A 113,052-nucleotide genomic window follows, 5' to 3' on the forward strand; every position below is an offset into this window, starting at 1 on the left:
CCCCGGTTTGCCGGTGGTCAGCCAGTTCCGCTATCCGCTGTGGCAGGCCAAGCCGATCCAGCCGCCAGCCGGCGTCAACCTGGCCGGTTCGTCCAGCGAGTTCGTCAGCGTCGCGCCGGGTAACGTCTACGTGCCGTTGGGGCAGTTGAAACCGGGCCTGTACCTGGTGGAAGCGCTGATTGGCAAATACCGCGCGACCACCATGGTTTTCGTGTCCAACACCGTGGCCGTAAGCAAGATCGCCGGTGACGAATTGCTGGTCTGGGCCGCGCGCAAGCATGAAGGGCGCTCGGTACCCAAGGTCAATGTGCTGTGGACCGACGGCCTGGGCGTGATGAGCAGCGGTGCCACTGATGAAGACGGCCTGGTGCGTCTCAAGCACGTCAGCCCGGAGCGTTCGTTTGTCATCGGTGAAGACGAAGAGGGCGGAGTATTCGTCTCGGAAAACTTTTACTACGACAGCGAAATCTACGACACCAAGCTCTACGCCTTCACTGACCGGCCGCTGTACCGGCCAGGAGATTGGGTGTCGCTGAAAATCGTCGGTCGCGAGTTCAAGAACGCCCGCGACTCGGTGCAACCAGCGGCCGCGGACGTCAACGTCAGCGTGCTCGATGCCACCGGCACGGCGTTGCAAACCCTGGCCCTGAAGCTCGATTCCAAGGCCGGTACACAAGGTCGTTTCCAACTGCCGGAAAATGCCGTGGCCGGTGGTTATGAATTGCGCTTCAGCTACAAGGACCAGCTCTACAGCAGCGCCTTCCGCGTGGCCGAATACATCAAGCCGCATTTCGAGATCGCGCTGAACCTGGCCAAGCAGGATTACCGCACCGGTGAGCCGGTCAAGGGCAATCTGGTGCTGCTGTACCCGGACGGCAAGCCAGTGGCGAACGCCAAGGTCAGCCTGAGCCTGCGGGCCCAGCAGTTGTCGATGGTGGATAACGAGCTGCAATACCTTGGGCAATTCCCGGTCGAGCTGACCAGCAGCGAAGTGACCACCGATGACAAGGGCAACGCCACGCTCGATTTGCCGGCCGCCGACAAACCGAGCCGCTACACGCTCACGGTGTTCGCCAGTGATGGCGCGGCGTATCGGGTCAAGACCACCAAGGAAATCCTCATCGACCGCGGCGCGGCGAATTTCCGCCTGGGCGCGCCTCGACGTTTCAGCGCAGCCGGCGAGAAAGTCGCGTTCAGCTACGCCAACGAAGGGGGCAGCGAACAAAGCAAGGCCGTGACACCGGGCAGCTACGCCTGGGTGCGTCTGGAAGACCAGACCACCGGCGAAGGCAAGCTCGCCGCCAACGACAAGGGCTTCAGCCTGACCTTCGACCGTCCCGGCACCTACAACCTCACGCTCAAGGACGACCATGGCCGGGCCATCGGCGCGACCAGCCATGCGGTGACGGGCGAAGGCATCAAGGCCGTGCCGGGCACGGTCGAAATCGTCCTCGATAAAGCCGAGTACAAGACGGGTGACGAAGCCCTGGCGCTGATCACCTTCCCGGAGCCGGTCAGCGACGCGCTATTGTCACTGGAGCGGGACAAGGTCGAGGCCACCGCGATGCTCTCCAAGGGCGCCGACTGGCTGAAGATGGAAAAACTCAGCGATACCCAGTACCGCGCACGCATCGCCGTGAAGGATCATTTCGCGCCGAACCTGACCTTCTCCGTGCTGTACACCAAGGGCGGCCAGTACAGTTTCCAGAACGCAGGCATCAAGGTCGTCGCGCCGCAGATCGACGTAGCGATCACCACCGACAAAGCGACCTATCGCCCCGGCGACACGGTGACCGTCGACCTGGGCACCCAGTTCGCAGGCAAGGCGATCCCGGCGCACCTGACCGTCAGCGTTGTCGATGAGATGGTCTACGCGCTGCAACCGGAAGTCGCGCCAACCATCGACCAATTCTTCTATCACCCGCGCCGCAACAACGTGCGCACCAGCGCCAGCCTGTCGTTCATCAGCTACGACGTGGCACTGCCAGGCAGCCCCGGCGCGCCGGGCAAGGCCAACCGCAGCGAGCGTGGGGTCAAGGTGCTGGAGCGGCCGCGTCGCGAAGACGTCGACACCGCCGCCTGGCAACCGGAGCTGGTCACCGACGCCAACGGCAAGGCCCGCTTTACCTTCAAAATGCCGGACTCGTTGACCCGCTGGCGCATCACCGCCAAGGCAATCGCGGACGACGGCCAGGTCGGTCAGAAGAAGCAATTCATCGCGTCGGAAAAACCGCTGTACCTGAAGTGGAGCGGCCCGACCCGCTTCCGTGTGGGCGACAAGCCGCAATTGGGCCTGTTCGCTTTCAGCCAGTCCGAGAAACCTTTGAAAGCCGAGCTGCTGATCCGCTGCGCCGGCGCCGAACAGCGCGTGGTGGCGGAACTGAAAAATGGCATCAACTACGTAGCGTTGCCGGCCCTGGAACTGAGCAGCGGCGACTTGAGCGTCCAGTTGCAGTTGAACGGTGAGACCCAGGACGCCCTGGCCATGCACCTCAATGCCATCGGCAACGGTTGGCAAGTCACCCAGAGCCAGCGCCTCGATGTGGCCGGCGGCGACACACCACTGAACCTGCCGGCCGACGCCAGCGATATCCGCCTGCGCCTGGACGATAGCCCGCAAGCGCTTTTCCGTTCGGCCCTGGACGAATTGCTGAGCTACCCGTACGGCGGCGTCGAGCAGACGGCCAGCCGCCTGTTGCCATTGAGCATCGCGTATCCGACCCTGGCGTCGAACCCGCAGATCCGCGACCGCTTGCGGTTGATCATGCAGAACAGCCGCTTGCGCCTGGTGCAGATGGCCGGGCCGTCGGCGAGCTTCACCTGGTGGGGCCAGGACGGCGAGCCGGATGCATTCCTCACCGCTTATGCCTATTACGCCGACTGGCACGCCAGCAAGGCTTTGGACCTGAACCTGCCGGCGGAACACTGGCAGCGGGTGCTGGAGGTCTATGCCAAGCAGGCCGCTGACACGCCGCTGTTGCAGCGGGCGTTGATCCTGTCGTTCGCCAAGCAGATGCAACTGCCGGTGAATACCTTGCTCAGCGGGCTGATGGACGACCTGGCGAAAGCCAGTGAAGACAGCACCGAGAGCGTGCTGGACAGCGGTGAAGACAGCCTGGTCATGTACGCGCCGGATTCGGCCCTCGGCCTGGCCAGCGCCCGGGTGCTGACCGCATCCCTCGCCAAGCAGGCGAAGGTGCCGTTGCCCGCAGCGTTCAGCCGTCAGGCCGAGGCCGCGCAACAGCAGTTGGAGCTGAGCTCGCAGCCGTTCGTGGAAGCACTGCTGCTGTCGTTGCAGGGCTTCGATCAGGCCCGCGCCAGTGCATTGCTGGAGCGCGTGCTGCCGCAGCAATCCACCTTGGAACGCGCGTTGGCCCTGACCTGGCTGCAACGCAGCATCGAACAGGCCGCGCCGGCCGTGGCATTGACGCCGGGCGAAGGTTGGAAAGCCCAGCAAGGCGCCACGGGTGAAACCTACTGGCAATGGCAGGGCGCGCAGTTGCCGACCTTGCTGACGCTCAGCGGCGCCCAGGAGCGTCCGTTGCAAGCGGCATTGAGCTTCCAGAGTCAGCAAGCGCCCGTCGCGCCGATGGCGGTGTCCATCACCCGTCGCCTGTCGCGCCTGGTGCCGGGCGACGAGGCTTTCACGTTCAAGCTTGAAGCCGTGGGCAACAAGCCGTTGTCCAGCGACGCCCTCTACCTGGATGAAGTGATCATCAACAGCAAGGCCGCGACACCGCTGCGCTACGGCATGCTCGAAGTGCCGTTGCCACCGGGCGCCGATGTGGAGCGCACCACGTGGGGCATCCAGTTGATGGGCAAGGCCGACAGCGAGCCAACTTCCCTGGAAAAGGCGCGCTTCGAGCCGGGCCAGATGGCCTACGCGGTACCGGTCGATGCCCTCAGTGGCGAGTTGCGCCTGCGACATTTGGTGCGCTTCTCCCAGAAGGGTCAGTTCACCTTGCCGCCGGTGCGTTTCACCCAGGTCTATGCGCCACAGAACCAGGCGCGGGAACAGAAACCGGCGCTGGGTCAGGTGACGGTCAACTGACATGCGCAGGGCTTGGGGCTGGTGGTGGTTGTGCCTGATTCCTGCGCTGACGACAGCGCAGGAGGAGCCGTTGCGCCTGGCCTTCGACGGTCAACTGTTGCGGGTGAGCCAGACCCAGGTGCTGGATCGCCAGCCGTTGACCAATTCCTTGCATGCACCGTTGGGCAGTTTGTGGAAACTCTTCGTCTACGCCTGGCTGGTGGACACCGATGCTCGCGAGCCGGTTTACGAATGCCGCGGCGAATTGAAGGACGAGGTCTATTGCTGCAACGCTGGGCAGAGCATCGGCCGCGATCAGGCGCTGGTGAAGTCCTGTGGTTTGTATTTCGAACCCCAGCGACTCGGGATTTCCGCGCCGGGATGGCGTGATTATTGGCAGGCGCGCCAGGCGCCGAAATGGTTGTTGGACCTGCCGACCTTGCAGCCGCAAACCCAGGTGCCGGTGGCGGAACTGCTCAAGGCGCTGGCGATGCTACCGGCCCAGGAGCAGGCCCGTCGGGTATTGCTCGACGTGGTGCTCGGCGCGGCGGATGGTCGGTTGGTCGGCCAGTTGGGCGCTCGCCTGCGGGTCAAGACCTGGAGTTGGTTGGGCGACCAGGGGCCCTCGTCGCGCCAAGGCGGTTTCGCCGGTTGGCTGGCTGATGGCACCCCGGTGTGGGCCGGTGGCCGCGGCACCAGTCAGCAGGTCCTGAAGAAATTCGGCGATGGCTTGGCCACGGCGCTGCCGTCCCGCTGGCCTGTGGACACCGGACGCTGCGTGGAAGTCGACCTGTTTGCCCGTTACCCGTTGCAACGGGTGATGGCTGGCGAGCGACCCGCCACGCCGGGCCAGTTGCGCGGCGACTACCGCGTCGAGTTCACCAACGGTAACCAGCTGGACATCCACAGCGACGGCGAACTGTTCCTGCTGCCGGGCAAACTGGTGGCGCGACTGGACCGGGAGGAATACGTCGCCCGGGTCCTGCAACGCGAAGCCAAGGCCGAACCCGCCGAAGCGGCCAAAGCCCTGGCCGTGGCGATTCGCACCTACCTGCTGCAAAACGCCCAGCGCAACGGCGATTGCCTGAGCATCGACGACAGCAGCCATCGCCAGCGCGTCGCGCCACGTCCGGCGGCGCCTGAAACCCGGGCCATTGCCGCTTGGACCAGCGACCTGGTCCTGGCTGGCACCGACGTCACTTATCACTCCGATCAACCCGGCCCGGACAAACTATCCTGGGCCCAAGCCGTCGAACAAGCCCACGACGGCCAGCGTTACGACGCGATCCTGCTGCATGCCTATCCGCGCGCGAGCCTCAGCCGTTGGGACAATCCGGTGGCATCCTGCCAAGCATTGCCCGCCGCCCAGGAATGGTTGCTGAAGCAGCGTCGGGGCTGGCGTCAACGCTTGGAAAGCGAAGTGGGCTACAACGAAATCAGTTCCTTCGCGGTGTGCCGCGTCGCCTTCGGCCGGCCGTATGTGGACCGCGAGCGCCAGCGCATCTACGTGCGCGGCGTGCTGTCGCTGCAAGACCGCCTCGACCTGACCCATGAATATCTGCACCTGGCCTTTGAAGCTCACCCCAACGGCCAGGACGAAACCTATATCGAAGGGCTCGCCCGTCACCTCTTGCTGGAATAGACCATGACACTCCGTTATCCACAGGTCTTGCTGTTGCTTTGCGGCCTCGCTGCGTTGCCATCGGCCATGGCCGCCGACCCGATCAAGCTAGAAACCCCAGTCGGCGGCTGGCGCAGCGGCGCGCCGGGCGGCGAGGGCGAAAGCTTCAGCCAGACCGTCAACTACCCGGCCTCGTCCGTCAACACGCCCCAGGGCCAGACGAACACGGCGCGCATCAGCGGTCAGATCAAAGGCACGCCGAAGAGCAATGAGCCAGGCCAACTCATCGTCAACGGTGTGAGCCTGCCGTTGAAGGTTGATGAGGAAGGCCGCTTCGATCGGCCGTTCTCGTTCCCCAACGGCAGCAACAGCGTGGAAGTGCGCAGCGCCGATGGCCAGCAGCGCCACCGCACGCAATTCCTCAACACCAGCGGCGGCGCGACCCCGGCCAAGCTGCGGGTATTGCTGACCTGGGACAGCGATGGTACCGACCTGGACCTGCACCTGGTTACGCCCGACGGCGCCCACATCTGGTACGGCGACCGCGCCGTCGCCAACGGCGCCGCCCTCGACGTCGACGTCACCACCGGCTACGGCCCGGAAATCTTCGCCATGCCCGCGCCGATCAAAGGCCAATACCTGGTGTATGTGAACTACTACGGCGGCGGTTATCGCAGTGACGAGGATGAAGAAGGCGATGGCGAACAAGTCGAACAGGCCCTGACCACGGCGAAAGTCACCGTCATCACCGAAGAAGGCACGCCGAGCGAGAAGATGGAAACCTTCGTGGTGCCCATGCGGGCGGTGGGGGAGCTGACGTTGGTGAAGAGCTTCAGCTACCCATAAACCTGTGGGCTGTGATCCCTGTGGTGAGGGAGCGCTCAAACACCAAAATACCCGTGGGAGCGAGCCTGCTCGCGAAGACGAGGGCACATTCAACATCAATGCAAGCTGACCCAGCGCTTTCGCGAGCAGGCTCGCTCCCACCCAATCTGTGGTTTGGCCAGGCATGGGCACCGCCTGTCGCCTTTGCGGAATTGAGCCTGTCGCCTTCCTGTCGATTTCTTAGAGTCCGGAAATAACCAGAAATCGACGCGCCATTCGTGCAGGAGGCCTCCATGCATATCCACCACCTCAACTGCGGTTGCATGTGCCCGGTGGGCGGAAAGCTGTTCGACGGTTACAGCCGGGGGCTGACGGCGTGCCTGGTGTGTCATTGCCTGTTGATTGAAACCGACACCAACGGTCTGATACTGGTGGACACCGGTTTTGGCCAGCGCGATGTGCAGACGCCCGAGCGTCTGAGTCGATTTTTCCGCGCGTTCAACAACATCAAGTTCGAGCATCGCCTCACTGCATTGGAGCAAGTGCGGCGCCTGGGCTTCGATGCCAACGACGTGCGGCACATTCTTGTTACCCATCTGGATTTCGACCACGCCGGCGGGCTGCAGGATTTTCCCCAGGCCCGGGTTCACGTCATGCGCGACGAAATGGCGGCGGCCCGCACCGCCGACACTTGGATCAGTCGACGCCGGTTCCAGGCGCGTCAGTGGCAGGGCGTCGATAACTGGGAGTTTTATGCCCCGGATGGCGACACCTGGTTCGGATTCGACTCGGTGCGCGCATTAATCGGCGCGGAAGAAGAGGACATTTTCCTGGTGCCGCTCCAAGGCCACACGGCCGGGCACGCGGGCATTGCCGTGCGCACGTCCGACGGCTGGTTGCTGCACGCCGGCGATGCCTATTTTTTTCACGATGAAGTCCATCAAGCCGAGCGTCGCTGTCCGCCGGGGCTGAAGTTTTATCAATACATGATGGACACCTATCGTTCGGCGCGGATGCGCAATCAGCAACGGCTGCGGGAGCTGGCACGGGTCCAGGATGGGCACGTGGAAATTTTCTGCAGTCACGATGCCAAGGAATGGGAGCGGGCCGTCCAGCAGCACCCAGTCCGTGTCGATTCCAATGCAATGCCGTCGGCCACCGGCAAACAATCTTCCTGACGCGATCCAAGTCAAAACGACTCTTCCCTTTGCCCACGTCTCGTGGGCTTTTTTTTGTTCACGATGCCGTTCGTCACCGTTTCCAGATGTTTCTTTCAACTTAGCCGAAGGGGCCAATTCTAAAAATCGTGTACCCCAACAACACCGTTAAAAGGAGAAGGCCATGCCTGCTTCTCATGATCTTTATCAGGATTTGAATTGCAGCAAAGAGGCGGTTCAACAACGTCGTCAGCAGGATCCGGAACTTGACCGCCTGGTCGATGAATACACGGATTTGGATAACCAAGTGCTAGCGGCCGAATCGATTTCGGCGGGCAATGTCGAGGGTGACGATATCCGTAAGCTCAAGGAACAGCGCCTGTCGATTAAAGACAAGATCGCGCAGCAACTGGCAAACACTCAATAAGCGAAGCGTAAGACATGCGAACTCGACTGCCTTGTTACTTATCAAGGTTGTTGCTGGTCGGCGGGATGCTGTTGCTCGGCGGTTGCGACATGGTGTTGTTCAATCCCAAGGGACAGGTCGGCGTTGATCAACGCAACTTGATCATTCTCTCGACGCTGTTGATGTTGCTGGTGGTGGTGCCGGTCATCGTCATGGCGTTCGTTTTTTCGGTGAAGTACCGCGCTTCCAACACAAAGGCGAAATACACGCCGGAGTGGGCGCATTCGCGAAAGATCGAAACGGTGGTCTGGGGTGTCCCGCTGATGATCATCATCATTCTGGGCGTGGTCACCTGGAAGTCCACCCATGCGCTGGACCCTTACCGGCCGCTGGATTCGGACGTGAAGCCGCTGGTGGTGCAGGTCATCGCGGCGGATTGGAAGTGGGTCTTCATCTATCCGGAACTGGGGATCGCTACGGTCAACGAGTTGGCGATGCCGCTGGACACACCGGTGAACTTTCGCGTGACGTCCGACGGTGCCATGACCTCGTTTTTCATACCGGCACTGGGCGGGCAGATCTACGCCATGGCCGGCATGCAGACCCAACTGCACCTGATTGCCAACGAGGCCGGGGAATACCGGGGCATCGCCGCCAACTACAACGGCCCGGGTTTTTCCGACATGCACTTCCGAACCCTGGCCACCGATGCGGCGGGCTTCGACAAGTGGGTCGCCGACGTCCGCGCAGGGCAAGGGCGGTTGGACAAGGACAGTTACGCCCGACTCGCCCGACCCACGGTCAAACACCCGGTGGAGCACTACGCCTCGGTCCAGCCGGACTTGTTCCAGAGCATCATCGATAAGTACGAAGGCATGAACCGATCCCGTGAGGTCGAGCATCGCATGGAGCACATGCAAGGCAGCATCGAATCACCCGTCGGGGCCCCGCAAGGGCAGTAACAAGATCCTGGAGTAGAACAGCATGTTTGGAAAACTCAACCTTGAGGCGATCCCGACGGATGAGCCCATCATCATGTGGACCCTCGCGGTGGTGGGGCTGGTCGCCTTGGCGGGCATCGGCGCCATCACCTACCGCCGTAAATGGACGTACCTGTGGAAAGAGTGGTTCACCTCGGTCGATCACAAGCGCATCGGCGTGATGTATATCGTCGTGGGCCTGGTGATGCTGCTGCGCGGGTTTTCCGACGCGATCATGATGCGCACGCAGCAGGCGATGGCGTCCGACGGTTCGCCCGGTTACTTGCCACCGGAACACTACGACCAGATCTTCACCGCCCATGGCGTGATCATGATTTTCTTCATGGCGATGCCGTTGGTGGTGGGGTTGATGAACATCGTCGTGCCCTTACAGATCGGTGCCCGGGACGTGGCGTTCCCGTTCCTCAACGCGTTGAGTTTCTGGCTATTCGTGGCCGGCGCGATGCTGGTGAACATTTCCCTGGCGGTCGGTGAGTTCGCCCGCACCGGTTGGGTCGCTTATCCGCCGTTGTCGGGGCTTTCCTACAGCCCCGGGGTCGGGGTGGACTATTACATCTGGTCATTACAGATATCCGGGGTCGGAACGTTGCTCACCGGGGTGAATTTCTTCGTCACGATCCTGAAAATGCGTACACCGGGTATGACGCTTTTCCGCATGCCGGTGTTCACCTGGACGGTGCTGTGCACGGCGGTGCTGATTCTTGCATCGTTCCCGATTCTTACCGCGACGCTGTTCATGCTCAGCCTCGACCGCTACCTGGACATGCACTTTTTCACCAACGAGCTGGGCGGCAACCCGATGATGTACGTCAACCTCATCTGGGCCTGGGGCCACCCGGAGGTGTACATCCTGATCCTGCCGGCGTTCGGCATCTTTTCCGAGGTGGCGTCCACCTTCAGCCGCAAGCGCCTGTTCGGCTATCACTCGCTGGTGTGGGCGACAATCGTCATCACCATCCTGTCGTTCATCGTCTGGGTGCACCACTTCTTCACGATGGGCTCGGGGGCGAACGTCAACGCCTTCTTCGGCATCATGACCATGATCATCGCCGTGCCTACGGGAGTGAAGATTTTCACCTGGCTGTTCACCATGTACCGCGGGCGAGTTCGCTTTGAAACGCCGATGCTGTGGACGGTGGGCTTCATCGTCACGTTCAGCATCGGTGGCATGACCGGCGTGCTGCTGGCGGTGCCCGGGGCGGATTTCCTGCTGCACAACAGCCTGTTCCTGATCGCCCACTTCCATAACGTGATCATCGGTGGCGCCGTGTTTGGCTACCTGTGCGGCCTGACCTATTGGTTTCCCAAGGCATTCGGCTTCAAGCTCCATGACGGCCTTGGACGGGCGGCGTTCTGGTGCTGGATTGTCGGCTTCTACTTCGCCTTCATGCCGTCCTACTTCCTGGGCTTCATGGGCATGACGCGGCGTTTGAACCACTTTGATGTTCCGCAGTGGCGGCCCTGGCTGGAGCTGGAGTTGATCGGTGTCGGCATCATCCTGTGCGGCGTGGTCTGCCAGATCTTGCAGTTCTACTTCAGCATCCGCCACCGCCACCAGAACCGCGACCTGACGGGCGACCCATGGGACGGTCGCACGCTGGAGTGGTCCACGGCGTCACCGCCGCCGTTCTATAACTTCGCCCAGCAACCGGTGGTGGAGGGCATCGACGCCTATTGGGGCATTAAGGAGCGTGGGCAGAAAACTGCCATCGAAGCCGACTTCCAAGCTATCCACATGCCGCGAAACACCGCCATGGGGCTGGTCATCAGCCTGTTCAGCCTGATCATGTGCTTTGCCCTGGTGTGGCATATCTGGTGGCTGGCCATTGTCGGGTTGGTCGCGACCATCGGCGGCGTGATCTGGCGCAGCGCCGATGACGACATCGATTACTACGTGCCCGCCGAGGAGGTGGCGCGCATCGAAAATCAACGCATCAAGATGTTGGCGGAGGCTTGATCATGTCCAATCTGGTTCAACCCAACGCCACCGCGCCGGAATCCGAACACGGGCACTCGGACGCCAGCTCCATGACCCTGTTCGGGTTCTGGATCTACCTGATGACCGACTGCATCTTGTTCGCAACGCTGTTTGCGACCTATGCGGTACTGGGGCAAAGCGTCGCCGGTGGCCCTGGCGCCGCCGACATTTTCGAATTGCCCTACGTCCTTACGGAAACTTTCATCCTGCTGTTCAGCAGCATCACCTACGGTTTCGCCATGCTCGCGCTGAGCGCTGGCCAGAAGCAAAAGGTGCTGGCCTGGCTCGGCGTGACGTTCCTTCTCGGCCTTGCGTTTATCGGCATGGAAATCCATGAGTTCCAGAAACTCATCGCCGAAGGCTATGGCCCCAACCGCAGCGCCTTCCTCACGGGCTTCTTCACCCTGGTGGGCACTCACGGCCTGCACGTCGCCACCGGCCTGTTGTGGATGGCTGTCGTTATGTTCCAGGTTCAACGCAAAGGCCTGACCACCGTCAACGCGACCCGCATGGGCTGCCTGAGCCTGTTCTGGCACTTCCTCGACGTGGTGTGGATTTGTGTGTTTACCGTGGTCTATCTGTTTGGAGTGATGTAATGAGCAGTCATCAGAGCAGCGTCGATGCCAGCCATGGCAGCGCAAAATCCTACCTCACCGGGTTCGTGCTGTCGGTCATCCTCACCGTCATCCCCTTCGCCCTGGTGATGTATCCCACATTGCCCAAGCCCGTGACGGCCGGGATCGTGGCGATATTCGCGGTGATCCAGATCGTCGTCCACCTGGTGTATTTCCTGCACCTGAACTTCTCACCGCAGCAACGCTGGAACCTGACGGCGCTGGCGTTCTCAGCGGTGGTGATTGCGCTGCTGGTGGGGCTGTCGCTGTGGATCATGTACAGCGTGCATCACAATATGTTGGCGCATTGAATGTGCACCACAGCGCTTTTGTGGCGAGGGAGCAAGCTCCCTCGCCACAGGTAAGCGGTGTCTCAGGACAGGGTTATCTCAAGTCCACCAATACCGAACCAGATGAAAGAAGATCGGCGCGGCGAAGCACACCGAGTCCAAGCGGTCGAGCATGCCGCCGTGGCCTTCGATCATGTGGCCCCAATCCTTCACGCCCCTGTCGCGCTTGATGGCCGACATGACGATGCCGCCGGCAAACCCAAGCAGGTTGATCAGCAAAGCGATAAGGAATGACTGCCAGGGGTTGAACGGCGTGATCCACCACAGCGCGCCGCCGATCAGCGAGGCCAGGAAAATGCCGCCGACAAAACCTTCCACGGTCTTCGACGGCGACAGGTTCGGCGCGATCTTGTGCTTGCCGAACAACTTGCCGCAGACGTACTGCAACACATCCGAAAGCTGCACCACGATCACCAGGTAGGCGATCAGCAACAGGTTGCGCCCTTCAAAACCTGCAATGTCCAAGGTCAGCAGGGCGGGCACGAAGGAAATGCAGAACACCGCGATCATCAACCCCCACTGCACTTTCGACGCGCGTTCGAGAAAGTGCGTGCTGTCGCCGCCCAGCGACGCGAGGATCGGCAACAGCAGGAACACGTACACCGGAATGAAGATCGAGAACAGTCCGTACCAGTCGTAGTAGATCAGCAGGTATTGCAGCGGCAGTGCCAGGTAAAACGCCGCCACGAGGGCAGGATAGTCACTGCGCCGGGTCGGCGTCAGGGTCAGGAATTCGCGCAACGCATAGAACGACACGGCGTAGAACAGCAGGATCACCGCCGCGTTGCCGAGCCAGAACGCGATGCCGATCACCAGCACCATGATCCACCAGGCGTTGATCCGCGCGTTGAGGTTCTCGATGACCGAGTTCGGCGCGCCTTTGGTCCGCAGCTTGAGAATGAAACCGATCAACGAAGCCAGCAGCAGAATCGCGCCGATCCCGCCAAACAACATCAAGGTATATCGATCCATGTCAGACGTGCTCCGGGGCCAGTGCCAGCAGCGCGGCGCGGCTGCGTTCAAGAAATTGCTCTTTGCTCTCGCCTTCCTCGATGCACAGCGGCGCACCGAAACTGGTGGTGCACAACAGCGGCAGCGGCAGCACACGGCCCTTGGGCATGACGCGGTTGAGGTTGGCGATCCACACCGGGATTACCTCCACCTCCGGGTGGCTTTTCATCAAGTGGTAGATCCCGCTCTTGAACGGCAGCAGGCCTTCGTCCGGGTTGCGCGTGCCCTCGGGGAAGATGATCAACGAGTCGCCGTTTTCCAGCGCGTCGAGCATCGGCTGCAATGGATTGTAGGCAGGGTCCTTGCGCTCGCGATCCACCAGCACACCATTGAACACCCGGTTGATGATGTAGCGGCGCATCGGGCTGGTTTGCCAGTAATCGGCCCCGGCAACCGGGCGGGTGAGCTTGCGTAGCGCCGGTGGCAGCGAGGCCCAGAGCAACACGAAATCACCGTGGCTGCTGTGGTTGGCGAAATAGATCCGCTGTACCGGCGTCGGCGCGCAGCCGAGCCACAGGCTGCGAGCGCCGGTGACCATCCGCGCGGCGGAGGTGATGAGATTGGCGACCACGGGTTCGAACATGAGGATTCCTTGTCCTGAAAGCTTGAAGTTATGCGACATCTATCGCAGGCAAACAATGTGGCGAGGGAGCTTGCTCCCGCTGGGCTACGAAGTAGCCCTAACACTGAGGTCGCGGTTTATCAGGCAGATCATAGGGGAGGGCTTCGCCCTCCAGCGGGAGCAAGCTCCCTCGCCACAAAAGCCATTTATTTCCTGTTTAAGTTCCAAGGCCCGAATAAACCAGCCAGGGACTGGCCAGGACGAAGCTCACGGTCAACAAAGCTTGCGTAAACACCAGCCAGGCTTGGCGGCGAAGCAGGCGCATCGAGCCGTGGCTGCGCTCGGGCCACGACCGCCCGCCACGCTCGGCCGGTTGCAGGCCGAGATTGGCGAGGGCCTCGTCCAATGCTTGGGTGCGTTCGGTCAGTGGCTTGCCGGCATCCGCGACGATTTGAAACAGATCGGCATCAAAGGCCACGCGAAACGCCAGATATTTTTCCTGCATGCCGAGGACGAACACGCCGAAGCTCAGCAACAGCAGCCACGGATCGACGCTGCCCACCAGCCATTGGCCCAGGCCGATCAACGCTGCCAGCAGCGTCAGGCCAGTGGAAAGCTGATCCAGCGAATGACCCCGGCGCAACAAGCTCGCCACGGTGTGCAGTTCGATGTCACTGCTCATGACCATTCCCCGAACCCTGCGGATATTTGCCCCAACGCCTGGCGATGGGCCGGGTGCAGGACGACACGTGGGCGCACACGCTGGATCTGCGCAATGGCTGCGTCGACACTGGCAGCACGGCCAGTGCTTAGCAACCACGCCGCCACGGCGGTGGCGCTGCGCGAATAACCCAAGGCGCAGCAGACCAGCACCGGCCCGTGCTGGCGCAGGTGCTCGATTTTCTGCGCGGCCTCCAGGCATTGCTCGGTGGTCGGTGCGGTCAGGTCGAGCACAGGCAAGGTGCGATAAGCGATTGCCGTGCTGTCCATGGACAACTCGGCGCACAGGTCGAGCACCCCGTTGAACGGGCTGTCCTTCAGCGCTGTCGACGTAGGAATCCGCCCGAGCCAGACGTCATCCATGATCTGGTCAGGTTGCGGGTGCTTGCGCGTCCACAGGCGGGAATTGATCCACGCCGCCACCAGATAAGGCGCCAGCAACCAGCGCACCGCCGGGCTCAGCCGGCCGTCGTCACGTTTCTGGAACCCGCTCGCGCCGAACACCAGATAATTCAGTGCCACCATGAGCAGCGCCACCGCCGGCCATATCAGCCAGAGCCACGCGCCACCGAAGGCAAACGCCGGGATGAACATCGCCGCCGCGCCCAAGCCATAACGCATGGCCAAGCGTCGACGGGCTGGATCGGTCGCCAGGCGCGCACTCAACAGCGGACTTGGCCGGTCCAGCGGCCACAACCAGACACACAACCACCCGGCCAGCGCGCCGGTCGGCACGTCGACGAAATGGTGTTGGTAAGTGGTCAGCACCGACACGCCGATCAACGCGAACCAACCGTGCATCAGCCAACGCCAGACGCCTTGCAGGTGGCGCTCATAACAGACCCAGAGCACCACCAGCAGCGCGATGTGCAGCGACGGCGCCTGGTTGAACGGCTTATCGAAGCCGGCCAGTACGTCGAACATCCAGCCGAACACCCCGTCCATTTCCGGCCGAGGGAAGGTAAAAGTCAGCGGCCAGAGCAGGAAGCAGCTGACGGCAATTCCTTGGGCCGTGAGCAGGCGCAAGGCGTGGCGCTTGAGTTCGTCGCGGCTGTTGGGCAACAGCAGTGATAGGCCGTATAACAGGTCAATCGACCAGTACGGCACGATCGTCCAGGCCATGAACGGCATGTGGCTTTCCCAGCCGAACACCAGGCTGCCGACGTCGTCACGCTGGGCCGTGACCCAGGTGGCGAAGCCGTACGTGGTGAAGAACAGAGGCGCCAGCAACAGCAGCCACAGCACCGCCGGTTTCAGCAGCGCGGGTTCGCGGACCGGAGCGATGACGGCGCTCATTACTGGACCCGCTGCGCCAGCGACACGCTGAAAATGCCCCACTCATCGACACGCAGGGTGATCTTGCGAAAGCCCGCCGCCTCGACCAACTGATCCATTTCCGCCTGGGTGCGCCGACGCATCACCCAGGCCTGGCCGGCGCGGTGGCTGGTCAGGGCGCGGGCGATCAGTTCCAGTTGCGGGTGCCACGGCTGACCGGTGTAGACCAGGAAACCGCCGGGCTCCACCGCTTCGGCCAGGCCCGCGAGGGAGCCGCCGACCATCTGGTTATCGGCGAACAATTCGTACAGGCCGGACACCACGGCGAGGGTCGGCTTGGGCTCCAGCGCCGCCAGGTCCTGGCGGTCGAAGGCATCGCCCTTGACGAATCGGGCGATGTCGCCCAAGCCCTTCTCGACGATCAGCGCACTGCCGTCGCGCACGTTGATGTCGCTGTAGTCGCGCAGCAGGATCGACTCCGGCAACGGGCTGACGCCTTGCAGCGCTTCCAGAATGTAGCGGCCATGACCGGCGGCGATGTCGACGATGCGCACCTCGCGGTCCTGGGCGCGCAACTCGGCCATCGCCAGGCGCAGCAACTCCTCGACGTGCACCTTGCGCTGGCGAATACCGCGCCAGCCGATGGAGTTCAGGTAGTTCTGGTCGATCATCTTGCCCAGCGCCGACGTGCCGGTGGGGCGGTTGCGGTAGACGTAGTCCAGGGTGCTGCCGGAGTCGAAGCCGGTGTCGAAGCCCAGTTTCACGCCGGCAGACAGCTTGCTGCCAAAGCGCATGCTGGCGCGGGTCATGCGCCAGTAAAGATCACGCAGCGAGTTGTGCGGCAGCGGCGTCGCCAGGGTTTCGGCTTCGGCGCAGGTCACGCCGAGGCGATCGGCGTCCAGCAGGGAAGGGCGCTCCAGCGGGCGGGCAAAATTCTGCAGGATGAAACGACGGGCGCTGGCGATGGCTGGCGCACGGTTCTTCTCGCCCAGAGTGTCGTGGAAGAAGCCCGGCAGGATGTGCTTCTCCTTGTGCAGGCTGCCCAGGCGCTCGAAGAACTGCTCCTGGGGTTTGCGATGCACCACGAAGTCGGAACCGGAGATCAACAGCTGCGTCGGTACCTGGATCGCCTGGGCATCGGCTACAACCCGGTCGGCCGCTTCGTACAGGCCCAGCAGCACGTTCACCGAAATGGCCTTGGTGATCAACGGATCGCTGTCGTAGGACGCCACCCGCTCCGGGTCATGGCTGAGGAACTTGGCCTTGACGTAGCTGTTGACGAAGAAGTTGCCACGGAACTTGCGCATCAGCGCCAGGCCCGGACGGGCGAACGGTACGTAGAGCTTGACCTTGAAGGCTGGCGACGCCAGCACCAGCGAGCGAATGCGCGGCGCGTAGTCGTGGACCCAGGTAGACGCGATCACCGCGCCGACGCTTTGCGCGACCACGGCGATGTTCTGTTCGTCGATCTGGTGCGTGGCGCCGATGTGATCGCAAAAAGTCTGCACGTCACGGGCGCTGGTAGCAAAGCTAGGGCTGTCGCCGCGCTCGCCCGGCGACTGGCCGTGGCCACGTGCGTCCCAGGCGAAAAATTCGAACCCGGGCAGATCCAGCTCATCCACAAGGTGCGCGATGCGCCCCGAGTGTTCATGACCGCGGTGAAACAACAACACAGCCTGACGGGGTTCACCCGTCGTGGCCTCGACAGCCGGCCAGTGCCGGTAGAACAACTCCACGCCGTCGTGGGTGGTGAACGTCAGTTCCTGGGCTTCACGCATTGCAATTTCCTTATGCTGAGGGAGCGTTTTCCGACACCTGGCTCAGGCCATGGCGGACCCGATTGACCAAGGTATAAACGAGCAGGGCGGCAACCACCGCCATCACACCATCAACCCACAGCGCCCCGAGCCAACCCAGGGCAATACCGGTCGCCAGCACGCCAAACACAAACGCGCGGTCACTCTTGCCCATCGGCCCGTCATAGCGCCGCGAAGCCCCGACCATCGCGCCCAGCACGCCAGCGTATTCGCTGAACAACGCCAACAGCGTGACCAACAACACAAGCAACAGGCTGGTATCGGGAAACAGGGCAAAAGGCAGGATCAAGGCCGCGTCGGCGATGATATCGCATAGCTCATTGAGGTAGGCGCCCAGATTCGATTGCTGGCCGAACTCCCGCGCAAGCATGCCATCCACCGCATTCAACGCCATGCGCAGGAACATCCACACCGGCACCAGGACGAAAACCCACGGATGGCTGGCGAACCATGCAATCACCGCCCCCACCAGCACGGAAACGAAGCCGGCGAGCAAGGTCACCTGGTTGGCGGTGATGCCTTTGTCGTAAAGGCGTTGTACGGTGGGACGAAGCAGGTTTTGGAAGGCAGGCTTGAGTTGATAAATGGAAGGCATGTGAAATGAGATCTCGGCCGGATTCGGGGCTGGGCTTGTTCAGCTGCGAGATTACGATAGGTTGAGGCCTTGCAGGTGGGTATTTGCTGGGAATGAGCGCGGGTAGGCATCTGCGCCGTATACGCGGTGGAAAAAGACTACAGAAGGATGGTTAAGATGCTGCAAGTGGATTGGCTCCTCAACCACATGGATAAATGCAACCTGATGGCCGAATGGCTGTATCGAGAATTTACCTATGAATTCGCCCACCAATCATTGGCCCACTGGCAGGAGGAATTCTCGGCAGGCCAGCGCGATGGCCGCTGGAAATGCCTGATCGCCATGGAACATGACCAACTGCTGGGCGGTGCCTCGCTGGCACATGACGACCTGCCCGACCACCCCGAGCTCGGCCCGTGGTTGGCCTGCGTATTCGTCCACCCGGATGCCCGACGAAGAGGGTTGGCCGCGCAATTGATCGAAGGCATCTGCAACCATGCCAAAGAAGCAGGTTTTGCGACGTTGTTCCTGCACACCCACAGTGAACGGGATTACTACGCCAAGCTTGGCTGGGAAGTGCTGGAGCGCTTCGAGGCTTGGGGCAAGGAGCAGTGGCTGATGGTGCGGTGTTTGTAATGTCGATTGAACGCTAGCCTCCAGCCCGCAGCGGGCCACCTACCGGGACGTACTCGACCGGCGCTTCCTCGGGCAGGGGTTTTATCGGGTCTTCTGCGTAGCCGTAGCCTTCTTCCTTCAGATTGATCGAGTGCACGCTGTGCTCACGGGCGGTGCTGTCGGTGAGCTTGGTGAATAGGCGGTGATCGGCGGGCAAGGTGAAGCGGTCGCCGGGGTGGAGTTGGGCGAAGGTGAGGGTTGGGTTGTTCATGGCGGCGGGGCTCCGTCTTGGGTTGGTCTCTTTAAAATTGAGCGGGAGCGCTGGGATTGGGTTCCGTTTTTTTGATTGTTGGCTCAACGGCCGGTTCGAAGTACGGCTCTGGCAGCAATGTTGTCTCCCTCGGTGGAGGTGAGCTGCTCGCGATAAACACGTACAAACTAGACACGGTTAACTAATCTATCTGTATCGATTTCATCCAAGCAGAGAAAAAGTCTTTCTGTAATTGGGGGTCGTTAATGATGTCCTGATCATCAAAATCAAATATGTTTACGAGATTTTGCCTAGAAGCTGGCTCACCCAAAGTGTTTTCGTAGGCCATGATTCCTGATGTCATCTGAGCGGACATGCTTGAAGGACGCACGTTTCGCTTCGCGCCCTTGCATAAAAAATTCACGTCTGAATGCTCTTTTATAATATTTCCCAAGCAATTATAGATGTTTAGATCTGTGTAATTTTTCGCCCAGCCATCCTGGAAAGTTAGCAAGATACTGCATGTTTTTTCATTAATATCGAGTTGGGCTTTTTCTTTGTGCCCATTCCTGATAACCCAAATAATCTTTTTATCTGTCATGGCTGTTTCCTTTGAGGGTTGGGCAATGAATAGCCTACATAGGAGCCGTCTTTTTTCAAAGGTGTCACGCCTATGATGTCCTCGGGTTTTATGCGGTCGGGAATCGCAATCTCATGTTCATAGCTAAAAGGAATGTCTTTTTTGGGTAACTCCTTGTTAACATCACGGCCAGGAATTCTCTTGAGCACGTATAAGTATCCCTTCCGAGTCCCGTATCTTGATCCAAAATCGATCCCGACATCGACGTCAGTAGTCGCACTGACATATTTGCTCGGTGGATTCGTATTATCTAATGCATGAAGTAATAGGTCGGTGCTTTCTCCTAAGCTAACGAAGCCTTCTTCAAATATGACCTCGGGCCCTCTTGAGTCTCCTCGATAAAGGTACGGTGGTTTTGGAGGAGATGTTTCACCTTCGTTCACCCCAACCTTATCTGTCGGCTCCTCAACCCCAACCGCCGGCTTACACCCACCGGTCCCAGGACAATCCACCAACCCCAACGGATCCACCCACCCCGTCGGGTTCAGGGTGTACCGATACCCATTGAGCCCACCCTTGAGCTTGCTCGGATCCAGCGTCAGATACCGACCTGTCTCCGGATTGTAGTACCGGTGCCGGTTGTAATGCAGGCCGCTTTCCCGGTCGTGGTATTGCCCCTGAAAGCGCAGCGGTTGTTCCAGGCGCTTGCCGTCGCCGTGGCGCAGTTCGGTGAGTTTGCCGTAGCCGTTGTAGCGCGCGGCCCAGACGACTTCGCCTTGGTGGCTGGTCAGTTCCTGAGGGGTGCCGAGGTGGTCGAGGTGGTAGTAGAACGGCGTGGCTTTTTCCGGGCCTGCGCCTTCCAGCAGGGCCAGGGGGCGGAAGGTGCCGGGCTCATAGACGTAGCTCTGGTAGTGACGGTCGCTGCTTTCAGCGATGACCTGGTCGCCCTGCCAGATGAATTCCGTGGTAAGGCCGTCCACGGTCTTTTCGATGCGTCGGCCGAAGGCGTCGTAGCGGTAGGAGGTTTCGCTTTCGTCGGGGGTGGTGACGCCGATGAGCCGATGTTGGCTGTCGTAGCGGTATTGCGTGACGAGGCACTGGGCATGGCCGCGGCGTTCGCGGACCAGGTTGCCGTAGGCGTCGTAGTCATAGTGACGATCGCCCTCCATCAGTAGGCGGTTGCCCTTGAGGGTGGTCGGGCCGGGACGGTCGTTGAACAACACATTGCCGGCCGGGTCGTGGGAAAAATGTTCCGGGGGTTGGCTGTGGGCGTAGTCGATGCGCACCAGGCGATCCAGCGCGTCGTACTGGTAGCCGCGTCGGTTTCGCGTGTCGGAAAGCGCGGCGAGGTTGCCGTTGGCGCTGTAGGAATAGTCGCGCCAGAACAGTTGTTTTTTCTGGCTTTGCCACACGGTCTGGGCCTTGAGGCGACCCTGTTCGTCGTAGCTGTAGTCGCTGAGCAACTGGCCCTGCTGGCGCTGGCGTTCGCGGCCGCCCTTGAAGCGGTGTTCGGTCAGGTACGTGCCGTTGAGGTCGATGGCGATCAGCGCCCCGCCTCGCAGGTGGCGGTAATCCAGGGTGCTGCGATCGGGCAGGCGACAATGGACCAACCGGCCGACATTGTCGTAGCGATAATGCAGGCTCGCCCAACCCTGGTGTTCGGCGACGAGGCGGTCCTGGTTGTCGTATTCGTAGGCCAGCGGCCAATGGCCGTCTTCAACGCTGATCAGTCGCCCGAGGGCGTCGTAGCCGTACTCGACCGTGGCACCGTCGGGCAAGGTCTTGCGCAGCAGGCGGCCGGCGGTGTCGCGTTGGTAGGCGGTGATCCGCTGGCTGCCGTCGGCGCCGAATTCGGTCTTTTCCAGCAGGTGGCCGTTGAGGTCGTAGGCGTAGCCGGTGCGCTGGCCGTCGAAGCCGGTTTCCTGTCGGATCAGTCCGTTGGGCGTGTAGTCCAGCTGATACTTTTCGCCGGATTCGTTCTCGATTTCGGTCAGCAACAGCCGCGCCGAGTCGTAGCGGTACTTCAGTTCGCTGCCGTCGGGGTTGAGGCGGCGGCTGACCAGGTGCAGATCGTCGGCGTATTCGTAGCGGGTGATGCGCCCCAGTTCGTCCCGTTCCGCGGTGACCTTGCCGTAGGCGTTGTAGGTCCATGCACGGGTCGCGCCGGTGGGCAGGGTGGTCTGTAGCAAGCGGCCCACGGCGTCCCATTGGTAATGGGTGATGGCGCCGCGTTCGTCTTGACGGGTCAGCAGGCGGCCCAGGGCGTCGTAGGTAAAAACTCGCTGGCCGTCGTCCGGCAGGATTTCTTCCGTCAGTTGGCCCAACGGGTTTCGCACAAAATGATGGGCACCGCCGTCCGGGTAGCTGATGGTGTTCAGTTGCCCCTGGTCGTCGTAGTGATACCAAGTGCTTTGGCGAGCCGGGTCGACGACTTCGATGATGTCGCCCTGGGCATTGCGCCAGTAGGTCCACACGGCCTTGCCGCGGGTCCGGGCGTGCAGGAAACCGTTTCGGTATTCGTAGGACGTGGGCTCGCCTTCCGGCGGAATCAGCGCCACCAGCCGTCCGACTTCGTCGTAGCGGTATTCGGTGACGGCGCCCAGCGGGTCTTGCTCGGCGATCAGCCGGCCCTGTTCGTCATAAGCCTTGAGGTGTTCGCCGCCGGCGGGATCGACCTGGCGCACCAGCCGCGCGTGGTCGTCGTGGACATACACGTCCTGGCTGCCATCGATATGCCGGACCGTGACGCTGCCGTCGTCGCCCCAGGTGTAGCGGCTGTCCATCTGCGCGAACGAGGCCCAATGCCGGACACAGCGCGCCGCCGGGCCGAGGCCTTGCCACTCCCAGTAGAAACTCGCGCCCCCGGCCAGTTGCCGCTGGAGGATGACGTGCTGGTCGTCGTAGTCGTAGCGCTCGCTCTCGCCGGCGGCATTGGTCGCTTCGATGAGGCGCAAACGCGCATCGTAGCGGTAGGTCACCAGGGTCTGTTCGGTGCGCCAGGCTTCGTCGAGGGTCAGCGCCGGGTGAAAGCTCTGATAGTCGATGGCGACCAGGTGCCGATGCTCGTAGCGCAAACGCAAACAGCGGCCGGCACCGTTGTCCAGACGGCTGATGTCGCCGTAGATGTTGCGTTGGACGGCCAGGCGGTTGTCGTACCGATCGCTCAGGGCCGTCAGATGACCGTCGCGAAAATGTAGGAAAGGAGCGTCTTCGCCGGGCTGGGCGACGATCAATTCGTCCGGCTCGCTGCTCAGGTAAATCGCCGCGCGGGCCAGGCTGTTGTGGATGGCGGGGCGTTGCAGGCTGGGCCGGGGAAACGTGGTGCGGCGGTTTTCCTGGTCGACCCAGGTAACCTGCTCGCCGTCGATCAACAGGCGATGGGCCAGGGCATGGGTCCATCCGCGGCCGAGCCCGATGTCCAGGTCGGCGGCGCTGGTGCGGTAGAGGCGGGTGAAGACGAAGGGCAAGCGGCCGTCGAGGGTGCCGTCTTCGAGGGTGAGCAGCTCTTCGCCGGTGACCATGGACACCGGGCAACCGTCGGTGCGGGTCTGGGCGGCGCTGTCGGCGGGGTCGCCGTTGGGGTTTTTCGATTGGGCGGGGGCGTCGTCGTGGGGCTCGTACTTGTTTAGCTGAGTGGAAGGCTGGGATTTTTCCCGCACGATCGCGGCAGGATTGCTGACCGACAGAGGTGGGGAGTCTCCCGTGGTGATTTGTAAGGGTCTGACAGGCGCCGGCCCCACTGAAGGTCCTCGCCCCGCAATCACGACCGGCTTGAGCACATCGGCATGAGCGTTAAGGCTGTCGCCACCGAGTTGGCCCAGGCGTTGGCTCGAGGCCTGCAACCATGCGCGGGCTCGTTCCGAGCGAACCAAGCGCAGCGCCTTGCCGCTCAGGCGCAGGCCTATGCCTAAGCCGCCGGTAACGATTGCCAGGATGAAGTTGATCAGCACCGCAGCGCGCACTTCGCCCAGGACTTCGGCCAAATATTGCGGTGGCAACATCCGCAGCCAACTGGTGAACGCCGCCGTGTAAACGAAGAGCAAGGGCTCATCGCTCACAATCATCAGCGCTTTGGCGATCGCCTCTGACGAAGTTTCCAGCAGTTGTTCAAGCTCGGCCTCGGTGAGGTATTCCAGGAGCTTTTCACTGTTGGCCTTAAGGTCCGCCAGCAGATCGAAGATCTGTTTGATGTCGTCCCACAGTTCAAACAGGCCTTTTTCAAAGCCGCGTAACTGAGACTGCTCCAACAGGTCGACGCGCTTGAAAAAACGGCTGTCGGAGAATTCCTTCCACTGTGGTTGAAACTCGTTCCACTCGGCTTTCAGCCAACCTTCGAGCTCGGCGATCGCTGTTTGATAAGAGGCATACAGCGCCCTGACGTGATCGCTCGTGACATTCGGAAAAAAGCTGATGCGGTAACGCTGGCCGCGGTCGCATTCAGGGATTTCCAGGATGCCGCTGGGGCCGATGACGTATGGGATTGGATCGCCAAACGTTTCTTTCCCCAGCGCGTCCCGAATGATGGGTTCGAGCACCACCGGTGTGTCGCCGATTGGCACGAAACGTGATCCCTGGAACATATGCACAAGGGTCAATGGACCTTGTGCCGGACAGCTCGCCACCACGGCGCTGACTTGCTTGCCGCCGTCCTTCGTAGGCGCGAGCGAGACCTCATTGCCGACCTTGAACACCTGCTCGATGTCCAGCGTCTGGCCGTTCCAGAACTTCTCTGCCCACGTGTCGTAGTCGCCCAGGCAACTGCGAAAATCCTGTAGCACCGCCTCGACATTGGGCTTGTTCATGACGGCCAGGACCAGCGAACCAATGGCGCCGCTTAGAGACGGGGTCTTGTCAGGGAAACGCATTCAGACATCTCGCAACGCAGGAAGGCGCGAGACTTTGCCGGGGATGGCTGGAGAAATAAGTCAGGAAAGGAGATAGGGTCTGTAGGGCAAATCTTTAATTGGTTCCGGATAGGCAAGAACCCGCTGAACCCCTTGGAATTCAGACAATAAAAAGCCGGCTTATGGCCGGCTTCTCGTTGACTGATTCAGTTCGTTTTTGACAAACCTTACCAGCCTTCAAAACGTACATCCGGCTCTTGCGGCCGGCTGTGGGACTTGGTCAGAAAGTGATCTGCCTTGTCGGTGCGAGGCGTGGGCTCGCAAATGTGGGGCGGAGGATACGCGGGTTTGCTTTGGAATCCCAGTGATAAGTGGTGTGGAATCATTGGGTTAGGGGTGAACCAGGGGAAAAGCAGGGGGCTGCTGCGCAGCCCAGCGGGAGCAAGCTCCCTCGCCACGAAAAGCGATCCCTGCCGTTGGGAAGTCAATCGGACACCGGCGGTCTCTGTTTGTTGAGGGTTGACCACCAGAACACCCAGCCGATCACGTGGATGTGTTGTGCGTCGATCTGTTCGGCGCTGAAGACTTCGTCGGGGTAGGCGGCGCTGTTGTGGCTGCGCAGCCGAAGTCGGTTACCGGGGATGCGGTGCAGGTATTTGATGCGCAGCATGCCGTCGTGTTCGAGGGCGTAGATTTGGCCGTCGACGATTTGGGTCAGACCCCGGTCGATGGCGAGGGTGGAGCCGTCTTCGATGCGTTCGGCCATGCTGTCGCCGACCATGGTGGTGCAGATGGCGTCGCTGGGGTCGATTTCCAGGGATTCTAGGTGGGTGCGGGGCAGGCGGATGGATTGATCGGGGATTTCGGTGATGTAAGTTTTGGTTTCGCCGGGGGCAATCGGGACTTCCTTATAGAACGGCAGTTCGATGTCCGTGGTTTCCGCCACGCTGTAGACGCCGTCGTTTTCGGCGGCTTCATAGGTGGTGCCGGGGCCGAGGCCCAGTGGGGTTTGCGGGCCTTCGCCGGTGGCGAGCCATTGCGGGCTGACGGTGAGCAGGCCGGCGATGCTGTAGATGCGTCCCGGTGGGATGCCACGGTTGAACCAGTTATTTACATGCTGCGATTTTACGCCGTACAACTTCGCGAAGTCGGCGGATCGGATGTTGGCTTCTTTGAGAAGGGCTCTGAAGCGGTCGCCACTGGAATGTATTTTCATAAACGGAAAGTTTAGGGGCGACTGTGCTTTCGGCAATAAACATGTCGTGTGAATTTATAAGATGATCTTTCCGTTTGCAGGAACCAAAACTAGCGGGATAAACGCAGGTAAACGCTGGTAATACGAAGTTGTATTAGCCAGGGTCCAAGCATAAAAAAACCCCGGTTAACCGGGGTTCTTTTTAAGTTCGGTCTCAGCCTTTGTAGGCGGCAACCGACTTGGTGATCGCTTCGCGGGCGGCGTCTGCGCCGGCCCAGCCTTCGATCTTGACCCACTTGCCTTTTTCGAGATCTTTGTAGTTCGCGAAGAAGTGCTCGATCTGCTGGATCAGCAGTGGTGGCAGGTCGGTGTATTCCTTCACATCGACGTACAGTTGCGACAGTTTGTCGTGGGGTACTGCGATGACTTTGGCATCGCCGCCGCCGTCGTCGGTCATGTTCAGGATGCCGACTGGACGGGCGCGGATGACCGAGCCTGGAGCCACTGGGTAAGGGGTTACGACCAGCACGTCGAGGGGGTCGCCGTCGTCGGCCAGGGTATTGGGGATGTAACCGTAGTTGGCCGGGTAGAACATCGGGGTGGCCATGAAACGGTCAACGAACAGGCAATCGCTGTCTTTGTCGATTTCGTATTTGATCGGGGCGTGGTTGGCCGGGATTTCGATCGCGACGTAGATGTCGTTCGGCAGGTCTTTGCCAGCCGGAATCTTGCTGTAGCTCATTGGGCGGTGCCCCCGTTAGTTGACCAGATGACTGGTCGGATTGACCAAAAAGTGGCGGCGATTATAGGCATATTCGGCCGCTGTTGCCACGCTACCAGGGTCTTGGGCTTTGCCCTAGACCTTAGTTTGACGCCTGATAGACCGGATCTTCGGCCTGAAGTTGCCGCAGCCGGGCCAACGGATCCTGGCGGTAAAACGCCTTGAGCTGTTCATACACCCGAGGATAGGCCTGGTGCAGCAGATCCGGGGCGCTGAAGAAGTATTCGCTGGTGACGGCGAAGAACTCGGCGGGGTTTTCGGCGGCATAGGGATCGATGGCGGTCTCTGCGTCGGGGTTGTGGTCGAGTTGGCGGTCCAGATCATCGAATGCATGTTGCATGGCGTCGGCCCAGTCGCTGACGCGCATGTCGGCGTGCAGCGGTGGCAGGCCGTTGGCGTCGCCGTTGAGCATGTCGAGTTTGTGCGCCAGTTCGTGGATCACCAGGTTGTAGCCGTCCCAGCCGCCGCTGGCCATCACGCCGTCCCAGGCCAGGATGATCGGGCCTTGGGGCCAGGCTTCGCCGCTGTGTTCGCCGTCCCACTCGTGCTCGATGCCGCTGGCGTCGCGGTAGCGCTGGGGGCTGAGGAAGTCGTCGGGGTAGAGGACGATTTCGTGGAAGCCCTGGTACCAGTTCAGGTCGCCGAGGTGCATCAGCGGCAATTGGGCCTGGGCGGCAAGCAGCAGGCGTTGTTCCTGATGCAGTTCGACGCCGGGCAGGGCGGTAAGGTGTTTGTCGTGCAGGAACAGTACGCAGGCTTCACGCAGCCATTGGTCTTCTTCGGCGCTGATGCCGTCGAGGAAGCTCAATTGCTGGCGCACCCGTTGCCAGGTGTCCTCGGCCACGGGGTGCTTGGCGAGGGTGCGTCGGCGGCGCCAGTTGCTCAAGGACCACATGGAGCGATCAGCGCGTTTCGGCTTTTGAGCCGCGCTGGCTCATTTTGCTGCGCACCAGGCCAATGATCATCGGCAGCAACGACAGCAGGATGATGCCCACCACCAGCAGCGACAGGTTTTGCTTGATGAAGGGCACGTTGCCGAAGAAGTAGCCGAGGGTCACCAGGCCGCCAACCCATAGGATGGTGCCAAGGACGCTGAAGCCGAAGAAACGCAGGTAATTCATCTTTCCGACGCCGGCGACGAAGGGCGCGAAGGTGCGAATGATCGGCAGGAAGCGCGCCAGGGTCACGGTTTTGCCGCCGTGTTTATCGTAGAAATCGTGGGTCTGCTGCAGGTAGTCGCGGCGGAAGATTTTCGAGTTGGGGTTGCTGAACAGTTTTTCGCCAGCGGTACGGCCGATGAGGTAGTTGGTGCTGTCGCCGAGGATGGCCGCGAGCATCAACAGGCCCCCCAGCAGTACCGGGTCCATGGCGCCACCGGCGGCTACGGCGCCGGCGATGAACAACAGGGAGTCGCCCGGCAGGAACGGCATGACCACCAGGCCGGTTTCACAGAAGATCACCAGGAACAGGATGGCGTAGATCCACGTCCCGTAGTTGGTCACCAGCATGTCGAGGTAGACGTCGAGATGCAGGATGAGGTCGAGGGGGTTGAAATCCATGCGTAACACCTTGGTGGCGGCCCGACTCGGCGGGGCTGGTGGGTCTGGCTTTGAGTATGGGCTACAGGGTGTGTAGCTTTTTCTTACAAGCAGGGAAGAGCGGCATTATACGGTGGGGATTGTGAAGCGCGTGTTGAGTTTGTAGCGGGGGATTTCCAAGGGGACTGGCTGGATGAGGCGTGGCTCGGATCGATTTTGTGGCGAGGGAGCTTGCTCCCGCTGGACCGCGTAGCGGTCCCAAAGCAGGCAGCTCGGTCGGCCTGATGTACCGCGTGCTCAGGTTTGGGGCTGCTGCGCTGCCCAGCGGGAGCAAGCTCCCTCGCCACGAGGGTTTCACTCAGTCACAAGGTTTCACCTGGCCACAGAGGCTTCATCCAGCCGCAGGGGTCAAAGCCCTTCGCTGATTGGCAGCACGTAGTTCTTGAACTCGGAGTCTTCCTTGAAGCCGATCGACTCGTAGGTTTTCTGCGCGACGTCGTTGTTGCTGCTGGTGGAGACGCGCATGCGGACGGCGTTGGTTTCCTTGGCCATTTTTTTTGCGGTGCGGATCAGGTTGTCGGCGACGAGTTGGCGGCGGGCGTCTTCGGCGACGTAGATGTCGTTGAGGATCCACACGCGCTTGAGCGACAGCGACGAGAAGCTGGGGTAGAGCTGGCAGAAACCGAGCAACTTGCTGTCGTCGTCATCCGGCAGGGCCAGGTAGATCACCGACTCCTTGCGGCGCAGGCGTTTTTCCAGGAAGGCCCGGGACGAGTCCGGAAAAGGCAGCGAGCCGTAGAATTCCCGGTATTTGACGAACAATGGGGTCAGCAGGTCCAGGTGTTCCAGCGTCGCTTGGATAATCCGCATGGTAGGTCTCGTCTGCAAAGGTCGACATCAAGTCTGACAACAACGGCGGACTGCCGTGCCCAGATGCTGCCTGAAAGCGGATCAAAAGCGCAATTGCATGACAGGTTCAGCTTGGGGGCGGCGCCAGTAGGAAATTACCTTTCATATCGGCACCGTTTTCCGCCTCTAAAGTGTTTACCTGGGCTTCGTCCTTCAGATTGACCCCCGAGAGCTGTCGGCGACAGGCCTCGCGCATCAGATAGATCAGGCGATGGGCCGCCATGCCATAGCTCAGGCCTTCGAGGCGCACGTTGGAGATGCAGTTGCGATACGCATCGGTCAGGCCGACCTTGGGGGCGTAGGTAAAATACAGCCCCAGGCTGTCGGGGGAGCTGAGGCCGGGGCGTTCACCGATCAGGATCACCGACATTTTTGCGCCGAGCCGCTGCGCCACTTCATCGGCCACCGCGACGCGGCCCTGTTCCACCAAAACGATGGGCGACACAGACCAGCCTTCGGCGGCGATCTGTTCTTCCAGGCGCGCCAGGAACGGCAGCGTATGGCGATGTACCGCCAGCGCTGACAGCCCGTCAGCCACCACAATGACCAAGTCCACACCGCCGGGATGGGCGGCGGCGTAGTCCTGAAGGATTTGCGCGGAGGCGTCGTCGAGCCGTCGACCCAGATCCGGGCGTTGTAGATAGCTATTGCGGTCGCTGGCTGCGCTGTGGAGCAACAGGCTTTCACGGCCACGCTCAGTCAGTTGTGCGCGGATGCCCTGGTGATCGAACGCCAGGTGCACCGCATCGCGGGCCTGGGCGTGGGCGAATTGGAAGTCCAGTTGCGCCGAGGTGGGTAGGCTGGTGCCGGTGCGGCCCAGGGCGATGCGCGCCGGGGTGAGGTTGCGCAGGTTCAGCCAAGGGTTTTGCGAATCGACGGGGTTTTTATCCATGGGCAGGTCTCTTATCCCAAATGCGCGAGGGCGTGACGAAACGCCGGTGGCAGGTTGTCGCCGAACCGCACCCGGCCATCGGCCTGAGTGAAGATGCCCATGTTCGCCAGCCAGGTTTCGAATTCCGGCGCGGGCTTGAGGCCCAGGGTCTGGCGGGCATAGAGGGCGTCGTGGAACGAGGTGGTCTGGTAGTTGAGCATGATGTCGTCGGAGCCGGGGATGCCCATGATGAAGTTGATCCCGGCCACGCCCAGCAGGGTCAGCAGGGTGTCCATGTCGTCCTGGTCGGCTTCGGCGTGGTTGGTGTAGCAGATGTCGCAGCCCATCGGCACGCCGAGCAACTTGCCGCAGAAGTGGTCTTCGAGGCCGGCGCGGATGATTTGTTTGCCGTTGTAGAGGTATTCCGGACCGATGAAGCCTACAACCGTGTTCACCAGGAACGGGTTGAAATGTCGCGCCACGGCGTAGGCCCGCGTCTCGCAGGTCTGTTGATCGACGCCGTGGTGGGCATTGGCCGACAGCGCGCTGCCTTGGCCGGTTTCGAAATACATCAGGTTGTTGCCCAAGGTGCCGCGATTCAGGCTGAGCCCTGCGTCGTAGCCTTCCTTCAAAATGTTCAGGCTGATGCCGAAACTGGCGTTGGCCGCTTCGGTGCCGGCGATGGACTGGAACACCAGGTCCAGGGGCACGCCCCGGTTCGCCGCTTCGATGGAGGTGGTGACGTGGGTCAGCACGCAACCTTGGGTGGGGATGTCGTAGCGCTGGATGATGGCGTCGAGCATTTCCAGCATGGCGCAGATCGAGGCGGTGCTGTCAGTGGCCGGGTTGATACCGATCATGGCGTCGCCGTTGCCGAAGAGCAGGCCGTCGAGGATGCTCGCGGCGATGCCGGCGGGTTCGTCGGTGGGGTGGTTGGGTTGCAGGCGCGTGGACAATCGCCCGCGCAGGCCGAGGGTGCCGCGAAACTTGGTCACCACGCGGATTTTCTGCGCCACCAGCACCAGGTCTTGCACGCGCATGATTTTCGACACGGCGGCGACCATTTCCGGCGTCAGGCCAGGAGCCAGTGCCCGCAGGCTCTGTTCGTCGGCGGCTTCGCTGAGCAGCCAATCGCGAAAACCGCCGACCGTGAGGTGGCTGACGACGGCAAAAGCTTGTTTGTCGTGAGTGTCGACGATCAAACGGGTGACTTCGTCGGCCTCGTAAGGAATCAGCATTTCTTGCAGGAAATGGCTGAGGGGCAAGTCAGCCAGGGCCATTTGCGCGGCCACGCGCTCGCCATCGTTGAGCGCGGCGATCTCGGCCAGGAAATCCCCGGAACGCGCCGGGCTGGCCTTGGCCATCAGGTCTTTGAGGCTGTCGAAGCGGTAGGTCTGGGCGCCGACCGTGTGTGCAAAACTGGCCATACAGGTTCTCCGTGACGGCGCCGCTGGGCGGCGCCGTGTTTTTCGGCACGTTACGGCTTAGTGCAAGGCTTCTTCGGCTTTTTGAATGGCCGCGAATTCCTCTTCGGGCGTGCCTGCGACCAAGTGATGCCGACTGTAGAAAGCAAAGTAAGCAATTAACACTCCATAGATGATCGCGGCGCCGATCACCACCCGAGGATCGACCAGGAAGCCCGCCACCACGGCGATACACGCCAGCACCAGGGCCACGCCCGAGGTGAAGATGCCGCCCGGCGTGCGGTATGGCCGGTCCATTTTGGGGCGACGGATGCGCAGGGTGATGTGCGCGGCCATCATCAGTACGTAGGAAATGGTCGCGCCGAACACCGCCACCAGAATCAGCAGGTCGCCCTGGCCGGTCAAGGACAGGCCGAAACCGATGATGCCTGGGATGACCAACGCCAGGACCGGCGCTTTGCTTTTATTGGTTTCCGAGAGTTTGCGCGGCAGGTAGCCGGCGCGGGACAGCGCGAAGATCTGCCGCGAGTAGGCGTAGATGATCGAGAAGAAACTGGCGATCAAACCGGCCAGGCCGACCAGGTTGACGAAGTTGCCCATCCAGGTCGAGCCGCCGTAGGCCTTGGCCAGGGCTTCCACCAGTGGGTTGCCCGACGCCATCAGCGCGTTGGAGCCCGCGCCGCCCGGGCCGATCACCAGAATCAGCAGGGCAAAGGCCACCAGCACCAGCATCGCGCCGATCAGGCCGCGCGGCAGGTCGCGCTTGGGGTTCTTGGTTTCTTCAGCGGCCAGCGGCACGCCTTCCACGGCGAGGAAAAACCAGATCGCATAAGGGATGGCCGCCCAGACGCCGACGTAGCCGAACGGCAGGAACGAACTGGCCCCAGCGGCCTCGGTGACCGGAATGTCCAGCAGGTTGGCGACGTTGAAGTGCGGCACCATCGCCACCAGGAAAACCCCCAGTGCCAAGGCGGCGACGGCGGTGATGATGAACATCAGCTTGAGGGCTTCCCCGACGCCGAAAATGTGGATGGCAATGAAGATGATGTAGAACGCCAGGTAGATCATCCAGCCGCCAATGCCGAACAGCGACTGGCAATAGGCGCCGATGAACACGGCAATCGCCGCCGGGGCAATGGCGTATTCGATCAGGATCGCGGTTCCCGTGAGGAATCCGCCCCAAGGCCCGAATGCGCTGCGGGCAAAACCGTAGCCGCCGCCGGCGGTGGGGATCATCGAAGACAGCTCGGCGAGGGAAAAACACATGCACAGGTACATCGCGGCCATCAGCAGCGTGGCGAGGAACATCCCACCCCAGCCGCCCTGGGCCAGGCCGAAGTTCCAGCCAGCGTAGTCGCCGGAAATGACATAGGCCACGCCCAGGCCTACCAGCAGGACCCAGCCCGCCGCGCCTTTCTTCAGTTCACGTTGTTGGAAATATTCGGAGCCGACTTTTTCGAAATCGACCGAGGACGTTGCCGGTTGCGGGGTTGCATGATCGCTTGGCATAAGGGTTCACCTGTTTTTATTTTTTTTGGCCCTGTGAAGCGGGCTTGCTCATGACGCGTGATTCAGTTGTAGCTGTGCTGGATGTGCCGCCGCCATCGCGAGCAAGCTCGCTCCCACAGTGGATCGGTTCCAACCCTGAAGAAGAGTTATCCACAAATCCCTGTGGGAGCGAGCCTGCTCGCGAAGGCAATCTAAAGGGCGAAGCAGGGTTGCCTGCCTCGCCCTTTTTTACTTAGAAGAACCCCAACGGATTGATGTCGTAGCTCACCAGCAGATTCTTGGTCTGCTGGTAGTGGTCGAGCATCATCTTGTGCGTCTCGCGCCCGACGCCGGACTTCTTGTAGCCACCGAACGCGGCGTGGGCCGGGTACAGGTGGTAGCAGTTGGTCCAGACGCGACCGGCCTTGATCGCCCGGCCCATGCGGTAGGCGCGGTTGATGTCGCGGGTCCAGAGGCCCGCGCCGAGGCCGAACTCGGTGTCGTTGGCGATCGCCAGGGCTTCGGCTTCGTCCTTGAAGGTGGTGATGCTCACCACCGGGCCGAAGATTTCTTCCTGGAAGACGCGCATCTTGTTGGTGCCCTTGAGCAGGGTCGGCTGGATGTAATAACCGCTGGAAAGGTTGCCTTCGAGTTTCTCCACCTGGCCGCCGGTCAACAGTTGCGCGCCTTCGCCCTTGGCGATTTCCAAGTACGAAAGAATCTTGTCGAATTGCTGCTCGGATGCCTGGGCGCCGACCATGGTGTCGGTGTCCAGCGGGTCGCCACGTTTGATCTGCTCGATTTTCTTCATCACCACTTGCATGAATTCGTCGTAGATCGACTCCTGCACCAAGGCGCGGGATGGGCAGGTGCAGACTTCGCCCTGGTTGAAGAACGCCAGCACCAGGCCTTCGGCGGCTTTTTCGATGAAGCTTGGCTCGGCCTGCATGATGTCTTCGAAGAAGATATTCGGCGACTTGCCGCCCAATTCCACGGTGGACGGGATGATGTTCTCGGCGGCGCATTTCATGATGTGCGAGCCCACCGGGGTGGAACCGGTGAAAGCGATTTTGGCGATGCGCTTGCTGGTGGCGAGGGCTTCACCGGCTTCCTTGCCGAAACCTTGCACCACGTTCAGCACGCCCGGTGGCAGCAGGTCGCCGATCAGTTCCATCAGCACGCAGATGCCCAGCGGGGTTTGCTCGGCCGGCTTGAGTACCACACAGTTGCCGGCGGCCAGAGCCGGGGCGAGTTTCCAGGCGGCCATCAACAGCGGGAAGTTCCACGGGATGATCTGCCCGACCACGCCCAGTGGTTCATGGATGTGATAGGCCACGGTGTTGCCGTCGATCTCGGCGGCGCTGCCTTCCTGGGCTCGCAGGCAACCGGCGAAGTAGCGGAAGTGGTCGGCTGCCAATGGGATGTCGGCGTTGAGGGTCTCACGCACGGCCTTGCCGTTGTCCCAGGATTCGGTAATCGCCAGGGTTTCGAGGTTCGCTTCGATGCGGTCGGCGATTTTCAGCAGGATCAGCGAGCGGGCCTGGACCGACGTAGCGCCCCAGGCATCAGCGGCGGCATGGGCGGCATCCAGGGCTTTGTCGATGTCTTCGGCCGTGGAGCGCGGGAATTCGGCAATGGGCTGGCCATTGACCGGCGAAGTGTTGGTGAAGTACTGACCTTTGACAGGCGCGACGAACTCGCCGCCGATGTAGTTACCGTATTTGGCCTTGAACGAAACGATAGCGCCTTCAGTACCGGGGTGAGCGTAACGCATGATGAGTTCTCCTTGGCTTTTGTGCTTATTAGGGAGCCGCGCAAATTCGCGCTGGTACTTAAGCCTAGAGCAAAGGTTGGGCCATTGCCTTGTAGGGCCCGGAAATCAAGACTTTGGGAGGAATTCGTCAGACAAACGGAGGGGCTGTGTCACGGTTGCGATACGCAGTGTGTGACAGTTTGTGCCATGGCTGAGACAGTCTGTGACCGGCAGGTCGCGCCAGCATTGCAAAGGTCGGTGGGCTGGAGGATGCTGGCTTCGACGGCGAGGCCATGGGCGGACCGCTTATGTGGCGAGGGAGCTTGCTCCCGCTGGATCGCGAAGCGGTCCCCCAAAGCCAACTCGGTCAACCTGATGCACCGCGTGCTCAGGTTTTGGGGCCGCTGCGCAGCCCAGCGGGAGCAAGCTCCCTCGCCACGGGGCAATGTGTCTGCAGGTCCAAAAAGGTCCTTCGGGGAGAACAATAAGAAATGCACAGCAACCATTTGAGTCGCCATGCCCAGCAAGTCTTGACGGTCACCCAGGGCAAGGCCCATTTGCAGGGGCCTGGCAGCGATCCGTCGATTGCCCGTTCCTGGCTGCGCTGCCTTGAGGACTATCACCTCGACCCGGCGCAGAACCTGGCGCCGACGGTGCTTGAACATGGCCGAGTGCTGGAAAGCCGCGAGCGTTTGCAGCAAGTGCTGCATATCGCCGGCACGGAAATGACCAGCCTGCATCAACAACTCTCCGGCGCCGGCCACGCTGTGCTGCTCACCGACGCTCGGGGCGTGATCCTCAACTGCGTCACTGCCCCCAGCGAGCGGAAGATTTTCGAGCGGGCCGGCCTTTGGCTGGGCGCCGACTGGAGCGAAGCCTGCGAAGGCACCAACGGCATCGGCACCTGCCTGGTGGAACGCCAAGCCCTGACCATCCACCAGGAAGAACATTTTCGCGGCCGTCACACCGGCCTGACCTGCTCGGCGAGCCCGGTGTTCGACCCTCATGGCGAACTGCTGGCGGTGCTCGATGTGTCCTCGGCCCGGCCAGACGTGTCGCGCCAGAGCCAGTTCCACACGATGGCCCTGGTCAATCTCTCGGCGAAGATGATCGAGAGCTGTTATTTCCTGCGTTGCTTCGACAATCAATGGTTGCTGCGCTTCCACTTGCAGGCCGAGTCCGTGGGGCTGTTCAGCGAAGGGCTGATGGCGTTCGACGGCGAAGGGCGGATCTGCGCGGTGAACCAGAGCGCGCTGAACTTGCTCGGGCACATTCGTGGCGGCTTGCTTGGTCAGCGGGTCGAAGACTTTTTCGATTGTTCCCTGGATGAGCTGATGGGCCGGGCCAGTGCCCAGGCCAGCGCCAGTTGGCCGTTGCGCACCCGTGACGGCCGGCATCTGTTTGCCGTGTTGCGCGGCCAGCCGCGTAGCGTCCCGGCCCCGGTCGCGCCGACCCTCAAAGTCATCGAGTCGGCACGTCTGCCGGGGATCTGCCTGGGGGATGCGGCGTTGCAGGAACATTTTCGCAAGGCACTGCGGGTCTACGAACGCGATGTGCCGCTGCTGATCCACGGCGAGACCGGCTCCGGCAAGGAGGCGTTTGCCAAGGCTGTGCACCATGCCAGCCAGCGCGCCGAGAAAAACTTCGTCGCCCTCAACTGCGCCGCGATTCCAGAAAGCCTGATCGAAAGCGAGCTGTTCGGTTATCGCGGCGGCAGCTTCACCGGCGCGAGAAAAGAGGGCATGCGCGGCAAGTTGCAACAGGCCGACGGCGGCACGCTGTTTCTCGATGAAATCGGCGACATGCCGCTGGCCTTGCAGACTCGCTTGCTGCGGGTGCTGGAAGATCGCCTCGTGGTGCCCATCGGCGGCGAACCCGAGGCGGTGAACGTACGCATCATCAGCGCCACTCACCGGCAATTGCTCGACCGGGTGCGCGATGGCAGTTTTCGCGAGGATCTGTATTACCGCCTCAATGGCTTGGAAATCCCGTTGCCGGCGTTGCGTGAGCGCAGTGACAAATCTCAGCTGCTGGATTTCCTGTTGGCTGAAGAGAGCGGCGCCGAGACGGTGTTTATCGACGAACCGGCGCGCCAGGCATTGCTGGGCTTCGATTGGCCGGGCAACGTGCGGCAGCTGCGCAATGTGCTGCGTACCCTCGCTGCGTTGTGCGACGGCGGGCGGATTGGTTTGGAAGACTTGCCGGCGATGATCCGCCAATGCCCGGTGGAGCAGGTAGAAGCCCCGACAGAACACCCGCTGGAAGATGCCGAGCGACTGGCGTTGCTCGATGCGCTGGAGCGCCAGCGCTGGCATATGACCCACACAGCTGAACAGCTGGGGATCAGCCGCAATACCCTCTACCGCAAACTGCGCAAGCACGCGATTGCCCGATAACCGCGTCGCGGCCCTTCGCGAGCAGGCTCCCTCCCACGGTGGATCTCGGTGCGAAGGCTAAACACAAGGTGCGATTTTCCCCTCCCTACGCTAACCTGCGGCCATGTTTACGAGGTCGACTATGCACATCCATATTCTCGGTATTTGCGGCACTTTCATGGGTTCGATGGCGGTTTTGGCGAAGGAATTAGGCCATCACGTGACGGGTTCCGACGCCAACGTCTATCCGCCCATGAGCACTCAACTGGAAGCCCAGGGCATCGAGTTGACCCAGGGCTATGACCCGGCACAGCTGGACCCGGCGCCGGACCTGGTGGTCATCGGCAACGCCATGTCCCGTGGCAACCCGGCGGTGGAGTACGTGCTCAACAAAGGCCTGCCGTACGTGTCCGGGCCGCAATGGCTGGCCGACCATGTGTTGCAGGGCCGTTGGGTCCTGGCCGTGGCCGGCACCCACGGCAAGACCACCACCAGCAGCATGCTCGCCTGGGTGCTGGAGCACGCGGGCATGAGCCCGGGCTTCTTGATCGGTGGCGTGCCGCAGAATTTCTCGGTGTCGGCGCGCCTGGGTGGCACGCCGTTCTTCGTGATCGAGGCCGATGAGTACGACAGCGCATTTTTCGACAAGCGCTCGAAGTTCGTCCACTACCGTCCACGCACGGCGATCCTCAATAACCTCGAGTTCGATCATGCGGATATCTTCCCCGATTTGCCGGCCATTGAGCGGCAATTCCACCATTTAGTGCGCACCATCCCCAGCGAAGGCCTGGTGATCCACCCGACTACCGAGCCGGCGTTGCAGCGCGTCATTGAAATGGGTTGCTGGACGCCGGTGCAAACCACCGGTGCGGGCGGTCAGTGGCAGGTCAAGCTGCTCAAGGATGACGGCTCTGAGTTTGAAGTGATGTTCGAAGGCCAGCCCCAAGGCGTGGTCGAGTGGGACATGACCGGCCAGCACAACGTCGCCAATGCCCTGGCGACCCTGGCGGCGGCCCGGCATGTCGGCGTGGTGCCGTCCATGGGCATCGCCGCGTTGAGCGCGTTCAAAAGCGTGAAACGGCGGATGGAAAAGGTTGCCGAAGTCCGCGGCATCACCATTTACGACGACTTCGCCCACCACCCGACGGCTATTGCCACCACCCTCGACGGCTTGCGCAAGCGCATCGGTGATGCGCCGTTGATCGCTATCATCGAGCCGCGCTCCAATTCCATGAAGCTCGGTGCCCACCGCGACGGCTTGCCGGAAAGCGTGGTCGATGCCGACCAGGTGATCTGGTATGCGCCGGCCAACCTGGGTTGGGATCTGGCCGCCACCGCCGCGCTGTGTACGGTGCCGTCGATTGTCAGCAATTCGTTGGAGGGCATCATCGAACGCGTCAAAAGCCAGGCCCAGCCCGGTACCCACGTGGTGATCATGAGCAATGGCGGCTTCGGCGGCCTGCACGGCAAACTGGCCGAGGCGCTGAAATGAACACTCGCTTGCAGGGCAATGGCCCCGAACGCATCACGCTGGCGATGACTGGTGCGTCCGGCGCCCAGTACGGCTTGCGCTTGCTCGATTGCCTGGTGCGCGAAGACCGCGAAGTGCATTTCCTCATCTCCAAGGCCGCGCAACTGGTGATGGCCACCGAGACTGACGTGACCTTGCCACCCAAGACCCAGATGATGCAGGCCTTCCTCACCGAGTACACCGGTGCGGCGGCGGGGCAGATTCGTGTGTATGGAAAGGAAGACTGGATGTCGCCGGTGGCCTCCGGCTCCGGCGCGCCAGCGGCGATGGTGGTGGTGCCGTGTTCCACCGGGACGCTGTCGGCGATTGCCACCGGTGCCTGCAACAACCTGATCGAACGGGCGGCGGACGTCACGCTCAAGGAGCGTCGCCAGTTGATCCTGGTGCCCCGGGAAGCGCCGTATTCGAGCATTCACCTGGAGCACATGCTCAAGCTGTCGAACATGGGCGTGACCATTTTGCCGGCCTCGCCGGGTTTCTATCATCAGCCACAGACCATCGATGACCTGATCGATTTCGTGGTCGCCCGGATCCTCAACCTGATGAACATTCCCCAAGACATGCTGCCACGTTGGGGCGAGCATCATTTGAGCAGCGATGAATAAGCTGCTGGCGGTGTTGCTGGCGTTGCAACTGACCGGTTGCGCCACCGCCCGCACCCTCGACGCCGCCAAGCCGGGTGCTCCGGTGGTGTACGCCGGGACGCGCCTGGATCTTTATGCGCTGAACGGCGGTTGCTGCGCCAAGGACCGCTTTGGCGCTGAGGCGCCGAGCTATCCGGGCCTCGATCTGCCTGGGAGCGCGTTGCTCGATACTTTGTTGTTGCCGTTGTCGTTGTTTACGGCGTTGGGTGTGGGGTTCCAGGCGACTGGGGGGTTGTAGCAAGCAATTGCCTCACAACCTGTGGCGAGGGCGCTTGCTCCCGCTGGGCTGCGGAGAAGCCGCCAGCTTTTCCCCCTGAGATCCAAGGCGACTGCTGCGCAGTCGAGCGGGAGCAAGCTCCCTCGCCACAATGCATCCACGCAGGCGCTACAGAATCATTTCCCAAGCCTGCGCAACTCATCCGACTCCACCACCCGCACCCCATCCTGCTCTTCCAGCGCCAGGCGCCACATGGCCCGGGCCAGTTGGCAGGCTTCGATACCGTGGTACTTGCCGGGAATCAGCTTGGACAACGGCCCGGCCAGTTGCTCGGCCAGGCGCGGTTCAACCCGCTCGCCGAGCAGCAGGGAAGGGCGGCAGATGGTCAGTTGCGGCCAATCCTGGGCCTTGAGGGCCGCCTCCATTTCGCCTTTGACCCGGTTGTAGAAGATCGACGACTTCGCGTCGGCATTCAACGCACTGATCACGATGAGATGCCGCGCGCCCAGCTCCCGGGCGCGTTTGGCGAAGGCCACCACCAGGTCCAGGTCCACGGCGCGAAACGCCTGTTCGGAGCCGGCTTTCTTGATGGTGGTGCCGAGGCAGCAGAAGGCGATGTCGGCCGGGCCTTCGAGCCGTTGCAGCAACTCGGCCGGTTCCCCAACCGGATTTTCCAAGTGCGGATGCTCGGCCAGTGGCCGGCGGGAAGGCGCCAGTACCCGGGTAATGGTCGGCTCATTGAGCAGCCGATCCAACAGATGTTCCCCGGTCAATCCGGTCGCGCCGGCGAGCAAAACATGCTGAGGCGTCAAGTACATAGTGTCTCCCCCTTGATACGGTTCAGCTTAGTTGCTCTTTTTGCCCTCGTCGTTCAATGCAGCACTTCGCAATGCTTTTCGCGCTTGTTGCTTGCGCAGCAATTGCCAGTGGGACAGCACCGTCCTCGGCGCCCAGATCTGCGGTTCCGAGGCTTCGAAATTGTCCGCCTGCTCGCGTTCGGCAACGATGCCCTTGGCGCGCTTGAACGCTTGCTCCAGGTCGTCGGTCTGGTTCAGCGCCTGGGCGAACAGGGCGTCGCCGAAATAAGTGAAGTTGGCCTCCTCGGAGCAGCCGAATGACACCCGGTCGGCCCGGGACGCGGTCATGATCAACGTGCGTTCATCCTTGAGCGCCGGAATGAACCCACCGGAATAACAGGCCGAGATCACCACGATCTTGTCGCGATGCTTGAGCGGCGCCAGGACAACGGCCAGTTCGTCGGCGGGCAGGTCGGCCAGTTCCATGCGAGGTTGGTCGAGCACCAGTTCGTGCTCGCTGGTGCCGTGGCTGGTCAGGTAGATGAATATCAGGTCTTCCGGGCCGCTGCGCTCGGCCAAAGTGACGGCGGCGCGGCGCAGGCTTTCGCGGCTGGCCATGGGCCGGTCGCTGAGGTGATCGCGGTGGTTCACCAGGCGGATCTGGCCGGTCGCGCCGAAACGGCTGGCAAGCATATTGGCAACGTAGTCGGATTCACGCAGGAACACGCTCTGCTTGCCGTCGCCGCCCAGGGTCAGGCTGTACAGTTCCACCTCAGGCGTCGACGCGGGGATATCGGCCAGCGCTTCGTCGAGCAGGCGGCCTTGGGCCAGGATGCCGCGTTCGAGCACGTCCGGCAGCAGCTTGCCGTCGGCGTCGCGTATCCGCAGGCCGTTGGCCCAGGTGCCGCTTTGCACCGTGCCGTCGGTCAGTACCAAGGTGCCGCGCCCGTGGTAGCTGTCGCTTTCGAACTGGCCCACGTAGAAGCTGCCATCGGGTAGGTTGAGGCGGCCCTCGCCGGTGAAGCGCCATTCGTTGAACTGGCCGAGATAATGACTGCCGTCCGCGCCAATCAGTTCGCCTTTGCCGGTCAGCGCGCCGTCCTTGAACTGGCCGATCCAGACATCGCCGTCGGCATTTTCATAACGCCCCCGACCGTTGAGTTGGTTGTTGCGGAAACCGCCGATGTAGACGTCGCCTTCGGCACTGTTGAACGTGCCCTTGCCCTGGAGCTGGCCGTCGACGAAATGCCCGGTGAACTGGTTGCCGCTGGCATCGAAGCGCTGGCCTTCGCCGTTGGGCTTGCCGTTGGCGAACGGGCCTTGATACTGGCTGCCATCGTCGAGTTCGAGACGCCCGAGGCCGGAGTAACGGTCGGCCTTGAATTCGCCCCGATAGGTCATGCCGTTTTCCTTGAGCGTCCCTTCGCCGTCCCGCCGGCCTTGCTTGAAGCCGCCGGTGTAGCTGCTGGTCGGTGTGGTCAGGCTGCCCTGGCCATGGAACAGGCCTTGCTCGAATTGGCCGCGATAGACCTCGCCATTGCTGCCATGCCACTCCCCGGTGCCGTGCCACTGGCCCTTGTCGAACTGGCCGGCGTACCAGCTGCCGTTGGGGTAATCGATGCGTCCCTGGCCTTGCAACAGGCCGTCCACCAGGTCGCCGCGATAACGCCCGCCATCGGGCAGGCGTGCATCGGGAGGCAGCAGCGATTCGCCATCGCCGCAGGCTGTGAGCAGGAGGGCCAGGGTCAGGGGTACAAGTGCGCGCATAACGGGATCCAGGTAATCAGGCGACGAGTATGCCGCAGCTATGCGCGTTGACGCGATGCGAAACTGCATGAGCGGTTTCGCGACCGCGAGGGTCTACACGAAGCAGAGCGACAGTGGCTCGGCGATGTAGGCCGGTTTTTCCGAACCTTCGATTTCCAGCGTGGCGGTGGCCTTGAGCAGCCATTGGCCAGGTTTTTTCTCGGTCACGTCCACCAGATCGACCTTGAGCCGGACCTTGGAGTCGACCTTCACCGGCTGGATGAAGCGCACGCTGTCGAGCCCGTAGTTGACGACCATCTTCACACCCTCGGGCAGGATCAGGATGTCTTCCATCAATTTGGGCATCAGCGACAGCGACAGGAAACCGTGGGCGATGGTGCTGCCGAACGGGGTCTGCGCGGCCTTGACCGGGTCGACATGGATGAACTGGAAGTCGCCGGTGGCTTCGGCGAACAGGTTGATGCGGTCCTGGTCGATGGTCAGCCAGTCGGAACATCCCAGTTCCTTGCCGACATAATCCTTGAGCGCTGTAACGGGAACGTAGGGCATTGAGACTCTCCTTGGTTCATCTGTCCTGCTTTTATGGAACGGGGGTCTGCGCCCCCGAGAACCACTGTAGATCAACATGGCCGACCGGGAAGGTCATCGACCATGCTTTTTACGAATGCCGAACCATAGCGTGGGCGTGCTTATAATGCCGGCGCATTCTTTGAACACGTGTTGCGGGGGAAAGAGCGGATGTTGCTACGGGGCCTGACCTGGCTGGTGCTGTTCCAATTGCTGGGCACTGCCATCAACCATTTGTTCCTACCGATCCTGCCGGGGCCGATCGTTGGCCTGCTGCTGATGCTGGGCTACCTGATCACTCGCGGCGAAGTCAGCGAGCCGTTGAACCTGGCCGCCAGCAGCCTGTTGCGCTACCTGCCGTTGCTGCTGGTGCCGCCGGCGGTTGGGGTGATGGTCTATGCCCGGGCGATCGCCGCCGATTTCTGGGCGATTGTCGGTGCGCTGATGTTGTCGTTGGTCCTTTCGGTGGCGTTGACGGGAGTGATGATGCAGCGCCTGGCCCGGCGCCACAGTCTCGAGCCGGAGGACGCCCCATGATGTTCGATTGGCAAGGCGCCTGGACCTCGGTCATCCATCACCCGCTGTTCGGCATCGGCATTACCCTGGGCGCCTATCAATTGGTGCTGGCGGCGTTCGAGAAGACTCGCTGGGTGTTTCTTCAGCCGGTATTGATGTCGATGCTGGTGTTGATCGCCGTGCTGGTGGGCTGCGGCATCAGTTACGCCGAGTACCGCAAGAGCACCGAGATCCTGAGCATTCTGCTGGGGCCGGCAACCGTGGCCCTGGCGGTGCCGTTGTACTTGAACCTGCGGCGAATCCGCCAATTGTTCTGGCCGATTTTTACTACGCTGGTGGTAGGCGGGGTGTTCGCCACCGGTTCCGCGGTGGTGCTGGGCTGGGCGTTTGGCGCCGAGCACATGATCCTCATGACGATGGCACCCAAGTCGGTGACGTCGCCGATCGCCATGCTGGTGGCCGAGCAGATTGGCGGCGTGGCGGCCATGGCGGCGGTGTTCGTGCTGATCACCGGTGTGCTGGGGGCGATCCTGGGGCCGAGTATTTTGACCCGATTGGGTGTCCACAGCCCTGAAGCGCGGGGCATGGCCCTGGGCCTGACCGCCCACGCGGTGGGCACCTCGGTGGCGTTGCAGGAAAGCGAGGAGACCGGCGCCTTCGCGGCCCTGGCGATGAGTTTGATGGGCGTGGCCACGGCGGTGCTGCTGCCGCTGGTGGTGTCGATGACTGTTTAAGGAATGGGTTATGAGCTTGCCGCTGTTCCCGTTGAACACTGTGTTGTTCCCCGGTTGCACTCTTGATCTGCAAATCTTCGAGGCGCGTTACCTCGACATGATCGGGCGCTGCATGAAAAAAGGCGAAGGTTTTGGCGTGGTGTGCATCCTCGATGGCGAGGAAGTCGGCATTGCGCCCGATGGCTACGCGCGGGTCGGGTGTGAAGCGCTGATCACCGATTTTTCCCAGCAGGAAAACGGTTTGCTGGGGATCCGCGTGCAAGGCGCACGGCGTTTCCTGGTGCACAGCACCAGCGTCCAGGCGGATCAGCTCACCGTGGCGCAGGTCGAGTGGCTGGAGGACGAGCCGGAACAACCGTTGCAAGATGAAGATGCCGACCTGGTGGCGCTGCTCAAGGCCCTCGCCGAACACCCGATGGTCGAGGCGCTGAACATGGGCACCGAAGCCAAGGGCCAACAGTCCCTCGCCAATCAGCTGGCCTATCTGCTGCCGTTCAATGAACTGGACAAGATCGACCTCCTGCAACTTGACGACCCGCAACAGCGGCTGGATGCGATCCAAGCGCTGTTGGATGAATTACAGGGCGAACTGTTTGCCTGACATCAATAGGCATACCGCAACATCGCATGCGGCAGGTGCCGCAGGGCGAAGAAGCTGAAGGCCGCCAACAGCGCCGGCAGGACCAGCCACCAGACTCTTGGCGACATGGCGCGCAGCGGTTCCTGGCGCTGGGTCAGCCACAGGACGGCGGCGCAGACGGTGGCGGCGAGCATGGCGCCGGCAACGATGTCGCTCGGCCAATGCGCCCCGAGGTACACCCGCGACAGGGCGATGGCCAGGGCCGGCAATGCGCCTAGCAGCAGCCAGGTCAAGCGCAGGCGCGGCGGCTGTCCCCGGCCGGCCAGCACGGCGAGGGTCAGGAACAGCGCGAATGCGCCAGAAGCATGGCCGCTGGGCATGCTGTAGCTGGTCAACGGTTCGCTCAGGATCTCAGGGCGCACGCGGGCGAAAAACAGTTTGGAGCCGGTGTTGGCCAGGGCCGTGAGCAGCATCGTGCCCCCGGCAAAGATTGCCTGGCGCCATTGGCGTCCCAATAACAACAGTCCGGTAACCAGGGCGCTGAAGATCAGCATGTAGCGGAATTCGCCGATCAGCGTGAAGGTCACGGCGATTTCATCCAGCGTTGCGCTGCGATGTTCCTGGACCAGGGCAATCAGGCCCTGGTCGAAGGCCGTCAGGTAGCGAAAACCAATGAACAGGCCGATCAGGATGGCCAGGCCAACACCCGCGATGATTGCCGAGGCATGACGATGACGACGCAGGCTGCTGTTGACGCTCAGGCCGAGCATCACCGCGATGCTGCCGATGACGACGCCGGCTTGTGGCCAGAAGCCTTCGGGCAGTGGCAGGCGGAACGCCGCTCCGGTGGCCCAGCCGGGAAGCAGGTAGGCAACGGTCCAGCCTGCCGCCGCCACCACGCTGACGACCGCGAAGCGTGGGAACGGCATGTCGCACATCCCGGCCACCATCGGCAGCATCGGCCTCAGCGGGCCGATGAAACGCCCCACCAGCAGGCTGGCGATACCGTAGCGCTGGAAATAGCTTTCCGCTGCGCTCATCCATTCCGGATGTTGTCGCAGCCCCGGCAGGCGCCGGATGTTCTGGTGGAAATGCCGCCCGAGAAAGTACGAAACCAGATCCCCCAGCAATCCGCCGAGAAGGCCCAGCAGCAAGGTTTCGCCCAGGGACAACGCCCCACTGCCGGCCAGCACCGCGATGGCGAACAACAACACCGTGCCCGGCACAATCAACCCGGCAATGGCCAGGCATTCAACGCAAGCGACGACAAACACCGCCACCGCCAGCCATTGTGGGTTGACGGTCAGCCAGCCGGTAATGCTATCGAGCCATTGGCCCATAAAGACAACTCCATTGAATATTGATGGGCATGCACGGCGTTGTGTTCAGGACAGCAAAACATAATCCCGGCCCTCGACCTGTCCGCGCCGCAGCGGGTTGCGGGTACACCATTGCGCGTAGGCGGCATCGACGAAGCGGTAGGGCAGGTGTTCGTCTCGTCCCAGTGGAATGCCCAGGCGAGTGGTCTGGATCACATTCACCGTCGGCACGCCCACATCTTCCACCAGCAGCCGTTCAGGGTCGAAGCGTTTGGCGTCCCAGTCCGGCACTTTCAGGCCCAGGGCCTTGCACAGCAAGGTCTGGCCGGCACACAGCTTTTGTGGCGCGCGTGGTCGGCCTTGGGCGTCGGGATTGTTGAGGAGCATCCGCGCCAGGCTGTCCGGGCCGCTGATGGCATCCACCCAGGGATACGCAGACTTGATCAACACCGCATTACCCGGGCCTTGCGCACTGAAATTCAGTGAATCGCCGCCCCGGGCGTAATACATATAGATGTGGCCGCCATCGAGAAACAACGCCCTGCGCTTTTCCGTATAGCCCAGGGAGGCGTGGCTGCCTTTCTCGGCGAAGTAATAGGCTTCGGTCTCGATGATCCGCGCACTGAGCCACAGGCTGCCGACCTTGTGGCGAATGACCTTGCCCAGCAGGTCCCGGGCGAGCACCTGGGCGTCGCGATCAAAAAAAGCGTGTGGCAAAGCGATGGGTACGGAAGGCGAATCGGTCATGTCGATGGACGAAGTAAGGCCAAAAGTAGCGCGATGATAACAATGGAAAGCTTAATTACCGCTGAACATTCACGGAAACATTCACGTTCGATGGCTGTTTTGCGCCTCCGCCGGTCACCGCTGTGAGTCCATGCTGTTAGTCGAGGGTTACGACAGCTATAATCTGCCGCTTTCCTCTTTGCCAAGACCACACAGACCATGACTGAGTCCGTTCTTGACTACATGACCCGCCTGGGTCGCGCCGCCCGCGAAGCGTCGCGCGTCATCGGCCGTGCCAGCACCGCGCAGAAAAACCGCGCCTTGCAGGCCGCCGCCAACGCGCTGGACGCGTCTCGCGCCGAGTTGTCCGCCGCCAATGAGCTGGACCTGGCCGCTGGCCGGGCCAATGGTCTGGAGCCGGCCATGCTCGAACGCCTGGCGCTGACACCAGCGCGCATCGACGGCATGATCGTCGGTCTGCGCCAGGTCGCGGCACTGCCGGACCCGGTCGGGGCGATCCGCGACATGAGCTATCGGCCATCGGGTATCCAGGTCGGCAAGATGCGCGTGCCCCTGGGCGTGGTCGGGATCATCTACGAGTCGCGGCCGAACGTGACCATCGACGCCGCGAGCCTGTGCCTGAAGTCCGGTAATGCGACCATCCTGCGTGGCGGCTCCGAGGCGATCCATTCCAACCGCGCCATTGCCGCCTGCATCCAGCGTGGCCTGGCCGAAGCCAACCTGCCGGCCGCCGTCGTGCAAGTGGTGGAAACCACCGATCGCGCCGCGGTCGGCGCGCTGATCACCATGCCCGAGTTTGTGGACGTCATCGTGCCCCGCGGCGGCAAGGGCCTGATCGAGCGCGTCAGTCGCGACGCCCGCGTGCCGGTGATCAAGCACCTGGACGGCATCTGCCATGTCTACGTCAGCGCCCACGCCGAATTGCCGAAGGCCCAGCGCATTGCCTTCAACGCCAAGACTTATCGTTATGGCATCTGCGGTGCGATGGAAACCCTGCTGGTGGACCAGGCCGTAGCCAAGGATTTCCTGCCGTCGATGGCTGCCCAGTTCCGCGAAAAAGGCGTCGAGCTGCGTGGTTGCGAGCGCACGCGGGCAATCATCGAGGCCGTTGCGGCCACCGAAGAAGACTGGGATACCGAATACCTGGCGCCGATCCTGTCGATCCGCGTGGTCGATGGGCTCGACCAGGCGATCGAGCATATCAACCGTCATGGCTCCCATCACACCGACGCCATCGTCAGCGAACACCAGGGCGAAACCCGAAGTTTCGTGGCGCAAGTGGACTCTGCTTCGGTGATGATCAACACCCCGACCTGCTTCGCCGATGGCTTTGAATACGGATTGGGTGCCGAGATCGGCATTTCTACTGATAAGCTGCACGCCCGCGGTCCGGTGGGCCTCGAAGGCCTGACCTGCGAGAAGTACATCGTGGTCGGTGACGGCCAGTTGCGCGGACAGGAGCCGGCCTGACTTGGGCGACCTCGACCCACTGGCCTCTATGACGATGCCCGTTGTGACGGCGATCGCGCCAAAGCGCATTGGTATCCTGGGTGGCACATTCGACCCGGTGCACATCGGCCATCTGCGCGGTGCGCTGGAAGTCGCCGACGCGCTGGCCCTCGATGAGTTGCGCCTGACGCCCAGCGCCCGGCCGCCTCATCGGGACACGCCGCAGGTGTCGGCCCGGGATCGCCTGGCGATGGTCGAGTGCGCGGTGGCCGGCGTGGCGCCGTTGGTGGTGGATGCCCGCGAATTGCAGCGGGACAAACCGTCCTACACCATTGATACCCTGGAGCTGATGCGTGCCGAACTGGCCGCTGATGCCCAGGTTTTTCTGCTTCTGGGCTGGGACGCTTTTTGCGGCCTGCCCACTTGGCATCGCTGGGAAGAGTTGCTCCAGCATTGCCACATCCTGGTGCTGCAACGCCCGGATGCCGACAGCGAACCGCCGGATGCCTTGCGCAACCTGCTGGCGGCGCGCTCGGTGAGCGACCCGCTGGCCCTCAAGGGGCCGAGCGGACAGATTGCATTCGTCTGGCAGACGCCGCTCGCGGTATCCGCCACCCAGATCCGTCAACTGCTGGCCAGCGGTAAGTCGGTACGTTTCCTGGTGCCCGACGCGGTCCTGGCCTACATCGATGCGCACGGGCTGTACCGTGCGTCGAACTGAACAAGGCGTGCTCCGCCGACACGAATCCACGTGTACCGAGCACCCGAACACATGAGCAAAACGAGTTTTCTATGACTGACAAAGACCTGAACAAAGTTAAGCGCAAGGGCACCTTCAAGAGCGCCCCGCTGCCGGTAGAAGCACACGCCGGCGTGGCGCTGACCGGCGAAGAGCTGGTCAAGGTGGCCGTGGCGGCCCTGGAAGACGTCAAGGCCCAGGACATCCAGGTGATCGACGTTCGCGAGAAGCAGAGCATCACCGACTACATGATCATCGCCACCGGTACCTCCAATCGCCAGATCAATGCGATGCTGGAAAAAGTTCGCGAAGAAGTCAAAAAGCAAGGCGCCAAGCCGTTGGGCGAAGAAGGCAAGGGCGAAAGCGACTGGGTGCTGCTGGACATGGACGATGTCATCGTTCACATGATGACCGCGTCGGCGCGCCAGTTCTACGACCTGGAACGCCTGTGGGCAGGCGCCGAGCAGAGCCGTTCGGCCAGTGCCGCGCACCACAGCCCGGAAAACTCCCATGAGCACTTCACCAAGCTCAACAAAGACCAGCAATAAGGGATCGCTGTGCGACTGCGCCTGATCGCCGTCGGTTCTCGCATGCCCAAGTGGGTGGAAGAAGGCTGGCATGAATATGCCAAGCGTCTTCCGTCCGAGCTGGCCCTGGAACTGGTGGAAATTCCGCTCAATACCCGTGGCAAGAACGCTGACGTGGCGCGTTTCATCCGCCAGGAAGGCGAAGCCATGCTGGCCAAGGTCGGGCCGAACGAGCGGATCGTCACGCTCGAAGTCCACGGCAAGCCCTGGAGCACCGAGCAACTGGCGGTGGAGCTCGATCGCTGGCGATTGGATTCGCGCACGGTCAATTTCATGGTCGGTGGCCCGGAAGGGCTGGCGCCTGAAGTCTGTGCGCGGGCCGATCAGCGCTGGTCGTTGTCGCCCCTGACGTTGCCGCACCCACTGGTGCGGATCCTGATCGGTGAACAGTTGTACCGTGCCTGGACAGTCTTGTCCGGGCACCCTTATCACAAGTAATCCTGCCCTCATGCCTCAGCCGATCCGCATCAAGGACCACGAAAAAGACGCCCGTCTGGTGCGGGGCCGCGTCGTGTTCGGGGCTATCGCCGTGGTCACGCTGATCGGCGTGCTGATCGCGCGGCTGTATTTCCTCCAGGTCATCCAGTACGAGTATCACTCGACCCTCTCGGAGAGCAACCGCGTCCACGTACAGCCGATTCCGCCGACCCGAGGGCTGATTTTCGACCGCAATGGCGTGGTGGTGGCCGATAACCGGCCCAGCTTCAGCCTGAGCATGACCCGCGAGCGCTCTGGCGACTGGCAAAAAGTCCTCGACGTGATCGTCGAGGTACTGCAGTTGACACCTGAGGACCGGGCGATTTTCGAGAAGCGCATGCGCCAGGGCCGGCGCCCCTTCGAGCCGGTGCCGATCATGTTCGAGCTGACCGAAGAGCAGATCGCGCTGATCGCGGTGAACCAGTTCCGCCTGCCCGGCGTCGAGGTGGTGGCGCAGTTGGTGCGGCATTATCCGCAAGGGCCGCACTTTGCCCACTCGGTCGGCTACATGGGACGGATCAACGAGAAAGAGCTCAAGACCCTCGATCCGGTCAACTACAGCGGCACCCACCATATCGGCAAGACCGGTATCGAGCGTTTCTACGAGGCCGAGCTGCACGGTCAGGTGGGATACGAGGAAGTCGAGACCAACGCCCGAGGCCGGGTGTTGCGGGTGCTCAAGCGCACCGACCCGATTCCTGGCAAGGACATCGTCCTGAGCCTGGACATCAAGTTGCAGGAAGCCGCCGAAGCGGCGCTGGGCGGACGGCGTGGCGCCGTGGTCGCGTTGGACCCCAGCACCGGCGAAGTCCTGGCGATGGTCAGCCAGCCAAGCTTCGACCCGAACCTGTTCGTCACCGGCATCAGCTTCAAGGCCTACGCCGAGCTGCGCGATTCCATCGATCGGCCGCTGTTCAACCGCGTGCTGCGCGGCCTGTATCCGCCGGGGTCGACCATCAAGCCGGCCGTGGCGATCGCCGGGCTGGATGCCGGCGTGGTCACTGCATCGAGCCGGGTCTATGACCCCGGTTATTACCAACTGCCGAACTACGACCACAAGTACCGCAACTGGAACCGCACCGGTGACGGCTACGTGGACCTGGAAACGGCGATCATGCGCTCCAACGATACCTACTTCTATGACCTGGCCCACAAGCTGGGGATCGATCGGTTGTCGTCCTACATGAACAAGTTCGGCCTCGGTCAGAAAGTCTCCCTGGACATGTTCGAAGAATCGCCGGGCCTGATGCCGTCTCGGGAGTGGAAGCGCGCGACACGCCGACAGGCCTGGTTCCCGGGCGAAACCTTGATCCTGGGGATCGGCCAGGGCTACATGCAGGCCACGCCGTTGCAACTGGCCCAGGCCACGGCTCTGGTGGCGAGCAAGGGCAAGTGGTATCGCCCGCACCTGGCCAAGACCATCGAGGGCCAGAAGCCCGTGGATCCGGACCCGGTGCCGGACATCATCCTGCGCAATCCATCGGACTGGCAGAAGGTCAACATCGGCATGCAACAGGTAATGCACGGTGCCCGGGGCACGGCGCGCAAGGCTTCCATCGGTGCGCAATACCGGATCGCCGGCAAGAGCGGGACCGCCCAGGTCGTGGCCATCAAGCAGGGTGAGAAGTACGACCGCTCCAAGGTCCAGGAGCGCCACCGCGACCACGCCTTGTTCGTCGGTTTCGCGCCGGCCGATAACCCGAAGATCGTCGTCTCGGTAATGGTCGAGAACGGTGAGTCCGGTTCTGGTGTCGCCGCGCCGGTGGTGCGCCAGGTCATGGACGCCTGGCTGCTGGATGAGCACGGCCAGCTCAAGCCCGAATTCGCAAGCCCGATCAGCGCGGAGGCTACGGCCCGTGAAGAATAATTTCGACCGCATCCTCTCCAGCGAAGATGTGATGCGCCGTCGCGCCACGTTGCTGCAGCGCATGCACATCGACGGTCCGCTGCTGATCCTGCTGTTGACCCTGGCGGCCGGCAGCCTGTTCGTGCTGTATTCGGCCAGCGGCAAGAATTGGGACCTGCTGGCCAAGCAGGCCACCTCGTTCGGCATCGGCCTGGTGTCGATGATCGTCATCGCCCAACTCGAACCACGCTTCATGGCGCGCTGGGTGCCACTGGCCTATGTGGTCGGCGTGGGGTTGCTGGTGGTGGTGGACATCATGGGTCATAACGCCATGGGCGCCACCCGCTGGATCAACATCCCCGGGGTGATCCGTTTCCAGCCCTCGGAATTTCTCAAGATCATCATGCCGGCGACCATTGCCTGGTACCTGGCCAAGCGCTCGTTGCCGCCGCAACTCAAGCATGTATGTATCAGCCTGTTGCTGATCGGTATCCCGTTCATCCTGATCGTGCGCCAGCCGGACCTGGGCACTTCGCTGCTGATCCTGGCCGGCGGCGCGTTCGTGCTGTTCATGGGCGGGTTGCGCTGGCGCTGGATCCTCAGCGTGATCGCCGCCGCCGTGCCGGTGTCGGTGGCCATGTGGTATTTCGTGATGCACGACTACCAGAAGCAACGCGTCCTGACATTCCTCGACCCGGAAAGCGATCCGCTCGGCACCGGCTGGAACATCATCCAGTCCAAGGCCGCCATCGGTTCCGGTGGGGTGTTCGGCAAGGGTTGGCTGATGGGCACCCAGTCGCACCTGGACTTTTTGCCGGAAAGCCACACCGACTTCATCATTGCCGTGATGGGCGAGGAGTTCGGCCTGGTAGGCATCTGCGTGCTGCTGCTGATCTATCTGCTGCTGATCGGGCGAGGCCTGGTGATCACCGCCCAGGCCCAGACCCTGTTCGGCAAATTGCTTGCTGGCAGCCTGACCATGACTTTTTTTGTTTATGTTTTCGTCAACATCGGTATGGTCAGTGGCCTGTTGCCGGTCGTGGGGGTGCCGTTGCCATTCATTAGCTACGGAGGAACTTCGCTGGTGACGCTACTGTCAGCGTTTGGGGTTTTGATGTCGATTCATACGCATCGCAAATGGATCGCGCAGGTTTGAATAAGGTGAAGAGTTCAATGCAAGCAATGCGTGGCTGGTCGACGCGATATGCGCCGTGGGTCGGCCTGGTCGGCTTACTGGGCTGTGCGCCGCATGCCTTGGCGGGCGAATACGAAGGCTCGCCGCAAGTGGCCGAATTCGTCGGTGAGATGACCCGCGACTACGGTTTTGCCGGCGAGCAGCTGATGGGGGTGTTCCGCGAGGCCGAGCGCAAGCAGTCGATCCTCGATGCGATCTCCCGGCCCGCCGAGCGCGTCAAGCAGTGGAGCGAGTACCGGCCGATGTTCATCACCGAGGCGCGCATTGCCCGGGGCGTGGACTTCTGGCGTCAGCACGAGGCGGCCCTGGCTCGCGCCGAGCAGGAATATGGCGTGCCGGCCCAGGTCATCGTGTCGATCATTGGCGTTGAAACTTTCTTTGGCCGCAACACCGGCAATTTCCGGGTCATCGACGCATTGTCGACCCTGGGCTTCGATTATCCGCCGCGCGCCGAGTTCTTCCGCAAGGAGCTGCGCGAGTTTCTGCTGTTGGCCCGCGAAGAGCAGGTCGATCCGCTGACTCTCAAGGGTTCCTACGCCGGAGCCATGGGCCTGCCGCAATTCATGCCCAGCAGTTTCCGCGCCTACGCGGTGGATTTCGACGGTGATGGCCACATCAATATCTGGACCAACCCGACCGATGCGATCGGTAGCGTTGCCAGTTATTTCAAGCGCCACGGCTGGGAAGCCGGCGAGCCGGTGGTCAGCCGTGCCGACGTGCGCGGCGAGCAGGTTGACGAGGGCTTGACCGAAGGGATCGAGCCGACGAAAACCGTCGGGGAGTTGCGAGCGCTGGGCTGGTCGAGTCATGATGCGCTGCGTGACGATATGTCGGTCACCGCGATGCGCCTGGAAGGCGAGCAGGGCCCTGAATATTGGATGGGCCTGAAGAATTTCTACGCGATTACGCGTTATAACCGCAGCGTGATGTACGCCATGGCTGTATATCAACTGTCTGAAGAGCTGGTCAAAGCACGGGGCGTCAAATAATGCAGGCATTGCCTACCTATCAACCCCTGAAAGCCAGGCCCCTCAAGCTGGTGGCATTGGCGGCGCTGTCGTTACTGGTCGTCAGTTGTTCGACCAGCCGCGCACCCACCCAGAAAAGCCCCAACGTCGTGCGCGCCACCCCAGGCCTGGACATCAACCGGGCCCACAAGGACGGCGCGCCGTGGTGGGACGTGGATGTCTCGCGCATTCCCGACGCGACGCCGACCCTGCACACCGGCCCCTACAAGGCCAACCCGTATACGGTGCTGGGCAAGACCTATTTCCCGATGGCTGAATCCAAGCGCTACGTCGCCTCGGGCACGGCGTCCTGGTACGGCACCAAGTTCCACGGCCAGAACACCGCCAATGGCGAGGTCTACGACCTCTATGGCATGAGCGCGGCCCACAAGACCTTGCCACTGCCCAGTTATGTGCGGGTGACCAACCTGGACAACAACAAGACGGTGATCCTGCGTGTCAACGATCGTGGGCCGTTCTATTCCGATCGCATCATCGACTTGTCGTATGCGGCGGCGAAAAAGCTCGGTTACGCTGAAACTGGCACCGCGCGGGTAAAAGTCGAGGGCATCGATCCGCAGGAATGGTGGGCCCAGCGCGGCCGTCCGGCGCCTTTGATGCTCAACGAGCCAAAAGTAGCGCAGAATGCCGCGCCAACCGTGACGGCTTCCACCGGCACGGTCGAGCAATGGACCCCACCGCCGCAGCAGCATGCGGCGGCCGTGGTGCCCGTGCAGATCGACGCAAAAAAAAACGCTTCTGCAACAGCGTCTGGCCAGTATCTTCAAGTGGGCGCGTTCGCCAACCCGGACGCTGCAGAACTGTTGAGATCGAAGCTGAGCTCGATGGTCAGCGCGCCGGTGTTCATCAGCTCGATCGTGCGCAACCAGCAGACACTGCATCGGGTGCGCCTGGGGCCGATCGGTTCTCCGGGTGAGGTCCAGCAGGTACAGAACAGCGTGCGCCTGGCCAATCTCGGTTCGCCGAGCCTGGTCACCGCTGAATAATTGATTGAGGCCCGCTTGTGGTTTGGGCGGGTCAGGTTGTTGGCTCGATGAATAACAAAAGCCCGGCAAGGGTTGTGAGTGAGCAACTTAAGTGCGCGGCGGCCCGTTAGAAAGCTGCCTGTTTAGTATTGCCTCCGGGCAGTTTCCATTAGCGATTTCGAGAGACGGATGAACATCACCACCTTTGCCAAACGCCTTTGCCTGCTAGTCCCGCTGCTTCTCTCACCGGCCGCGTTCGCGGTCGAGATGATGCCGGCGCCGCCTCAATTGGCCGCCAAATCCTTTGTGCTCATGGATGCCAGCAGCGGCGAGGTGCTGGTGGAGAACAACGGTGACCAGCGCCTGCCACCGGCCAGTCTGACCAAGCTGATGACGGCCTACATCGCCACGCTGGAAATCCGTCGTGGCCAGATCGGTGAAAACGATCCGGTGACCGTCAGCGAGAACGCCTGGCGCACCGGCGGTTCGCGGATGTTCATCAAGGTCGGTTCGCAAGTGACCGTCAGCGACCTGCTGCACGGGATCATCATCCAGTCCGGCAACGACGCCAGCGTCGCCCTGGCCGAGCACATCGCCGGCAGCGAAGACGCATTCGCCGACATGATGAACAAGACCGTGGCTGACCTGGGCATGACCAACAGTCACTTCATGAACCCGACCGGTCTGCCGAACCCGGAGCATTATTCGTCGGCTCACGACATGGCGATCCTGGCGCGGGCCATCATTCATGAAGACCCGGCGCACTACGCCATCTATTCCCAGAAAGAGTTCTTCTGGAATGGCATCAAGCAGCCCAACCGCAACCTGCTGCTGTGGCGCGACAAGACTGTCGACGGTCTGAAGACCGGCCACACCGAGGAGGCGGGTTACTGCATGGTGTCGTCGGCCGTTCGTGACGGCATGCGCCTGATCGCCGTGGTGTTCGGTACCAACAGCGAAGTGGCCCGCGCCGCTGAGACCCAGAAGCTGCTGACCTACGGTTTCCGCTTCTTCGAAACCCAGACCTTCTACCAGAAGGGCACCGAACTGGCCCAGGCCCAGGTCTGGAAAGGCGCCACCAACCAGGTCAAGGCCGGCCTGGCCCAGGACCTGACCATGACCTTGCCTAAAGGCCAGCTCAAGAAGCTCGCCGCCAGCATGACCATGAACCCGCAACTGACCGCGCCGATCGCCAAGGGTGACGTCATCGGCAAGGTCGAAGTCAAACTGGACGACAAAGTGGTGCACAGCGCCGACCTGATCGCGCTGGATGCGGTCGAGGAAGGTGGTATTTTCCGCCGCATGTGGGATAGCATCCGTCTATTCTTCTACGGCTTGTTCAACTGATTTCAAGTGTTGACCTGCATGGCCCCGTTCCTTTCCGGCACGGGGCCATGTTCGTTACCACGGCTTGCGAGGCCGTTACGCCATGACAGACTCCGAAGTAAAGGCGCCAAAGATCGAGTTTCCTTGCGAGGACTACCCGATCAAAGTAATCGGCGACACCGGTGTGGGCTTCAAGGACAAGATCGTCGCGATCCTTGAGAAGCACGCCACCGTTGACCTCAAGACCCTGGCCGAGCGCCAGAGTACCAACGGCAAGTACACGACAATCCAGCTGCATATCATTGCCACCGGCCAGGAACAGCTCTACGACATCAACAGCGAGCTGCGAGCGACCGGTTTCGTGCACATGGTGTTGTGATGCCGGGCACGCTGGGCTTTCGCGAGCTGGGCACGATGGCTTACGAGCCGGTCTGGCATGCCATGCAACGCTTCACGAACGAACGCGGTACCACCGCCGACGATGAAGTCTGGCTGGTCGAGCACCCACCGGTGTTCACCCAGGGCCAGGCGGGCAAGGCCGAGCACTTGTTGTTGCCAGGCGACATCCCGGTGGTGAAGGTCGACCGGGGCGGGCAGGTGACTTACCATGGGCCCGGCCAACTGGTCGCCTATCTGTTGCTGGATGTGCGCAAGCTGGGATTCGGTGTACGCGAGCTGGTCACCCGCATGGAAACGTGCCTGATCGATTTGCTCGCCAGCTACGGCGTAAGCGCGGCGGCAAAGCCCGATGCGCCGGGCGTGTACGTCGACGGGGCGAAGATCGCCTCTCTTGGGCTGCGGATCCGCCATGGCTGTTCGTTTCACGGCCTGGCGTTGAACGTGGACATGAATCTTGAGCCGTTTCGACGGATTAATCCCTGTGGCTACGCAGGGCTGGCGATGACCCAGCTGCGCGATCACACAGGATCGATTGAATTTGCCGAGGTAAGTGCCCGGCTGCGCGCGCAGCTCGTCAAACACCTCGACTATGCTGAGCAGACGACCCTCACGGGCGGAATCGACTGATATGACTACTGATGCAGTGCAAACCATGATCCCGACGCTGGACGTCACCGAGCGTCCGGCCCCGCGTGCCAAGGTAGAGGCCGGCGTCAAGCTGCGCGGCGCCGAGAAGGTTGCACGCATCCCGGTCAAGATCATCCCGACCACCGAATTGCCGAAAAAGCCCGACTGGATCCGCGTGCGCATCCCGGTCTCTCCGGAAGTCGACCGCATCAAGGCGCTGCTGCGCAAGCACAAGCTGCACAGCGTCTGCGAAGAAGCCTCCTGCCCGAACCTGGGCGAATGCTTCTCCGGCGGCACCGCGACGTTCATGATCATGGGCGACATCTGCACCCGTCGCTGCCCGTTCTGTGACGTCGGCCACGGCCGTCCGAAGCCATTGGACACCAACGAGCCGGAAAGCCTGGCCATCGCCATCGCTGACCTGAAGCTCAAGTACGTGGTCATCACCTCGGTGGACCGCGACGACCTGCGTGACGGCGGTGCCCAGCACTTTGCCGACTGCATCCGCGAAATCCGCAAGCTGTCGCCGAACGTCCAACTGGAAACCCTGGTGCCGGACTACCGCGGCCGCATGGACATCGCCCTGGAAATCACCGCCGCCGAGCCGCCGGATGTGTTCAACCACAACCTGGAAACCGTGCCGCGCCTGTACAAGGCCGCGCGTCCGGGTTCGGATTACCAGTGGTCGTTGACCCTGCTGCAACGCTTCAAGCAAATGATGCCGCATATTCCGACCAAGTCCGGCTTGATGCTGGGCCTGGGTGAGACCGATGAGGAAGTCATCGAAGTCATGAAGCGCATGCGTGAGCATGACATCGACATGTTGACCTTGGGGCAGTACCTGCAACCTTCGCGCAGCCACTTGCCGGTGCAGCGTTTTGTGCACCCGGATACCTTTGCCTGGTTTGCTGAGGAGGGGTACAAGATGGGCTTCAAGAATGTGGCTTCGGGGCCTTTGGTGCGTTCTTCGTATCATGCTGATGAGCAGGCCAAATTGGTCAAGGCTGAGCTTCTGGGGTCCTGATCTTTTAGCTTTGGGTGGTGTGTAGATCCGTTATTGTGTGATGGCGGCTTATGGTTCCGCCCTTACGGCGGGTTACTTTTTACGCCAAAAAAGTAACCAAAAAGGCTTTGCCCCACCACTCGGTGCCTCGCCTAGGCTCGGCATGCCTGAACGAAGGCATCGCTCCGTGGGCCGCCGCGAAGGGCCATCCATGGCCCAGCGCGGCTAACCCGGCATCCATGCCGGGTTACCCACTGCGCAATACCTTCGTTCAGCCATCGTGGTTAACGGGGCGTTTCAGATCAAAAGCAAAAGCAAAAGCAAAAGCAAAAGCGAGGCGGCCTTTAGGCCGACCTGTTTTTTGGTGAGCGCGTTTCTTCTGTGGGGGGCTTGCTTGCGATAGCGATGTGTCAGTTTGCGGTTATGCCGAATGTGCCGGCCTCATCGCGAGCAAGCTCGCTCCCACAGGAGTTTGCGGCGCATATGAATTTTGTGTCGCTCTTGCTTTGGATCTTGATCTTGATCTTGATCTTGATCTTGGCGCCCCGTTAAACCACGCTGGCCGAACGCAGGCATTGCGCAGTGGGTATCCCGGCATGGATGCCGGGATAGCCGCGCTGGGCCATGGATGGCCCTTCGCGGCGGGCCCACGGAGCAATGCCGGAGTGAGGGTACGCCGAGCCTAGGCGAGGTGCCGAGTGGTGGGGCGGAGCGTTTTTGGTTACTTTTGGCGCTCTTTCCAAAAGTGACCCGCTGTAAGAGCGGAACCATAAGCCGCCGTTACCGCAGAAACGGATATTCACACGATCTAAAAATCGGAAAACCCATGGTCCACACCCTAACCCCACATCACCCCGTCCCAGCCCTCCCACCCGAAGGCTTGATCGGCGTGATCGCCCCCGCCGGCCCCGCCCCCCTGGACACGGAGAAAGCAATCCAATGGATGCGCGCAAGGGGCCATGAACTGCGCATCTTCCCAGGCGTCTACGAAACGAACGGCTACCTCGCCGGCAGCGACGAAACACGCCTCAACGACCTCCACGCCGCCTTCGCCGATCCAGAAGTCAAAGCCATCATCTGCCTGCGCGGCGGCTACGGCACCCCGCGTCTACTCGATCGCATCGACTTCAACCTCTTGAAAAGCAACCCCAAGCCATTCGTAGGCTACAGCGACATCACAGCCCTGCACCTGGCCATCAGCCGCTACGCAGGCTTCGTCACCTTCCACGGCCCCTTGCTCAATGCCGACCTGCTGGGCGACAAGGAGCCATCGACCATTACCTCATTCTTCAGCCTGCTACGCGGGCAATTGAAGGCCGGTGACGTGTTGAGCCACCCGGCAGCGTATCCGTTGACCACAGTCGAACCGGGCATCGCCCACGGCCGCTTGCTGGGGGGCAATCTGTCGATGATTGCCGCGACCATGGGCACGCCCTACGAAATCGACGCAGAAGGGGTGATCCTGCTGGTGGAGGACGTCAACGAGCCGCTTTACCGCATCGATCGCCTGCTCACCCAGCTGCGATTGGCGGGAACCCTGGCCAAATTGCGAGGAGTGCTGTTGGGAGACGTGGCGGGGGTGGACATCGAGGCGTTGAATCGCTTGTTCAAGCAGACCTTCGCGCCGTTGCGCATCCCGGTGTTGTCGGGTTGGCGCAGCGGGCACTGTGATCCGAACCTGACGTTGCCCATGGGGGCGTTGGTGACGCTGGATGCGGGGGAGAAGAGGCTGGTGTTGGGGCAGGATGTGGTGGTCAGCCGCTAGTTATTCAGCGTTTGCAAATCAGTCATCGCGAGCAGGATCGCTCCCACAGGCTTTCCGAAGACCTTGTGGGAGCGAGCCTGCTCGCGATGGCGATACTCCGCCATAAGCGGCTTTAACGGTTACGCAACGCCTCCAGCAATTTGTGCGTCGGATACCCATCCGCCGGCCAGCCAAGCGACTGCTGGGCGCTGCGGATCGCCTTGCGGGTATTGGCGCCGATGATGCCGTCGGGATTGCCAGCGTCGTAATTATGTTTGCCCAGCAGGGTCTGCAATTCGATGCGTTCGCTGCGGCTCAGGGGCAAGTCGTCCTTTGGCCATGAGCCGTCAATCAGCCCTGCGCCGCTGAAACGCTCCGACAGCAGGCTGACCGCCAATGCATAGGACGACGAGTTGTTGTATTTGAGAATTGCACGGAAGTTATCGAGCACCAGGAACGCCGGGCCGCGATAGCCCGCGGGCAACAGCAGGGCTGCCGACAAATGTTCGGAGCCGGCCGGCGGCTGGGCGCCGTTGGGCAGGCTTACACCCAGTTGCAGCCACTCGGCGACGGGCTTGCGGATCAAGCCGTCGGCCAGCGGATAGTCGAAGCCTTCCTTCAGCCGCACCTCGAACCCCCACGGCTGGCCGCGCTGCCATCCGGAGCTTTGCAAGTAATGCGCGGTCGAGGCCAGGGCGTCGGTAGAGCTGCCCCAGATGTCCCGGCGGCCGTCGCCGTCGAAGTCCACCGCATGGGTGTTGTAGGTGGTTGGAATGAACTGGGTCTGGCCCATGGCGCCGGCCCAGGAGCCGAGCATTTTTTCTGGCGTGATATCGCCCTGTTGCAGGATCTGCAGCGCGGCGATCAGTTGTGCGTGGGCAAAACCTGGGCGTCTTCCTTCATAGGCCAGGGTCGCCAAGGAGTTGATGACCGACTTGGTGCCCTGGAACTGGCCGAAATTGCTCTCCATGCCCCACACCGCCACCAACGCCGCGCGATCGACGCCATAGCGTTGCTCGATGCTTTGCAGGATATCGGCGTGCTGCTGGACCAACGCCTGGCCCTTGCGTACCCGCAGAGGTGACAACGCTCCGTCGAGGTATTCCCACACCGGCCGGGTGAATTCAGGTTGGCTGCGATCGGCCTTGATCACGCTCATGTCCGGACTGACGCCGATGAAGGCGCGGTCGAACAGGTCGGCTCGAATCCCGGCGGCCAATGCCTGCTTGCGGAACCCGGCTTGCCATTCGGCAAAGGTCTGGGTGGGCACGATGGCCAGGTCGTCCCCGGTAGGCACGACAGGCGGCACGATAGCCGGCGCTGTCACGACGGGAGCGGTCTGGAGCGGTTGGGCGTCGGCGGCGGTGGGTTTCTCTGCACAGGCCACCAGCAGGACAACGCTTGTGGCGGCAATCAATTGGCGCAAAGGCCAACCACGGGGAAGACAGAAGGGCATTCAGGGGTCCAGAAAATCAAATCAGGTGCTGACCTTAACATGCGAAAGGGCTGTAGGGCTTGTCCAGGTGTTTCATGCCGCCAGAAAGCAAGAAGCCTCCCAGTTGTCAGACTGGAAGGCTTCGCGGCGGTAGCTGCCTTTGCCCTTGGCGGGTCGTTCCTGGCGGCTGCGGAACAGAGGTTGGGCGACGATGGACTTGGCTTTGTTGGGGCCATGCCTGGATGGCTTTTTGCTCATGATTGGATCTCTCGTGGGGTGGTTTTGCGGGGGGAAATCATGGGACAGGACTGGGGTTTTGTCCAGTCCCTGCATTGCGTAGGAAATTTCAAGATGGCGAGGGGGTTGTGGCTCCCTCGTCAGAAAATCATGCTTGACACAAAAAGTCTGTTGCTTGGAAAAGAGGTTTATTCCGCGGGTAAAGGGAGTCGTTGTCCGGCCATCAACAACGACAACCGACTGAGGCTCATCCACGGCGAGCCGGCGGCCTGGCCCTTGATCTGCGCGTCGATGCGCTGGGCCTCGAGCAGCAATTGGGCCCAGCGTGACGCGGAATAGCGTTGCAGCGCCTTGCTCATCAGCGGTTTGCGCTTGTCCCACACTGGCGGGCGAGCCTGACTGAAGGCCTTGTCCAGGGGCACCCCCTGGCTGTATTGCAGCGACAGGTTGGCCAGCAGCCGCAGCTCCCGGGCCAGGGCCCAGAGGATCACCGGAGGTTCGACGCCTTCGCCTCGCAGGCCTTCGAGCATGCGCAAGGCATGAGCGGCTTCGCCGTTGAGGATTGCGTCGGTCAGCCCGAAGACATCGAAGCGGGCGCTGTCAGCCACGGCGGCCTGCACCGTTTCCACGGTGATCTGGCCGCCCTCGGCCATCAGCTTGAGCTTTTCGACTTCCTGGGCGGCGGCCAACAGGTTGCCTTCGACCCGGGCGGCAATCAGTTCAACCGCGTCCTGGCTGGCCGATAGACCGGCCTGGGACAGGCGTTGGCGGATCCAGTTCGGCAGCTGGCTGGCATCCACCGGCCAGATCTGCACGAACTGGGTCTGTGGACCTTCGACCAGCGCCTTGCCCCATTTGGTTTTCTGCGCGCTGCCATCGAGTTTCGGCAGGCTGATGAGCAGCACCGTGTCTTCGGCCGGTCGCGAGCAATATTCGATCAGCGCGGCGGCGCCTTTGTCACCGGGTTTGCCCGAGGGCAAGCGCAGTTCCAGCAGGCGTTTTTCGGCAAACAGCGACATGCTCGCCCCTGCCAGCAGCAGCGTGCCCCAGTCGAAACTGGCGTCGGCCGCGAACACCTGGCGTTCGTCGAAGCCTTGTTGGCGAGCGGCGGAGCGGATGGCGTCGGCGGCTTCCTGGCACAGCAGCGGGTCATCGCCGCTGATGATGTAGACCGGCGCGAGGGCGCCTTGCAGGTGTTTGCCGAGTTGGGCGGGGGCCAGTTTCATAAACGCTGTTCAGGAGAGAAGGCGAGCGGGGCGCCGAGGCGCCCCGCAAGGCTTATGGAGCAGGAATTTGCATAGGCGATTGTTGCGGGGTTTCCGCTTCCGCCTTGCGTGCTGCTTCCAGCGCTTCGGCTTCGGCCTTGGCCTTGGCGTCGGCGGTTTGTTGCAGTTGCTCCAACTGGGCCGGGCTCAGTTGTTGCAGGCGCAGCATCATCCGCTGTACCAGGTCGCGACGCATTTCTTCGCGTACTTCGCTGGACTCCTGGTCGGAGCCGGTGATGTTGTTGCCGTCATGCAGGTAGACCTTCTGTACTTGCAGCTTGTCGTCCAGCAGCACCAGGTTGTTTTGCCCGCGGATTTCATAGTTCAGCACGTTGTTGAGCTCGTATTCGGCCGAGCGACCGGCGCCGGCATAGCTCAGGCTGCGCTGGCTTTGCTGTTCGCGGGTCAATACCAGCTTGTACGGCGCACCGCTGTAGACTTTCACGCCGCTGTCTTCCAGCGTGTCGCGCAACGCTTTTACGGTATCGCCATAGGCGTCGCGCGCGCTGAGGTCCAGTTCGGTGATGGCCAGTTCGGTGGTGCCGGTGCCGCGCAGCTGGAAGCCGCAGGCGCTCAACAGGACCGCCAGGCCCATAACCAGCAGATTACGTTTGATCATCTTGTTGCTCCCCTTGAAACCCATGGGCCGAGCGTGCGGCCCCGCAGGTCAAATTCGGCGCCGGGCCCTTGGCCCGGACGCCCGATCCAATTAGCTTGCGACGATGTTGACCAGTTTGCCGGGCACGACGATCACTTTGCGGATTGTCAGGCCATCGACGAAGCGCAGCACGTTTTCGTTGGCCCGCGCGGCGGCTTCGACTTCTTCGCGCGTGGCGGCGGCCGGCATTTCGATCTGGCCCCGCAGCTTGCCGTTGACCTGGATGACCAGGGTCAGGCTGTCCTGCACCAGCGCACTTTCGTCCACCAGCGGCCAGCGGGCGTCGATCACCGGGTCAGCGTGACCCAGGCGATTCCACAACTCGTGGCTGATGTGCGGGGTGATCGGCGCCAGCAGCAGCGTCACTGCTTCCAGGCCTTCGTGAATCAGTGCGCGATCCTGCTCGGTGCCTTGGGCGGCTTTTTCCAGTACGTTCATCAGCGTCATCACCTGGGCGATGGCGGTGTTGAATTTGTGGTTCTGGCCGACGTCGTGGCTGGCCTGCTTGATCGCCAGGTGGATCGAACGACGGACGGCTTTCTGGTCATCGTTCAGGCTGGCGACGTCCAGTTTGCCCGGCAGGCCCTGGGTGACGTGGGCCTGGGCCAGGCGCCAGACGCGCTTGAGGAAGCGGTGCGAGCCCTCGACGCCGGAGTCGGACCATTCGGCGCTCATGTCCGGTGGCGAGGCGAACATCATGAACAGGCGGCAGGTGTCCGCGCCGAACTGGTCGATCATCGACTGAGGGTCGACGCCGTTGTTCTTCGACTTGGCCATTTTCTCGGTGCCGCCGATTTCCACCGGCAGGCCGTCGGCGATCAGCTTGGCGCTGATGACCTTGGCCTTGCTGTCGCGTTCGAGTTCGACGTCGCTCGGGTTGAACCACGTGTAGGCACCGTTGGCTTCGCGACGATAGTACGTCTCGGCGATCACCATGCCCTGGGTCAGCAGGTTCTTGAACGGCTCGTTTGAGCTCACCAGGCCTTCGTCACGCATCAGCTTGTGGAAGAAGCGCGCGTAAAGCAGGTGAAGAATGGCGTGTTCGATGCCGCCGATGTATTGATCCACCGGCAACCAGTGGTCAGCCGCGGATTTTTCCACCAGGCCGCCTTCAAAGTGCGGCGAGGCGTAGCGGGCGTAGTACCACGAGGACTCGACGAAGGTGTCCATGGTGTCGGTTTCACGCTTGGCCGGTGCGCCGCATTTCGGGCAGCTGCACTCGTAGAACTCGGGCATGCGCGCCAGGGGCGAACCGGCGCCGTCGGGTACGACGTCTTCCGGCAGGACCACCGGCAGCTGATCTTCCGGCACCGGTACGTCACCGCAGGTGTCGCAATGCACGATCGGGATCGGGCAACCCCAGTAGCGCTGGCGGCTGATGCCCCAGTCGCGCAGGCGGAACTGGGTGCGCGAGGCACCGAGGTTCTTCTTGATCAGGGCCACTTCGATGGCATCGAAGGCGCCAGCGAAATCCAGGCCGTCGAACTCACCGGAATTGATCAGCTCGCCGTGTTCGCCGTAGGCGTCCTGCCAAGGCGCTGGTGTCTGGTCGCCGGCGCTGGTGCGCACGACTGGCTTGACCGGCAGGTTGTATTTGTGGGCGAACTCGAAATCACGCTCGTCGTGGGCGGGCACCGCCATGACCGCGCCGTCGCCGTAGTGCATCAGCACGTAGTTGGCGACCCACACCGGCAGTTTCTCGCCGGTGAGCGGGTGCTCGACGAACAACGAAGTCGGCAGGCCTTTCTTCTCTTGGGTGGCGACGTCGGCTTCGGCGACGCTGCCGCCTTTGCATTCGGCGATGAACGCCTGCAGCTCGGGGTTGTTCTGCGCTGCCAGAGTCGCCAGCGGATGCTCGGCGGCCACGGCCACGTAAGTGGCGCCCATCAGGGTGTCCGGACGGGTGGTGAAGACCTTCAGGGTGCCGGCTTCGCCAATGGAGGCGACGTCGTAGGGGAACTGCACTTCCATGCCCCGGGACTTGCCGATCCAGTTGCGCTGCATGGTCTTGACCTGCTCGGGCCAGCCGGTCAGCTCGTCGAGGCTCTCCAGGAGTTCATCCGCGTAGGCGGTGATCTTGAAGTAGTACATCGGGATCTCGCGCTTTTCGATCAGCGCGCCGGAGCGCCAGCCGCGACCGTCGATCACTTGCTCGTTGGCCAGTACGGTCTGGTCCACCGGGTCCCAGTTCACGGTGCCGTTCTTGCGGTAGATCACGCCTTTCTCGAACAGGCGGGTGAACAGCCATTGTTCCCAGCGATAGTAGTCGGGCTTGCAGGTGGTCACTTCGCGGGACCAGTCCACCGCCAGGCCCAGGCTGCGCAGCTGGGTCTTCATGTACGCGATGTTTTCGTAGGTCCACTTGGCGGGGGCGACGTTGTTCTTCATCGCGGCGTTTTCCGCCGGCATGCCGAAGGCGTCCCAACCCATGGGTTGCAGGACGTTCTTGCCTTGCATGCGCTGGTAGCGGGAGATCACGTCGCCGATGGTGTAGTTGCGCACGTGCCCCATGTGTAGCTTGCCGCTGGGGTAAGGGAACATCGACAGGCAGTAGTACGTCTCCTTGCCTGGCTGTTCACTGACTTCAAAGGACTTTTGCTCGTCCCAGAACGACTGGGCGGCGGCTTCGATTTCACGGGGCTGGTAGTGTTCGTGCATGGCTACTTTTGTACTGAATGGGGTGGCCCAATCCTCTTCATTGCCATGCTGGACGCAGATGACGCCGAATGCGGCGTTTTCGATGCCCAGCCAAGCTGGAAGTGGAGTTACAGGAAGCGCCGTAGCATACATGACCGCGCTCCGCCGAGGGAAACCCTGATTGCTGCTCAACCATTGCCGAACCTTTTGCCGACCATTGGCGACGACCGGGGTTCTGGGCCGTTGGTCGCGGCGTCCAGCCGGTTTGCCCAGCGAAGCTAAGCTTCTGAATGGGGAGTGAGTCTTATCTTCAATGAGGTGAGGGATGGTTGAATCACAACGAAAAGTCGCTACACCTGAGTTGTATGAAAAACTGATCGATCGCCTGGGGATGGCCTTGGACGCCGCAAGAACCGCCGGTCGCTTGCGTGATGAACGCCCGGCAGAGCTGGAACTGCGAGGCCTGAGCCCCGCAGAGTTCGAGCTGGTCAAGGCTTACCTTGAACAGGCCGGGCACCAGGCCTCAGCAAATGGGGCCCAGGCAAACAAGCGTCTCGAAGCGCCCCGATCGGCCAAGGTTGTCTGGCTCAAGGATCGGACGCCCGACAAGGATGCTGTAAAGGTCCGGTCCCTGCAGTTCAAGTAAAGGCCGGATTCACGCGTGTCGCTTTTTTTGATTCGAGGTTCTTGGAATCTGTTGTCGCTTTGCGTCAACCCACCTAGGCTTCGGGCATCTATGGAGATGCCCGATGCCGTTTCGCTATTTCATCAAACAGCTTCTATTGCCGCCTGGCATTCTTTTGCTTTTGCTGGCGCTTGCCTGGTGGTGGCGTGATTCCCGGCCGCGCCTGGCCCGCGTGTGTTTTATCCTGGGGCTGGGTGGTTTCTGGCTGATGAGCCTGCCGATAGTGGTGCAGTGGAGCGCGAAGGCATTGGAGCGCGAACCGTCGCTGCTGCGCAGTGAATGGGCGACCCTGGCCCAGCGCGCCGACGCCATTGTGGTGCTGGGCTCGGGGCGCGAGCGCGGTGACCTGGCCTGGGGCACCGACCAGCCCACCGGGGTGGGCCTGGAGCGCCAGCGTTATGCGGCGCGGTTGGCCAAGGCTTCGGGCTTGCCCGTGTTGACAACCGGCGGCTTGCATTACGGCACCCCGCCCAGCGAGGCCAAGCTGATGGCTGACTCGATGCGTGAGGATTTCGGCGTCGACGTGCGCTGGCAGGAGGGCCACAGCCGCACCACGTGGGAGAACGCCCAGATGAGCGCGCAGATCCTGCTGCCCGAAGGGGCGAAGCGCGTGGTGGTGGTGACCCAGGCCTGGCACATGCCACGGGCGGTCTGGAGTTTTGAACGTTCTGGATTTGAAGTGGTGCCTGCGCCTGTCGGTTTCCTGGGTCAGGATAACGCCCGGCCGTTGGGTGGCTGGATGCCGGAATTCAAATCGGTGTGGCAATCGGGGCAGTTGATGAACGAGGCGGTGGGGTTGGTGGGGTATTGGTTGTTTTATCGCTGAATAATTGAAGTGAACGCTATTGTGGCGAGGGAGCAAGCTCCCTCGCCACAGGGATGGGGGAGCGAGTTAAACCGTCTTGGCCATCCGCCCCGCCACCAGCGCCCAACCCAAAAGCAATACACACAAAATGATCAGCGGCCACGAGCGCCATTGAAGGTACGGCGTCAGGTCGTGCATCGGCACCACTTCACCGTAGAGGATGCCGCGTTGGAACTGCGGGATCTGGGCGGTGATCTGGCCGAAGGGGTTGATCAGGCCGGTCACGCCATTGTTGGTGGCGCGAATCATCCAGCGCCCGGCCTCCAGCGCGCGCATCTGGGCCATTTGCAAGTGTTGCAACGGGCCGATCGACGTACCGAACCAAGTGTCGTTGCTGATCGTCAGCAACAGATCGCTTCGCGCTGAAAGGCTGGCAGCGAATTCCGGGTAGACCACTTCGTAGCAAATGAATGGCGCGATCTGGTAACCCTTGGCCTGCAGCAATGGCTGATCAGCCGGGCCGCGGGCGAAATCCGACATTGGCAGGTCGAAAAACGCGATCAGGCCGCGCAGGATATCCTGCAATGGCACGTACTCGCCGAAGGGCACCAGTTTCTGCTTCAGGTAAGTGCCGTCGCCTTCGCCGGTCACGGTGATGCCGTTGAAATAGCGCTTCTCATGACGTACTTCCTGGCGGATCGGTACGCCGGTGATCAGTGCCGATTGCCGCTCGGCGGCGAAACTGCCCATCATGTCCAGGTAGCCCTGGGCGGACTCCTTGAGTACCGGCACGGCCGTTTCCGGCCAGACCAGCAGGTCGACGCGCTTGGACGTGAAGCTCATGTCACGGTACAGCGCCAGTTGCGCGTTGAGCTGCTCGGGGTCCCACTTCATGCTTTGTTCGATGTTGCCCTGGATGGCCGCGACACTCAGCGGCTCGCCCGAGGGGCTGGTCCAGGCATGCCCCTTGAGCGCAAAGCCGGCCGCCCAGGGGCCGATCAGCAAGGCCACACCCGCGACGACGAAGCCTTTGCGCCCGGAACGCAGCAATCGGGGCGCGTTGTACAACAGCGCGGCGGTCAGGGCCAGGGTGAAAGAGATCAGCCACATGCCACCCAGCGGTGCAAGGCCGGCCAGTGGGCCGTCCAGTTGACTGTAGCCGGAGTAAAGCCAGGGGAATCCGGTCAGGAACCAGCCCCGAAAGGCTTCCTGGCCCAGCCAGAGCGCGGCGAAGGCCAGGGCATCGGCCAACGGTGCCTCGTTGCGCCGCAGCCAGCGCGCCCAGAGCCAGGCGGGCAGGGCGAAGAACCAAGCGATCGCGGCAATGAACAGCAGCATCAAAAGCCCGGCCAGCAGCACCGAGGCGCCACCGAAGTTATGGATGCTGACGTAGATCCAACTGGTGCCGGCGCCAAACAGGCCGAAACCGAAACACCAGCCGCGCCCCAGGGCCTGGCGCGGCGAGAGCTCGCGCAGGCCAGCATAGAACAGCCCGACCGCCAGCAATGCCAGCGGCCAGATATCGAACGGCGCCAGGGCCAGGGTGGTGATCGCACCGGCCGCCACGGCCAGCAGGTTACCGGGCCAGCCGGGGCGGTTTATCCAGCGCATGTGTTTCCTTAGCGGCTCTTGCAGGGTTTAACGGGCAATGGGTGACAGGCGCAGCAGATGAATCCGGCGGCTGTCGGCATTCAGGATGCGGAAGCGCCAGGAGCCGATCTCGGTGGTTTCGTTGCGCTTGGGCAGGTGGCCGAAGGCACTCATCACCAGGCCGCCGACGGTGTCGAACTCATCGTCGGAGAATTCGCTGTCGAAGAACTCGTTGAAGTTCTCGATCGGCGTCAGGGCCTTGATCAGGAAGTCGCCGCTGGGCAAGGGCTTGATGTAGCTGTCTTCCTCGACGTCGTGCTCATCCTCGATGTCGCCGACAATCTGTTCAAGCACGTCTTCGATGGTGACCAGCCCGGCCACGCCGCCGTATTCGTCGATGACGATGGCCATGTGGTTGTGGTTGGCGCGGAATTCACGCAGCAGTACGTTCAGGCGCTTGGACTCGGGCACGAACGTGGCCGGGCGCAGCAGGTCCTTGATATTGAAACTGTCGCCGTTCTCCTGGAGGATCAGCGGCAGCAGGTCCTTGGCCAGCAGCACGCCCATGACGTCGTCATGGCTCTCGCCGACGACCGGGTAGCGCGAGTGAGCGGAGTCGACCACGGCGGGCAGGAATTCGCGGGGAGTCTGGGTCGCCTTGATGCTGATCATCTGCGAGCGCGGGACCATGATGTCCCGAACTTGCAGGTCAGCCACCTGGATGGCGCCTTCGACGATGGCCAGCGCTTCGCTGTCCAGCAATTTGTTCTGGTGTGCATCGCGCAGCAGCTCCAACAGCTCCTGGCGGTTTTTCGGCTCATGGGCAAAAGCCTGGGTGAGCTTGCCCAGCCATGACTTCTGCCCGTTGGTCGATCGATCTTCGCTCATAGCGATTACTCTGAATCCTTTGTCGTTACAGGTTGATGTTTCAGTGTTCGTCGCCGGCATACGGGTCGGGATGACCCAGCTCGGCAAGCAACGTTCGTTCCAGCGCTTCCATTTCCTCGGCTTCGTCCTCTTCCATATGGTCGTAACCAAGCAAATGCAAGCAGCCATGGATCACCAGGTGGGCCCAGTGGGCTTCGGGTGACTTGCCTTGTTCGGCGGCCTCGCGCTCGACGACCGGGACGCAGATCACCAGGTCCCCCAGCAACGGGATGTCGAGCATTTCGTCGGGCACGTCGGCGGGAAACGACAGCACGTTGGTGGCGTAGTCTTTCTGCCGCCAGGTGTGGTTCAGCTCGCGGCCTTCGGCTTCGTCCACCAGGCGGATCGTCAGTTCCGAGTCGGCGCTGCGCTGGCGCAGCGCCAGTTCGCACCATTGGCGGAACTGGGCTTCGCTGGGCGCGGGGTGTTCACTGGCCTCTTGCAGGTCGAGTTCAAGCATTGTGGCGATTGCCTTTGCTTTCGGCCGAATCTTCATCGGCGCGGTTCTCGAAACGCTCGTAGGCTTCGACGATGCGCTGCACCAACGGATGGCGTACGACGTCCTTGGGCATGAAGTGCGTGAAGCTGATGCCCGGGACGTCCTTGAGCACCTGGATCACATGGTTCAGCCCGGACTTGGTGCCTCGGGGCAGGTCGACCTGGGTGATGTCCCCGGTGATGACGGCGGTGGAGCCGAAACCGATCCGGGTCAGGAACATCTTCATCTGTTCGACGGTGGTGTTCTGGCTTTCGTCGAGGATGATGAAGCTGTTGTTCAGGGTCCGACCACGCATGTAGGCCAGCGGCGCGACCTCGATGACCTGTCGCTCGATCAGCTTGGCGACGTATTCGAAGCCGAGCATTTCGTACAGCGCGTCATAGAGCGGGCGCAGATACGGGTCGATCTTCTGGGTCAGGTCGCCGGGCAGGAAACCGAGTTTTTCCCCTGCTTCGACGGCGGGACGCACCAGCAGGATGCGGCGCACCTGTTCGCGCTCCAACGCGTCGACCGCACAGGCAACGGCCAGGTAGGTCTTGCCAGTACCAGCCGGGCCGATGCCGAAGTTGATGTCGTTGGCCAGGATTTCCTTCACGTAGCGCTGCTGATTCAAGCCGCGAGGGCGAATCATGCCTTTTTTCGTGCGCAGGGCCACGGCAGGTTCCGACGGGGCGTGATTGTCGAGTTCTTCGACCGCCGACTCTTGCAGGAACAGGTGGACCATGTCCGGAGACAGCTCGCTCGCCTTGGTTTCTCGGTAGAGACGGCGCAGCAGGTTTTCCGCGGAGGTGGTGTGCTTGGGATCGCCGATCAGTTCGAACTGGTTCCCGCGATTGCGGATCTCGATGGCCAGGCGCTGTTCGATCAAGCGAAGATGCTCGTCGAATTGCCCGCACAGATTGGCGAAGCGGCGAGCCTCAAAGGGCTCGAGAATGAAACGATGAGGTTCGATGGGTGCGTTCAAGGTCGTTTTTAGCCGCCCAGGGGCAATTAAGGTGAAATCAAGGATAACGCCAGTAGGCTGGGTGCGAAAGGTCTTAAGCGGCGCAATCTGACAACAGGACCTACACAGCCCATTGTGGGAGCGAGCCTGCTCGCGAAAACGGTCTTGTATTCAGCGCATGTGTTGGCCGATAGACCGCTTTCGCGAGCAGGCTCGCTCCCACAGGGATCTGTACAGTTACTGCACCAGCGAACCCCGCAGCGAGTGCGGTTGCGCGGCGTCGATGTGTACGTCGGCGAACTGGCCGATCAGGGCTGGCGTGTCGCAGCGGAAGTTGACGATACGGTTGTTTTCCGTACGGCCCTGCAATTCGCCCGGGTCTTTTTTCGAGTAGTCGGTGACCAGGATCCGCTGGATCGAACCGACCATCTGTCGGCTGATTTCAAAGCCCTGCTGGTTCAAGCGGTGCTGCAAAGCATTGAGCCGCTCCTTCTTCACTTCCTCGGGCGTCTCATCCGCCAGGTCGGCCGCCGGCGTGCCGGGGCGCTGGCTGTAGACAAAGGAATAGGAGAAGTCGAAGCCCACGTCTTCGATCAGCTTCATGGTCTGCTGGAAATCTTTCTCGGTTTCGCCAGGGAATCCGACGATAAAGTCCGAGCTGATGCAGATCCCCGGCACTGCGGCGCGCAACTTGCGCAGTTTGGATTTGTACTCCAGCGCCGTGTGGTTGCGCTTCATCGCTGCGAGGATTCTGTCCGAACCCGATTGCACCGGCAGGTGCAGGTGCTTGACCAGCTCGGGAACTTCGGCGTGGGCCTGGATCAGGCTGTCGGAAAACTCCAACGGATGGGACGTGGTGTAGCGGATCCGGTCGATACCGTCCACCGCCGCCACGACGCGGATCAACTCGGCGAGGTCCGCCAGGCGACCGTCGTGGGTCAGGCCGCGATAGCCGTTGACGTTCTGCCCCAGCAAGGTCACTTCACGCACGCCGTTTTCCGCCAGGTGGATGATCTCGGCGATCACGTCGTCGAACGGCCGGCTGACCTCTTCGCCGCGGGTATAGGGGACCACGCAGAACGTGCAGTATTTGCTGCAGCCTTCCATCACCGACACATAAGCGCTGGGGCCGTCGATGCGCGGCTCGGGCAGGTGGTCGAACTTCTCGATTTCGGGGAACGAAACGTCGACTTGGGGCAGTTTGGTCACGCGCGCCGCGTCGATCATTTCCGGCAGGCGGTGCAGGGTCTGGGGGCCGAAGACCACGTCCACGTACGGCGCGCGGTCACGAATGGCCGCGCCTTCCTGGCTGGCGACGCAGCCGCCGACCGCGATGACCATTTCCGGGTTGGCCAGCTTCAGTTCACGCCAGCGGCCCAGTTGGGAATACACCCGGTCCTGGGCGCGCTCGCGGATCGAGCAGGTGTTGAGCAGGATCACGTCTGCGTCTTCGGCGCGGGCGGTGACTTCCAGGGCCTGGTGTTCACCCAGCAGATCGACCATGCGCGAGCTGTCGTACTCGTTCATCTGGCAACCGTGGGTTTCGATGTAAAGCTTCTTGGCCATGGACGGATCATCACGTGATTCAAAGAACCGCGCATTATAGGCAACAAGTCCCCCGGTTCCTACCGCTGCGCGAGCAGTGGCTATGCTATAGTTCGCGCCCTCATTTTTACCCGCCGATGTGTTTCGCCAGCCATGACCAAACGTGAAGCTCCAATCTACAAGGTGATTTTCCTCAACCAGGGCCAGGTGTTCGAGATGTACGCCAAGCAGATCTATCAGAGTGATCTGTGGGGCTTTCTGGAAGTGGAAGAGTTCGTCTTTGGCGAGCGTACACAAGTGGTCGTCGACCCAAGCGAAGAAAAGCTCAAGGCGCAATTCGAAGGCGTTGTGCGCAGCTTCGTGCCGATGCATTCGATCGTGCGCATCGATGAGGTCGAGCGCCTTGGCACTCCGAAAATCAGCGAAGCCCGCGGCGCGGTCGGCAATGTGATGCCGTTTCCGATGCCAATGCCTGAGAAGTAGGGTTCAAGACCGGGTTGCTCCCAATCGCGAGCAGGCTCGCTCCCACAGTAAATCGCAGGTGAGCGCAAATCCTGTGTCGCCAGAGAGCCAACTGTGGAGCGAGCTTGCTCGCGATGAGGCCTTCAAGGCCAGAACATTAATCAGGGCAGTGGCGAGAACGGCGTGCGTCCGTCGGCGTTCTGCAATTCCATCAGGTATTTGCGAAAGATCTGCCCCAGCACCTGGGTGGCCACTTCCAGCTCGTCGCGGGGCATCTGCTCGGCGACTTCGTCGGCGGTGTCCAATGCCTCTTCGGCGCCGTTGACCGCCGCCATCTTCAAGACGATATACGCCTGGACATTGTTGGCCGGTACGCCTTCGCCATGGAAGAACATGCCGCCAAGCTTGAACTGCGCCTGGGCGTGGCCTTGTAGCGAGGCTTTTTCGAAATAGTTGAGGGCCAGCTTGAGGTCGCGGGGCGCGGCCTTGCCGTCGTAGTAGAACTCGCCCAATTCATATTGCGCTTGGGCATCGCCCTCGTCGGCCGCTTTTCGACAGGCGTCGAGTGCCGGTGCGAGATCTTGTGGCTGGGTGTTGAGGGTGCAACGGCCCATCGCCGGGATCAACAACGAGTTACCGCCTGCCTGTGCATGAGCGAGCAGGGGCTGAAGGAGCAACAGGCAGCCCAAGGCAAGGGTGCGGCCGGTGCGGTTCATGGGAATCGACTTACCTCTGAGGGGCGCGTGGACCCTTCGGGGGATCCAATAAGCGCGCATTATGAAATAAGCGGGGCCATCCTTACAAAGTCTTTACTCGTTTTTCTGCTGCAAAGGAACCGCAACGACGGTTTGTTGGGCAGATATGTAGGAAAAGGCACGGTGGGTTATGGGCAATAACTGACGCTGGTGTCAGCCAGCGTCAGTTATCCACAGGCTTATTTCAGTGCCGCGAAGGCTCGTTCAGCCGCGTCGAGGGTAATCTTCAGTTCCGCCTCGCCATGGGCGATGGAGGTGAAGCCGGCTTCAAAGGCGCTTGGCGCCAGGTAGACGCCGCCTTCGAGCATCAGGTGGAAGAAGCGCTTGAAGCGGTCGGCGTCGCTGGCCATCACGTCGTCGAAGGTCACGATGTCATCGGCGCCGCTGAAATACAGGCCGAACATGCCGCCGGCCTGGGTGGTCACAAACGGAATGCCAGCCGCGTCGGCGCGCACTTGCAGGCCATCGAGCAGGCGCGTGGTGAATTCGGTCAGTTCGGCGTGGAAGCCCGGGCGGCTGATCAGGCGCAGGGTGGTCAGGCCAGCAGCCATCGCCAACGGGTTGCCCGACAGCGTGCCGGCCTGATAGACCGGGCCCAGCGGCGCGATGCATTCCATGATGGCGCGTTTGCCGCCGAAGCAGCCCACGGGCATGCCGCCACCGATGATCTTGCCGAAGGTGCTCAAATCCGGCGTCACGCCATAGTGGGCCTGGGCGCCACCAAGGGCGACACGGAAGCCGGTCATCACTTCATCGAAAATCAGCACCACGCCGTGCTGGTCGCACAGGCTGCGCAGACCTTCGAGAAAGCCTGGCGCCGGCGGTACGCAGTTCATGTTGCCGGCCACCGGCTCGACGATGATGCATGCCACCTCCTGACCGACTTCGCCGAGCATCTTCTCGACTTCTTCAAGGTCGTTGAACGGCAGGGTCAGGGTGTGCTTGGCAAATGCCGCTGGCACGCCCGCCGAGCTCGGAACGCCTTGGGTCAGGGCGCCGGAACCGGCCTTGACCAGCAGGCTGTCGGAATGGCCGTGGTAGCAGCCTTCGAATTTGATGATGCTGTCGCGGCCGGTGTAGCCACGGGCCAGGCGGATCGCGCTCATGGTCGCTTCGGTGCCGGAGCTGACCATGCGCACCATTTCCATCGACGGCACGATGGAGCAGACCAGGTCCGCCATCTCGGTTTCCATCGCCGTCGGCGCGCCATAGGACAGCCCGTGCTCCAGCTGCTTGCGCACCGCATCCAACACGTCCGGATGGCTATGGCCGAGGATCATCGGCCCCCACGAGCCGACGTAGTCAACGTAGCGCTTGTCGTCTTCATCGGTGACATACGCGCCTTCGGCGTGCTTGAAGAACAGCGGTGTGCCGCCGACGCTCTTGAACGCGCGAACAGGCGAGTTCACGCCGCCGGGGATATGTTTCTGGGCGTTGGCAAACAGGGTTTCGGAACGGGACATGGTAGGGCTCTCGAAAACGGAAATGACTATTTGATGTGCAGCAGGTCGTTGAAGGCGCGGGCGCGGCGCGTCACTTCAGCGGTGCTGTCGGCGCCGAACAGGCCGTGGACCACCGCAAGCAGGTCGACCCCATGGGCCACCAGCGGGGCGGCGTTTTCCACGGTGATGCCGCCGATGGCGCAAACCGGTATATGCAGTTTGATGCGGGCCTGTTCGAGCAGTTCAAGGTTTGCGCTGGGTGCCCCAGGCTTGGTGCTGGAGTTGAAGAAGCGCCCGAACGCGACGTAGCTGGCGCCTTCGTTGACGGCCTGTTCGGCCAACTCCAGGCTGGCGTGGCAGGTTGAGCCGACGATTGCCTTGTGGCCCAGCAACGCCCGCACCGGCGCCAACGGGCCATCGGTCTGGCCCAGGTGCACGCCGACGCCCAGGCGCGCGGCCAATTCGGCGTCATCGTTGATGATCAGTTGGGTCTTGTAGCGCTCGCACAGGTTGCGCAGGGCCTCGGCCTCACGAAGGCGGCGGGCCTCGTCGCTGCTTTTGTCGCGGTACTGCAGCAAGGTCACGCCGCCTTCCAGCGCGGCTTGCACATAGGCAAGGAACTTGCCGGCCAGCAGTTGGCTGTCGGTCACGGCATAAAGGCCACGTAATTTCATTCCACGGCTCCTGTGCTACGAGCAGAAATCCAGCGGTAGGCGACGCGGTACGAACTGGCCTTTGCCCAGTTGTTCGGCATCGCGCAGCGTGCGCCACGTGTAGTCCAGGGCTGTCTTGACCGCGCTGGAGAGTTGTTCGCCCTGGGCCAGTCGGCCGGCGATGGCGCTGGCGAGGGTGCAGCCGGAGCCGTGATAACTGCCGGGCAAGCGCTGGCAGGTGAACGTTTCGCGGTGTCCGTCGCGGCTGTACAGGCGATTGTGGACTTCATGCTCGTCGCCATGGCCGCCGGTGATCAGCAGGTGCTTGACGAAGGGCAGCAGTTTTTCGGCGCATTCATCGGCGCTGCCTTCGGGCAGTTCGGCGAGGATGCGTGCTTCAGGCAGGTTGGGCGTGGCGATGGTGGCCAGGGGCAGCAGGCGCTCGCGCATGGCGTAGCCGACTTCATCCTTGCCCAGCCGTCCGCCACCGCCGGCGCGCAGCACCGGGTCGCAGACCATCGGCAACTGCGGGTGTGTCTGGAGCAGCTCGACCACGGTGACGACCATTTCCAGCGAGCCGAGCATGCCCAGCTTGACCGCCGCGACGGGGGAGTCGTTGAGCACGGCATTGGCTTGCGCCAGCACCCACTCGCGATCCAGCACGCGGAAATCGCTGACGTTGACCGTGTCTTGCACGGTCAACGCAGTAACGGCCGGGGCGGCATGACATCCCTGGGCAAGCAGGGCTTCGATATCTGCCTGCAAGCCGGCGCCACCACTGGGGTCGTGGCCGGAGAGACAGAGGACAACGGGGCGAGAGCTGTAGATATTCATGGTGCGCGAGCTTATCACCAAACCTCTTTTATCGGTGATTGGGCTCAGAGGGTTTTGTTGGCGACCACTTTTGTGCTTCACCAATTGGCAACCTGACCAAAGCAACAGCTCTATCTCAATGGTTGGCGCTGAGACGCCCGTGCTAGAGCCTTTTGTCGGAAAAATTTCCGTGGTGCAAATTGGCCATCAACGGCTATGCTAGAGATGGATCCAACCAATAACAGGTAATGCCGGTTTTACGTCTACTCAGGGAATGGGGGGCTTCCTGACTCAACCGGACAGGCCACGCTGGGGCTTAAATGCGCTATTTGCTGATGTTGCTGCTGTGCTTGTCCCCCTTGGCAAGTGCGCTCGAATTCGATGAATCAACCCAAAGCCTGCCTTTGGGCCACGCTTTGCAAGTGTTGGAAGACCCCAGTGGCACGGCCTCCATCGATGAGATTCTGGCCCAGGCCGCGGCCGGTCGTTTCAAGCCCCATGACAAAGCCACGCTGAACGCCGGTTACTCACGTTCGGCGTTCTGGTTGAAAGTGGACCTGCATTATCGTCCTGCCAATCCCGACGCCCAGCGGACCTGGTTGCTTGAGCTGGCGTATCCGCCGCTGGATCATCTGGACCTGTACTTGGCCGACGGCAGCGGAGCCTATCGCCTGGTCCGCCAGACGGGCGATGCTCTGCCTTTTGCCAGTCGCGAGGTCCGCCAGAACAATTACCTGTTCAGCCTGGACTTCCAGCCGGATCAACGCCAGGTCGTGTACTTGCGTCTGCAAAGCCAGGGTTCGATCCAGGCGCCGTTGACGCTGTGGTCGAGCACGGCGTACCTGGAGCAGCAGCCGGTGCGCCTGTATGTGTTGGGGATCATCTATGGCGTGCTGCTGGGGATGCTGGTCTACAACCTGTTCATTTACCTGAGCGTGCGCGACACCAGTTATTTGTACTACATCTTCTATATCGCCTCGTTCGGCCTGTATCAGTTGTCGGTCAATGGCGCGGCGGTGGAATATTTCTGGCCGGACAATCCCTGGTGGGCCAATGCCGCAACGCCGTTCTTCATCGGCTGCGCGGGGCTGTTCGGCAGTCAATTCGCCCGCAGCTTCCTGCAGACCTCACAACACAGTCGCTGGCTCGATCGACTGCTGCTGGCGCTGATCGCCTACAGTGCCGTGGTGGTAGGGCTGTCGCTGATGACCAGCTACGCCTTGGCCCTGCGCCTGGCGACGGCGTTGGCCCTGGTATTTACCGTGGTGATTTTCGCCGCCGGGCTGTTCGCCTGGTGGCGTGGCCTGCGGGTGGCGCGTTATTTCATTATCGCCTGGTCGGCGTTCCTGCTGGGGGGCATCGTCAACACGATGATGGTGCTCGGTTACCTGCCGAACATCTTCCTGACCATGTATGCCAGCCAGATCGGCTCTGCCATCGAGGTGGCATTGTTGTCCCTGGCCCTGGCGGACCGCATCAACGCCATGCGCGAGCAGCAGGCCCAGACGCTGTTCGACGCCGGACAGAAACTGGAAGTGCTCAACCAGCAATTGGCCCACGGCAACAAACTCAAGGATGAATTCCTCGCCACCCTCACCCATGAATTGCGCACCCCGATGAACGGTGTGATCGGCTCCCTGGAGCTGATGGAAACCGTCGAGATGGACGAGGAGCTGACCCAGTATCAACAGACCGCCGCCGGTTCGGCGCGGGACATGATGCGCATGGTCAACGGCATCCTCACCCTTACCGAGTTGCAGGCCGGCAAGCTCAAGGTCTACCCGACGCCGTTCAGCCTGCGTGGTGTGATTGATGCCCTGCAGGTGCAGTTCGGTGCCAACGCGGCGGCAAAGGGCTTGGACTTCAAGGTCGACATAAGCCCCAGCCTGGCGGATCGGTTGGTGGGCGACAGCGCTAAATTGGCCCAGTGCCTGGAATGCCTGCTGGACAACGCTATCAAGTTCACCCGCTCGGGTGGCATCGCCCTGCGGGTCAGTGGACGACCGTCGGAGCTCGATCGCCTGGTGCTGTCATTCGCGGTGATCGACACCGGCATCGGTTTCACCGATCTTGGCGAGGCGACGTTGTACCAGCGTTTCTTCCAGCTCGATGGCTCGATGACGCGCGAGTACGGGGGGCTCGGCGTAGGCTTGGCGATCTGCCGCCAACTGGTCGAATTGCTCGACGGGCGCTTGACTCATATTTCCGAGCCGGGGCGCGGCAGCCGTTTCCAGCTGGACGTGGAATTCGAAATCGCCTTGCCAGTGGAGGTCCCGACGCCTTTTTCGTTCGGTGAGCGCCGGGATTCCCGCCAGCCCCAGGACTGCACGGTACTCCTGGCGGACGACAACCCCGTCGATCAGTTGGTCATGCGAGGCATGTTGCTCAAGCTGGGCTATCGGGTGCGCACCGCCGACAACGGTCGGGCGGCCCTGGACCTGCTACAGGGCGAGAGTGTTGACGCGGTGCTCCTCGATTGCCATTCGGCGCCATTGGACGGGGTGTCGCTCTGCTGCCAGATCCGAGCGCTGTCCGGTTGTGAGGACCTGCCCGTGCTGGTAGTCAGTCCGAACCTCGAACAGGAGCGATGCCCGTCTGGAGCGTTGATCGACTATTTGAGCAAACCGGTGAAGTTCGAGGTGCTCCAGGCGATTCTGCAGCGACGGGTGCTTTGTCCGAAACAGGGTGAAAGCGCCGATATTTAGGCGGATATGCCACTTTGATCGACCTGGAGGCGGTGCTTAACTGATCCTCTGCTGGCCGACCGAGGAGCCCCGTCATGAACTTGCATCAGTTCGCCGAAACCCACGACGTCACCAATCAGCCGCCGTCCTTGGACGGCGCCAACCTGTACCGCATCGATCTGCCGTTGCAACAGTGGTCCCAGCGTTTCGGTGCCGGTTGGGCGCAGGCGCGGATCGATGCCTACGGTGCGTTGGCCGGCGGGCCGTTGATGGAAGCGGGGTTCCTGGCCAACCAGAACACGCCGGTGTTTTCCAGTCATGACCGGTATGGCCATCGCATCGACCTGGTGGAGTTTCATCCCGCGTATCACGAGTTGATGCGCACCGCCGTCGAGCACGGCTTGCCCAGCCTGCCGTGGGCTCATCCGCAACCCGGCGCCCATGTCGCCCGTGCGTCGATGACCTACCTGCACAGCCAGGCCGAAGCCGGCACCGGTTGCCCGTTGACCATGACTTTCGCCAGCGTGCCGGCCCTGCGCCTGCAACCGGACCTGGCCGAGCGCTGGGTGCCGAAGGTGCTCGCCACCGAGTACGACCCGCGCAACGTCGGCATCGCCCACAAGGCCGGGGTCACGATTGGCATGGCGATGACCGAAAAACAAGGCGGCACCGACGTGCGGGCCAACACCACCAAGGCCTATCCGGTAGGCGCCAGCGGGCCTGGCCAGGCCTACGAACTAGTGGGGCACAAATGGTTCTGTTCGGCGCCGATGTGCGACGCTTTCCTCACCCTGGCCCAGACCGACAAGGGCCTCACCTGTTTCCTGCTGCCGCGCCATCGCCCGGATGACACGCGCAACCAGTTCTATATCCAGCGACTGAAAAACAAGCTGGGCAACTGTTCCAATGCATCCAGCGAAGTGGAGTTTCGCGGTGCGCTGGCCTGGATGGTCGGGGAGGAGGGCCGAGGCGTGCCGACGATCATCGAGATGGTTGCCATGACTCGCTTCGATTGCATGGTCGGCTCCAGCGCGCTGATGCGCCAGGCGCTGACCCAGGCCAGTCATCACTGCGCGCACCGCAAGGTCGGCGGCAGAGTATTGAGCGAACAGCCATTGATGCAAAACGTGCTGGCCGACCTGGCGCTGGAAAGCGAAGCCGCGCTGGCCCTGAGCCTGCGCATGGGGCGGGCGCTGGACCACTTGAACGACGACCACGAGGCCAAGTTCGCCCGACTGGTGACGGCGGTGGGCAAATACTGGATCTGCAAGCGCGCCCCCGCGATGATCAACGAAGCCGCCGAGTGCATGGGCGGCGCCGGCTACGTCGAAGACAGCATCCTGCCTCGCCTGTATCGTGAGGCGCCGGTCAATTCGACCTGGGAAGGCTCCGGCAATGTGCAATGCCTCGATGTGTTGCGGGCCCTGTCCAAGGAACCGGGCGTACTGGAAGTGCTGTTCAACGAACTGGGCGATGGCCATGGCGATAAACGCCTGGCCCGCCACATCGACCAATTGCACGCGGCATTCAAGGACACCGACGACATCCAATACCGCGCCCGGCAATTGACCGAAGACATCGCTGTTGGGCTGCAGGCGCGATTGCTGCTTGAAGCGGGCAACAGCGACGTCAGCGATGGGTTCATTGCCAGTCGCCTTGGGGCCGGCGCCAGGGTCTACGGCGCATTGCCCCGAGGCTTGAACGTGGAGGCCATCGTCGCTCGCTCGACCCCACGGGGTTTCTAAAAAGGGCTCAGTTCGGCACATGACCCTGTGGGAGCGAGCCTGCTCGCGATAGCGTCGGCACAACCAACCTTCCCAGTGCCTGACACACCGCTATCGCGAGCAGGCTCGCTCTCGCAATACCCATACGCCACTGTTCCCGTCGGACCACGATGCAGGCAAGATGAAGGCCTGCAAGTCAGAACACAGGAAGCTGATCGTGACCGAAGCGTTTATTGTCGTTCAAACCGCCGAGCAAGCCGTGGATCGGCTGGCGGCCCTGCACGAGCGTGCGACCACTGCGCTGAACCAGGCGCTCAAGCGGTATCTCAAGGACCGCATAGAGCCGGATGCCGAGCAACGGGCCTTGTTTCGCTATCCGGCCCTGCGCCTGACCTACCATTGCCACGGCGAGGTCCCGCAAACCACCCGCGCCTACGCCAAGGTCCAGTTGCCCGGCACCTACAGCGTCACCGTCACCCACCCGGCCGCGTTCCGTAAGTACCTGCTGGAACAACTCGTTCCGTTGATGCACGACTTCACTGTCACCGTCGAAGTGGGCGTCAGCGAGCAGAACATTCCGTACCCGTACGTGGTGGAGCAGGGCGATGAGCTGGCCGGCTCCGGTGTGACCGCCGCCGTGCTGGCGCGGGTTTTCCCCAGTACCGACCTGTCGGCCGCCACCGATGGCATCGCCGACGGCCTCTACGATTGGGAAAACACCGACCCGCTGCCCCTGGCGCTGTTCGACGCCGCGCGGGTGGATTTTTCCCTGCGTCGGCTGGTGCATTACACCGGCAGTGACTGGCGCCATGTGCAGCCGTGGATTCTGCTGACCAACTACCACCGTTATGTCGACCAATTCATCGTCCATGGCCTGGAGCAATTGCGCAGCGACCCGCGCTTCGTGCGCATGGTGCTGCCGGGCAACGTGATCATCGACAAGAACATGGACCACGGCGAAGCCTCGGCCATCGCCGCGGGTGTGGTCTGGCACCGCTACCAGATGCCGGCCTATCATTTGCAGGCCAGCGACGGCCATGGCGTAACCCTGGTGAACATTGGCGTCGGGCCGTCCAACGCCAAGAACATCACCGACCACCTGGCCGTGCTGCGTCCGCATTGCTGGCTGATGATCGGCCACTGCGGCGGCCTGCGACAATCCCAGACTATCGGCGACTACGTGCTGGCCCACGCCTATATGCGCCGCGATGGCATCCTCGACCGCGTCGTGCCGCCGAACATCCCGATCCCGGCCCTGGCCGAAGTGCAACTGGCGCTTCAGCAGGCGGCGGCGAACATCACCGGCGAGAAAGGCGACGAGCTGAAAAAGCGCCTGCGCACCGGCACCGTGCTGACTTACGACGATCGCAACTGGGAGCTGCGCTGGGCCCAGGAGAGACCGTTGATCAACCTCTCCCGCGCCGTCGCGGTGGACATGGAAAGCGGCACCATCGCTGCCCAGGGTTATCGCCTGCGGGTGCCTTATGGCACGTTGCTTTGCGTTTCGGACAAACCGCTGCACAGCGAGATCAAGCTGCCGGGCTCGGCCAACGCGTTTTATGAGCGAGCGGTCAACCAGCATTTGAAGATCGGCATCGCGGCGCTGGACCTGCTGCGCAACGAACTCAACTCGTTGCACTCGCGCAAACTGCGCAGTTTCGATGAGCCGCCGTTCCGCTGATCAGGTGGTGGTCATTTAACGGTCGGGCCACTAGCATGGTCGGCCCAGACCGTTAGATGTTTCACTGCCATGCCCCGACCGCCCCGTCCCGTTTCCCGCCGCCCTGGCGCAAAGCCCCCAGCCTCCGCCCCGCGCCGCGTGGCCAAGGCGCCGCCGTCCGAGCCGAAGCTGATCCTGTTCAACAAACCCTTTGACGTGCTGACGCAGTTCAGCGACGGCGAAGGGCGCGCCACGCTCAAGGATTTTATCGACGTGCCCGGCATCTACCCGGCCGGTCGGCTGGACCGTGACAGCGAAGGGCTGTTGTTACTCACCAACGACGGGCAATTGCAGGCGCGAATCGCCGACCCCAAGCACAAACTGGCCAAGACGTATTGGGTACAAGTCGAGGGGGAGCCGAGCGACGAACAGCTGCAGCGCTTGCGCGATGGCGTGGAATTGAACGACGGCGTGACGCTGCCGGCCGAGGCCCGCCAACTGGACGAACCGCAGTTGTGGCCGCGCAACCCGCCGGTGCGTTTTCGTAAAAGCGTGCCGACGAGCTGGCTGGAACTGGTGATCCGCGAAGGGCGCAACCGCCAGGTACGCCGCATGACTGCCGCCGTGGGATTGCCGACTCTGCGGCTGGTGCGGGTCAGGATCGGCGATTGGACGATCGAAGGGCTCGACCAGGGCCAGTGGAAGGAAGTGCCGGCGCGCTTATAACGCGCCGGATTCGATCAGGCCGATCACCACGCTCTTGATGATGAACGCCGCGACGCCCAGGCCCAGCACAAAGAACAGGATGAACGAACCAAAGCGCCCGGCCTTGGACTTCTTCGCCAGGTCCCAGACGATGAAACCCATGAAAATGATCAGGATGCTGACCAGGCCGGTCATCATCCACTCTTCGAAAACAGCAGGATCCATCGGGGCACTCCGGCATTGGCGGGGTTGTAAAGGCGCGGCGAGTATACGGCATGGGGGCGGGGCGCAGGATTGGGCTGCGGCGGTGTGTCGCAGCTATTCATCGCAAGCTGGAGCTTTTTGTGGCGAGAGCTTGCTCCCGCTAGGTTGCGCAGCGACCCCAAAAAGATCTGACCGGTTCCTGATTGCCAGTGGGCCGGTTTGCGACTGCTGCGCAGTCGAGCGCGAGCAAGCTCCCTCGCCACAAAAGCGGTCAGCTGCGCAGATGTGTCAACGGCAGTTCGGTGCTGTTGAGCACCTGGTTCAACACGAAACTCGACCGCACGCTGGTGACCCCTTCGATTCGGGTCAGATGCCCCAACAGCAATTTCTGATAGTGGTCCATGTCCGGCACCACCACCTTGAGCTGGTAGTCTGCATCGATGCCGGTGACCAGGCTGCATTCCTGTACTTGCGGCAGGTTGCGGATCGCGGCTTCGAAGGTCTCGAAGCGATCGGGGGTGTGGCGATCCATGCCGATCAGCACGTAGGCGGTGAGGCTCAGGCCCAGCATCTTGCGATCGAGCAGGGCAACCTGGCGGGTGATATAGCCGTCGTCTTCCAACTGCTTGACCCGCCGCGAGCACGGTGAGGGCGAGAGGCCGATGCGTTCGGCCAGTTCCTGGTTGGAGATACGTGCGTCGCGCTGCAATTCCGCCAGAATACTCAGGTCGTAACGGTCAAGTTTGCTCATCGAGCGGGCCTTTATCCGGTTAATTGCGTTGGATTATCCATCCTGAGGTAAAAATTGCGCAAGTGGAGTTTATTCGAGCAATCTTCGCAATCGCCTGCCGATGCCTCGGGCCTATGCTTATCACCAAGATCACTGCTCGGACAAACAGTCCAGTGCAGCCCGCCCAATCCGGCCGGCTGCGGTCGCAGTACCCACCGGTACTGGCAGACCCCCGAGCTGCACACTGTCCAGAAGACGGCGTGAGGTGAGCCGACGTCAAAAGCGTCGAGCACGGACTAGATTCTCAAGGGGAGGCCGACGGGCCTCCCTTTTTTATGCCTGCGAAATAAACCCCGCGACTGATAACCTATCGCCGAACCGGCCTGGGCTTTTCCAGTCTTACGTCCAGGCCCCGAACCGTTGTGAGGAAATTCATGAAGTCGCGCATCTGGCGTTTGGCAGGTGTTGGTCTGTTGTGGGCAAGTGTCAGTGCGCAGGGGGTGGCCGACGATCAGCAAAACCGTGGCGGCCCGGACGGTGACCGCGGGCAGAACGGACGAGGCGGCAACGGCCAGGGTTATTCAGGGCAACCCAGGCAGCAAAGCAACGAGATCATCCGGGGCGATAACAGCCGACAGTTCGAGGTCAGGCCGCAAAACCCGGGTGGACAGCAATATGAGCGTCCACCGCAGGACCCCAACAGTCACGGCCGCCCACCGCAACAGCCGGGCAACAACCTGCCGATCCAGGGCCGGCCCGACAGCGTGAACCAGACCCGTGAACCGCAACCGGGCTACTACCGCGACATCCCGCGCCGCAACGATGGCTACCCCAATGGCGGGCCTCGTCCCGGTCATGAGGGGCGTCCCGAGCAGCACTGGCCCGGCCGGCCTGACGGCCATGGCAACGGCTGGGGGCCGGGGCCGCAATATCGCCCGGGTTATGTGATCGATCGCTTCCCGGATCGCAATTATCGTGTGCCTTATCGCGGCCACGATTATTTCTACTCCGGTGGCTACTGGTATCGCCCTCAAGGGCCGCGTTATGTCGTGGTCCAGCCGCCACGGGGCATTCGCACCCGTTATCTGCCCGATTATGCCCGCGAGGTCTGGATCGGCAGTTCGCTGTTCTTCCTCGCCGCCGGCGCCTATTACATCTACGAAGCCAATACCCAGGACTACGTCGTGGTCGACGCGCCGGTCGCCAACCCGCAGCCGCAACCGCAGGGCAACAGTTTTGATGTGGTGGCTTATCCGGCCAACGGCCAGTCCCGGGAACAGGTCAACCAGGACGGCTACGATTGCTATCGCTGGGCGGTGCAGCAGAGTGGGTTCGACCCGCGCAACTACACCTACCCGCCGGCGCCGGAGGTGGTGCAGACCTATCGCCAGGCGCAGGGCAATTGCTTGAGTAGCCGTGGGTATCAAGTGACGTACTGAGGCGTGGCAAAGATCGTGCGGACGCTGCTTTTTGTGGCGAGGGGATTTATCCCCGCTGGGGTGCGAAGCGGCCCTGAACCACCGCCTCGGTGTGCCAGGCAGATTGAGTTGGCTGCTTTGGGACTGCTTCGCAGTCCAACGGGGATAAATCCCCTCGCCACAAGTTTGTGTGCACGAGCTAGGCGCTGGCGCGCTTCACCACTTCCGACGGATCGGCATGCACCAGCACTTCGGCCTTCGGATAAGCACGCTGGATCGCATCGGCGGCCTGGTCGCTGATGCCGTGGGCCACTGACAGGGTCAGTTCCCCCGGCAGTTCCAGGTGCAGTTGCACGAACCAATGGTTGCCGGAGACCCGCGTGCGCAGGTCATGGGCGCCGATCACGCCGGGCACCGCGCAGGCCAGCTCGAGCATGCGTTGGCTGACGTCGGGCGGCAACTCCTCATCCATCAGCACCGCGAAGCTTTCCCGGGCGATCTGGATCGCGCTCCACAGGATGTATACCGCGATCCCCAGGCCGAACCAGGCGTCGAGCTGATACCAACCGAACCCGGCCAGGACCAGCGCCACCAGGATGCTGCCATTGAGCAACAAATCCGAACGGTAATGCAGCGAGTCGGCGCGCACGGCATTGGAGCCGGTGGCGCGGATGACCCGATGCTGCAGCGCCAGCAGGGCCAAGGTCAGCAACAGGGAAAACACGATCACGCCGACGCTGAGCCAGGGCGCGTCCACGGGCACCGGGTCCTTCAGCCGCTCGAAAGCCTGCAACGCGATCAATACCGCGCTGCCGCCGATAAACAGCGCCTGGGCCATGCCGGCCAAGGATTCGGCCTTGCCATGCCCGTAGCGGTGATCTTCATCGGCGGGGCGCAGCGCGTAATGCACCGCCAGCAGATTGAGCAGCGAGGTGACGCCGTCCAACGCCGAGTCGGTCAGGCCGGCGAGCATGCTGACCGAGCCGCTGAGCCACCAGCCCAGCGCCTTGGCGACGATCAGCACGAGCGCCACGGCCACCGATGCCCGGGTGGCCATGCGCAGCAGGCGAGCGTGTTCGGTGCGGGTGGTCATGGCGCGGTCTTCCTTGGGCTGCGCCTCTTATGCGGCGGGTTTGAGGCCGAACGCGGCCAGTTGCTGGACGTTGCCCTTGTGCTGGATAAGACGTGGGTCATCCAGCGGGAAACTGCGGCCCAGCTCGCTTTCCAGGATCGCTTGCAGCTTGTGGTTATTGACCGTGCCGTCGGGGTTGATGGCCGGCTTGAGTTTTTCTGGCTCGATCTGGACGCTGCGGCCCGGCTCGAAATAGATCGCGCCGGTGGCGAAGTCCACGGCGAAGGCGATCAGGCCGGGGATGATGTAGAACAGCAGGCCAACGGCATCGAGCGCGGCGATGGCCGGGTCGATCTTGCCTTCGATCTGGCCGCGACGGTCCGGGTAGAAGATCGAGCCGCACGCGCTGATCTGGGTCAGCAGGGTGGCGACCAGGACGCCGCCGATCACGCGAAAGGGAATACGCATAGCAATCTCCTGAGCAGGTATGGGCGTTGCTGGTTGGAGTCCAGACCACGCCAAACAGTTCGCCGTTATACTCAACCCTCTGTTTTGGAGCCAGCATGATTTCTTTGCCGATTGATGAAGTTTTACCCGCGCTGCGCCAAGCCCTGGCCTCGCGCCACGAAGCGGTGCTCGAAGCGCCCCCCGGCGCCGGTAAAACCACCCGTGTTCCCTTGGCCCTGCTGAACGAGCCTTGGCTGGCCGGGCAGACCATCCTCATGCTCGAACCCCGGCGCCTGGCGGCACGGGCGGCGGCCGAGCGCCTGGCCAGTGAGCTAGGGGAAAAGGTCGGTGAAACCGTGGGCTACCGGATTCGCCTCGACAGCAAGGTGGGCCCCAACACGCGCATTGAAGTGGTCACCGAAGGCATTCTCACCCGCCGCCTGCAGGACGATCCGGCGCTGGAAGGCGTGGGGCTGCTGATCTTCGACGAATTCCACGAGCGCAGTCTCGACGCCGACCTCGCCCTTGCCTTGAGCCTCAATGGCCGGGAGCTGTTTCGCGAAGACCAGCCACTGAAAATTCTGCTGATGTCCGCGACCCTGGAAGGCGAGCGCCTGGCGGGATTGCTGGACGACGCGCCGATCCTGCGCAGCGAAGGACGGATGTTCCCGGTGACGGTGCGTTGGGGCCGGCCGTTCCAACCTGGGGAATTCATCGAGCCGCGACTGGTGCAGACCGTGCTCGAAGCGCTGTACGACGAAACCGGCAGCGTGCTGGTGTTCTTGCCCGGGCAAGCCGAAATCCGCCGGGTTCATCAACAATTGACCGACGCCCTTGGCGACGGCGGCAACGTGTTGCTGTGCCCGTTGCACGGTGAACTGGACCTGACGGCCCAGCGCGCCGCCATCGATCCGGCACCGCCCGGGCTGCGCAAAGTCGTGCTGGCGACCAACATCGCCGAGACCAGCCTGACCATCAATGGCGTGCGGGTGGTGGTGGATGCCGGGCTCGCCCGCGTCCCGCGTTTCGATCCGGGCAGCGGCATGACCCGCCTGGACACCCAGCGCATCTCCCGCGCCAGCGCGACCCAGCGGGCCGGCCGTGCCGGACGCCTGGAGCCGGGGGTGTGCTATCGGCTGTGGTCCGAAGACCAGCACGAACAGTTGGCCGCTTATGGCAGCGCCGAAATTCTTTCGGCGGACCTGGCCGGGCTGGCCCTGCAATTGGGGCGCTGGGGCGTGACGCCGCAGCAATTGGTGTGGCTCGACGTCCCGCCGACTGCCGCGTATGCCCAGGGCCAAGACCTGCTACAACGTCTCGGCGCACTCGATGGCGGCCAACTGACCCGCCACGGCCAGGCCATGGCCGAACTGCCGGCTCATCCGCGAATCGCCCACTTGCTGTTGCGCGGCCAGGGGCTGGGGCTGGCGGACATGGCCTGCAACGTCGCCGCGTTGTTGGGCGAGCGCGACATTCTTCGCGGCGCTGGCGCGGACCTGCATAGTCGCCTGGCCTTGCTCTCCGGCGAGGAACGGGCGGCACGCGGCGCCCAGGGTGGTGTGCAGCGGGCGCGGCAATTGGCCCGGCAATATCGCGGTTACTTGCGGGGCAAGGCTGGGGAAGCCGTGGCCGATCCCGATCATCCACGTTGGCTCGGCGCGCTGCTGGCGCTGGCTTACCCGGATCGCGTCGCCCAACAGCGCCGGCCCGGCGGCGCGGAGTATCGCCTGGCCAACGGTCGTGCGGCGCTGTTTGCCGAGGCCGACAGCCTGATGAAGCAACCCTGGCTGGTCATTGCCGATTTGGGCAGCCGCCAAGGCCAGCGCGAAGAGCGGATTTATCTGGCGACGGATTTCGACCCGACGCTGTTCGACTCGGTGCTGGCCGAGCAGGTGCATACGGTCGACCAGCTGGACTGGGATGAGCGCGAAGGCGTACTGCGCGCCGAGCGCCAGCGCAAGGTCGGCGAGCTGGTGCTCAGTCGCGAGCCATTGACCGGGCTGGATGAAGCCGCCCGAAGCCAGGCGCTGGTCAACCTGGTGCGGCGCAAGGGCCTGGAGCTGCTGCCGTGGACGCCAGAACTGCGCCAATGGCAGGCTCGGGTGGCGCTGTTGCGCCGGCTCGACCTGGAGGCCAGGGGCGAGAGCGAGTGGCCGGATGTCAGCGACGCAGCGTTGCTGGGCAGCCTCGAAGACTGGTTGATGCCGTACCTGGGACGGGTGTCGCGACTCAGTCATTTCGCCAACCTTGATCTGTCGAGCATCGTCCATAACCTGCTGCCCTGGCCACTGCCGCAACGCTTGGATGAACTGGCGCCGCACCACTTGAGCGTGCCCTCGGGCTCGTCGATCCGCCTGGACTACAGCGAACACCCGCCGATCCTCGCGGTGCGCTTGCAGGAACTCTTTGGCCTGTCCGACACCCCGCGCATTGCTGGGGGGCGGCAGGTGGTCAAGTTGCACCTGCTGTCGCCGGCTCGTCGGCCCGTGCAGGTGACCCAGGACCTGGCGAACTTCTGGCGCAGCACCTACGCCGAGGTGAAGAAGGACCTCAAGGGGCGCTATCCCAAGCATTACTGGCCGGACGACCCGTTGGTGGCTGAAGCGACGGCGCGGGTCAAGCCGCGCAAGTGACCTGTCCCACCGCAGGCCCACTGTGGGAGCGAGCTTGCTCGCGATGGCGGCGAATCAGCTGCATCAGTATTGGCAGACACACCGCGATCGCGAGCAAGCTCGCTCCCACAGTGGGCAAGGCGAGTCTGACTAAGGCATCGCCGGCAACAAAAAACGCGCAATCACCGGCAAATGATCGGAAATGCGCAACGTGTCGTCCTGTCGGACCTGGGCTTCGACCCGCTTGAGGCGTGGGCTGTAGAACAGGTAGTCAACGGTGCGGTCGGGGCCGTTGAGGCCGGGGTCGTTGGGGTAGTGGGTCAGCCAGTGCGTGCGGTCGATACCGCTGGCCTCGTTGTTGGTGGGGATCATCGGGTATTTGTCCCACAGCAAATGTAGCTCGCTGTCCGCGGAGTAGGGCGAGCGCTGTTCGATCGAAAGGCGCCGGTATTGGCCCAGGGGCAACAGGTTGAAATCGCCCCCGATCAGCCAGGGCGTGCCAGCGGACTCGAGCTTGTCGAGGGACTTGGAAATCGCTTCGACCTGCCTGCGCGCCGTGTCGTGCGGCTGCGTGGCTCGCTCCAGGTGCGTATTGAGCACCGCCAGTTGACCGCCGCCGTTAAGGGCCAGGTAACTCACGAGCAAGGCGTTTTTCGGCTGGAACTGACGGCTGATGAAGTTCCCATCGGCCACCGGCAATTGCACCCGCTCGGCATGGTCGATGCGGTAGCGGCTCAGCGTCGCCAGCTGTCGGCCGACGCTGCCGAAGATGCGCGGATCGGGAATGAAGTCGGCTTTCCAATCGAAGGCGCTGGTGCCGCACGGGTAGAGGTCGGCCAGGCGTTCCTGCAACAGCTTGAGCTGGTCCTGGTACTCGCTGGCCTTGGCGCCGTTGTCCAGTTCCTGGAGCAACACCACGTCTGGTTGCTCGTCGCGAATGACCCGAGCCACTTCGTCCAGACTGAAGGCCATGTCTTCGGGAGTCGGGCTTTCATCGTTGCCCTGGGCCAGGTCGTGCCAGAACACATAGCGCTTGCCGGCCAGGAACTGGACGTTCCAGGTCATGACTTTCAAGGCCTGGCCGGGCATCAGCGGCGCGGCGTTGGCGGCGCAGCTGACGGGCAGCGTTTCCCGGGCCTGTGGACGCCAGGTCAGGCCATAAACCGAAAAGGCGCCGATTCCGACAATCAACAGCAGGCCCAGCAGGGCGTATCGCAGCAGGCGGGTCATGGCTCAGGTTTTTCTGCAATCAACATGAACATTCGGAACAGCACCACCGTAGTGAACAATTGCAGGAAGCTGTGGATGCTGTCGATCAGCAAACTGACCAAGGGGTTTTGCGGCGGCGGATACACCGAGACGCTGGCGCCCTTGAGCAGCCACAGCGGGATCATCACCGCCAGGATACACAGCAGGATCCGCCAGAAATGACCGCGGCTCATGCGCAGGCTTTCCTTCATCGCGGCCAGTGGTGCCAAGCCTTTGAGTACCACTAGATACTCACCGAAGGCGAGGACAACCATCAGCCAAAGCCCTGGCAGGAAATACAACGAGATGCCAATCAGGATCAGCAGCGTATTGAGGGCGGTCAGCAAGGCAAAGCGTGGCCATTGCAGGAGCGAGGCCGCGAGCAGGTCGCGAGGGCGGGGGGCTTCGCCACGACTGCGGGCGTCAAGAAACAGAATCAACGCCGCGGTGTACAGCGGGTATACCAACAGCCCGACGATCACGCTGTAACCGGAAAAGCCCTCGGCCCCGACGGCGCTGTCCACCCCTTGTTGCAGCACGGCTTCAAGTATCACCAGCGGCAGGCACAACTGGGCGATCCGGCCCAGATGGCGCTTGAAAAAATACAAGGAGTCACGCAGTACTTCTAACGGATTCATGGGTCGGTATCGCAGTTCAGAAAAGCGGTCCGACACTTTACCCATCAGCTGCCCGCATAAACAAACGTAAACATCAGGTAAAGACCATTGAAAGCGTCTTGGCGGGCCCCATTACAGACGGGCGCCGGTCTTTTGCGGACCGGCCTGGTTTTTTATTCGGCAATCTGATGAGGTCGCCATGAACAGCGAAGAACAAACCCTGATCGATGGACTGTTTTCACGGTTGCAACAGGCCGAAAAGGATTCAGCCCCGCGCGACGCCCAGGCTGAGGCGCGGATCAAGGAGCATTTGGCCAAGCAGCCTGCGGCGGGCTATTTCATGGCCCAGGCGATCCTGGTGCAAGAGGCGGCGATCAAGCGACTGGACGAGCAGAACAAGCAACTCGCCCAGCAGGTCGAGCAATTGCAAGCCGAGTTGCAGCAGGCGCGCAACCAGGCATCGGCGCCAAGCGGTGGCGGTGGCTTTCTTTCAAGCATCTTCGGCGGCAGCAACCGAGATTCACGCCCCGCAAGCGCGCCGACACCCAGCGGTGGCGGCTGGCGCGAACCGGCACGGCCATCTTTTAATACGCCGACACAGCAAGGCTTCGGCGCAGCGCCCGGCAACTATGGCGCGCCGCCGCAGCAAGCCCCAGCGGCGGGCAGCTTCCTGGGCGGTGCGCTGAAAACCGCAGCGGGCGTGGCCGGTGGCGTGATGCTGGCCCAAGGCATCAGCAGCCTCTTCCATAGCAATCAGCCTCAGGAAATCGTCGAGATTCTCAAGGAAGAACCGGCCCAACCCGTCAACGACACGGTTGATAACAGTGGCAACGGTTGGGGCGATGACTCGCGCACGGCCGACAACAGTACCTACGACAACGACCCGGGCGGTTTCAGCGACGCGGATTACAGCGACGATTCGTCCTTCTTCGGCGACGACGACTCCTTCGTCTGACCTGCCATTCGTCCGAGGCGCCCAGCCGCCTCGGGCCGATTATTCGCGGAACATTCCTTGAGGCTGGCATACTGGGCGACTTTTCGGGCCTGGTGGCCTGCGCGCGTGTGCACTCATGAGGAAACGCGGTGAAAAAAATCGCAGTGTTCGCCGATGTCCAGAACCTCTATTACACCGTGCGCCAAGCCTACGGCTGCCATTTCAACTATGCGGCGTTGTGGGCTGATGTCAGCAAACAGGGTCAGATCGTTGAGGCCTATGCCTACGCGATCGATCGCGGCGACAGCAAGCAACAACAGTTCCAGCAGATCCTGCGCAACCTCGGTTTCACCGTGAAGCTCAAGCCCTATATCCAGCGCAGCGACGGCTCGGCCAAGGGCGACTGGGACGTGGGCATCACGCTGGACATCATGGACGCCGCCGATCACGTCGATGAGGTGGTGCTGGCCTCCGGCGACGGCGATTTCGACATGCTGCTCGAACGCATCATCAGCAAGCATGGCGTGCAGGCGGTGGCCTACGGTGTACCGGGGCTGACCGCCAACTCGCTGATCCGCGCCGCCAGCCGCTACGTGCCCATTGAAGGCGCGCTGCTGCTCAAGAACTGATCTTCAAGGAGCCCCACAGGTTTGGAACGCATCGCAGTCATCGACTTTGAAACCACCGGCATCACCCCGAGCAGCAGCTGCCGGGCCACCGAAATCGCCGTGGTGATCCTTGAACGGGGCCGGATCGTCGACCGTTATCAGAGCCTGATGAACGCGGGCGTTCGCGTCCCGGCCTTCATTGAACAGCTCACCGGCATCAGCAACGCCATGTTGCGCAGCGCACCCCCGGCGGAAAAAGTGATGAACGAGGTCAACGAATTCGTCGGCATCACGCCGCTGCTGGCCCACAACGCCGCGTTCGACCAGAAGTTCTGGGATTTCGAATTGGGACGCATCAAGCGTACCCGCTTGCAGAACTTTGCCTGCTCGCTGTTACTGGCCCGGCGCTTGATGCCAGCGGCGCCGAACCACAAGCTTGGCACCCTCAACACTTTCGCCGGCTTGCCCCACACCGGCCAGGCTCACCGCGCCATGGCCGACGCCGAAATGGCCGCCAACCTCACCGCGCACCTGGCCTCGGAACTGCGAGAAAAGCATGGGCTGCGGGCGTTGTCCCATGACTTGCTGTGCATCTTGCAAAAAGTGCCGGCGGCGAAGATCAACGAACACCTCAAACGCCATCGCGGGTTCTGAGTACACCGCGAAACCTTCCCACAGGATGGGTCGTGTTGATCTGAGATCTGTCGTGTCTTGAAAAGTGTATGGCTCGGATAAACAGATTTTGTAACTTAATTTCTGTCGATCGCCTTTTTAGAATGACAGGTTTCATCGTCCTGACTTCGAGCTGAACATGCCTGGCCCACGCCGTTTCCCCTTGCCTCTGATCGCTGCTTTTTTTGCCTTGTACGTCATCTGGGGTTCGACCTACCTGGTGATTCGCATTGGCGTCGAGCATTGGCCGCCGTTGCTGCTGGCGGGGATTCGCTTCGTGATCGCCGGATCGCTGATGTACGGCTTCCTGCGTTGGCGCGGGGCGCCGGCACCGACCTGGGCGCAATGGAAGGCCGGGGCGCTCATCGGCGTGCTGTTGCTGACGTTCGGCAATGGTGCGGTGAGCATCGCCGAGCACATGGGCGTGGCGTCGGGGGTGGCGGCGTTGGCCGTGGCGACGGTGCCTTTGTTTACCTTGCTCTGTGGATATTTCTGGGGCGCGCGTAATACCCGTCTCGAATGGGCCGGTATTGTGTTGGGATTGATCGGCATCGCCATGCTCAACCTGGGCTCCAACCTGCAATCGAGCCCGTTGGGGGCGGCCTTGCTGGTGTTCGCGGCGGCTTCCTGGGCCTTCGGTTCGGTACTGAGCAAACATCTGCCGTTGCCGGCGGGAGCGATGGCCAGCGCCGTGGAGATGCTGGTGGCCGGCGTGGTGCTATTGATCGGCAGCTTTGCCAGCGGCGAACGTCTGGACCACATGCCGCCGCTGGAAGGCTGGTTCGCGCTGGTCTACCTGATCGGTTTCGGTTCGATCATTGCCTTCAACGCCTACATGTATCTGCTCAAGCATGTGCGCCCGGCCGCGGCCACCAGCTATGCCTACGTCAACCCGGCGGTGGCGGTGTTGCTGGGGATCGTCTTCGCCGGTGAGACCATTGGTATCGAGGAAGCCTTGGCGATGCTGGTGATCATCAGCGCCGTGGTGCTGATCGGTTTGCCCCAGTGGCGCAAGCCCAAGCCCGCACCGGCCGAATCCTGATTTAGGGTAAACTGCCGCGCATTGCACACCCTGCGCTGATTTTTCCTACGGTACCTCCATGACTTTCGCCACCCTTGGCCTGATCGAACCCCTGCTGCGCGCCCTCGAGACGCTCGGCTACCAGACTCCGACCCCGGTCCAGGCCCAAGCCATGCCGGCCGTGCTCGCCGGGCGCGACCTGATGGCCGCGGCCCAGACCGGCACCGGCAAGACCGCCGGTTTCGCCGTGCCGCTGTTGCAGTTGCTGACCACCGAAGGGCCGAAAGTCGCCGCCAACTCGGTGCGTGCGCTGATTTTGGTGCCGACCCGCGAGCTGGCCGAGCAGGTCCACGAAAGCGTGCGCCAATATGCGCAGCACTTGCCTTTGAGCACCTACGCCGTATATGGCGGTGTCAGCATCAACCCGCAGATGATGAAGTTGCGCAAAGGTGTCGACTTGCTGGTGGCCACGCCGGGCCGCTTGCTCGATCTGTTCCGCCAGAACGCGCTGAAGTTCAACCAATTGCAAACGCTGGTGCTGGACGAAGCCGACCGCATGCTCGACCTGGGTTTCTCCGAAGAGCTGGCGAACATCTACAAGGCATTGCCGAAGAAGCGCCAGACGCTGCTGTTCTCGGCGACCTTCTCCGATGCGATCCGCCTGTTGGCCGGGCAGATGCTCAACGACCCGCTGAGCATCGAAGTGAGCCCGCGCAACGTGGCTGCCAATACCGTCAAGCAATGGGTGGTGACGGTGGACAAGAAGCGCAAGCCGGAACTGTTCATTCACCTGATGCGCAAGCACAAGTGGAAGCAGGTGCTGGTGTTCGCCAAGACCCGCAACGGCGTCGATGCGCTGGTGGAAAAACTCCAGGGCCTCGGTGTGAATGCCGACGGCATCCACGGTGACAAACCCCAGGCGACCCGCCAGCGCGCGCTGGATCGCTTCAAGGCCAGCGAAGTGCAGATACTGGTAGCCACCGACGTCGCCGCCCGTGGCTTGGACATTGAGGACTTGCCGTTGGTGGTGAACTTTGACCTGCCAATCGTGGCCGAGGACTACATCCACCGCATCGGCCGTACGGGCCGGGCAGGTGCTACGGGCCAGGCGATTTCCCTGGTCTGCGCCGATGAAGTGAACCTGCTGTCGGCCATCGAGACCCTGACCCGTCAGACATTGCCGCGCCAGATGGAACAGGATTTCGAGCCTGAACACCGCGTGCCGGAGACCGATTCCAGCGGCCAGGTCATCAAAAAACCGAAGAAGCCGAAGAAACCAAAGACCTCCGGTGGCGGCGGCAAACGCAATCTGGGCAAGTGGGTGGACAGTGGCGACGCTGCGCCTGTGGAACCTTCGGTCAAGCCTGTGCGCAAAGTGCCGGTCTTCAACACTGGGCCGCGTAAGCGTAAGCCTTGATATTGCTGCGCCTGATATACCGCTATCGCGAGCAAGCTCGCTCCCACAGTGGTGCTCAGGTGTTCACAGATCCTGTATGCACCACAGATCTTCTGTGGGAGCGAGCTTGCTCGCGATGGCCGCGCCCAGGTTTTCAATCCAGGCGCTGTAACCACTCCAGCATCCCCGACCCCGCCGCCCGGCCACTGGCAAAGCACGCCGTGAGCAGGTAGCCGCCGGTCGGCGCTTCCCAGTCGAGCATTTCCCCCGCGCAGAAAACGCCGGGTAATTGCTTGAGCATCAGCCGTTCGTCCATCGCTTCGAAGGTCACGCCGCCGGCGCTGCTGATGGCTTCGTCCAGTGGACGGGTTTTCACCAGCGTGACCGGCAAGGCCTTGACCGCTTTCGCCAGCCGCGCCATGTCGGCGAAGCAATCGGCGGACGTCAGCTCGCGCAACAGCGCTGCCTTGACCCCGTCGAGCCCCAATTGACTGTGCAAGTGCTTGGCCATCGAGCGTGACCCGCGTGGTTTGTTCAAGGCCTGGAGGATTTTATCCACAGGCCGGCCTGGCAACAGGTCCAGATGAATGGTCGCGCTGCCGTGCTGGTTGATGGCCTCGCGAATCGCTGCCGACAGGGCATAGATCAAGCTGCCTTCGAGGCCGGTGGCGGTGATTACGCATTCGCCCAGGCGTGGCACATCGTCGTTGAGGCCGATGGCGATGTTCTTGAGCGGGGCACCGGCGAACTTGCCGATCATGAAGTCGCTCCAGGCGGCCACGTCGAATCCGCAATTGCTCGGTTGCAAGGGTGCCAACGCCACGCCGCGCTGTTCCAGCGACAGCATCCAGGCGCCATCGGAACCCAGGCGCGACCAACTGCCGCCGCCCAGCGCCAACAGCGTTGCGTCGGGGAACAAGGTTTTTTCACCGTCCGGGCTGGCGATGCGCAAGCCGCCGTCGGGGCTCCAGCCATGCCAGCGGTGGCGGGTGTGGATCACCACCCCGGCGTCCCGCAGGCGCTTGAGCCAGGCGCGCAGCAGTGGGGCGGCTTTCATGTCGGTCGGAAAGACGCGCCCCGAGCTGCCCACAAACGTGTCGATGCCCAGGCCCTGTATCCATTGGCACAACTCATCCGCGCCGAATGCCCGCAGCAGCGGGGCGATATTTGGCGAGCGTTCGCCGTAGCGGGACAGGAACGCCGGGAACGCTTCGGAGTGGGTGATGTTCATGCCGCCCACGCCCGCCAATAGAAATTTCCTGCCCACCGAAGGCATGCTGTCGTACAGGTCGACCTGGACACCGGCCTGGCTCAACACCTCGGCTGCCATCAAGCCGGCGGGGCCGCCGCCGATGATGGCGATGTGTGGGGAGGAGGGCTGGGTGGTCGAGGTCATGGTGTGAACTGCGGAAACGAGGAATAGCGCGGCATTCTATCAGTACAAACTCCTGTGGGAGCGAGCCTGCTCGCGAAGCGGCGGATCAGTAACATCCATGTCGACTGACATGTCCCTATCGGGAGCAGGCTGGCTCCCACATTTGAATGTGATGCCTTCTGAGTACGTGATCAAAAAACAACCACATCTACGCAAGCTATACGCGCCATAGGCTGTAAGCCGTTTCGCTCAGGTTATCCACAGGCCGCTCCACAGGCATTGTGGGTAAAGCGCCCAGATTTCAATGACAGCCTGATGACGCCCAGACCTTTTGTGCGCTGTGGTGCAGGATCCCGTGGCGCCGGGCCAGGGCCTTGCGGTCCTTGCTGTAGCCCCCGCCGATGACGCCCACTACCGGAATGTCCCGCCCCAGGCAATGGCGCATGACGCTTTCGTCCCGGGCGGCGAGGCCTTCGTCGGTAAGTTTCAGGTAACCGAGGGCGTCATCCTTGTGTACGTCGACGCCGGCGTCGTACAGCACCAGGTCCGGCTGGTAGAGGGGCAGCAGATAATTGAGCGCATCGTCCACGACTTTAAGGTACGCAGCGTCTTCCATGCCCATCGGCAGTGGAATGTCCCAGTCACTCTGCGCCTTGCGTGCGGGAAAATTCTTTTCACAGTGCAGGGAAACTGTCACGGCGTCTGGAGTGTCATGGAGTATTCGAGCCGTACCGTCACCCTGGTGCACGTCGCAGTCGAAAATCAACACTCGCGAAACCCGGCCGCTGGCCAGGAAGTAGCGGCTGATCACCGCCAGGTCATTGAAAATGCAAAAGCCGGCCGGGTGGTCGTAGTGGGCGTGATGGGTGCCGCCGGCCAGATGACAGGCCAGTCCGTGTTCAAGCGCCTTTTCGGCGGCCAGGAGCGAGCCACCCACGGCGCGCACCGTTCGCCGCGCCAGGGCTTCGCTCCAGGGCAGGCCAAGTCGCCGTTGGTCTTCGCGGGACAACTCGCCGCCCATGTAGCGTTCGATATAAGCGCGGTCATGGGCCAGGGCGAGAATCTCCGGCGGGCACAGGGCGGGACGCAGCAGGTCTGTGTCCCGGGCCAGGCCGCTCTCCACCAGGTGATCGCGCAGCAGGCGGAACTTGTCCATGGGGAAGCGGTGTTCCGCTGGGAACTCGGGGCTGTAGTCTTCGTGGTAGATCAACGGTAGCGGCATGGTGTTTTCAGTGGTGGTTGAGCCACGGATCCTACCAGCGATGTAGACTCTGGGGCATGGAAAGGGAGTGAAGATGGAGCCGATACTGGAACTGGAAAGCGCACGGTTGATACTGCGGCAATGGCGCGACGATGATTTGCCCACGTTCGCGGCCATGTCTGCCGATGCGCAAGTGATGCGTTATTTTCCGGCACCCTTGAGTCGCCTGGAAAGCGCTGCGTTGATCGGCCGCGTGCGCGGGCATTTTGCAGAGCATGGTTTTGGTTTGTGGGCGTTGGAGCGCAAGGATACTGGCGCTTTCATTGGCTTTACCGGGCTGGGCGTGGTCGGATTCGACGCGCATTTTACCCCGGCGGTGGAAATCGGCTGGCGCCTGGCCCGCGAGCATTGGGGGTTCGGCTATGCCAGCGAAGCGGCGTGGACGGCGTTGCGTTGCGCCTTCGACCGCCTGGGGCTGGACGAGGTGGTGGCGTTCACCGCCACCGACAACCTGCCGTCGCAGAAGGTCATGCAGGCCATCGGCATGCACCACGACCCGGCCGATGACTTCGAACATCCAAAGCTCGCGGTCGGTCATCCATTGCGTCACCATGTGCTCTATCGCATTGACCGGGAGCAGTGGTTGCAGACTCTGCACGGTTAGCCGACACGGACGTTACAATGCCCACCAAAATGGCCCGGGCCACTATCGATCCGCCGCCGCAGCGTAGACTGCGCGGTTTTTGCGCTGTGTGAGGAAAGTCTGAATGAGCCACGTGTTGGAAGATCTGGTCGACCTGCTGACCCTGGAACCGATCGAAGAGAACCTGTTTCGCGGTCGTAGCCAGGACCTGGGGTTTCGCCAGTTGTTCGGCGGCCAGGTATTGGGCCAGTCGTTGTCGGCGGCCAGCCAGACCGTGGAAGAGGCGCGCCACGTGCATTCGATGCATGGTTATTTTCTGCGTCCGGGCGATGCGGCCCTGCCGGTGGTCTATCAGGTTGATCGCGTACGGGACGGCGGCAGTTTCAGTACCCGGCGGGTCACGGCGATTCAAAAGGGCAATCCGATCTTCACCTGCAGCGCATCGTTCCAATATGACGAGCAGGGTTTCGAGCACCAGAGCACCATGCCGCAAGTCGTCGGGCCGGAGAACCTGCCGTCCGAGCTGGAGCTGACCCAGCAGCGCGCCCATCTGCTGCCCGAGCACATGCGCGAAAAACTGCTTTGCCCCAAGCCGATCGAGGTGCGTCCGGTCACCGAAAAAGACCCTTACAACCCGCAACCGGCCGATCCGGTCAAATACGTGTGGTTCCGTGCCGATGGCGCCTTGGCGGACATCCCGGCCCTGCACAAATACCTGCTGGCCTACGCGTCGGATTTCGGCCTGTTGACCACCTCGCTGCTGCCCCACGGCAAGTCGGTGTGGCACAAGGATATGCAGGTCGCCAGTCTTGACCACGCGTTGTGGTTCCATGCCGACCTGCGCGCCGATGACTGGTTGCTCTATGCCATGGACAGCCCGTGGGCCGGAAATTCCCGTGGATTCTCCCGAGGCAGCGTGTTCAACCGCGCCGGGCAGTTGGTGGCATCGGTGACCCAGGAAGGCCTGATCCGCCATCGCAAGGACTGGGCATGAGCCTGTCCGATGTGCGCCATTGGGTGTTCGACATGGATGGCACGCTGACCATTGCCGTGCATGATTTCGCCGCGATCCGCGTCGCCCTGGCGATTCCGGCCGAAGACGACATCCTTACGCACCTGGCGGCATTGCCCGCGGAAGAAGCCGCCGCCAAGCACGCCTGGTTGCTGGAGCACGAACGGGACCTGGCGCTGGGCTCCAAGCCCGCGCCGGGGGCGGTCGAATTGGTGCGTGAGCTGGCCGGGCGTGGGTACCGCCTGGGCATCCTGACCCGCAATGCCCGCGAGCTGGCCCATATCACCCTCGAAGCCATCGGCCTGGCTGACTGTTTTGCGGTGCAAGACGTGCTGGGCCGCGACGAGGCACCGCCCAAACCGCACCCCGGTGGCCTATTGAAACTGGCCGAGGCGTGGGAAGTGGCGCCCGGCTCGATGGTGATGGTGGGGGATTACCGCTTTGACCTGGACTGCGGCCGTGCAGCGGGGGCGCGGACGGTGTTGGTGAACCTGCCGGACAATCCCTGGCCTGAATTGACGGACTGGCATGCGCGGGATTGCGAGGAGTTGCGGCGGATGTTGTCGGCTTGAGAGGTCGGTTGGCTGATTGATCGTCATCGCGAGCAAGCTCGCTCCCACAAGGAGATTTCCGTCGAGCGCAAGATTTGTGTCTGCACCAGGCCCACTGTGGGAGCGAGCTCGCTCGCGATGAGGCCCGATACGCCGCCACAAGACTTACTGCCCAAACAATACTTGTAGCCCCTCCGGCGAGTTGAACATCCCATCCCCATCATGCCCAATCCCTGGCACTTCGATCAGCCGCTGGTTGAGTCCTTGCGGATGGCGCCGCGTCAGGTAGTCGAAAAAGAAATGCCCGCGCAGTAAGCGATACGCCCCTTGGGTCTGAGCCTCGCAGCCTTTGTCCAGCGCCGGATGCTCCGGGTCGATGTCCTGTTGTCCCAGCAAATAAGTGATGTCGCGCTTGATGTATTGATCTTCGAGCTGCGTGGCGGTTTGTCCGGACGCATAGGCGGGCAGGTACTCCAAGCCATATTTCCAGCGATTGAAAGCCGGGCAACTGGCCGGGTCGAACGCCATGGGCCGTTGCGCGTCAAGATAGGCATACGACGATGGATTGGCGATGACGAACCGAGGTGCGATGCGATACGTGCCGTGGGCGAGCAGGGCGTAGCGCTGCACCACCTGGGCGCCACCGGAATGGCCGGCGATGACGATTTCCTTCACTTCTGGAAACTGCTGTCGGTCGCTGACCCGCGCCACGATGTCGTCCAGCACTTGAAATGAACTGACCGGATTCGGTCCGATGGACAAGCCGCCCGCCATCCAGTCGTTGCCTTGCCAGCGCAGGAGGTCGGCGGGCAACTGATGACGTGCCGCATCCAGTTCGTTGAGAAACTGCGGGGCGATGATCAACGTCGTGGTCGATTGACCGGCCTGCGCGGCGGCCTTTTCACCGCTGTGAAGGTAAGTGTCGGCATTGCGCAGCCGACCGTGAAGGATGATCAACACCCGCTCGATCGAAGCCGGCGGCGGGCTCACGGCAACGGCCATGATCCCGCCCTTGAGCAGCAGGCGCCCCTGGGCGACCGCCTGGACGCCGTGTTCCTCGGCCTGGGCAACGGCGCAACAGAGCACCAGCCCGATCAACGCCGCCCACTTCATCTACAGGTTTTTCGCTGCGAAGGTGTCGCACTGGCTGACCTGGCCCTGGGCGAAACCGGTCTTGAACCAGCGCACCCGCTGGGCCGAAGTGCCGTGGGTGAAGGAGTCCGGCACAACGCGGCCCTGGCCTTGCTGCTGGAGGCGGTCGTCGCCGATGGCATTGGCGGCGGTCAAGGCTTCCTCGATGTCCCCTGGCTCAAGCCAGTTGAGGCGTTTCTGCGCGTGATTGGCCCAGACGCCGGCCAGGCAATCGGCCTGCAATTCCTGGCGCACCAGCAAACCGCCGTCGCCTTCCATTTGCCGGCCTTGCTGGCGCGCCTCCTGGATTTTCGCCGACACGCCGAGCAGGGTCTGCACGTGGTGGCCGACCTCGTGGGCGATGACGTAGGCTTGGGCGAAGTCCCCGGCGGCGGAGAAACGCTGGGACATTTCATGGAAGAAACTCATGTCCAGGTAGACCTGTCGGTCTGCCGGGCAATAGAACGGTCCGGTGGCCGAGGATGCCAGGCCGCATGCCGAATTGACCCGACCGCTGAACAACACCAGCTTCGGTTGCTGGTATTGGCGCCCGGCCTGCTGGAAGACCTGGCCCCATGTGTCCTCGGTATCACCCAAAATCGAGCGCACGAATTCCGCCTGCTCATCGTTGGCCGGTGGCGCCTGGCGGGATTGCGAAGAGGTGGGCGCGGAACCTTGTTCCATCTGCCCGGTGAGTTGTCCGAGAATCTGCATCGGGTCCTGGCCGGTGATCCAGCCGATGCCGACGATGAGGATGATGGCCGTCAGGCTCAGCCCCTTGCCACCGCCGAAACGCATCCCGCCGCCGCCCCCACCGTCACCCCGGGCATCCACCACGTTGTCACTGCGGCGACCTTTTTTCCATAACATGTGGGAAATCCTCTGAATGGCCCTGCGAAGAAATGACTGCCGTGGCGATGAGTCTAGCCCTCAGGCGTTCAAGGCGCGCGTCGCGCTTGAGCAGTCAGGCAACCGCCGGGGATTTTGGTTCATCGGCGAGCCGATCCTGTCCGGCTGTGGATTTTTCATTACACTTGGGATCCAGAACTTATCGGAACCCTCGCTGGCCCAATAACTGCACTGTGCGTCCGGCCTCAATATCAAGCAACGCAGGTTTCCTTCATGACCATCAGCACTCCGCTCTCCGGCGTCAATCAGGCTTTCAAGGGCATCGTGCTTATTCTGGTCGCAACGTTTTTGTTCTCCAGTCACGATGCGTTGTCCAAATATCTCTCGGGTTTCTATCCCATCATCATGGTGGTATGGGCCCGTTACGTGGTGCACACCTTGTTGATGGCGGGTATTTTCCTGCCACGTTCGGGGTTGCGGGTGCTGCGTACCAAGCGCCCGTTGTGGCAGGTTGCCCGGGCTTTATGCCTGTTAGGCACCAGTTTGTTTTTTACCACCTCGCTGATGTTCATCCCATTGGCGGAGGCGACGGCGGTCAACTTCCTCGCCCCCGTGCTGGTCACGGCATTGTCGGTACCGCTGCTGGGCGAGCATGTGACACGTGGTCAGTGGATCGCGGTGATCTTCGGTTTCATCGGGGTGTTGATCATTGTCCACCCCGGTGGCGATTTGTTCACGCCGGCGGTGTTGTTGCCGTTCTGTTCGGCGCTGTTCTTCTGCTTCTATCAACTGCTCACGCGCAAACTCGCCGAGATAGACAGCCCCACGACCAGCAATTTTTTCGCCGGACTGTGCAATACGCTAGTGATGAGCGCCTTGGTGCCGTTCTTCTGGCAGGTGCCGAGCGTGACCCACGGCTTGATGATGTTGGCGCTGGGGGCGTGTGGGATGACTGCGCACTTGATGCTGACCCAGGCCTTCCGTTTCGCCGCCCCGGCGCTGCTCGCGCCGTTCGGTTATTGCCAGATCATCTTTGCAGGGTTGCTGGGCTGGTTGTTTTTCAGCCATACGCCGACGTTGACGACGGTGGTGGGTATTACGTTGATCTGCTTGAGCGGGTTGGCGGCGGCGTGGCAACAGCGGCGCAGATAACAGGCTGCACACACCCCTGAGGGTTGGCGCTGACGTTTGTGGCGAGGGAGCTTGCTGCCGCTGGCTGCGAAGCGGCCCTCGCTTTTTTGCGATCGCTGCGCAATCGAGCGGGAGCAAGCCCCCTCGCCACGGGGCGTTATAGCCCCATCAATTTTCCAGGGTAGGCACTTTGCGCGGCGCCATGAAGTACATCCAGGCCAGCGCGATGAAGTACATCGCCGGGATCAGGGTGAACAGCACGGTGTAGTTGTTGTTAGTGATGGTGAGGATGTGCCCCACCAACTGAGTCATGAACATCCCGCCGATGGCCGCGCACATGCCGCCGAAGCCGAACACCGTGCTCATCATGTGCTTGGGCGTGTAGTCCATGACCAGGCTCCAGATGTTCGCGGTCCAGGCCTGGTGCGCGCCGATGGCCAGGGAGATGGCAAACACCGCCACCCACAGGCTGCTGGAGCCGGCCGCCATAATCACCCCGACAATGCAGCAAGCGAACAGCAGCATGGACATCAGTCGAGCCTTGATCGGATTGACCCCGCGGCCGATCAGGAATGACGACAGGATCCCCCCGCCGACACTGCCAAAATCGGCGGTCAGGTAAATGATGATCAATGGGATGCCCATCTGGGTCACGTTGATGCCCAGGTTGTATTGCTGGTTCAGGAACGGCGGCAGCCAGTAAAGGTAGAACCAGAACACCGGCGCGGTGATCGAGTAGGCCAAGGCGAATGCCCAGGTGCCGCGCATGCGCAGGATGCGCGAGAACGGAACACTTACCGGGTCCGGTTCTTCCTGGGCCTGGATGTAGTCCAGTTCCGACTGCTTCACGCTCGGGTGGTCTTCGGGGTTGAAGTATTTCAGGCCCCAGAACACCAGCCAGATACCGCCCAGGGCCGCCATGCACAGGAACGCGGCCTGCCAGCCCCAGACGTGCAGGATCAGCGGCAGGAGCATTGGGGTGAACATCGCGCCGACGTTGGTCCCGGCATTGAAGATGCCGGTGGCCACGGCGCGTTCGCCCGCCGGGAACCACAACCGCGTGGTTTTCACGCAGGCCGGGTAGTTGGCGGCTTCGGTCAGGCCAAGGATGAAGCGGCAGACCATGAAGCCCACCGCCGAGGTCGCCAAGCCGTGGGCGCCGGTCGCCAGGCTCCAGAGCAGCACGGCGCAGAAGAACACGCGCTTGACGCCGATCTTGTCGATCAACCGCCCTTGCAGCACGAAACCGACCGCGTAACCGACCTGGAACCAGAAATTGATATTGGCGTAGTCCATCGCCGTCCAGCTCATCTCCTTGGCCAGGATCGGCTGCATGACTCCGAGGGCGGCGCGGTCGATGTAGTTCAGGGTCGTGGCGAAAAATACCAGGGCGAGCATGCCCCAACGGGTCTTGCCCACGGCCATCGCGCCACGGATCTTGTCGCCGATGCCACCGCTGGCGACAACCGGGCCGTGGGCCAGGCGGGAACTTTGGGAAGGAATCATAGGGTCACCCGTTCTTGAAATTCTTATGGTGTGGTCTGGGTCTGCATTGAGGCTTGGCAACAATGTGATGTCGATGGTGGGCAGTGGCAAAAAATCGTCAATTCGCTGATCGGGCATAGTGTTCGATAATCGCCCAAAAAACTAACCGGATGGTACATATTAAATTGCCCAAAGAAACCGGCAGCTCAATAATCCCCCGACTCTTTTAAAAAGCGGCGCATTTTTTGTAGCCGACGCCAGTCCCGGGAGCCGAAGTCATGCAGCGTTCCATTGCCACTGTTTCCTTGAGCGGTACCCTGCCGGAAAAACTCGAAGCCATTGCCGCCGCCGGTTTTGACGGTGTGGAGATTTTCGAGAACGATCTCCTTTACTACGACGGCAGCCCCCGGGAAATCAGGCAGATGTGCGCCGACCTGGGCATTGCCATCACGCTGTTCCAACCCTTTCGAGATTTTGAAGGATGCCGCCGGGATCGCCTGGCGCGTAACCTGGAGCGAGCCGAGCGTAAGTTCGACTTGATGCAGGAGTTGGGCACCGACCTGGTGCTGGTGTGCAGCAATGCTTCGGCCGACAGCGTCGGCGACGAACGGATACTGATCGATGACCTGCGGCTGCTGGCCGAGCGGGCCGGCGCCCGAGGCTTGCGCATCGGTTATGAAGCGTTGGCCTGGGGCCGGCACGTCAATACTTATCAACAGGTCTGGAACATCGTCCGCCAAGCCGATCACCCGAACCTGGGCGTGCTGCTCGACAGTTTCCATACCTTGTCGCTCAAGGGCGACCCCAGCGCCATCGCCGAGATTCCAGGCGAGAAAATCTTCTTCGTGCAAATGGCCGATGCGCCGATCCTGGCGATGGACGTCCTGGAATGGAGCCGGCACTTCCGGTGTTTCCCGGGTCAGGGCGAATTCGATTTGCCGGGATTCCTCGCGCCGATCATCAAGAGCGGCTACACCGGGCCGCTGTCGCTGGAAATCTTCAACGACGGCTTTCGCGCCGCGCCGCCCAGGGCCAATGCGGCCGATGGGTTGCGTTCACTGCTGTACCTGGAAGAGAAGACGCGCCAGCGCCTGGCCGAGGAAGCGCCCGCGCAGACGCCTGAAATTCTGTTCGAGACCCCTGCGGCCAGCGAATACAACGGCATCGAGTTCCTTGAATTTGCCGTGGACGACAATCTCGGCGCCAAGCTCGCCCATTGGCTGGAGCGCCTGGGCTTCGTCAAGGCCGGCCAGCATCGCTCCAAGAACGTCAGCCTGTTGCGCCAGGGCGATATCAACCTGATCCTCAATTGCGAGCCGTATTCCTTCGCCCATAGTTTTTTCGAGGCCCACGGCCCTTCGCTGTGCGCCATGGCGGTACGCGTCAAGGACAGCACCAGCGCCCTGAAACGGGCCGTGGCCTACAAGGGCCAGCCGTATCGCGGGCTCGTCGGGCCCAATGAACTGGAGCTGGCGGCGGTACGCGCGCCGGACAGCAGCCTGATCTACCTGGTGGATCAGGACGCCGACGTCTACGGCACCGACTTCAATCTGCAGCCCGCTGCCGCCATCGGCGCTGGGCTCAAGCGCATCGACCACATGGCGATGGCGCTGCCGGCCGACAGCCTCGACAGCTGGGTGCTGTTCTACAAGAGCCTGCTGGACTTCGAGGCCGACGACGAAGTGGTACTGCCGGACCCGTATGGCCTGGTGAAAAGCCGTGCGCTGCGCAGCCGCTGCAGCTCGATTCGCTTGCCGTTGAACATTTCCGAGAACCGCAACACCGCAATCTCACATGCGCTGTCGAGTTATCGCGGTTCCGGCGTGCATCACATCGCCTTCGATTGCGATGACATCTTTGCCCAGGTCAGTTGTGCCAAGGAGGCCGGGGTGCCGTTGCTGGACATCCCCCTCAATTACTACGACGACCTGGCGGCGCGTTTCGATTTCGACGATGAGTTCCTCAGCGAGCTGGCATACTTCAACGTGCTGTACGACCGGGATGCCCAGGGTGGCGAGCTGTTTCATGTCTATACCGAGCCGTTCGAAGGGCGTTTCTTCTTCGAAATCATCCAGCGCAAGAACGGTTACGCGGGGTACGGCGCCGCCAACGTCGCGGTGCGCCTGGCGGCCATGGCCAAGTCCCGCAGTGGCGGCGTGCGGCACGCCAAGTTGTAGGGAAATCGTAACGAGGGCGGTAAAGGGCAGTGCCTTGGCTTCCTTCACTGCCCGGTGCGGCCCATAATCGCCAACCTGTGCAGTGACGGCCGTGAGCCCGCAATGACTATGAATCCAGAGCTTTCCGCAGCCCTCGACGAACCTGTCGCCGCGCCGCGCAAGAGTCGCAAGAACAACCCGGAGAAAACCCGGGAGAACATTCTCCAGGAAGCCATCGTCGAGTTTGTCCAGCAAGGCCTGGCGGGCGCTCGGGTCGACGCTATCGCCGAGCGCATCCACACCTCCAAGCGCATGATCTATTACTACTTCGGCAGCAAGGAACAGCTGTACGTGGAGGTGCTGGAGAAACTCTACGGCGATATCCGCACCACCGAAAGCCGCCTGCATCTGGCAGAGCTGGCGCCAGTCGAGGCGATCCGGCGCCTGGTGGAATTCACCTTCGATCACCACGACCGCAACGTGGATTTCGTGCGTATCGTCTGCATTGAAAACATCCACAACGCCGAGTACGTGAAACAGTCTGGTGCAATCAAGGCGATGACCAATACCATCCTCGACTCCCTGGGCGTGATCCTGCGTCGCGGCGCCGAAGAAGGGGTGTTCCGCGCCGGCCTGGAACCGCTGGATGTACATTTGCTGATCAGTTCGTTCTGCTTCTACCGGGTGTCGAACCGCCAGACGTTTGGTGAGATCTTTCAGATCGACTTGTCGGACGAAGCGGTCAAGCAGCGGCACCGACAGATGGTGTGTGAGTCGGTGTTGCGCTACTTGCAGGCCTGATCCTGAACCTATGCAGACCTTGTGGGAGCGAGCCTATGTGGGAGCGAGCTTGCTCGCGATGGCGGCATGTCAGTCACGTTGATATCAACGGATCCACCGCTATCGCGAGCAAGCTCGCTCCCACAAGTCATTCCCTCAGGGAGTTTGTCGCGAGCTTCAGGAATTCATGCTCTGAAAATGCGCCAGCATCCGCCCCGCATCCGGCGCCACGCCGCTGAACAGTTCGAACGCCTTCACCGCCTGGAACACCGCCATGGTGCCGCCGTCCAGTGTGCGGCAGCCGAGCGCGCGGGCGTTGCGCAGCAGTTCGGTTTCCAGCGGGAAATACACAATCTCCGCCACCCACAGGTCGCCCCGCAACAACTCGGCCGGCACCGGCATGCCCGGTAGTTTTGCCATGCCCATGGGCGTGGTGTTCACCAAGCCGTCGGCTTCGGCCATGGCAGCGGGAAGGTCATGCCCGGCACGGGCGCGACCGGCGCCGAAGTGTTGGTTCAGGTTGTTGGCCAATGCCTCGGCACGGCTGACCTCGACATCAAAAATGCTCAGCGTCTCCACGCCCTCCACCAATAAGGCGTGGGCCACCGCTGCGCCAGCGCCGCCAGCGCCCATCTGGACCACGCGGTTGCGCGCGACATCGCCCAGGCCTCGACGAAAACCTTCGGCGAAACCCAGGCAGTCGGTGTTATGGCCGATGCGCTTGCCGTCCTTGAGCACCACGGTGTTCACCGCGCCGATTCCCCGCGCTTCCGCCGAAAGTTCATCCAGCAGAGGTATGACCGCCTGCTTGCAAGGAAAGGTGATGTTCAGGCCGGTGAAATCCATGCGTTCGGCGGCCATCAGCAAGTCGGGCAGGGCGCTGCTGTCGAGTTTCAGCGCGTCGAGATCGATCAGTCGATACAGGTAACGCATGCCTTGGGCATCGCCTTCGCGCTCATGCAGCGCTGGCGTGCGAGACGCCTGGATACCCGCGCCGATCAGGCCGGCCAGTACAGTGACGTTCGGCATGCGCTCAACCCTTCAACCGATGACTGAAATGTTCAAGGGCCAGGCGATAACCATGGCTGCCAAACCCGCACATCACGCCGATGGCGACGGATGAGACGAAGGAGTGGTGGCGAAACGTCTCGCGGGCGTGGACGTTGGAAAGATGGACTTCGATGACCGGCACTTCGCTCGCCACCAGGGCATCGCGGATCGCCACGGAGGTGTGGGTCCAGGCCGCCGGGTTGATGACGATACCGCCGCACCGGCCTCGGGCGCCGTGAATCCAATCAATCAATTCACCCTCCTGGTTGGTCTGGCGAAATTCCACGGTCAGGCCGAACTCCTCGGCGGCGCGGCCGCACAGCGCGGAAATATCGGCCAGGGTTTCGTGGCCATAGGTCGCCGGCTCGCGGGTGCCGAGCAGGTTCAGGTTCGGGCCGTTGAGCACCAGAACGATCGGAGGCATCGCACAATCTCCACATTTTTATTGTTGGTCTCGGCGGGTTTCAGCCGGTGGAGATAAATTGTACTAGATGGTTAATTTGGTCAAATAAAGCAGCGGTTGTCGGGCAATAAGTGTTCGATGATCGAACATTGCACCAGTCGAGAGGTTGGGGAAGGCAACTGTGGCGAGGGAGCTTGCTCCCGCTGGGCCGGTCCGACGCATCGGGCCAGCAGCCCCAAGCTTTTGCGGTTGCTACACAACCGAGCGGGAGCAAGCTCCCTCGCCACGAAGGTTTGCGCAGGTCAGCGCCGCGTCAACAACACCCCGGATTCCATGTGGTGGGTCCAAGGGAATTGATCGAACAACGCGCAGCGCGTGATGCGGTGGGTATCGTTCAGTTGCGCGATGTTCGCGGCGAGGGTTTCGGGGTTGCAAGAGATGTAGAGGATGTTGTCGAAGCGCCGGGTCAGCTCGCAGGTGTCCGGGTCCATGCCGGCGCGAGGCGGGTCGACGAAGACGCTGCCGAATTCGTAGCTTTTCAGGTCGATGCCCTGTAGGCGCCGGAACGGCCGAACTTCGTTCAGGGCTTCGGTCAGCTCTTCAGCGGACAGGCGCACCAGCGTGACATTGTCTACCGCGTTCTCGCTGAGGTTGCTCAGTGCGGCGTTGACCGAAGTCTTGCTGATCTCAGTGGCGAGCACTTTGCGCACACGGGTTGCCAGCGGCAAAGTGAAGTTGCCGTTGCCGCAGTACAACTCCAGCAGGTCGTCATTGCGATCGCCCAGGGCTTCATAAGCCCAGTTGAGCATCTTCTGGTTCACCGTGCCGTTGGGCTGGGTGAAGGCGCCTTCGGGTTGGCGGTAGCTGAAGGTGCGGCCGCCCACGTCGAGTTTCTCCACCACGTAGTCGTGGCCGATCACTTCGCGTTTGCCCTTGGAGCGGCCGATGATGCTTACGCCCAGCTCGGCCGCCAGTTTCGAAGCTGCGGCGTGCCAGTGTTCATCCAGCGGACGGTGGTAACACAGGGTGATCATCGCGTCGCCGGCCAGGGTGGTCAGGAACTCCACCTGGAACAGCTTGTGGCTCAACGGCGCGCTGGCTTGCCAGGCGGCCTTGAGCTGCGGCATCAATTGGTTGATGCGCAGGCTGGCGATGGGGAACGCTTCGATGAGGATCGGCGTGCGCTTGTCTTCCTGGGAAAACATCGCGTAATGGCGTTCGCCGGCCTCGCGCCACAGGCGGAATTCGGCTCGCAGGCGGAAGTTCTGTAGCGGAGAGTCGAACACCTCGGGCTCGGGGGCATCGAACGGAGCCAGCAGGTCGCGCAGGCGCACGACCTTGTCTTGCAACTGGGTGGCGTAGGCCTGGGAATCAAAAGTCATGCGTTGAACCAACCCAACTTGATAACGAACAGGATCGAAAGGATGACCAGCGCCGGGTTCAGCTCACGGCCGCGGCCGGACACCAGTTTGATGGCGGTCCAGGCGATGAAGCCGAAGGCGATGCCGTTGGCGATGGAATAGGTGAACGGCATCGCCAGGGCAGTGATCACCACCGGAGCGGCAACGGTAACGTCGTCCCAGTCGATTTCAGCCAGGCCGGAGGTCATCAATACCGCGACGAACAGCAAGGCCGGCGCGGTGGCGAAGGCCGGGACGCTGGCGGCCAGCGGCGAGAAGAACAGCGCCAGCAGGAACAGGATCGCGACCACGATCGCCGTAAGGCCGGTGCGGCCGCCGGCGCTGACGCCCGCCGCCGATTCGATGTAGCTGGTGGTCGTCGAAGTGCCTAGCAGCGAACCGGCCATGGCGGCGGTGCTGTCGGCAATCAGCGCACGGCCCATTTTCGGCATGTGGCCGTCCTTGCCCATCAGCCCGGCGCGCTTGGCGACGCCGATCAGGGTGCCGGAGTTATCGAACAGATCGACGAACAGGAACGCGAAGATCACGCTCACCAGGCCGATGTCCAGGGCGCCCTTGATGTCCAGTTGCAGGAAGGTCGGGGCCAGGGATGGCGGCGCGGAAATGATGCCGCCAAAGGGCGTGAAGCCCATCAGGATCGAGACGATGGTGACCGCCAGGATGCCGATCAGTACCGCGCCGCGCACTTTAAGCGCCTCCAGAGCGACAATCAGTACGAAGCCCAGGGTTGCCAGGATCGGCGCCGGTTGCTTCAGGTCGCCGAGGCCGACCATGGTCGCTGGGTTTTTCACCACGATGCCGGCGTTGTTCAGGGCGATCAGCGCCAGGAACAGGCCAATACCGGCGGCGATGGCCGAGCGCAGCGGCAGCGGGATGCTGTTGATGATCCATTCCCGGATGCGGAAGATCGATAGCAGAAAGAACAGCACGGCGGAGACGAACACCGCCCCCAGCGCCACTTGCCAGGTATGGCCCATGTGCAGGACCACGGTGTAGGTGAAGAAGGCGTTCAGGCCCATGCCCGGCGCGAGGGCGATCGGGTAGTTGGCGATCAGGCCCATGACTGTGGAACCAATGGCCGCCGCCAGACAGGTGGCGACGAATACCGCGCCCTTGTCCATGCCGGTTTCGCCGAGGATGCTCGGGTTGACGAACAGAATGTAGGCCATGGCCAGGAACGTCGTGACGCCCGCCAGGATCTCGGTCCGCACGTTGGTATTGTGTGCCTTGAGTTGAAACAGCCTTTCCAGCATGTCTGCTCCCCGTGGCGCGCGCGGCGCCGTGAATGTATCGACCTCAACAGCAAAGCACAGGTCGCCAGGGGCGCCGGGATTTTCTGCGGGTCGGAAAAAGCCGCGCATCATAGCAGCGCGGCGATGTGGCTGCGATCCTC

102 protein-coding genes (1 of these 102 running past the window's edge) are annotated in these 113,052 nt (G+C 62.1%); 50 read left to right on the plus strand and 52 right to left on the minus strand.

Annotated features, from left to right (window positions below):
• The 9 genes from M1D68_RS03160 to cyoD all read left to right on the plus strand — a co-directional run.
• Window positions 1–4,051, plus strand: the 3' portion of a protein-coding gene (locus tag M1D68_RS03160; RefSeq protein WP_457970675.1) for an alpha-2-macroglobulin family protein. 518 nt of this gene lie to the left of the window's left edge; 4,051 of the gene's 4,569 nt are visible here — the last part of the coding sequence; its start codon lies beyond the left edge, outside the window; it ends in the stop codon at window positions 4,049–4,051.
• 1 nt (window position 4,052) lies between these two features.
• Window positions 4,053–5,672, plus strand: a complete 1,620-nt coding sequence (locus M1D68_RS03165; RefSeq protein WP_457969253.1) for a DUF2300 domain-containing protein — start codon at window positions 4,053–4,055, stop codon at window positions 5,670–5,672.
• A gap of 3 nt (window positions 5,673–5,675) precedes the next feature.
• Window positions 5,676–6,497, plus strand: coding sequence for a YfaP family protein (locus M1D68_RS03170; RefSeq protein ID WP_457969255.1), 822 nt, complete (start codon window positions 5,676–5,678; stop codon window positions 6,495–6,497).
• A 272-nt stretch (window positions 6,498–6,769) separates the two neighbouring features.
• Complete coding sequence (locus M1D68_RS03175) at window positions 6,770–7,654, plus strand: MBL fold metallo-hydrolase (protein ID WP_420767567.1); 885 nt, start codon at window positions 6,770–6,772, stop codon at window positions 7,652–7,654.
• A gap of 163 nt (window positions 7,655–7,817) precedes the next feature.
• A complete protein-coding gene (locus M1D68_RS03180) occupies window positions 7,818–8,060 on the plus strand; it encodes a YdcH family protein (RefSeq protein ID WP_457969257.1) in 243 nt (80 codons plus the stop codon).
• Window positions 8,061–8,074: 14 nt separating this feature from the next.
• On the plus strand, window positions 8,075–9,001 hold the full coding sequence (gene cyoA, locus M1D68_RS03185) for a ubiquinol oxidase subunit II (protein WP_457969259.1): 927 nt from the start codon (window positions 8,075–8,077) through the stop codon (window positions 8,999–9,001).
• A gap of 22 nt (window positions 9,002–9,023) precedes the next feature.
• Entirely contained in the window at window positions 9,024–10,997 is a 1,974-nt protein-coding gene (gene cyoB / locus M1D68_RS03190) for a cytochrome o ubiquinol oxidase subunit I (RefSeq protein ID WP_420767570.1), read from the plus strand.
• 2 nt (window positions 10,998–10,999) lie between these two features.
• Window positions 11,000–11,614: a cytochrome o ubiquinol oxidase subunit III gene (gene cyoC, locus M1D68_RS03195; RefSeq protein WP_420767571.1), complete on the plus strand. Its 615-nt coding sequence runs from the start codon at window positions 11,000–11,002 to the stop codon at window positions 11,612–11,614.
• Window positions 11,614–11,943, plus strand: coding sequence for a cytochrome o ubiquinol oxidase subunit IV (gene cyoD / locus M1D68_RS03200; RefSeq protein WP_420767572.1), 330 nt, complete (start codon window positions 11,614–11,616; stop codon window positions 11,941–11,943). The genes cyoC and cyoD overlap by 1 nt, the downstream gene beginning before the upstream one ends.
• Before the next feature lie 78 nt (window positions 11,944–12,021).
• On the opposite strand, the gene M1D68_RS03205 is transcribed toward cyoD, so the two are convergent.
• The 6 genes from M1D68_RS03205 to M1D68_RS03230 form a co-directional block, all read right to left on the minus strand.
• Window positions 12,022–12,954: a phosphatidate cytidylyltransferase gene (locus M1D68_RS03205; RefSeq protein ID WP_039594237.1), complete on the minus strand. Its 933-nt coding sequence runs from the start codon at window positions 12,952–12,954 to the stop codon at window positions 12,022–12,024.
• A 1-nt stretch (window position 12,955) separates the two neighbouring features.
• Window positions 12,956–13,576, minus strand: coding sequence for a lysophospholipid acyltransferase family protein (locus M1D68_RS03210; RefSeq protein WP_434562094.1), 621 nt, complete (start codon window positions 13,574–13,576; stop codon window positions 12,956–12,958).
• Window positions 13,577–13,772: 196 nt separating this feature from the next.
• On the minus strand, window positions 13,773–14,237 hold the full coding sequence (locus M1D68_RS03215) for a hypothetical protein (protein WP_434609311.1): 465 nt from the start codon (window positions 14,235–14,237) through the stop codon (window positions 13,773–13,775).
• Window positions 14,234–15,571, minus strand: a complete 1,338-nt coding sequence (locus M1D68_RS03220) for a phosphatase PAP2/dual specificity phosphatase family protein (RefSeq protein WP_457969261.1) — start codon at window positions 15,569–15,571, stop codon at window positions 14,234–14,236. The genes M1D68_RS03215 and M1D68_RS03220 overlap by 4 nt, the downstream gene beginning before the upstream one ends.
• Entirely contained in the window at window positions 15,571–17,328 is a 1,758-nt protein-coding gene (locus M1D68_RS03225; RefSeq protein WP_457969263.1) for a bifunctional alpha/beta hydrolase/class I SAM-dependent methyltransferase, read from the minus strand. Before M1D68_RS03225 ends, M1D68_RS03220 begins: the two co-directional genes overlap by 1 nt.
• Window positions 17,329–17,338: 10 nt before the next feature.
• Window positions 17,339–17,962: a CDP-alcohol phosphatidyltransferase family protein gene (locus M1D68_RS03230; protein ID WP_420767576.1), complete on the minus strand. Its 624-nt coding sequence runs from the start codon at window positions 17,960–17,962 to the stop codon at window positions 17,339–17,341.
• 156 nt (window positions 17,963–18,118) lie between these two features.
• On the opposite strand from M1D68_RS03230, the gene M1D68_RS03235 reads away from it, so the two are divergent.
• Entirely contained in the window at window positions 18,119–18,577 is a 459-nt protein-coding gene (locus tag M1D68_RS03235) for a GNAT family N-acetyltransferase (protein ID WP_434609323.1), read from the plus strand.
• A 13-nt stretch (window positions 18,578–18,590) separates the two neighbouring features.
• Here M1D68_RS03235 and M1D68_RS03240 read toward each other — a convergent pair whose 3' ends face one another.
• The 12 genes from M1D68_RS03240 to exaC form a co-directional block, all read right to left on the minus strand.
• A complete protein-coding gene (locus M1D68_RS03240; RefSeq protein ID WP_420767578.1) occupies window positions 18,591–18,827 on the minus strand; it encodes a hypothetical protein in 237 nt (78 codons plus the stop codon).
• Window positions 18,828–19,008: 181 nt separating this feature from the next.
• Window positions 19,009–19,407: a hypothetical protein gene (locus M1D68_RS03245; protein WP_457969266.1), complete on the minus strand. Its 399-nt coding sequence runs from the start codon at window positions 19,405–19,407 to the stop codon at window positions 19,009–19,011.
• Window positions 19,404–24,251, minus strand: a complete 4,848-nt coding sequence (locus M1D68_RS03250; RefSeq protein WP_457969267.1) for an RHS repeat-associated core domain-containing protein — start codon at window positions 24,249–24,251, stop codon at window positions 19,404–19,406. The genes M1D68_RS03245 and M1D68_RS03250 overlap by 4 nt, the downstream gene beginning before the upstream one ends.
• 463 nt (window positions 24,252–24,714) lie before the next feature.
• On the minus strand, window positions 24,715–25,446 hold the full coding sequence (locus M1D68_RS03255) for a LexA family transcriptional regulator (RefSeq protein ID WP_420767356.1): 732 nt from the start codon (window positions 25,444–25,446) through the stop codon (window positions 24,715–24,717).
• 193 nt (window positions 25,447–25,639) lie between these two features.
• Window positions 25,640–26,167, minus strand: a complete 528-nt coding sequence (gene ppa / locus M1D68_RS03260; protein ID WP_003205933.1) for an inorganic diphosphatase — start codon at window positions 26,165–26,167, stop codon at window positions 25,640–25,642.
• 121 nt (window positions 26,168–26,288) lie between these two features.
• On the minus strand, window positions 26,289–27,101 hold the full coding sequence (locus M1D68_RS03265) for a M90 family metallopeptidase (RefSeq protein WP_457969270.1): 813 nt from the start codon (window positions 27,099–27,101) through the stop codon (window positions 26,289–26,291).
• A 7-nt stretch (window positions 27,102–27,108) separates the two neighbouring features.
• Window positions 27,109–27,765, minus strand: coding sequence for a DedA family protein (locus tag M1D68_RS03270; protein ID WP_434562106.1), 657 nt, complete (start codon window positions 27,763–27,765; stop codon window positions 27,109–27,111).
• Between the two features lie 387 nt (window positions 27,766–28,152).
• A complete protein-coding gene (locus M1D68_RS03275) occupies window positions 28,153–28,614 on the minus strand; it encodes a GNAT family N-acetyltransferase (protein ID WP_420767353.1) in 462 nt (153 codons plus the stop codon).
• 106 nt (window positions 28,615–28,720) lie between these two features.
• Window positions 28,721–29,545, minus strand: a complete 825-nt coding sequence (gene eutC, locus M1D68_RS03280) for an ethanolamine ammonia-lyase subunit EutC (protein WP_434562108.1) — start codon at window positions 29,543–29,545, stop codon at window positions 28,721–28,723.
• A gap of 11 nt (window positions 29,546–29,556) precedes the next feature.
• On the minus strand, window positions 29,557–30,951 hold the full coding sequence (locus tag M1D68_RS03285) for an ethanolamine ammonia-lyase subunit EutB (RefSeq protein ID WP_434609367.1): 1,395 nt from the start codon (window positions 30,949–30,951) through the stop codon (window positions 29,557–29,559).
• A gap of 57 nt (window positions 30,952–31,008) precedes the next feature.
• Window positions 31,009–32,457: an ethanolamine permease gene (eat, locus tag M1D68_RS03290; RefSeq protein ID WP_434609370.1), complete on the minus strand. Its 1,449-nt coding sequence runs from the start codon at window positions 32,455–32,457 to the stop codon at window positions 31,009–31,011.
• Between the two features lie 232 nt (window positions 32,458–32,689).
• Window positions 32,690–34,210, minus strand: a complete 1,521-nt coding sequence (exaC, locus tag M1D68_RS03295; protein ID WP_434562114.1) for an acetaldehyde dehydrogenase ExaC — start codon at window positions 34,208–34,210, stop codon at window positions 32,690–32,692.
• 470 nt (window positions 34,211–34,680) lie between these two features.
• On the opposite strand from exaC, the gene M1D68_RS03300 reads away from it, so the two are divergent.
• The 4 genes from M1D68_RS03300 to M1D68_RS03315 all read left to right on the plus strand — a co-directional run bounded on the left by M1D68_RS03300 (window position 34,681) and on the right by M1D68_RS03315 (window position 38,977).
• Window positions 34,681–36,585, plus strand: coding sequence for a sigma-54-dependent Fis family transcriptional regulator (locus M1D68_RS03300; protein ID WP_457969271.1), 1,905 nt, complete (start codon window positions 34,681–34,683; stop codon window positions 36,583–36,585).
• Between the two features lie 121 nt (window positions 36,586–36,706).
• Entirely contained in the window at window positions 36,707–38,056 is a 1,350-nt protein-coding gene (mpl, locus tag M1D68_RS03305) for a UDP-N-acetylmuramate:L-alanyl-gamma-D-glutamyl-meso-diaminopimelate ligase (RefSeq protein WP_457969273.1), read from the plus strand.
• Window positions 38,053–38,700: a flavin prenyltransferase UbiX gene (ubiX, locus tag M1D68_RS03310; protein ID WP_420767346.1), complete on the plus strand. Its 648-nt coding sequence runs from the start codon at window positions 38,053–38,055 to the stop codon at window positions 38,698–38,700. Before mpl ends, ubiX begins: the two co-directional genes overlap by 4 nt.
• Window positions 38,693–38,977 (plus strand): YceK/YidQ family lipoprotein, encoded by a 285-nt coding sequence (locus M1D68_RS03315; RefSeq protein WP_045157038.1) that lies wholly within the window; start codon window positions 38,693–38,695, stop codon window positions 38,975–38,977. Before ubiX ends, M1D68_RS03315 begins: the two co-directional genes overlap by 8 nt.
• Window positions 38,978–39,132: 155 nt before the next feature.
• On the opposite strand, the gene M1D68_RS03320 is transcribed toward M1D68_RS03315, so the two are convergent.
• The 3 genes from M1D68_RS03320 to M1D68_RS03330 form a co-directional block, all read right to left on the minus strand.
• Entirely contained in the window at window positions 39,133–39,774 is a 642-nt protein-coding gene (locus M1D68_RS03320; RefSeq protein WP_457969274.1) for an oxidoreductase, read from the minus strand.
• Window positions 39,775–39,801: 27 nt separating this feature from the next.
• Window positions 39,802–41,520, minus strand: coding sequence for a C13 family peptidase (locus M1D68_RS03325; protein WP_420767344.1), 1,719 nt, complete (start codon window positions 41,518–41,520; stop codon window positions 39,802–39,804).
• Between the two features lie 93 nt (window positions 41,521–41,613).
• The gene (locus M1D68_RS03330) at window positions 41,614–42,069 is read right to left on the minus strand and encodes a MaoC family dehydratase (protein WP_039594307.1); all 456 of its coding nucleotides are present in this window, start codon (window positions 42,067–42,069) and stop codon (window positions 41,614–41,616) included.
• Between the two features lie 189 nt (window positions 42,070–42,258).
• Between M1D68_RS03330 and M1D68_RS03335 the strand changes: the two genes are divergently transcribed.
• From M1D68_RS03335 to M1D68_RS03345, 3 genes are read left to right on the plus strand one after another with little or no spacing between them, the layout of a single operon-like run.
• A complete protein-coding gene (locus tag M1D68_RS03335) occupies window positions 42,259–42,624 on the plus strand; it encodes a CidA/LrgA family protein (protein ID WP_457969276.1) in 366 nt (121 codons plus the stop codon).
• Window positions 42,621–43,337 carry an LrgB family protein gene (locus M1D68_RS03340; RefSeq protein ID WP_420767341.1) on the plus strand — a complete coding sequence of 239 codons (717 nt, stop codon included), beginning with the start codon at window positions 42,621–42,623 and terminating at the stop codon, window positions 43,335–43,337. The genes M1D68_RS03335 and M1D68_RS03340 overlap by 4 nt, the downstream gene beginning before the upstream one ends.
• Window positions 43,338–43,347: 10 nt before the next feature.
• The gene (locus M1D68_RS03345; RefSeq protein WP_420767340.1) at window positions 43,348–43,938 is read left to right on the plus strand and encodes an LON peptidase substrate-binding domain-containing protein; all 591 of its coding nucleotides are present in this window, start codon (window positions 43,348–43,350) and stop codon (window positions 43,936–43,938) included.
• A 2-nt stretch (window positions 43,939–43,940) separates the two neighbouring features.
• Here M1D68_RS03345 and M1D68_RS03350 read toward each other — a convergent pair whose 3' ends face one another.
• Window positions 43,941–45,257 (minus strand): bifunctional DedA family/phosphatase PAP2 family protein, encoded by a 1,317-nt coding sequence (locus M1D68_RS03350; protein WP_457969278.1) that lies wholly within the window; start codon window positions 45,255–45,257, stop codon window positions 43,941–43,943.
• Window positions 45,258–45,302: 45 nt separating this feature from the next.
• Window positions 45,303–45,983 (minus strand): DNA-3-methyladenine glycosylase, encoded by a 681-nt coding sequence (locus tag M1D68_RS03355; protein WP_434562126.1) that lies wholly within the window; start codon window positions 45,981–45,983, stop codon window positions 45,303–45,305.
• Between the two features lie 198 nt (window positions 45,984–46,181).
• On the opposite strand from M1D68_RS03355, the gene M1D68_RS03360 reads away from it, so the two are divergent.
• The 13 genes from M1D68_RS03360 to M1D68_RS03420 all read left to right on the plus strand — a co-directional run bounded on the left by M1D68_RS03360 (window position 46,182) and on the right by M1D68_RS03420 (window position 59,389).
• Entirely contained in the window at window positions 46,182–47,453 is a 1,272-nt protein-coding gene (locus M1D68_RS03360; RefSeq protein WP_420767337.1) for a glutamate-5-semialdehyde dehydrogenase, read from the plus strand.
• A gap of 28 nt (window positions 47,454–47,481) precedes the next feature.
• Complete coding sequence (gene nadD / locus M1D68_RS03365; RefSeq protein ID WP_162488984.1) at window positions 47,482–48,153, plus strand: nicotinate-nucleotide adenylyltransferase; 672 nt, start codon at window positions 47,482–47,484, stop codon at window positions 48,151–48,153.
• Between the two features lie 71 nt (window positions 48,154–48,224).
• Complete coding sequence (gene rsfS / locus M1D68_RS03370) at window positions 48,225–48,719, plus strand: ribosome silencing factor (RefSeq protein WP_420767336.1); 495 nt, start codon at window positions 48,225–48,227, stop codon at window positions 48,717–48,719.
• Window positions 48,720–48,728: 9 nt separating this feature from the next.
• On the plus strand, window positions 48,729–49,196 hold the full coding sequence (rlmH, locus tag M1D68_RS03375; RefSeq protein ID WP_003185785.1) for a 23S rRNA (pseudouridine(1915)-N(3))-methyltransferase RlmH: 468 nt from the start codon (window positions 48,729–48,731) through the stop codon (window positions 49,194–49,196).
• 10 nt (window positions 49,197–49,206) lie between these two features.
• Window positions 49,207–51,102 carry a penicillin-binding protein 2 gene (gene mrdA / locus M1D68_RS03380; RefSeq protein ID WP_420767335.1) on the plus strand — a complete coding sequence of 632 codons (1,896 nt, stop codon included), beginning with the start codon at window positions 49,207–49,209 and terminating at the stop codon, window positions 51,100–51,102.
• A 31-nt stretch (window positions 51,103–51,133) separates the two neighbouring features.
• The gene (gene rodA, locus M1D68_RS03385; protein WP_045157031.1) at window positions 51,134–52,237 is read left to right on the plus strand and encodes a rod shape-determining protein RodA; all 1,104 of its coding nucleotides are present in this window, start codon (window positions 51,134–51,136) and stop codon (window positions 52,235–52,237) included.
• Between the two features lie 17 nt (window positions 52,238–52,254).
• Complete coding sequence (gene mltB, locus M1D68_RS03390) at window positions 52,255–53,265, plus strand: lytic murein transglycosylase B (protein ID WP_420767334.1); 1,011 nt, start codon at window positions 52,255–52,257, stop codon at window positions 53,263–53,265.
• Window positions 53,265–54,290, plus strand: a complete 1,026-nt coding sequence (locus M1D68_RS03395; RefSeq protein ID WP_434562130.1) for a septal ring lytic transglycosylase RlpA family protein — start codon at window positions 53,265–53,267, stop codon at window positions 54,288–54,290. Before mltB ends, M1D68_RS03395 begins: the two co-directional genes overlap by 1 nt.
• 168 nt (window positions 54,291–54,458) lie before the next feature.
• The gene (locus M1D68_RS03400) at window positions 54,459–55,616 is read left to right on the plus strand and encodes a D-alanyl-D-alanine carboxypeptidase family protein (RefSeq protein WP_420767332.1); all 1,158 of its coding nucleotides are present in this window, start codon (window positions 54,459–54,461) and stop codon (window positions 55,614–55,616) included.
• Between the two features lie 82 nt (window positions 55,617–55,698).
• Complete coding sequence (locus tag M1D68_RS03405; protein ID WP_420767331.1) at window positions 55,699–55,974, plus strand: DUF493 domain-containing protein; 276 nt, start codon at window positions 55,699–55,701, stop codon at window positions 55,972–55,974.
• A complete protein-coding gene (gene lipB, locus M1D68_RS03410; protein WP_434562132.1) occupies window positions 55,974–56,621 on the plus strand; it encodes a lipoyl(octanoyl) transferase LipB in 648 nt (215 codons plus the stop codon). The genes M1D68_RS03405 and lipB overlap by 1 nt, the downstream gene beginning before the upstream one ends.
• 1 nt (window position 56,622) lies before the next feature.
• Window positions 56,623–57,645 carry a lipoyl synthase gene (gene lipA, locus M1D68_RS03415; RefSeq protein WP_014340371.1) on the plus strand — a complete coding sequence of 341 codons (1,023 nt, stop codon included), beginning with the start codon at window positions 56,623–56,625 and terminating at the stop codon, window positions 57,643–57,645.
• 805 nt (window positions 57,646–58,450) lie between these two features.
• Window positions 58,451–59,389, plus strand: coding sequence for a S66 peptidase family protein (locus M1D68_RS03420; protein ID WP_457969282.1), 939 nt, complete (start codon window positions 58,451–58,453; stop codon window positions 59,387–59,389).
• A 112-nt stretch (window positions 59,390–59,501) separates the two neighbouring features.
• On the opposite strand, the gene M1D68_RS03425 is transcribed toward M1D68_RS03420, so the two are convergent.
• The 5 genes from M1D68_RS03425 to leuS form a co-directional block, all read right to left on the minus strand.
• Window positions 59,502–60,824, minus strand: coding sequence for a lytic murein transglycosylase (locus M1D68_RS03425; RefSeq protein ID WP_420767328.1), 1,323 nt, complete (start codon window positions 60,822–60,824; stop codon window positions 59,502–59,504).
• Between the two features lie 72 nt (window positions 60,825–60,896).
• Entirely contained in the window at window positions 60,897–61,061 is a 165-nt protein-coding gene (gene arfA / locus M1D68_RS03430; protein ID WP_030140368.1) for an alternative ribosome rescue factor ArfA, read from the minus strand.
• A gap of 167 nt (window positions 61,062–61,228) precedes the next feature.
• Window positions 61,229–62,266, minus strand: coding sequence for a DNA polymerase III subunit delta (gene holA / locus M1D68_RS03435; protein ID WP_420767327.1), 1,038 nt, complete (start codon window positions 62,264–62,266; stop codon window positions 61,229–61,231).
• 52 nt (window positions 62,267–62,318) lie between these two features.
• On the minus strand, window positions 62,319–62,924 hold the full coding sequence (locus M1D68_RS03440) for an LPS-assembly lipoprotein LptE (protein ID WP_420767326.1): 606 nt from the start codon (window positions 62,922–62,924) through the stop codon (window positions 62,319–62,321).
• Between the two features lie 90 nt (window positions 62,925–63,014).
• Complete coding sequence (leuS, locus tag M1D68_RS03445) at window positions 63,015–65,621, minus strand: leucine--tRNA ligase (protein ID WP_434701242.1); 2,607 nt, start codon at window positions 65,619–65,621, stop codon at window positions 63,015–63,017.
• A 304-nt stretch (window positions 65,622–65,925) separates the two neighbouring features.
• Between leuS and M1D68_RS03450 the strand changes: the two genes are divergently transcribed.
• On the plus strand, window positions 65,926–66,246 hold the full coding sequence (locus M1D68_RS03450) for a hypothetical protein (RefSeq protein WP_420767324.1): 321 nt from the start codon (window positions 65,926–65,928) through the stop codon (window positions 66,244–66,246).
• Between the two features lie 103 nt (window positions 66,247–66,349).
• Entirely contained in the window at window positions 66,350–67,111 is a 762-nt protein-coding gene (locus tag M1D68_RS03455) for a YdcF family protein (RefSeq protein ID WP_457969285.1), read from the plus strand.
• Between the two features lie 66 nt (window positions 67,112–67,177).
• On the opposite strand, the gene lnt is transcribed toward M1D68_RS03455, so the two are convergent.
• The 5 genes from lnt to miaB all read right to left on the minus strand — a co-directional run bounded on the left by lnt (window position 67,178) and on the right by miaB (window position 72,615).
• Window positions 67,178–68,701 carry an apolipoprotein N-acyltransferase gene (lnt, locus tag M1D68_RS03460; RefSeq protein ID WP_457969287.1) on the minus strand — a complete coding sequence of 508 codons (1,524 nt, stop codon included), beginning with the start codon at window positions 68,699–68,701 and terminating at the stop codon, window positions 67,178–67,180.
• A gap of 27 nt (window positions 68,702–68,728) precedes the next feature.
• Window positions 68,729–69,568, minus strand: coding sequence for an HlyC/CorC family transporter (locus tag M1D68_RS03465; protein WP_420767321.1), 840 nt, complete (start codon window positions 69,566–69,568; stop codon window positions 68,729–68,731).
• A 40-nt stretch (window positions 69,569–69,608) separates the two neighbouring features.
• Entirely contained in the window at window positions 69,609–70,067 is a 459-nt protein-coding gene (ybeY, locus tag M1D68_RS03470; RefSeq protein ID WP_434562148.1) for an rRNA maturation RNase YbeY, read from the minus strand.
• Window positions 70,060–71,070, minus strand: a complete 1,011-nt coding sequence (locus tag M1D68_RS03475) for a PhoH family protein (RefSeq protein ID WP_434609410.1) — start codon at window positions 71,068–71,070, stop codon at window positions 70,060–70,062. Before M1D68_RS03475 ends, ybeY begins: the two co-directional genes overlap by 8 nt.
• A 216-nt stretch (window positions 71,071–71,286) precedes the next feature.
• Window positions 71,287–72,615, minus strand: a complete 1,329-nt coding sequence (miaB, locus tag M1D68_RS03480; RefSeq protein WP_420767318.1) for a tRNA (N6-isopentenyl adenosine(37)-C2)-methylthiotransferase MiaB — start codon at window positions 72,613–72,615, stop codon at window positions 71,287–71,289.
• A 132-nt stretch (window positions 72,616–72,747) separates the two neighbouring features.
• Between miaB and M1D68_RS03485 the strand changes: the two genes are divergently transcribed.
• Complete coding sequence (locus tag M1D68_RS03485) at window positions 72,748–73,077, plus strand: DUF1820 family protein (RefSeq protein WP_003185742.1); 330 nt, start codon at window positions 72,748–72,750, stop codon at window positions 73,075–73,077.
• Window positions 73,078–73,217: 140 nt separating this feature from the next.
• On the opposite strand, the gene M1D68_RS03490 is transcribed toward M1D68_RS03485, so the two are convergent.
• The 4 genes from M1D68_RS03490 to M1D68_RS03505 all read right to left on the minus strand — a co-directional run bounded on the left by M1D68_RS03490 (window position 73,218) and on the right by M1D68_RS03505 (window position 76,740).
• Window positions 73,218–73,772, minus strand: coding sequence for a tetratricopeptide repeat protein (locus M1D68_RS03490; RefSeq protein ID WP_420767317.1), 555 nt, complete (start codon window positions 73,770–73,772; stop codon window positions 73,218–73,220).
• Window positions 73,773–73,990: 218 nt separating this feature from the next.
• Window positions 73,991–75,274 (minus strand): glutamate-1-semialdehyde 2,1-aminomutase, encoded by a 1,284-nt coding sequence (gene hemL, locus M1D68_RS03495; protein ID WP_420767316.1) that lies wholly within the window; start codon window positions 75,272–75,274, stop codon window positions 73,991–73,993.
• A 26-nt stretch (window positions 75,275–75,300) separates the two neighbouring features.
• Complete coding sequence (thiE, locus tag M1D68_RS03500) at window positions 75,301–75,927, minus strand: thiamine phosphate synthase (protein ID WP_457969290.1); 627 nt, start codon at window positions 75,925–75,927, stop codon at window positions 75,301–75,303.
• A gap of 15 nt (window positions 75,928–75,942) precedes the next feature.
• A complete protein-coding gene (locus tag M1D68_RS03505) occupies window positions 75,943–76,740 on the minus strand; it encodes a hydroxymethylpyrimidine/phosphomethylpyrimidine kinase (RefSeq protein WP_457969292.1) in 798 nt (265 codons plus the stop codon).
• Between the two features lie 299 nt (window positions 76,741–77,039).
• Between M1D68_RS03505 and M1D68_RS03510 the strand changes: the two genes are divergently transcribed.
• The 4 genes from M1D68_RS03510 (at window position 77,040) to M1D68_RS03525 (ending at window position 83,513) form a co-directional block, all read left to right on the plus strand.
• Window positions 77,040–79,424 carry a 7TM diverse intracellular signaling domain-containing protein gene (locus tag M1D68_RS03510; protein ID WP_457969294.1) on the plus strand — a complete coding sequence of 795 codons (2,385 nt, stop codon included), beginning with the start codon at window positions 77,040–77,042 and terminating at the stop codon, window positions 79,422–79,424.
• A gap of 74 nt (window positions 79,425–79,498) precedes the next feature.
• Window positions 79,499–81,148: an acyl-CoA dehydrogenase family protein gene (locus M1D68_RS03515; RefSeq protein WP_434701239.1), complete on the plus strand. Its 1,650-nt coding sequence runs from the start codon at window positions 79,499–79,501 to the stop codon at window positions 81,146–81,148.
• Between the two features lie 160 nt (window positions 81,149–81,308).
• Window positions 81,309–82,808, plus strand: a complete 1,500-nt coding sequence (gene amn, locus M1D68_RS03520) for an AMP nucleosidase (protein ID WP_305501175.1) — start codon at window positions 81,309–81,311, stop codon at window positions 82,806–82,808.
• A gap of 138 nt (window positions 82,809–82,946) precedes the next feature.
• Complete coding sequence (locus M1D68_RS03525; protein WP_457970677.1) at window positions 82,947–83,513, plus strand: pseudouridine synthase; 567 nt, start codon at window positions 82,947–82,949, stop codon at window positions 83,511–83,513.
• Here the strand turns inward: M1D68_RS03525 and M1D68_RS03530 are convergent.
• Both M1D68_RS03530 and M1D68_RS03535 read right to left on the minus strand, forming a co-directional pair.
• On the minus strand, window positions 83,508–83,717 hold the full coding sequence (locus M1D68_RS03530) for a DUF2788 domain-containing protein (protein WP_003228500.1): 210 nt from the start codon (window positions 83,715–83,717) through the stop codon (window positions 83,508–83,510). The genes M1D68_RS03525 and M1D68_RS03530 overlap by 6 nt on opposite strands.
• A 250-nt stretch (window positions 83,718–83,967) precedes the next feature.
• The gene (locus M1D68_RS03535) at window positions 83,968–84,447 is read right to left on the minus strand and encodes an Lrp/AsnC family transcriptional regulator (RefSeq protein ID WP_039594083.1); all 480 of its coding nucleotides are present in this window, start codon (window positions 84,445–84,447) and stop codon (window positions 83,968–83,970) included.
• A 413-nt stretch (window positions 84,448–84,860) separates the two neighbouring features.
• Here M1D68_RS03535 and M1D68_RS03540 point away from each other — a divergent pair, with 413 nt between their 5' ends.
• Complete coding sequence (locus M1D68_RS03540; protein ID WP_434562160.1) at window positions 84,861–85,865, plus strand: DUF6515 family protein; 1,005 nt, start codon at window positions 84,861–84,863, stop codon at window positions 85,863–85,865.
• Between the two features lie 178 nt (window positions 85,866–86,043).
• Here M1D68_RS03540 and M1D68_RS03545 read toward each other — a convergent pair whose 3' ends face one another.
• A complete protein-coding gene (locus M1D68_RS03545) occupies window positions 86,044–86,937 on the minus strand; it encodes a cation diffusion facilitator family transporter (protein WP_420767310.1) in 894 nt (297 codons plus the stop codon).
• Between the two features lie 27 nt (window positions 86,938–86,964).
• Window positions 86,965–87,384, minus strand: coding sequence for a polyribonucleotide nucleotidyltransferase (locus tag M1D68_RS03550; RefSeq protein WP_420767309.1), 420 nt, complete (start codon window positions 87,382–87,384; stop codon window positions 86,965–86,967).
• Window positions 87,385–87,479: 95 nt separating this feature from the next.
• On the opposite strand from M1D68_RS03550, the gene hrpB reads away from it, so the two are divergent.
• Window positions 87,480–89,996 carry an ATP-dependent helicase HrpB gene (gene hrpB, locus M1D68_RS03555; RefSeq protein ID WP_457969298.1) on the plus strand — a complete coding sequence of 839 codons (2,517 nt, stop codon included), beginning with the start codon at window positions 87,480–87,482 and terminating at the stop codon, window positions 89,994–89,996.
• Window positions 89,997–90,125: 129 nt separating this feature from the next.
• Here the strand turns inward: hrpB and M1D68_RS03560 are convergent, their stop codons facing one another.
• Both M1D68_RS03560 and M1D68_RS03565 read right to left on the minus strand, forming a co-directional pair.
• Complete coding sequence (locus M1D68_RS03560) at window positions 90,126–91,205, minus strand: endonuclease/exonuclease/phosphatase family protein (protein ID WP_445571285.1); 1,080 nt, start codon at window positions 91,203–91,205, stop codon at window positions 90,126–90,128.
• On the minus strand, window positions 91,202–91,861 hold the full coding sequence (locus tag M1D68_RS03565; RefSeq protein WP_420767306.1) for a hypothetical protein: 660 nt from the start codon (window positions 91,859–91,861) through the stop codon (window positions 91,202–91,204). The genes M1D68_RS03560 and M1D68_RS03565 overlap by 4 nt, the downstream gene beginning before the upstream one ends.
• A 178-nt stretch (window positions 91,862–92,039) precedes the next feature.
• Here M1D68_RS03565 and M1D68_RS03570 point away from each other — a divergent pair, with 178 nt between their 5' ends.
• The 5 genes from M1D68_RS03570 (at window position 92,040) to M1D68_RS03590 (ending at window position 96,492) form a co-directional block, all read left to right on the plus strand.
• Entirely contained in the window at window positions 92,040–92,795 is a 756-nt protein-coding gene (locus M1D68_RS03570) for a DUF2076 domain-containing protein (protein WP_457969300.1), read from the plus strand.
• Window positions 92,796–92,923: 128 nt separating this feature from the next.
• Window positions 92,924–93,403 carry a LabA-like NYN domain-containing protein gene (locus tag M1D68_RS03575; RefSeq protein ID WP_030140338.1) on the plus strand — a complete coding sequence of 160 codons (480 nt, stop codon included), beginning with the start codon at window positions 92,924–92,926 and terminating at the stop codon, window positions 93,401–93,403.
• A gap of 21 nt (window positions 93,404–93,424) precedes the next feature.
• A complete protein-coding gene (locus M1D68_RS03580; protein WP_457969302.1) occupies window positions 93,425–94,036 on the plus strand; it encodes a 3'-5' exonuclease in 612 nt (203 codons plus the stop codon).
• Window positions 94,037–94,193: 157 nt separating this feature from the next.
• The gene (yedA, locus tag M1D68_RS03585; protein ID WP_420767303.1) at window positions 94,194–95,096 is read left to right on the plus strand and encodes a drug/metabolite exporter YedA; all 903 of its coding nucleotides are present in this window, start codon (window positions 94,194–94,196) and stop codon (window positions 95,094–95,096) included.
• A 58-nt stretch (window positions 95,097–95,154) separates the two neighbouring features.
• Entirely contained in the window at window positions 95,155–96,492 is a 1,338-nt protein-coding gene (locus M1D68_RS03590; protein ID WP_434701235.1) for a DEAD/DEAH box helicase, read from the plus strand.
• Window positions 96,493–96,625: 133 nt separating this feature from the next.
• Here the strand turns inward: M1D68_RS03590 and M1D68_RS03595 are convergent, their stop codons facing one another.
• On the minus strand, window positions 96,626–97,867 hold the full coding sequence (locus tag M1D68_RS03595) for a TIGR03862 family flavoprotein (protein ID WP_457969304.1): 1,242 nt from the start codon (window positions 97,865–97,867) through the stop codon (window positions 96,626–96,628).
• 280 nt (window positions 97,868–98,147) lie between these two features.
• The gene (locus tag M1D68_RS03600) at window positions 98,148–99,068 is read right to left on the minus strand and encodes a histone deacetylase family protein (RefSeq protein ID WP_457969306.1); all 921 of its coding nucleotides are present in this window, start codon (window positions 99,066–99,068) and stop codon (window positions 98,148–98,150) included.
• Window positions 99,069–99,141: 73 nt separating this feature from the next.
• Between M1D68_RS03600 and M1D68_RS03605 the strand changes: the two genes are divergently transcribed.
• The 3 genes from M1D68_RS03605 (at window position 99,142) to M1D68_RS03615 (ending at window position 101,274) form a co-directional block, all read left to right on the plus strand.
• Window positions 99,142–99,711 (plus strand): GNAT family N-acetyltransferase, encoded by a 570-nt coding sequence (locus tag M1D68_RS03605; RefSeq protein ID WP_434609436.1) that lies wholly within the window; start codon window positions 99,142–99,144, stop codon window positions 99,709–99,711.
• 103 nt (window positions 99,712–99,814) lie between these two features.
• Complete coding sequence (gene tesB, locus M1D68_RS03610) at window positions 99,815–100,684, plus strand: acyl-CoA thioesterase II (protein ID WP_181289449.1); 870 nt, start codon at window positions 99,815–99,817, stop codon at window positions 100,682–100,684.
• Window positions 100,681–101,274 (plus strand): HAD family hydrolase, encoded by a 594-nt coding sequence (locus M1D68_RS03615; RefSeq protein WP_420767297.1) that lies wholly within the window; start codon window positions 100,681–100,683, stop codon window positions 101,272–101,274. The genes tesB and M1D68_RS03615 overlap by 4 nt, the downstream gene beginning before the upstream one ends.
• Before the next feature lie 144 nt (window positions 101,275–101,418).
• Here M1D68_RS03615 and M1D68_RS03620 read toward each other — a convergent pair whose 3' ends face one another.
• Together M1D68_RS03620 and ypfJ are read right to left on the minus strand one after the other, a co-directional pair.
• Window positions 101,419–102,366, minus strand: a complete 948-nt coding sequence (locus M1D68_RS03620; RefSeq protein ID WP_457969309.1) for an alpha/beta hydrolase — start codon at window positions 102,364–102,366, stop codon at window positions 101,419–101,421.
• Window positions 102,367–103,254 carry a KPN_02809 family neutral zinc metallopeptidase gene (gene ypfJ / locus M1D68_RS03625; protein WP_420767295.1) on the minus strand — a complete coding sequence of 296 codons (888 nt, stop codon included), beginning with the start codon at window positions 103,252–103,254 and terminating at the stop codon, window positions 102,367–102,369.
• Between the two features lie 252 nt (window positions 103,255–103,506).
• On the opposite strand from ypfJ, the gene M1D68_RS03630 reads away from it, so the two are divergent.
• Window positions 103,507–104,385, plus strand: a complete 879-nt coding sequence (locus M1D68_RS03630) for a DMT family transporter (protein WP_249873253.1) — start codon at window positions 103,507–103,509, stop codon at window positions 104,383–104,385.
• A gap of 147 nt (window positions 104,386–104,532) precedes the next feature.
• On the opposite strand, the gene M1D68_RS03635 is transcribed toward M1D68_RS03630, so the two are convergent.
• Complete coding sequence (locus M1D68_RS03635; RefSeq protein ID WP_420767294.1) at window positions 104,533–105,870, minus strand: MFS transporter; 1,338 nt, start codon at window positions 105,868–105,870, stop codon at window positions 104,533–104,535.
• Window positions 105,871–106,127: 257 nt separating this feature from the next.
• On the opposite strand from M1D68_RS03635, the gene quiC reads away from it, so the two are divergent.
• Both quiC and M1D68_RS03645 read left to right on the plus strand, forming a co-directional pair.
• Window positions 106,128–108,026, plus strand: coding sequence for a 3-dehydroshikimate dehydratase QuiC (gene quiC / locus M1D68_RS03640; RefSeq protein ID WP_434562192.1), 1,899 nt, complete (start codon window positions 106,128–106,130; stop codon window positions 108,024–108,026).
• 102 nt (window positions 108,027–108,128) lie between these two features.
• On the plus strand, window positions 108,129–108,806 hold the full coding sequence (locus tag M1D68_RS03645) for a TetR/AcrR family transcriptional regulator (protein ID WP_420767292.1): 678 nt from the start codon (window positions 108,129–108,131) through the stop codon (window positions 108,804–108,806).
• 156 nt (window positions 108,807–108,962) lie between these two features.
• Here M1D68_RS03645 and M1D68_RS03650 read toward each other — a convergent pair whose 3' ends face one another.
• From M1D68_RS03650 to M1D68_RS03665, 4 genes are all read right to left on the minus strand, one after another.
• The gene (locus tag M1D68_RS03650; RefSeq protein ID WP_457969312.1) at window positions 108,963–109,814 is read right to left on the minus strand and encodes a shikimate dehydrogenase; all 852 of its coding nucleotides are present in this window, start codon (window positions 109,812–109,814) and stop codon (window positions 108,963–108,965) included.
• 4 nt (window positions 109,815–109,818) lie between these two features.
• Entirely contained in the window at window positions 109,819–110,259 is a 441-nt protein-coding gene (gene aroQ / locus M1D68_RS03655; protein WP_420767290.1) for a type II 3-dehydroquinate dehydratase, read from the minus strand.
• 281 nt (window positions 110,260–110,540) lie between these two features.
• Window positions 110,541–111,620 (minus strand): tRNA (uridine(54)-C5)-methyltransferase TrmA, encoded by a 1,080-nt coding sequence (gene trmA, locus M1D68_RS03660; protein WP_457969314.1) that lies wholly within the window; start codon window positions 111,618–111,620, stop codon window positions 110,541–110,543.
• Window positions 111,617–112,912, minus strand: coding sequence for an NCS2 family permease (locus M1D68_RS03665; RefSeq protein WP_420767288.1), 1,296 nt, complete (start codon window positions 112,910–112,912; stop codon window positions 111,617–111,619). Before M1D68_RS03665 ends, trmA begins: the two co-directional genes overlap by 4 nt.
• Between the last annotated feature and the right edge of the window lie 140 nt (window positions 112,913–113,052).

The sequence above is a fragment of the Pseudomonas sp. R4-84 genome (genome assembly GCF_054130985.1).

Excerpts from the sequence above, each read along its gene's own strand:
- M1D68_RS03165 (WP_457969253.1), top strand. The coding sequence starts at position 4,053 with ATGCGCAGGGCTTGGGGCTGGTGGTGGTTGTGCCTGATTCCTGCGCTG.
- M1D68_RS03170 (WP_457969255.1), top strand. The coding sequence starts at position 5,676 with ATGACACTCCGTTATCCACAGGTCTTGCTGTTGCTTTGCGGCCTCGCT.
- M1D68_RS03175 (WP_420767567.1), top strand. The coding sequence starts at position 6,770 with ATGCATATCCACCACCTCAACTGCGGTTGCATGTGCCCGGTGGGCGGA.
- M1D68_RS03180 (WP_457969257.1), top strand. The coding sequence starts at position 7,818 with ATGCCTGCTTCTCATGATCTTTATCAGGATTTGAATTGCAGCAAAGAG.
- cyoA (WP_457969259.1), top strand. The coding sequence starts at position 8,075 with ATGCGAACTCGACTGCCTTGTTACTTATCAAGGTTGTTGCTGGTCGGC.
- cyoB (WP_420767570.1), top strand. The coding sequence starts at position 9,024 with ATGTTTGGAAAACTCAACCTTGAGGCGATCCCGACGGATGAGCCCATC.
- cyoC (WP_420767571.1), top strand. The coding sequence starts at position 11,000 with ATGTCCAATCTGGTTCAACCCAACGCCACCGCGCCGGAATCCGAACAC.
- cyoD (WP_420767572.1), top strand. The coding sequence starts at position 11,614 with ATGAGCAGTCATCAGAGCAGCGTCGATGCCAGCCATGGCAGCGCAAAA.
- M1D68_RS03205 (WP_039594237.1), bottom strand. The coding sequence starts at position 12,954 with ATGGATCGATATACCTTGATGTTGTTTGGCGGGATCGGCGCGATTCTG.
- M1D68_RS03210 (WP_434562094.1), bottom strand. The coding sequence starts at position 13,576 with ATGTTCGAACCCGTGGTCGCCAATCTCATCACCTCCGCCGCGCGGATG.
- M1D68_RS03215 (WP_434609311.1), bottom strand. The coding sequence starts at position 14,237 with ATGAGCAGTGACATCGAACTGCACACCGTGGCGAGCTTGTTGCGCCGG.
- M1D68_RS03220 (WP_457969261.1), bottom strand. The coding sequence starts at position 15,571 with ATGAGCGCCGTCATCGCTCCGGTCCGCGAACCCGCGCTGCTGAAACCG.
- M1D68_RS03225 (WP_457969263.1), bottom strand. The coding sequence starts at position 17,328 with ATGCGTGAAGCCCAGGAACTGACGTTCACCACCCACGACGGCGTGGAG.
- M1D68_RS03230 (WP_420767576.1), bottom strand. The coding sequence starts at position 17,962 with ATGCCTTCCATTTATCAACTCAAGCCTGCCTTCCAAAACCTGCTTCGT.
- M1D68_RS03235 (WP_434609323.1), top strand. The coding sequence starts at position 18,119 with ATGCTGCAAGTGGATTGGCTCCTCAACCACATGGATAAATGCAACCTG.
- M1D68_RS03240 (WP_420767578.1), bottom strand. The coding sequence starts at position 18,827 with ATGAACAACCCAACCCTCACCTTCGCCCAACTCCACCCCGGCGACCGC.
- M1D68_RS03245 (WP_457969266.1), bottom strand. The coding sequence starts at position 19,407 with ATGACAGATAAAAAGATTATTTGGGTTATCAGGAATGGGCACAAAGAA.
- M1D68_RS03250 (WP_457969267.1), bottom strand. The coding sequence starts at position 24,251 with ATGCGTTTCCCTGACAAGACCCCGTCTCTAAGCGGCGCCATTGGTTCG.
- M1D68_RS03255 (WP_420767356.1), bottom strand. The coding sequence starts at position 25,446 with ATGAAAATACATTCCAGTGGCGACCGCTTCAGAGCCCTTCTCAAAGAA.
- ppa (WP_003205933.1), bottom strand. The coding sequence starts at position 26,167 with ATGAGCTACAGCAAGATTCCGGCTGGCAAAGACCTGCCGAACGACATC.
- M1D68_RS03265 (WP_457969270.1), bottom strand. The coding sequence starts at position 27,101 with ATGTGGTCCTTGAGCAACTGGCGCCGCCGACGCACCCTCGCCAAGCAC.
- M1D68_RS03270 (WP_434562106.1), bottom strand. The coding sequence starts at position 27,765 with ATGGATTTCAACCCCCTCGACCTCATCCTGCATCTCGACGTCTACCTC.
- M1D68_RS03275 (WP_420767353.1), bottom strand. The coding sequence starts at position 28,614 with ATGCGGATTATCCAAGCGACGCTGGAACACCTGGACCTGCTGACCCCA.
- eutC (WP_434562108.1), bottom strand. The coding sequence starts at position 29,545 with ATGGATAAAAACCCCGTCGATTCGCAAAACCCTTGGCTGAACCTGCGC.
- M1D68_RS03285 (WP_434609367.1), bottom strand. The coding sequence starts at position 30,951 with ATGGCCAGTTTTGCACACACGGTCGGCGCCCAGACCTACCGCTTCGAC.
- eat (WP_434609370.1), bottom strand. The coding sequence starts at position 32,457 with ATGCCAAGCGATCATGCAACCCCGCAACCGGCAACGTCCTCGGTCGAT.
- exaC (WP_434562114.1), bottom strand. The coding sequence starts at position 34,210 with ATGCGTTACGCTCACCCCGGTACTGAAGGCGCTATCGTTTCGTTCAAG.
- M1D68_RS03300 (WP_457969271.1), top strand. The coding sequence starts at position 34,681 with ATGCACAGCAACCATTTGAGTCGCCATGCCCAGCAAGTCTTGACGGTC.
- mpl (WP_457969273.1), top strand. The coding sequence starts at position 36,707 with ATGCACATCCATATTCTCGGTATTTGCGGCACTTTCATGGGTTCGATG.
- ubiX (WP_420767346.1), top strand. The coding sequence starts at position 38,053 with ATGAACACTCGCTTGCAGGGCAATGGCCCCGAACGCATCACGCTGGCG.
- M1D68_RS03315 (WP_045157038.1), top strand. The coding sequence starts at position 38,693 with ATGAATAAGCTGCTGGCGGTGTTGCTGGCGTTGCAACTGACCGGTTGC.
- M1D68_RS03320 (WP_457969274.1), bottom strand. The coding sequence starts at position 39,774 with ATGTACTTGACGCCTCAGCATGTTTTGCTCGCCGGCGCGACCGGATTG.
- M1D68_RS03325 (WP_420767344.1), bottom strand. The coding sequence starts at position 41,520 with ATGCGCGCACTTGTACCCCTGACCCTGGCCCTCCTGCTCACAGCCTGC.
- M1D68_RS03330 (WP_039594307.1), bottom strand. The coding sequence starts at position 42,069 with ATGCCCTACGTTCCCGTTACAGCGCTCAAGGATTATGTCGGCAAGGAA.
- M1D68_RS03335 (WP_457969276.1), top strand. The coding sequence starts at position 42,259 with ATGTTGCTACGGGGCCTGACCTGGCTGGTGCTGTTCCAATTGCTGGGC.
- M1D68_RS03340 (WP_420767341.1), top strand. The coding sequence starts at position 42,621 with ATGATGTTCGATTGGCAAGGCGCCTGGACCTCGGTCATCCATCACCCG.
- M1D68_RS03345 (WP_420767340.1), top strand. The coding sequence starts at position 43,348 with ATGAGCTTGCCGCTGTTCCCGTTGAACACTGTGTTGTTCCCCGGTTGC.
- M1D68_RS03350 (WP_457969278.1), bottom strand. The coding sequence starts at position 45,257 with ATGGGCCAATGGCTCGATAGCATTACCGGCTGGCTGACCGTCAACCCA.
- M1D68_RS03355 (WP_434562126.1), bottom strand. The coding sequence starts at position 45,983 with ATGACCGATTCGCCTTCCGTACCCATCGCTTTGCCACACGCTTTTTTT.
- M1D68_RS03360 (WP_420767337.1), top strand. The coding sequence starts at position 46,182 with ATGACTGAGTCCGTTCTTGACTACATGACCCGCCTGGGTCGCGCCGCC.
- nadD (WP_162488984.1), top strand. The coding sequence starts at position 47,482 with ATGACGATGCCCGTTGTGACGGCGATCGCGCCAAAGCGCATTGGTATC.
- rsfS (WP_420767336.1), top strand. The coding sequence starts at position 48,225 with ATGACTGACAAAGACCTGAACAAAGTTAAGCGCAAGGGCACCTTCAAG.
- mrdA (WP_420767335.1), top strand. The coding sequence starts at position 49,207 with ATGCCTCAGCCGATCCGCATCAAGGACCACGAAAAAGACGCCCGTCTG.
- rodA (WP_045157031.1), top strand. The coding sequence starts at position 51,134 with ATGCGCCGTCGCGCCACGTTGCTGCAGCGCATGCACATCGACGGTCCG.
- mltB (WP_420767334.1), top strand. The coding sequence starts at position 52,255 with ATGCAAGCAATGCGTGGCTGGTCGACGCGATATGCGCCGTGGGTCGGC.
- M1D68_RS03395 (WP_434562130.1), top strand. The coding sequence starts at position 53,265 with ATGCAGGCATTGCCTACCTATCAACCCCTGAAAGCCAGGCCCCTCAAG.
- M1D68_RS03400 (WP_420767332.1), top strand. The coding sequence starts at position 54,459 with ATGAACATCACCACCTTTGCCAAACGCCTTTGCCTGCTAGTCCCGCTG.
- M1D68_RS03405 (WP_420767331.1), top strand. The coding sequence starts at position 55,699 with ATGACAGACTCCGAAGTAAAGGCGCCAAAGATCGAGTTTCCTTGCGAG.
- lipB (WP_434562132.1), top strand. The coding sequence starts at position 55,974 with ATGCCGGGCACGCTGGGCTTTCGCGAGCTGGGCACGATGGCTTACGAG.
- lipA (WP_014340371.1), top strand. The coding sequence starts at position 56,623 with ATGACTACTGATGCAGTGCAAACCATGATCCCGACGCTGGACGTCACC.
- M1D68_RS03420 (WP_457969282.1), top strand. The coding sequence starts at position 58,451 with ATGGTCCACACCCTAACCCCACATCACCCCGTCCCAGCCCTCCCACCC.
- M1D68_RS03425 (WP_420767328.1), bottom strand. The coding sequence starts at position 60,824 with ATGCCCTTCTGTCTTCCCCGTGGTTGGCCTTTGCGCCAATTGATTGCC.
- arfA (WP_030140368.1), bottom strand. The coding sequence starts at position 61,061 with ATGAGCAAAAAGCCATCCAGGCATGGCCCCAACAAAGCCAAGTCCATC.
- holA (WP_420767327.1), bottom strand. The coding sequence starts at position 62,266 with ATGAAACTGGCCCCCGCCCAACTCGGCAAACACCTGCAAGGCGCCCTC.
- M1D68_RS03440 (WP_420767326.1), bottom strand. The coding sequence starts at position 62,924 with ATGATCAAACGTAATCTGCTGGTTATGGGCCTGGCGGTCCTGTTGAGC.
- leuS (WP_434701242.1), bottom strand. The coding sequence starts at position 65,621 with ATGCACGAACACTACCAGCCCCGTGAAATCGAAGCCGCCGCCCAGTCG.
- M1D68_RS03450 (WP_420767324.1), top strand. The coding sequence starts at position 65,926 with ATGGTTGAATCACAACGAAAAGTCGCTACACCTGAGTTGTATGAAAAA.
- M1D68_RS03455 (WP_457969285.1), top strand. The coding sequence starts at position 66,350 with ATGCCGTTTCGCTATTTCATCAAACAGCTTCTATTGCCGCCTGGCATT.
- lnt (WP_457969287.1), bottom strand. The coding sequence starts at position 68,701 with ATGCGCTGGATAAACCGCCCCGGCTGGCCCGGTAACCTGCTGGCCGTG.
- M1D68_RS03465 (WP_420767321.1), bottom strand. The coding sequence starts at position 69,568 with ATGAGCGAAGATCGATCGACCAACGGGCAGAAGTCATGGCTGGGCAAG.
- ybeY (WP_434562148.1), bottom strand. The coding sequence starts at position 70,067 with ATGCTTGAACTCGACCTGCAAGAGGCCAGTGAACACCCCGCGCCCAGC.
- miaB (WP_420767318.1), bottom strand. The coding sequence starts at position 72,615 with ATGGCCAAGAAGCTTTACATCGAAACCCACGGTTGCCAGATGAACGAG.
- M1D68_RS03485 (WP_003185742.1), top strand. The coding sequence starts at position 72,748 with ATGACCAAACGTGAAGCTCCAATCTACAAGGTGATTTTCCTCAACCAG.
- M1D68_RS03490 (WP_420767317.1), bottom strand. The coding sequence starts at position 73,772 with ATGAACCGCACCGGCCGCACCCTTGCCTTGGGCTGCCTGTTGCTCCTT.
- hemL (WP_420767316.1), bottom strand. The coding sequence starts at position 75,274 with ATGTCCCGTTCCGAAACCCTGTTTGCCAACGCCCAGAAACATATCCCC.
- thiE (WP_457969290.1), bottom strand. The coding sequence starts at position 75,927 with ATGAAATTACGTGGCCTTTATGCCGTGACCGACAGCCAACTGCTGGCC.
- M1D68_RS03505 (WP_457969292.1), bottom strand. The coding sequence starts at position 76,740 with ATGAATATCTACAGCTCTCGCCCCGTTGTCCTCTGTCTCTCCGGCCAC.
- M1D68_RS03510 (WP_457969294.1), top strand. The coding sequence starts at position 77,040 with ATGCGCTATTTGCTGATGTTGCTGCTGTGCTTGTCCCCCTTGGCAAGT.
- M1D68_RS03515 (WP_434701239.1), top strand. The coding sequence starts at position 79,499 with ATGAACTTGCATCAGTTCGCCGAAACCCACGACGTCACCAATCAGCCG.
- amn (WP_305501175.1), top strand. The coding sequence starts at position 81,309 with ATGAAGGCCTGCAAGTCAGAACACAGGAAGCTGATCGTGACCGAAGCG.
- M1D68_RS03530 (WP_003228500.1), bottom strand. The coding sequence starts at position 83,717 with ATGGATCCTGCTGTTTTCGAAGAGTGGATGATGACCGGCCTGGTCAGC.
- M1D68_RS03535 (WP_039594083.1), bottom strand. The coding sequence starts at position 84,447 with ATGAGCAAACTTGACCGTTACGACCTGAGTATTCTGGCGGAATTGCAG.
- M1D68_RS03540 (WP_434562160.1), top strand. The coding sequence starts at position 84,861 with ATGAAGTCGCGCATCTGGCGTTTGGCAGGTGTTGGTCTGTTGTGGGCA.
- M1D68_RS03545 (WP_420767310.1), bottom strand. The coding sequence starts at position 86,937 with ATGACCACCCGCACCGAACACGCTCGCCTGCTGCGCATGGCCACCCGG.
- M1D68_RS03550 (WP_420767309.1), bottom strand. The coding sequence starts at position 87,384 with ATGCGTATTCCCTTTCGCGTGATCGGCGGCGTCCTGGTCGCCACCCTG.
- hrpB (WP_457969298.1), top strand. The coding sequence starts at position 87,480 with ATGATTTCTTTGCCGATTGATGAAGTTTTACCCGCGCTGCGCCAAGCC.
- M1D68_RS03560 (WP_445571285.1), bottom strand. The coding sequence starts at position 91,205 with ATGACCCGCCTGCTGCGATACGCCCTGCTGGGCCTGCTGTTGATTGTC.
- M1D68_RS03565 (WP_420767306.1), bottom strand. The coding sequence starts at position 91,861 with ATGAATCCGTTAGAAGTACTGCGTGACTCCTTGTATTTTTTCAAGCGC.
- M1D68_RS03570 (WP_457969300.1), top strand. The coding sequence starts at position 92,040 with ATGAACAGCGAAGAACAAACCCTGATCGATGGACTGTTTTCACGGTTG.
- yedA (WP_420767303.1), top strand. The coding sequence starts at position 94,194 with ATGCCTGGCCCACGCCGTTTCCCCTTGCCTCTGATCGCTGCTTTTTTT.
- M1D68_RS03590 (WP_434701235.1), top strand. The coding sequence starts at position 95,155 with ATGACTTTCGCCACCCTTGGCCTGATCGAACCCCTGCTGCGCGCCCTC.
- M1D68_RS03595 (WP_457969304.1), bottom strand. The coding sequence starts at position 97,867 with ATGACCTCGACCACCCAGCCCTCCTCCCCACACATCGCCATCATCGGC.
- M1D68_RS03600 (WP_457969306.1), bottom strand. The coding sequence starts at position 99,068 with ATGCCGCTACCGTTGATCTACCACGAAGACTACAGCCCCGAGTTCCCA.
- M1D68_RS03605 (WP_434609436.1), top strand. The coding sequence starts at position 99,142 with ATGGAGCCGATACTGGAACTGGAAAGCGCACGGTTGATACTGCGGCAA.
- tesB (WP_181289449.1), top strand. The coding sequence starts at position 99,815 with ATGAGCCACGTGTTGGAAGATCTGGTCGACCTGCTGACCCTGGAACCG.
- M1D68_RS03615 (WP_420767297.1), top strand. The coding sequence starts at position 100,681 with ATGAGCCTGTCCGATGTGCGCCATTGGGTGTTCGACATGGATGGCACG.
- M1D68_RS03620 (WP_457969309.1), bottom strand. The coding sequence starts at position 102,366 with ATGAAGTGGGCGGCGTTGATCGGGCTGGTGCTCTGTTGCGCCGTTGCC.
- ypfJ (WP_420767295.1), bottom strand. The coding sequence starts at position 103,254 with ATGTTATGGAAAAAAGGTCGCCGCAGTGACAACGTGGTGGATGCCCGG.
- M1D68_RS03630 (WP_249873253.1), top strand. The coding sequence starts at position 103,507 with ATGACCATCAGCACTCCGCTCTCCGGCGTCAATCAGGCTTTCAAGGGC.
- M1D68_RS03635 (WP_420767294.1), bottom strand. The coding sequence starts at position 105,870 with ATGATTCCTTCCCAAAGTTCCCGCCTGGCCCACGGCCCGGTTGTCGCC.
- quiC (WP_434562192.1), top strand. The coding sequence starts at position 106,128 with ATGCAGCGTTCCATTGCCACTGTTTCCTTGAGCGGTACCCTGCCGGAA.
- M1D68_RS03645 (WP_420767292.1), top strand. The coding sequence starts at position 108,129 with ATGACTATGAATCCAGAGCTTTCCGCAGCCCTCGACGAACCTGTCGCC.
- M1D68_RS03650 (WP_457969312.1), bottom strand. The coding sequence starts at position 109,814 with ATGCCGAACGTCACTGTACTGGCCGGCCTGATCGGCGCGGGTATCCAG.
- aroQ (WP_420767290.1), bottom strand. The coding sequence starts at position 110,259 with ATGCCTCCGATCGTTCTGGTGCTCAACGGCCCGAACCTGAACCTGCTC.
- trmA (WP_457969314.1), bottom strand. The coding sequence starts at position 111,620 with ATGACTTTTGATTCCCAGGCCTACGCCACCCAGTTGCAAGACAAGGTC.
- M1D68_RS03665 (WP_420767288.1), bottom strand. The coding sequence starts at position 112,912 with ATGCTGGAAAGGCTGTTTCAACTCAAGGCACACAATACCAACGTGCGG.